105 protein-coding genes, 3 tRNA genes and 5 pseudogenes (1 of these 113 running past the window's edge) are annotated in these 113,354 nt (G+C 68.4%); 63 read left to right on the top strand and 50 right to left on the bottom strand.

The features are described 5' to 3' along the window. A protein-coding gene (locus tag ABZ845_RS07240) for an exodeoxyribonuclease III (RefSeq protein ID WP_360974016.1) crosses the window boundary here: on the bottom strand, positions 1-633 show its 5' portion. 171 nt of this gene lie to the left of the window's left edge; only the first 633 of its 804 coding nucleotides appear in the window; the start codon lies at positions 631-633; its stop codon lies beyond the left edge, outside the window. A gap of 67 nt (positions 634-700) precedes the next feature. Between ABZ845_RS07240 and ABZ845_RS07235 the strand changes: the two genes are divergently transcribed. Then, positions 701-1,177 carry a GNAT family N-acetyltransferase gene (locus ABZ845_RS07235; RefSeq protein ID WP_360974012.1) on the top strand — a complete coding sequence of 159 codons (477 nt, stop codon included), beginning with the start codon at positions 701-703 and terminating at the stop codon, positions 1,175-1,177. A gap of 132 nt (positions 1,178-1,309) precedes the next feature. On the opposite strand, the gene ABZ845_RS07230 is transcribed toward ABZ845_RS07235, so the two are convergent. Continuing rightward, positions 1,310-1,843 (bottom strand): DUF4188 domain-containing protein, encoded by a 534-nt coding sequence (locus ABZ845_RS07230; protein WP_360974009.1) that lies wholly within the window; start codon positions 1,841-1,843, stop codon positions 1,310-1,312. A 313-nt stretch (positions 1,844-2,156) separates the two neighbouring features. Between ABZ845_RS07230 and ABZ845_RS07225 the strand changes: the two genes are divergently transcribed. Then, entirely contained in the window at positions 2,157-2,846 is a 690-nt protein-coding gene (locus ABZ845_RS07225) for a DUF4232 domain-containing protein (RefSeq protein WP_360974006.1), read from the top strand. A 361-nt stretch (positions 2,847-3,207) separates the two neighbouring features. Beyond that, the gene (locus tag ABZ845_RS07220; RefSeq protein ID WP_360974003.1) at positions 3,208-4,050 is read left to right on the top strand and encodes a right-handed parallel beta-helix repeat-containing protein; all 843 of its coding nucleotides are present in this window, start codon (positions 3,208-3,210) and stop codon (positions 4,048-4,050) included. Here the strand turns inward: ABZ845_RS07220 and ABZ845_RS07215 are convergent. The 7 genes from ABZ845_RS07215 to galU form a co-directional block, all read right to left on the bottom strand. Further along, positions 4,032-4,105, bottom strand: a tRNA-Ala gene (locus ABZ845_RS07215). The two genes, ABZ845_RS07220 and ABZ845_RS07215, sit on opposite strands and share 19 nt — an antisense overlap. Before the next feature lie 100 nt (positions 4,106-4,205). Beyond that, the gene (gene glpR, locus ABZ845_RS07210) at positions 4,206-5,375 is read right to left on the bottom strand and encodes a gephyrin-like molybdotransferase receptor GlpR (RefSeq protein WP_360974000.1); all 1,170 of its coding nucleotides are present in this window, start codon (positions 5,373-5,375) and stop codon (positions 4,206-4,208) included. A gap of 173 nt (positions 5,376-5,548) precedes the next feature. Continuing rightward, the gene (locus ABZ845_RS07205; RefSeq protein ID WP_360973997.1) at positions 5,549-6,199 is read right to left on the bottom strand and encodes a GNAT family protein; all 651 of its coding nucleotides are present in this window, start codon (positions 6,197-6,199) and stop codon (positions 5,549-5,551) included. A 17-nt stretch (positions 6,200-6,216) separates the two neighbouring features. Further along, on the bottom strand, positions 6,217-6,801 hold the full coding sequence (locus tag ABZ845_RS07200; RefSeq protein ID WP_360973994.1) for a MogA/MoaB family molybdenum cofactor biosynthesis protein: 585 nt from the start codon (positions 6,799-6,801) through the stop codon (positions 6,217-6,219). Next, positions 6,798-7,277, bottom strand: coding sequence for a cyclic pyranopterin monophosphate synthase MoaC (gene moaC / locus ABZ845_RS07195; protein WP_360973991.1), 480 nt, complete (start codon positions 7,275-7,277; stop codon positions 6,798-6,800). The genes ABZ845_RS07200 and moaC overlap by 4 nt, the downstream gene beginning before the upstream one ends. Positions 7,278-7,487: 210 nt before the next feature. Continuing rightward, the gene (gene glp / locus ABZ845_RS07190) at positions 7,488-8,813 is read right to left on the bottom strand and encodes a gephyrin-like molybdotransferase Glp (RefSeq protein WP_360973988.1); all 1,326 of its coding nucleotides are present in this window, start codon (positions 8,811-8,813) and stop codon (positions 7,488-7,490) included. A 5-nt stretch (positions 8,814-8,818) separates the two neighbouring features. After that, the gene (gene galU, locus ABZ845_RS07185; protein WP_360973985.1) at positions 8,819-9,721 is read right to left on the bottom strand and encodes a UTP--glucose-1-phosphate uridylyltransferase GalU; all 903 of its coding nucleotides are present in this window, start codon (positions 9,719-9,721) and stop codon (positions 8,819-8,821) included. Between the two features lie 95 nt (positions 9,722-9,816). Here galU and ABZ845_RS07180 point away from each other — a divergent pair, with 95 nt between their 5' ends. Beyond that, the gene (locus ABZ845_RS07180; RefSeq protein ID WP_360973982.1) at positions 9,817-10,440 is read left to right on the top strand and encodes a 5-formyltetrahydrofolate cyclo-ligase; all 624 of its coding nucleotides are present in this window, start codon (positions 9,817-9,819) and stop codon (positions 10,438-10,440) included. Positions 10,441-10,511: 71 nt separating this feature from the next. Here ABZ845_RS07180 and ABZ845_RS07175 read toward each other — a convergent pair whose 3' ends face one another. Further along, positions 10,512-13,295 carry a penicillin acylase family protein gene (locus tag ABZ845_RS07175; RefSeq protein ID WP_360973979.1) on the bottom strand — a complete coding sequence of 928 codons (2,784 nt, stop codon included), beginning with the start codon at positions 13,293-13,295 and terminating at the stop codon, positions 10,512-10,514. Positions 13,296-13,578: 283 nt separating this feature from the next. Between ABZ845_RS07175 and ABZ845_RS07170 the strand changes: the two genes are divergently transcribed. The 6 genes from ABZ845_RS07170 (at position 13,579) to mscL (ending at position 19,569) form a co-directional block, all read left to right on the top strand. Next, positions 13,579-15,156, top strand: coding sequence for a potassium/proton antiporter (locus ABZ845_RS07170; protein ID WP_360974445.1), 1,578 nt, complete (start codon positions 13,579-13,581; stop codon positions 15,154-15,156). A gap of 300 nt (positions 15,157-15,456) precedes the next feature. Continuing rightward, positions 15,457-16,728: an MFS transporter gene (locus ABZ845_RS07165; protein WP_360973976.1), complete on the top strand. Its 1,272-nt coding sequence runs from the start codon at positions 15,457-15,459 to the stop codon at positions 16,726-16,728. A gap of 68 nt (positions 16,729-16,796) precedes the next feature. Next, positions 16,797-17,102 (top strand): FmdB family zinc ribbon protein, encoded by a 306-nt coding sequence (locus tag ABZ845_RS07160; protein WP_360973973.1) that lies wholly within the window; start codon positions 16,797-16,799, stop codon positions 17,100-17,102. Positions 17,103-17,236: 134 nt separating this feature from the next. Continuing rightward, complete coding sequence (locus ABZ845_RS07155; protein WP_360973970.1) at positions 17,237-18,070, top strand: S-methyl-5'-thioadenosine phosphorylase; 834 nt, start codon at positions 17,237-17,239, stop codon at positions 18,068-18,070. A gap of 299 nt (positions 18,071-18,369) precedes the next feature. Continuing rightward, positions 18,370-18,924, top strand: coding sequence for a hypothetical protein (locus ABZ845_RS07150; RefSeq protein ID WP_360974442.1), 555 nt, complete (start codon positions 18,370-18,372; stop codon positions 18,922-18,924). Positions 18,925-19,074: 150 nt separating this feature from the next. Continuing rightward, the gene (gene mscL / locus ABZ845_RS07145; RefSeq protein ID WP_360973967.1) at positions 19,075-19,569 is read left to right on the top strand and encodes a large conductance mechanosensitive channel protein MscL; all 495 of its coding nucleotides are present in this window, start codon (positions 19,075-19,077) and stop codon (positions 19,567-19,569) included. A gap of 1 nt (position 19,570) precedes the next feature. Here the strand turns inward: mscL and ABZ845_RS07140 are convergent, their stop codons facing one another. Further along, a complete protein-coding gene (locus ABZ845_RS07140) occupies positions 19,571-19,765 on the bottom strand; it encodes a hypothetical protein (RefSeq protein ID WP_360973964.1) in 195 nt (64 codons plus the stop codon). A 96-nt stretch (positions 19,766-19,861) separates the two neighbouring features. Between ABZ845_RS07140 and ABZ845_RS07135 the strand changes: the two genes are divergently transcribed. The 3 genes from ABZ845_RS07135 to ABZ845_RS07125 all read left to right on the top strand — a co-directional run bounded on the left by ABZ845_RS07135 (position 19,862) and on the right by ABZ845_RS07125 (position 23,251). Next, entirely contained in the window at positions 19,862-20,902 is a 1,041-nt protein-coding gene (locus tag ABZ845_RS07135; protein ID WP_360973961.1) for a P1 family peptidase, read from the top strand. Positions 20,903-21,117: 215 nt separating this feature from the next. Beyond that, complete coding sequence (locus ABZ845_RS07130) at positions 21,118-22,338, top strand: Ig-like domain-containing protein (protein WP_360974439.1); 1,221 nt, start codon at positions 21,118-21,120, stop codon at positions 22,336-22,338. 157 nt (positions 22,339-22,495) lie between these two features. Next, the gene (locus ABZ845_RS07125; protein WP_360973958.1) at positions 22,496-23,251 is read left to right on the top strand and encodes a DUF6227 family protein; all 756 of its coding nucleotides are present in this window, start codon (positions 22,496-22,498) and stop codon (positions 23,249-23,251) included. Between the two features lie 318 nt (positions 23,252-23,569). Here the strand turns inward: ABZ845_RS07125 and ABZ845_RS07120 are convergent, their stop codons facing one another. The 3 genes from ABZ845_RS07120 to ABZ845_RS07110 form a co-directional block, all read right to left on the bottom strand. Continuing rightward, positions 23,570-24,127 (bottom strand): GNAT family N-acetyltransferase, encoded by a 558-nt coding sequence (locus ABZ845_RS07120; protein WP_360973955.1) that lies wholly within the window; start codon positions 24,125-24,127, stop codon positions 23,570-23,572. A gap of 216 nt (positions 24,128-24,343) precedes the next feature. Next, positions 24,344-24,604: a hypothetical protein gene (locus ABZ845_RS07115; protein WP_360973952.1), complete on the bottom strand. Its 261-nt coding sequence runs from the start codon at positions 24,602-24,604 to the stop codon at positions 24,344-24,346. Positions 24,605-24,747: 143 nt separating this feature from the next. Continuing rightward, entirely contained in the window at positions 24,748-26,322 is a 1,575-nt protein-coding gene (locus tag ABZ845_RS07110; RefSeq protein ID WP_360973949.1) for an MFS transporter, read from the bottom strand. A 63-nt stretch (positions 26,323-26,385) separates the two neighbouring features. On the opposite strand from ABZ845_RS07110, the gene ABZ845_RS07105 reads away from it, so the two are divergent. Further along, the gene (locus tag ABZ845_RS07105; protein WP_360973946.1) at positions 26,386-27,360 is read left to right on the top strand and encodes a YafY family protein; all 975 of its coding nucleotides are present in this window, start codon (positions 26,386-26,388) and stop codon (positions 27,358-27,360) included. A gap of 14 nt (positions 27,361-27,374) precedes the next feature. On the opposite strand, the gene ABZ845_RS07100 is transcribed toward ABZ845_RS07105, so the two are convergent. Together ABZ845_RS07100 and ABZ845_RS07095 are read right to left on the bottom strand one after the other, a co-directional pair. Beyond that, positions 27,375-28,088 (bottom strand): TetR family transcriptional regulator, encoded by a 714-nt coding sequence (locus tag ABZ845_RS07100; RefSeq protein WP_360973943.1) that lies wholly within the window; start codon positions 28,086-28,088, stop codon positions 27,375-27,377. Positions 28,089-28,724: 636 nt separating this feature from the next. Continuing rightward, entirely contained in the window at positions 28,725-29,723 is a 999-nt protein-coding gene (locus tag ABZ845_RS07095) for a sigma-70 family RNA polymerase sigma factor (protein WP_360973940.1), read from the bottom strand. A gap of 170 nt (positions 29,724-29,893) precedes the next feature. Here ABZ845_RS07095 and ABZ845_RS07090 point away from each other — a divergent pair, with 170 nt between their 5' ends. Then, positions 29,894-30,412, top strand: coding sequence for an N-acetyltransferase family protein (locus ABZ845_RS07090; RefSeq protein ID WP_360973937.1), 519 nt, complete (start codon positions 29,894-29,896; stop codon positions 30,410-30,412). A 25-nt stretch (positions 30,413-30,437) separates the two neighbouring features. Here ABZ845_RS07090 and ABZ845_RS07085 read toward each other — a convergent pair whose 3' ends face one another. Next, on the bottom strand, positions 30,438-31,244 hold the full coding sequence (locus tag ABZ845_RS07085) for a class III extradiol ring-cleavage dioxygenase (RefSeq protein ID WP_360973934.1): 807 nt from the start codon (positions 31,242-31,244) through the stop codon (positions 30,438-30,440). Between the two features lie 119 nt (positions 31,245-31,363). On the opposite strand from ABZ845_RS07085, the gene ABZ845_RS07080 reads away from it, so the two are divergent. Beyond that, the gene (locus ABZ845_RS07080) at positions 31,364-31,867 is read left to right on the top strand and encodes a MarR family transcriptional regulator (RefSeq protein ID WP_360973931.1); all 504 of its coding nucleotides are present in this window, start codon (positions 31,364-31,366) and stop codon (positions 31,865-31,867) included. Positions 31,868-32,062: 195 nt separating this feature from the next. Here the strand turns inward: ABZ845_RS07080 and ABZ845_RS07075 are convergent, their stop codons facing one another. Together ABZ845_RS07075 and ABZ845_RS07070 are read right to left on the bottom strand one after the other, a co-directional pair. After that, positions 32,063-33,598, bottom strand: coding sequence for an MFS transporter (locus ABZ845_RS07075; RefSeq protein ID WP_360973928.1), 1,536 nt, complete (start codon positions 33,596-33,598; stop codon positions 32,063-32,065). Between the two features lie 319 nt (positions 33,599-33,917). Beyond that, on the bottom strand, positions 33,918-34,562 hold the full coding sequence (locus ABZ845_RS07070) for a helix-turn-helix domain-containing protein (protein ID WP_360973925.1): 645 nt from the start codon (positions 34,560-34,562) through the stop codon (positions 33,918-33,920). A 278-nt stretch (positions 34,563-34,840) separates the two neighbouring features. Here ABZ845_RS07070 and ABZ845_RS07065 point away from each other — a divergent pair, with 278 nt between their 5' ends. Further along, the gene (locus ABZ845_RS07065) at positions 34,841-36,115 is read left to right on the top strand and encodes a M6 family metalloprotease domain-containing protein (protein ID WP_360973922.1); all 1,275 of its coding nucleotides are present in this window, start codon (positions 34,841-34,843) and stop codon (positions 36,113-36,115) included. A 105-nt stretch (positions 36,116-36,220) separates the two neighbouring features. Here the strand turns inward: ABZ845_RS07065 and ABZ845_RS07060 are convergent, their stop codons facing one another. The 5 genes from ABZ845_RS07060 to ABZ845_RS07040 all read right to left on the bottom strand — a co-directional run bounded on the left by ABZ845_RS07060 (position 36,221) and on the right by ABZ845_RS07040 (position 39,826). Next, complete coding sequence (locus ABZ845_RS07060; RefSeq protein WP_360973919.1) at positions 36,221-36,853, bottom strand: ScbR family autoregulator-binding transcription factor; 633 nt, start codon at positions 36,851-36,853, stop codon at positions 36,221-36,223. A gap of 381 nt (positions 36,854-37,234) precedes the next feature. Beyond that, positions 37,235-37,897, bottom strand: coding sequence for a LysR substrate-binding domain-containing protein (locus ABZ845_RS07055; protein WP_360973916.1), 663 nt, complete (start codon positions 37,895-37,897; stop codon positions 37,235-37,237). An 82-nt stretch (positions 37,898-37,979) separates the two neighbouring features. Beyond that, positions 37,980-38,456: a hypothetical protein gene (locus tag ABZ845_RS07050; RefSeq protein WP_360973913.1), complete on the bottom strand. Its 477-nt coding sequence runs from the start codon at positions 38,454-38,456 to the stop codon at positions 37,980-37,982. Between the two features lie 14 nt (positions 38,457-38,470). Continuing rightward, positions 38,471-39,406, bottom strand: coding sequence for an alpha/beta hydrolase (locus ABZ845_RS07045; RefSeq protein WP_360973910.1), 936 nt, complete (start codon positions 39,404-39,406; stop codon positions 38,471-38,473). Beyond that, complete coding sequence (locus ABZ845_RS07040; protein WP_360973907.1) at positions 39,407-39,826, bottom strand: S8 family serine peptidase; 420 nt, start codon at positions 39,824-39,826, stop codon at positions 39,407-39,409. Positions 39,827-40,912: 1,086 nt separating this feature from the next. Between ABZ845_RS07040 and ABZ845_RS07035 the strand changes: the two genes are divergently transcribed. The 4 genes and pseudogenes from ABZ845_RS07035 to ABZ845_RS07020 all read left to right on the top strand — a co-directional run bounded on the left by ABZ845_RS07035 (position 40,913) and on the right by ABZ845_RS07020 (position 44,522). Beyond that, positions 40,913-40,985, top strand: a tRNA-Arg gene (locus ABZ845_RS07035). 87 nt (positions 40,986-41,072) lie between these two features. Beyond that, positions 41,073-42,725, top strand: coding sequence for a tyrosine-type recombinase/integrase (locus ABZ845_RS07030; RefSeq protein WP_360973904.1), 1,653 nt, complete (start codon positions 41,073-41,075; stop codon positions 42,723-42,725). A 461-nt stretch (positions 42,726-43,186) separates the two neighbouring features. Further along, positions 43,187-43,708 (top strand): annotated as a pseudogene (locus tag ABZ845_RS07025) (S1 RNA-binding domain-containing protein); the annotation flags it as partial. After that, entirely contained in the window at positions 43,701-44,522 is an 822-nt protein-coding gene (locus tag ABZ845_RS07020) for a leucine-rich repeat domain-containing protein (protein WP_360973901.1), read from the top strand. The pseudogene ABZ845_RS07025 and the gene ABZ845_RS07020, both read left to right, overlap by 8 nt. Before the next feature lie 540 nt (positions 44,523-45,062). Here the strand turns inward: ABZ845_RS07020 and ABZ845_RS07015 are convergent. Continuing rightward, positions 45,063-45,977 (bottom strand): LysR family transcriptional regulator, encoded by a 915-nt coding sequence (locus ABZ845_RS07015; protein WP_360973898.1) that lies wholly within the window; start codon positions 45,975-45,977, stop codon positions 45,063-45,065. Positions 45,978-46,049: 72 nt separating this feature from the next. Here ABZ845_RS07015 and ABZ845_RS07010 point away from each other — a divergent pair, with 72 nt between their 5' ends. The 6 genes from ABZ845_RS07010 (at position 46,050) to ABZ845_RS06985 (ending at position 51,090) form a co-directional block, all read left to right on the top strand. Next, on the top strand, positions 46,050-46,676 hold the full coding sequence (locus ABZ845_RS07010) for a short chain dehydrogenase (RefSeq protein WP_360973895.1): 627 nt from the start codon (positions 46,050-46,052) through the stop codon (positions 46,674-46,676). 153 nt (positions 46,677-46,829) lie between these two features. Further along, positions 46,830-47,555 (top strand): amino acid racemase, encoded by a 726-nt coding sequence (locus ABZ845_RS07005; protein WP_360973892.1) that lies wholly within the window; start codon positions 46,830-46,832, stop codon positions 47,553-47,555. Further along, positions 47,555-48,550 carry a DMT family transporter gene (locus ABZ845_RS07000; protein WP_360973889.1) on the top strand — a complete coding sequence of 332 codons (996 nt, stop codon included), beginning with the start codon at positions 47,555-47,557 and terminating at the stop codon, positions 48,548-48,550. Before ABZ845_RS07005 ends, ABZ845_RS07000 begins: the two co-directional genes overlap by 1 nt. A 120-nt stretch (positions 48,551-48,670) precedes the next feature. Beyond that, positions 48,671-49,627, top strand: coding sequence for an iron-containing redox enzyme family protein (locus tag ABZ845_RS06995; RefSeq protein WP_360973886.1), 957 nt, complete (start codon positions 48,671-48,673; stop codon positions 49,625-49,627). Positions 49,628-49,660: 33 nt separating this feature from the next. Beyond that, the gene (locus ABZ845_RS06990; RefSeq protein WP_360973883.1) at positions 49,661-50,710 is read left to right on the top strand and encodes a fatty acid desaturase; all 1,050 of its coding nucleotides are present in this window, start codon (positions 49,661-49,663) and stop codon (positions 50,708-50,710) included. Continuing rightward, positions 50,707-51,090: a hypothetical protein gene (locus ABZ845_RS06985; protein WP_360973880.1), complete on the top strand. Its 384-nt coding sequence runs from the start codon at positions 50,707-50,709 to the stop codon at positions 51,088-51,090. Before ABZ845_RS06990 ends, ABZ845_RS06985 begins: the two co-directional genes overlap by 4 nt. Positions 51,091-51,158: 68 nt before the next feature. Here ABZ845_RS06985 and ABZ845_RS06980 read toward each other — a convergent pair whose 3' ends face one another. Continuing rightward, the gene (locus ABZ845_RS06980) at positions 51,159-51,950 is read right to left on the bottom strand and encodes a LuxR C-terminal-related transcriptional regulator (protein WP_360973877.1); all 792 of its coding nucleotides are present in this window, start codon (positions 51,948-51,950) and stop codon (positions 51,159-51,161) included. Between the two features lie 943 nt (positions 51,951-52,893). Between ABZ845_RS06980 and ABZ845_RS06975 the strand changes: the two are divergent. Next, positions 52,894-53,058: pseudogene (locus tag ABZ845_RS06975) on the top strand (ISL3 family transposase); the annotation flags it as partial. A 62-nt stretch (positions 53,059-53,120) separates the two neighbouring features. Here the strand turns inward: ABZ845_RS06975 and ABZ845_RS06970 are convergent. The 3 genes and pseudogenes from ABZ845_RS06970 to mobF form a co-directional block, all read right to left on the bottom strand. Then, complete coding sequence (locus ABZ845_RS06970) at positions 53,121-53,723, bottom strand: DUF6000 family protein (protein WP_360973874.1); 603 nt, start codon at positions 53,721-53,723, stop codon at positions 53,121-53,123. Between the two features lie 165 nt (positions 53,724-53,888). Continuing rightward, positions 53,889-54,089 (bottom strand): annotated as a pseudogene (locus tag ABZ845_RS06965) (transposase); the annotation flags it as partial. A 436-nt stretch (positions 54,090-54,525) separates the two neighbouring features. After that, the gene (mobF, locus tag ABZ845_RS06960; protein WP_360973871.1) at positions 54,526-58,662 is read right to left on the bottom strand and encodes a MobF family relaxase; all 4,137 of its coding nucleotides are present in this window, start codon (positions 58,660-58,662) and stop codon (positions 54,526-54,528) included. A gap of 925 nt (positions 58,663-59,587) precedes the next feature. Between mobF and ABZ845_RS06955 the strand changes: the two genes are divergently transcribed. Both ABZ845_RS06955 and ABZ845_RS06950 read left to right on the top strand, forming a co-directional pair. Beyond that, positions 59,588-60,820 (top strand): helix-turn-helix transcriptional regulator, encoded by a 1,233-nt coding sequence (locus ABZ845_RS06955; protein ID WP_360973868.1) that lies wholly within the window; start codon positions 59,588-59,590, stop codon positions 60,818-60,820. Positions 60,821-60,825: 5 nt separating this feature from the next. Then, the gene (locus tag ABZ845_RS06950; protein WP_360973865.1) at positions 60,826-61,380 is read left to right on the top strand and encodes a flavoprotein; all 555 of its coding nucleotides are present in this window, start codon (positions 60,826-60,828) and stop codon (positions 61,378-61,380) included. A gap of 451 nt (positions 61,381-61,831) precedes the next feature. On the opposite strand, the gene ABZ845_RS06945 is transcribed toward ABZ845_RS06950, so the two are convergent. Further along, positions 61,832-62,212, bottom strand: coding sequence for a GntR family transcriptional regulator (locus ABZ845_RS06945; RefSeq protein ID WP_360973861.1), 381 nt, complete (start codon positions 62,210-62,212; stop codon positions 61,832-61,834). A gap of 273 nt (positions 62,213-62,485) precedes the next feature. Here ABZ845_RS06945 and ABZ845_RS06940 point away from each other — a divergent pair, with 273 nt between their 5' ends. The 21 genes from ABZ845_RS06940 (at position 62,486) to ABZ845_RS06840 (ending at position 76,011) form a co-directional block, all read left to right on the top strand. Beyond that, a complete protein-coding gene (locus ABZ845_RS06940; RefSeq protein WP_360973858.1) occupies positions 62,486-62,806 on the top strand; it encodes a helix-turn-helix domain-containing protein in 321 nt (106 codons plus the stop codon). Position 62,807: 1 nt separating this feature from the next. Beyond that, on the top strand, positions 62,808-63,161 hold the full coding sequence (locus ABZ845_RS06935; protein ID WP_360973856.1) for a WhiB family transcriptional regulator: 354 nt from the start codon (positions 62,808-62,810) through the stop codon (positions 63,159-63,161). Continuing rightward, entirely contained in the window at positions 63,158-63,322 is a 165-nt protein-coding gene (locus tag ABZ845_RS06930) for a hypothetical protein (protein WP_360973853.1), read from the top strand. Before ABZ845_RS06935 ends, ABZ845_RS06930 begins: the two co-directional genes overlap by 4 nt. After that, on the top strand, positions 63,319-64,446 hold the full coding sequence (locus ABZ845_RS06925) for a hypothetical protein (protein WP_360973850.1): 1,128 nt from the start codon (positions 63,319-63,321) through the stop codon (positions 64,444-64,446). The genes ABZ845_RS06930 and ABZ845_RS06925 overlap by 4 nt, the downstream gene beginning before the upstream one ends. Next, positions 64,443-64,715: a hypothetical protein gene (locus ABZ845_RS06920; protein ID WP_360973847.1), complete on the top strand. Its 273-nt coding sequence runs from the start codon at positions 64,443-64,445 to the stop codon at positions 64,713-64,715. The genes ABZ845_RS06925 and ABZ845_RS06920 overlap by 4 nt, the downstream gene beginning before the upstream one ends. A 118-nt stretch (positions 64,716-64,833) precedes the next feature. Continuing rightward, a complete protein-coding gene (locus ABZ845_RS06915; protein ID WP_360973844.1) occupies positions 64,834-65,307 on the top strand; it encodes a hypothetical protein in 474 nt (157 codons plus the stop codon). Positions 65,308-65,323: 16 nt separating this feature from the next. Continuing rightward, positions 65,324-66,265, top strand: a complete 942-nt coding sequence (locus tag ABZ845_RS06910; protein ID WP_360973841.1) for a hypothetical protein — start codon at positions 65,324-65,326, stop codon at positions 66,263-66,265. Between the two features lie 112 nt (positions 66,266-66,377). Then, the gene (locus ABZ845_RS06905; protein ID WP_360973838.1) at positions 66,378-68,423 is read left to right on the top strand and encodes a hypothetical protein; all 2,046 of its coding nucleotides are present in this window, start codon (positions 66,378-66,380) and stop codon (positions 68,421-68,423) included. A gap of 90 nt (positions 68,424-68,513) precedes the next feature. Further along, on the top strand, positions 68,514-68,819 hold the full coding sequence (locus ABZ845_RS06900) for a hypothetical protein (protein WP_360973835.1): 306 nt from the start codon (positions 68,514-68,516) through the stop codon (positions 68,817-68,819). A gap of 44 nt (positions 68,820-68,863) precedes the next feature. Further along, positions 68,864-69,103, top strand: a complete 240-nt coding sequence (locus ABZ845_RS06895) for a hypothetical protein (protein WP_360973832.1) — start codon at positions 68,864-68,866, stop codon at positions 69,101-69,103. Between the two features lie 175 nt (positions 69,104-69,278). Beyond that, the gene (locus tag ABZ845_RS06890; protein WP_360973829.1) at positions 69,279-69,887 is read left to right on the top strand and encodes a hypothetical protein; all 609 of its coding nucleotides are present in this window, start codon (positions 69,279-69,281) and stop codon (positions 69,885-69,887) included. Further along, positions 69,887-70,720, top strand: a complete 834-nt coding sequence (locus ABZ845_RS06885; RefSeq protein WP_360973826.1) for a hypothetical protein — start codon at positions 69,887-69,889, stop codon at positions 70,718-70,720. The genes ABZ845_RS06890 and ABZ845_RS06885 overlap by 1 nt, the downstream gene beginning before the upstream one ends. Next, positions 70,720-71,052, top strand: a complete 333-nt coding sequence (locus ABZ845_RS06880; protein ID WP_360973823.1) for an RRQRL motif-containing zinc-binding protein — start codon at positions 70,720-70,722, stop codon at positions 71,050-71,052. Before ABZ845_RS06885 ends, ABZ845_RS06880 begins: the two co-directional genes overlap by 1 nt. A 5-nt stretch (positions 71,053-71,057) precedes the next feature. Then, positions 71,058-71,255: a hypothetical protein gene (locus tag ABZ845_RS06875; protein WP_360973820.1), complete on the top strand. Its 198-nt coding sequence runs from the start codon at positions 71,058-71,060 to the stop codon at positions 71,253-71,255. 78 nt (positions 71,256-71,333) lie between these two features. After that, a complete protein-coding gene (locus ABZ845_RS06870; protein ID WP_360973817.1) occupies positions 71,334-71,552 on the top strand; it encodes a hypothetical protein in 219 nt (72 codons plus the stop codon). Continuing rightward, entirely contained in the window at positions 71,552-72,265 is a 714-nt protein-coding gene (locus tag ABZ845_RS06865) for a 3'-5' exonuclease (protein ID WP_360973814.1), read from the top strand. The genes ABZ845_RS06870 and ABZ845_RS06865 overlap by 1 nt, the downstream gene beginning before the upstream one ends. Then, positions 72,265-72,636, top strand: coding sequence for a hypothetical protein (locus tag ABZ845_RS06860; RefSeq protein ID WP_360973811.1), 372 nt, complete (start codon positions 72,265-72,267; stop codon positions 72,634-72,636). Before ABZ845_RS06865 ends, ABZ845_RS06860 begins: the two co-directional genes overlap by 1 nt. Beyond that, positions 72,633-72,785, top strand: coding sequence for a hypothetical protein (locus tag ABZ845_RS06855; protein WP_360973809.1), 153 nt, complete (start codon positions 72,633-72,635; stop codon positions 72,783-72,785). Before ABZ845_RS06860 ends, ABZ845_RS06855 begins: the two co-directional genes overlap by 4 nt. Further along, the gene (locus tag ABZ845_RS06850; RefSeq protein WP_360973806.1) at positions 72,782-73,399 is read left to right on the top strand and encodes a bifunctional DNA primase/polymerase; all 618 of its coding nucleotides are present in this window, start codon (positions 72,782-72,784) and stop codon (positions 73,397-73,399) included. The genes ABZ845_RS06855 and ABZ845_RS06850 overlap by 4 nt, the downstream gene beginning before the upstream one ends. 38 nt (positions 73,400-73,437) lie before the next feature. Then, the gene (locus ABZ845_RS06845) at positions 73,438-75,396 is read left to right on the top strand and encodes a DUF3987 domain-containing protein (protein ID WP_360973803.1); all 1,959 of its coding nucleotides are present in this window, start codon (positions 73,438-73,440) and stop codon (positions 75,394-75,396) included. Positions 75,397-75,423: 27 nt separating this feature from the next. Continuing rightward, positions 75,424-76,011: a hypothetical protein gene (locus ABZ845_RS06840; RefSeq protein WP_360973800.1), complete on the top strand. Its 588-nt coding sequence runs from the start codon at positions 75,424-75,426 to the stop codon at positions 76,009-76,011. Here ABZ845_RS06840 and ABZ845_RS06835 read toward each other — a convergent pair. Further along, positions 75,961-76,296 carry an ankyrin repeat domain-containing protein gene (locus tag ABZ845_RS06835; RefSeq protein WP_360973797.1) on the bottom strand — a complete coding sequence of 112 codons (336 nt, stop codon included), beginning with the start codon at positions 76,294-76,296 and terminating at the stop codon, positions 75,961-75,963. The genes ABZ845_RS06840 and ABZ845_RS06835 overlap by 51 nt on opposite strands. Positions 76,297-76,315: 19 nt before the next feature. Continuing rightward, positions 76,316-83,329 (bottom strand): polymorphic toxin-type HINT domain-containing protein, encoded by a 7,014-nt coding sequence (locus tag ABZ845_RS06830; protein ID WP_360973794.1) that lies wholly within the window; start codon positions 83,327-83,329, stop codon positions 76,316-76,318. 336 nt (positions 83,330-83,665) lie between these two features. Between ABZ845_RS06830 and ABZ845_RS06825 the strand changes: the two genes are divergently transcribed. Both ABZ845_RS06825 and ABZ845_RS06820 read left to right on the top strand, forming a co-directional pair. Beyond that, on the top strand, positions 83,666-88,621 hold the full coding sequence (locus ABZ845_RS06825) for a LamG-like jellyroll fold domain-containing protein (RefSeq protein ID WP_360973791.1): 4,956 nt from the start codon (positions 83,666-83,668) through the stop codon (positions 88,619-88,621). A 74-nt stretch (positions 88,622-88,695) separates the two neighbouring features. Beyond that, positions 88,696-89,616, top strand: a complete 921-nt coding sequence (locus ABZ845_RS06820; protein ID WP_360973788.1) for a LysM peptidoglycan-binding domain-containing protein — start codon at positions 88,696-88,698, stop codon at positions 89,614-89,616. Between the two features lie 128 nt (positions 89,617-89,744). Here ABZ845_RS06820 and ABZ845_RS06815 read toward each other — a convergent pair. Beyond that, positions 89,745-89,852: pseudogene (locus tag ABZ845_RS06815) on the bottom strand (cold shock domain-containing protein); the annotation flags it as partial. Between the two features lie 301 nt (positions 89,853-90,153). Here ABZ845_RS06815 and ABZ845_RS06810 point away from each other — a divergent pair. Beyond that, a tRNA-Arg gene (locus ABZ845_RS06810) sits at positions 90,154-90,229 on the top strand. Positions 90,230-90,296: 67 nt separating this feature from the next. On the opposite strand, the gene ABZ845_RS06805 is transcribed toward ABZ845_RS06810, so the two are convergent. The 5 genes and pseudogenes from ABZ845_RS06805 to ABZ845_RS06785 form a co-directional block, all read right to left on the bottom strand. Continuing rightward, positions 90,297-91,445 (bottom strand): tyrosine-type recombinase/integrase, encoded by a 1,149-nt coding sequence (locus tag ABZ845_RS06805; RefSeq protein ID WP_360973785.1) that lies wholly within the window; start codon positions 91,443-91,445, stop codon positions 90,297-90,299. Next, on the bottom strand, positions 91,445-91,645 hold the full coding sequence (locus ABZ845_RS06800) for a helix-turn-helix domain-containing protein (RefSeq protein WP_360973782.1): 201 nt from the start codon (positions 91,643-91,645) through the stop codon (positions 91,445-91,447). Before ABZ845_RS06800 ends, ABZ845_RS06805 begins: the two co-directional genes overlap by 1 nt. Positions 91,646-92,132: 487 nt before the next feature. Further along, the gene (locus ABZ845_RS06795; RefSeq protein WP_360973779.1) at positions 92,133-93,608 is read right to left on the bottom strand and encodes an ATP-binding protein; all 1,476 of its coding nucleotides are present in this window, start codon (positions 93,606-93,608) and stop codon (positions 92,133-92,135) included. A 3-nt stretch (positions 93,609-93,611) separates the two neighbouring features. After that, positions 93,612-94,451, bottom strand: a complete 840-nt coding sequence (locus ABZ845_RS06790; RefSeq protein ID WP_360973776.1) for a bifunctional DNA primase/polymerase — start codon at positions 94,449-94,451, stop codon at positions 93,612-93,614. Then, positions 94,448-94,603: pseudogene (locus ABZ845_RS06785) on the bottom strand (DNA methylase); the annotation flags it as partial. The pseudogene ABZ845_RS06785 and the gene ABZ845_RS06790, both read right to left, overlap by 4 nt. Positions 94,604-94,858: 255 nt before the next feature. Here ABZ845_RS06785 and ABZ845_RS06780 point away from each other — a divergent pair. Then, positions 94,859-95,425 (top strand): hypothetical protein, encoded by a 567-nt coding sequence (locus ABZ845_RS06780; protein WP_360973773.1) that lies wholly within the window; start codon positions 94,859-94,861, stop codon positions 95,423-95,425. On the opposite strand, the gene ABZ845_RS06775 is transcribed toward ABZ845_RS06780, so the two are convergent. From ABZ845_RS06775 to ABZ845_RS06745, 7 genes are all read right to left on the bottom strand, one after another. Then, on the bottom strand, positions 95,416-95,880 hold the full coding sequence (locus ABZ845_RS06775) for a hypothetical protein (protein ID WP_360973770.1): 465 nt from the start codon (positions 95,878-95,880) through the stop codon (positions 95,416-95,418). The genes ABZ845_RS06780 and ABZ845_RS06775 overlap by 10 nt on opposite strands. A 203-nt stretch (positions 95,881-96,083) precedes the next feature. After that, a complete protein-coding gene (locus ABZ845_RS06770; protein ID WP_360973767.1) occupies positions 96,084-98,204 on the bottom strand; it encodes an ATP-binding protein in 2,121 nt (706 codons plus the stop codon). A 107-nt stretch (positions 98,205-98,311) separates the two neighbouring features. Next, on the bottom strand, positions 98,312-98,611 hold the full coding sequence (locus ABZ845_RS06765) for a hypothetical protein (protein ID WP_360973765.1): 300 nt from the start codon (positions 98,609-98,611) through the stop codon (positions 98,312-98,314). A gap of 2 nt (positions 98,612-98,613) precedes the next feature. After that, positions 98,614-98,931, bottom strand: coding sequence for a hypothetical protein (locus ABZ845_RS06760; protein WP_360973762.1), 318 nt, complete (start codon positions 98,929-98,931; stop codon positions 98,614-98,616). Beyond that, positions 98,931-99,272: an RRQRL motif-containing zinc-binding protein gene (locus ABZ845_RS06755; RefSeq protein WP_360973759.1), complete on the bottom strand. Its 342-nt coding sequence runs from the start codon at positions 99,270-99,272 to the stop codon at positions 98,931-98,933. Before ABZ845_RS06755 ends, ABZ845_RS06760 begins: the two co-directional genes overlap by 1 nt. Continuing rightward, positions 99,272-100,135: a protein spdB gene (locus tag ABZ845_RS06750; protein ID WP_360973756.1), complete on the bottom strand. Its 864-nt coding sequence runs from the start codon at positions 100,133-100,135 to the stop codon at positions 99,272-99,274. Before ABZ845_RS06750 ends, ABZ845_RS06755 begins: the two co-directional genes overlap by 1 nt. Beyond that, positions 100,132-100,401, bottom strand: coding sequence for a DUF6284 family protein (locus ABZ845_RS06745; RefSeq protein ID WP_360973753.1), 270 nt, complete (start codon positions 100,399-100,401; stop codon positions 100,132-100,134). Before ABZ845_RS06745 ends, ABZ845_RS06750 begins: the two co-directional genes overlap by 4 nt. A 454-nt stretch (positions 100,402-100,855) precedes the next feature. On the opposite strand from ABZ845_RS06745, the gene ABZ845_RS06740 reads away from it, so the two are divergent. From ABZ845_RS06740 to ABZ845_RS06730, 3 genes are all read left to right on the top strand, one after another. Then, a complete protein-coding gene (locus tag ABZ845_RS06740; protein WP_360973750.1) occupies positions 100,856-101,722 on the top strand; it encodes a winged helix-turn-helix domain-containing protein in 867 nt (288 codons plus the stop codon). Next, positions 101,712-102,395 carry an HAD family hydrolase gene (locus ABZ845_RS06735; RefSeq protein ID WP_360973746.1) on the top strand — a complete coding sequence of 228 codons (684 nt, stop codon included), beginning with the start codon at positions 101,712-101,714 and terminating at the stop codon, positions 102,393-102,395. Before ABZ845_RS06740 ends, ABZ845_RS06735 begins: the two co-directional genes overlap by 11 nt. A gap of 214 nt (positions 102,396-102,609) precedes the next feature. Further along, on the top strand, positions 102,610-102,981 hold the full coding sequence (locus ABZ845_RS06730) for a DUF6233 domain-containing protein (protein ID WP_360973743.1): 372 nt from the start codon (positions 102,610-102,612) through the stop codon (positions 102,979-102,981). Positions 102,982-103,044: 63 nt separating this feature from the next. Here the strand turns inward: ABZ845_RS06730 and ABZ845_RS06725 are convergent, their stop codons facing one another. Further along, positions 103,045-104,502: a beta-propeller fold lactonase family protein gene (locus tag ABZ845_RS06725; RefSeq protein ID WP_360973740.1), complete on the bottom strand. Its 1,458-nt coding sequence runs from the start codon at positions 104,500-104,502 to the stop codon at positions 103,045-103,047. A 512-nt stretch (positions 104,503-105,014) separates the two neighbouring features. On the opposite strand from ABZ845_RS06725, the gene ABZ845_RS06720 reads away from it, so the two are divergent. Next, positions 105,015-106,148 (top strand): beta-propeller fold lactonase family protein, encoded by a 1,134-nt coding sequence (locus ABZ845_RS06720; protein WP_360973737.1) that lies wholly within the window; start codon positions 105,015-105,017, stop codon positions 106,146-106,148. Positions 106,149-106,522: 374 nt separating this feature from the next. On the opposite strand, the gene ABZ845_RS06715 is transcribed toward ABZ845_RS06720, so the two are convergent. From ABZ845_RS06715 to ABZ845_RS06705, 3 genes are read right to left on the bottom strand one after another with little or no spacing between them, the layout of a single operon-like run. Further along, a complete protein-coding gene (locus tag ABZ845_RS06715; protein WP_360973734.1) occupies positions 106,523-107,683 on the bottom strand; it encodes a tyrosine-type recombinase/integrase in 1,161 nt (386 codons plus the stop codon). After that, positions 107,683-107,895 (bottom strand): excisionase family DNA-binding protein, encoded by a 213-nt coding sequence (locus ABZ845_RS06710; RefSeq protein ID WP_360973731.1) that lies wholly within the window; start codon positions 107,893-107,895, stop codon positions 107,683-107,685. The genes ABZ845_RS06715 and ABZ845_RS06710 overlap by 1 nt, the downstream gene beginning before the upstream one ends. Further along, on the bottom strand, positions 107,888-109,171 hold the full coding sequence (locus ABZ845_RS06705) for a replication initiator (RefSeq protein WP_360973728.1): 1,284 nt from the start codon (positions 109,169-109,171) through the stop codon (positions 107,888-107,890). Before ABZ845_RS06705 ends, ABZ845_RS06710 begins: the two co-directional genes overlap by 8 nt. Before the next feature lie 230 nt (positions 109,172-109,401). Here ABZ845_RS06705 and ABZ845_RS06700 point away from each other — a divergent pair, with 230 nt between their 5' ends. From ABZ845_RS06700 to ABZ845_RS06690, 3 genes are all read left to right on the top strand, one after another. Then, on the top strand, positions 109,402-109,770 hold the full coding sequence (locus tag ABZ845_RS06700) for an HAD hydrolase-like protein (protein ID WP_360973725.1): 369 nt from the start codon (positions 109,402-109,404) through the stop codon (positions 109,768-109,770). A 359-nt stretch (positions 109,771-110,129) separates the two neighbouring features. Next, positions 110,130-111,485, top strand: coding sequence for a right-handed parallel beta-helix repeat-containing protein (locus tag ABZ845_RS06695; RefSeq protein ID WP_360973723.1), 1,356 nt, complete (start codon positions 110,130-110,132; stop codon positions 111,483-111,485). Positions 111,486-111,492: 7 nt separating this feature from the next. Further along, positions 111,493-111,792: a beta-propeller fold lactonase family protein gene (locus ABZ845_RS06690; RefSeq protein WP_360973721.1), complete on the top strand. Its 300-nt coding sequence runs from the start codon at positions 111,493-111,495 to the stop codon at positions 111,790-111,792. Positions 111,793-112,560: 768 nt separating this feature from the next. Here the strand turns inward: ABZ845_RS06690 and ABZ845_RS06685 are convergent. Beyond that, positions 112,561-112,692 (bottom strand): hypothetical protein, encoded by a 132-nt coding sequence (locus tag ABZ845_RS06685; RefSeq protein WP_360973719.1) that lies wholly within the window; start codon positions 112,690-112,692, stop codon positions 112,561-112,563. Between the two features lie 72 nt (positions 112,693-112,764). Between ABZ845_RS06685 and ABZ845_RS06680 the strand changes: the two genes are divergently transcribed. Continuing rightward, positions 112,765-113,130, top strand: a complete 366-nt coding sequence (locus ABZ845_RS06680) for a DUF6233 domain-containing protein (RefSeq protein ID WP_360973717.1) — start codon at positions 112,765-112,767, stop codon at positions 113,128-113,130. The last annotated feature ends 224 nt before the right edge of the window (positions 113,131-113,354 follow it).

Below are 113,354 nucleotides of genomic sequence, written 5' to 3'. Positions count from 1 at the left end.
CCACGAGTACGGCCCCTCCGCATCGGGATGCAGGGCGCGGACGACATCGACATATCCGCCGTCGTCCGCGTCGAGGACGCTGCCGAGCCACTCCCGCTCCTCGGGCAGGAAGCCCGAGTTCTTCTGGTTGCCGCGCCAGTTCTTGAGGTCGGCCTCCCGGTGCGCGATGTTCCAGTCGCCGCACACGACCACCTCCCGCCCATCGGCGGCGGCCCGCTCCCTCAGACCCTTGAGACAGGCGAGGAACTCGCCCATGAACCGGGTCTTCTCGTCCTGTCGCGGGGTGCCGACCTCTCCGGAGGGCAGGTACAGGCTGGCGACGGTGACGCCGGGCAGATCGGCCTCGACATACCGCCCGCCGCCGTCGAACTCGGCCGAGCCGAAGCCCACGCGCACCCGGTCGGGCTCGCGCCGGGTGTAGAGCGACACCCCGGCGCGCCCCTTCGCCGCGGCGGGCGCGTGCACGACGTGCCAGCCCTCGGGCGCCCCCGCGCTCGCCGGAAGCTGCCCGGGCTCGGCCCGCACCTCCTGAAGGCACAGCACATCGGCCGAGGTGCCGGCGAGCCACTCCACGAAGCCCTTCTTCGCGGCGGCGCGCAGCCCGTTCACATTCACGGAGGTCACGGTGAGCATCCTGGAACCCTACCGGCACACTAGGAGTGCCCCTCTCCCGCATTCGCACAGAATTACGATTTCCATCATGGATATTCGCCACGTCCCGTTCGACCACCCCGACGCCGTTCTGCTGAACGACCAGGTCCAGGCCGAATACGCCCTGCGCTACGGCGGCGGGGGCGACGCCACGCACATGAACGCCACGGGGTTCGTGCCGCCCTCCGGGCTCTATCTGATCGCGTACGACACCCAGGGCAGACCCGTCGCCACCGGCGGCTGGCGCAGCCAGGACAAGAACGACGAGGGCTTCCAGGACGGTGACGCCGAGATCAAGCGCATGTACGTCGTCCAGGAGCTGCGCGGCCACGGGCTCGCGCGGCGCATCCTGGCCGTGCTGGAGGGGGACGCCCGCACGGCCGGACGCACCCGCATGGTCCTGGAGACCGGTACCGAGCAGCCGGAGGCCGTCTCCCTCTACGCCTCCAGCGGCTACGAGCCCTGCGCCAAGTTCGGCTACTACCGCTTCAGCGAACTCAGCCTCTGCTTCGCCAAGCAGCTGTGAGAACACCTGGGCCGGGGCCGGGCATTGCCCGGCCCCGCACCGGCAGGCGGACGAACGGGCCGCAGCCGTAGAGCGGTTCTCCCCGCGGGGCGGCCGTCCTGACACAGGCGGTGGGCGGCGTCGGGTGCGGCGTCACGGACGTTGTCCGGGCCGGGTCCGCTCCTGCTGCGCCGACCGGTACGCGAACCGGTCCCGCGCCCGCCGCCCCCGCCTCTCCACCGGCGCCTGCCCGTGCGCGGCGGCCAGGCCGAACGCGGGCATGTCCGCGTAGATCGACTCGTACGAGCCCTCGGGCACCACGTACGTCTCGTGCCAAAGTCCCACGTGCTGGCGCACCTTGCCCGCCTTCTCCTTGCGGTTGATGATCGCCCACGCCCGGTGGTGGAACATGTCGGGGGACGTCGCGTACGCGTAGAGCTTGTCCTTGGACTCCCAGTACTGGACGACGTAGTAGGTCCGCGGGGAGGCTGTCAGCAGGACGTGCCCGAGCAGACCGCGCCCTGGGTCCCTCTTGAGCTCGCGCAGCATGCGCGGCATCGCCAGGAGCACGGGCAGCCAGTGGTGCACGGCCCAGAAGCGGTTGATCCGCATGCCGATCAGCAGCACGACCACCTCCCCTTCGGCTGCCGCGGTGGTACGGCCTGCTGCAACGGGCTTCCCGAGCATGGCGATCCCTTCGTCCCCAGCATTGATCAGCGGCAATGTTCGACAGACTTACTTGGATAGTGGCGCCATCCAAGAGAAGACGCAAGACATGCGGCCGCCGGACTCGGGGCGGAGGATGAGGCGCCGCCGCAGCACTCAAGTAATGCCTGCGTGCGGGCCTGTTGACGCCGGGGCGCCACGTTTACACGATCTGGACTGTCCCTCTGTCGTCACCTCCGTGTCACAGCACCGTATCGCCGCAACCCCACGGCACAGGACCGTCGTCATCGTGGACACCGGCACGTCGGATGCCGCTTGACCAGGAGCTCTCCCAATGACTACCCGCACGCGCAGCACAGCCGTGACCCTGACGTCCCTTCTTGCCTCTTGCCTGCTGCTCACGGCGTGCCAGTCGGGCGGCGGCTCGACGGGCGCGGCTCCGGCCTCCGCCTCGGCGGCGTCCTCCGACGGCGCCTCCGCGGCCTCCTCCGGCGGTGCCTCCGCGTCGGCCGTTCCCGCAGGTGTCGCGTCCAAGCCGGCCTCGTCCGCCCCGTTGGCCACATCGCGCGCCACCGCGGCGGGCACGCCCTCCTGCGCCGCCGGGGCCCTGACCCCGTCCGTGGCGCACCGCCTCGAGCCGAAGCCGGACAACACCTACGGCGTCCTGCTCAACTTCGCCAACAGCGGCGGCAAGACCTGCGTGATCGAGGGTTTCCCCACCGTCGCGATCGCCGGCCAGGGCGACCCCACCCGCAACCGGCCGCTGAAGGTCACCCCCGAGGGCACCGCGCGCTCCGTGCGCCTGGCGCCGGGTGCACGGGCCTATCTGATGCTCACCTTCCACCAGGTGCTGGGTGAAGCCGACGGGTACTGCCCCTCGGGCGCCACACCCTCGGCCCCGCCGTCCCTGGTGGTCGGAGCCGCAGGCGGCCACTTCCAGGTCGAAATGGGTGACGGCGGCGGCAACTTCGCGGAATGCGACGACGTCGTCCGCACCACGGCCTTCCTGCCCACCCAGCCCTGACCGCCGCCGGACGGCCGGGCAAGGGGGGCCCGGCCCGAAGGTGAGGACGGCAGACCGTCGAACAGCGCGCGGAGGAGGATTCAGCCGCGGCTCACTGGCAAAGGTGCGGAGGGCGGCTTTGCCCGCCACTGCACCTACCACCTGACCACCGCCTACAGCGGCAACGACGGACTGCCCCCCCATCGACAGGCAACTCACCATCGAGGGCCGGGACTCCACCATCGTCCGCGACGGGCTGACGGCAGGCGGCTTCCGCATCTTCCACGTCACCTCCACCGGTGACCTCCACCTCGACGACATCACGATCCGCGGCGGCAACGCACCCACCGACGGGGGAGGCACCCTCGTCGACGCCTCCGGCATGCTCAAGCTCGACAAGGCCACCCTCGACAACAACACCGCCGGCACCGAGGGAGGCGGCGTCGCTGTCAAGCAAGGAGCCACCGCGTACATCACCCGCAGCGAGTTCACCTTCAACAACGCGCCCGTCGGTGGTGGCCTGCAGTCGGACGGTACCGTCACCACCGACGGCGTCGTGTTCTCCCGCAACTTCGCCGCCAATCACGGCGGTGCCATCGACCACGACCTCGGTGACGCGGTCTACCGCAACACCACGCTGAAGGACAACGCCATCGGCAAGGACGGCGGCGGCATCGACATCGACGACGGCACCGTCCAATTCATCAACAGCAAGATCCTCGACAACACCACCACGGGTGCGGAGGGCGGCGGGATCTGGAACGCAGCCTCACTGACGCTCATCAAGACCGAGGTCTCCGGCAACGTCGCCGGAGGCTCCGGCGGCAAGGGCGGCGGCATTCACAACGAGGGCACCATGGTGCTGCGGGACAGCTCGGTCGACCGCAACAGTGCGAACGGTTCCGGCAATTCACGGGGCGGCGGCATTCTTCGATGCGGGCGGTGCGGTGACGCTCGACCACAGCCAGGTGAACAACAACGCCTCCACCGTCGCACCGGGCGACGTGGACACCGACACCCAGTTCACCGTGAACCGGTCAGAGATCCGGAACAACATCCCCACCAACTGCGACGGCAGCCCGGTCATCGTCACAGGCTGCGTCGGCTGACCCCTCACGAACCAAACCCGGCGGGCATCTGTACTTCGCTGCCGTACGACACGTCAAAGCCCCGGTCGGGAGATCCCTACCGGGGCTTTGAGCTGCGTGGACCTGAGGGGATTTGAACCCCTGGCCCCCTCGATGCGAACGAGGTGCGCTACCGGACTGCGCCACAGGCCCTTGCAACGAGTGAAACTCTAGCACCCCCATCGGCCTGCCCGGAAATCCGTTCCGCCCTGGTCAGCAACCGGGAGACGGCAGCCGCTGTACGGCCGGAGGCTTACTCATTGGCGGCCCGGGGCCGTTCGCCGTCCTCGTACTGGTCGAACAGCGGGGTGCGCCCCCGCTCCCGGGACCTGCGTGCGGACGCCGCCCGCCGGGCGTCGCTGCGGACGCTGTCCGCGGACTCCGTGGCCGTCTCCGCGGCGGGCGCGGATTCCCCGGAGTCCGGTTCGGCGGCGGAGGCGGGCACCGACGGCACGGGTGCCGCGGCGTCCGCGGCGCTCGACCGGGCGGAGCTCCATGTGTCCGGCGCGCCGAGGTCCACGCTCGGCGTCGCCCGGGGAGCGACGGGCGCGGTCACATACGTGGGCAGCGGCACCGGGACGGGGTCCCAGCTGTCCCCCTGTGCGGGCCGTCGCTGCCGCTCGCGCTGCTGGTCCACCCACTCCGCGTGGTCGGTCTGCTCCACGAGGGCGCGGCGGTCGGCCGCGAGCGCGGACAGTCCGGGGTCGCTCCCGGGCTCGGGGCCGTCCTCCGGGTCGTCCGCCGCTTCCGGGGTGGCCGGCGGGCGCCGCCTCGGCTGGCGCTCGCGCAGCCGCTGGGCGGCCACCTCGGCCCTGCGGCGGTCCATGGTGTACGTGAACCGCTTGCGCTCCTGGGAGCGCAGATAGGCGATGTACGCGCTCAGCAGCACGGCGGGCGCCGCGGGCGCCCACAGGAACGCGAGCCCCCCGACGGCGGCGACGATCGCGCCGACCGTGAACGCCAGGAAGAGGAGCACGGTCGTGCGGCGTCTGCGCGCGAGCACCTTCGTGCGCCGCGCCCTCGCCGCGGCCTCCGCGGAGGTCGCCCTCCGTGCCCGGGGGACACCCCCGCCCACCGCGGGACGGGAGCCGTCGGGCTCGCGCCGGGGTGTCGCCTCGGGGTCCACCCGCTCCACCCGTTCCTGCTGCGCGGTCGGAGGCATGGCGAAGGCACGGACGTCCACCGAATCGGTGACATCGCCCGGCCGGGCGCCCCGCTCCCCCTCCTCGGTCGAGCGCGCGCGCAGGTCCTTGGCGTATCGGCGCTCCATGCCCGCCCGTCCGGACAGCAACCGGATGGCTGTGCTGAAGCGTTCCGTCGGACGAGACTCGTTCAACTCGTCCTGCCTACGGAGCCACATCGGCACCAAGTAGGCGGCCCAGGCCCCGACAATGACTGCGTAGATGAGGCCGCTGCTGCTCACGTCTCACACGGTAGAGGGGTTTGCGTGAGGCCATCCGCCAATTGGGCCGGTGTGTCGCACGATCTGGCTGATATTTCGAACTTTTTTTGGGACCGATGCGATCAGCAGGCAGGCGGGACCGCTAATTCATGAGGCCGAGGCGATCGTCACCCGATCAATTTCGAACACATTTTTTATTTTCCGGGGTGCGCCGACTTGCCCGGATCCGTGCGTTCCTGCTGCGCACGCGCCCGCTCCGCGTGCGTCCGCCGCCAGCGCGCGAGCAGCCCCTCGGGCACCTCTTCGGCGGTGAGCGCGAAGACCATGTGGTCGCGCCAGGCCCCGTCGATGTGCAGATAACGCGGCCGGAGCCCCTCCTCGCGGAATCCGAGTTTCTCCACGACCCGGCGGCTCGGCCCGTTCTCGGGGCGAATGCAGACTTCGATGCGGTGCAGCCCGACGGTCCGGAAGCAGTGGTCGACCACCAGCGCCACGGCCGTCGGCATCACTCCGCGGCCCGCGACGGCCTCGTCCACCCAGTAGCCGACATGCCCCGAGCACATCGAGCCCCAGGTGATGCCGGCCACCGTCAACTGCCCTACGAGGCGCCCCTGGTACTCGATGACGAAGGGCAGCATCCGCCCCGCGCTCGCCTCGCTGCGCAGATGCCGGACCATCTGGCGGTAGGTGGGCCGGTGGGTGACCGGGCCGCTGGGCGTGGGCGGCGGAATGGTCGCCTCCCACGGGCGCAGCCAGTCCCGGTTGCGCCGGTTCACCTCGCGCCAGGCCCGCTGGTCGCGCATCTTTATCGGCCGGAGGACGACATCGCCGTCCGCCAGCTCCACGGGCCAGGATGGGCTGTTCAGCTCGCACCCCCACTCGGTCTGGAGGGGGCCTCGCCGGACGCGGACCCCCCTGTGTCGGCCCTGGGGTGGTCACCGCCGCGGATCTGGTCGACGGCGTGCACCAACAGGGTTTCCAGGACGGCCAGTCCGTCCTTCACCCCGCCGGTGGATCCCGGCAGGTTGACGATCAGTGTGCCCTCCGCGACCCCGGCGACTCCCCGGGAGAGCGCCGCCGTGGGCACCTTCTTCCATCCGAACGCCCTGATGGCCTCGGGAATGCCCGGCACCTCGCGGTCGATCACCGCCCGGGTGGCCTCGGGGGTGCGGTCGGTGGGCGAGACACCGGTGCCTCCCGTGGTGACGATCACGTCGTAGCCCGCGCGGACACCCGTGCGCAGGGCGGCCTCCACCGGGTCCCCGTCCGGGACCACCCAGGGTCCGTCGACCGCGAAGCCGAACCGGACGAGCGCCTCCGAGATGAGAGGTCCGCCCTTGTCCTCGTACACGCCCGCGGCGGCGCGGTTGGACGCGGTCACCACCAGCGCCGCGTACGGCGCCAGGAGGGCGTCGCCTCCCGGGGGCCCGGCCGACGCCGCCGTCATGACCGGCTCCAGTCGCCCGACTTCCCGCCCGTCTTCTCCTCCACGCGCACGTCCGTGATCACCGCGCCCTTGTCGACCGCCTTGACCATGTCGATCACGGTCAGCGCCGCGACACTGACCGCGGTGAGCGCCTCCATCTCGACGCCCGTGCGGTCGGTGGTCTTCACCGTGGCGGTGATCTCCACGGCGTCGTCCGCGACCCGCAGATCCAGTTTCACACCGGACACCGACAAGGGGTGGCACAGGGGGATCAGGTCCGGGGTGCGCTTCGCGCCCATGATGCCCGCGATACGCGCGGTGGCGAGCGCGTCACCCTTGGGAACGCCCTCCCCGCGCAGCAGCTCGATCACACGCGGCGAGACCAGGACGCGCCCGCTGGCGCGGGCGGTGCGCGCGGTCACGTCCTTCCCGGAGACGTCGACCATACGGGCCGCCCCCGCGTCGTCGATGTGGGTCAGTCGGTCCTGCGTACTCATGTGCTGCGGCGCTCCCGGTCCGGGCCCGGCCCGGTGCGGTGCGCGGGCCTGTTGTGCGCGACACGGTATCGCGGGCTCGGCGCGGTCGGCGGGGCAAGGTCCCTGACGCCGGGCGGTACGGCCGGGAGGACGACCGGGCGCTCACCCACCCGGCCGCCGGAGCGCCCCCGAACGGGACCCGGCTCCGAGGCGGGGCCCGGGTGGCCCGGGTCAGGCGAGGAGGACCACCTCGACCTCGGAGCCGGGCTCCACGGACGTGTCACCCTCGGGGACGACGATCAGAGCGTTCGCGTGCGCGAGAGCCGCGACCAGGTGGGACCCGGCGCCGCCGACGGGAGTCACCGTGCCGTCGGCGTACTGCCCGCGCAGGAACTGTGTGCGGCCCGGCGGCGAGGTCAGCGCCTTTCCCGCCTCCAGGACCGCGCGGGTCCGGGGGCGGTGCACTTCCGTGAGCCCCATGAGGGTGCGGATCGCGGGGCGCACGAACAGTTCGAAGGAGACGTACGACGACACCGGGTTGCCCGGCAGGGCGAGCAGCGGTGTGTGGTCGGGGCCGATGGAACCGAACCCCTGCGGCTTTCCGGGCTGCATGGCGAGCGTGCGGAATTCGACGCCGCCGCCGCCCGCCTCGTCCTCGTCCCCGGCCAGGGAGAGCGCCTCCTTGACCACGTCGTAGGCGCCGACGCTCACACCGCCGGTGGTGACCATGAGGTCCGCGCGTACGAGCTGGTCGTCGATGGTGGAGCGCAGCGTGTCGGCGTCGTCGGCGACCGCGCCCACCCGGTAGGCGATCGCCCCGGCGTCCCGGGCCGCCGCGGTGAGCGCGAAGCTGTTGGAGTCGTAGATCTGGCCGCGCGCCAGCTGCTCGTCGGGCTGGACGAGTTCGCTGCCGGTGGACATGACGACCACACGCGGGCGCGGGCGCACTCGTACCGTGCCGCGGCCGATCGCGGCGAGCAGCGCGAGCTGCGGCGGCCCGAGCACCGTGCCCGCGGCGAGGGCGAGATCGCCCGCCTTCACGTCGCTGCCCGCCGTGCGCACATGCGCGCCCGCTTCGGCCGGACGGTGGACCCGCACCTGCCCCGAGGCGCCCTCGGGGGACAGGCTGCGGGCCCGCATCCCTGAGACGGGGCCGCCGCCGAGTCCGCCGTCGGTCCACTCCACGGGGACGACGGTCTCGGCGCCGGGCGGCATCGGGGCGCCGGTCATGATGCGCGCGGCCTGACCGGGACCCACCCTCAGCGGGTCGGCCGCGCCCGCCGCGACGTCCCCCACCACGGTCAGGGCGGCCGGAAACTCCTCGCTCGCGCCCGCGACATCCGCGACCCGTACCGCGTACCCGTCCATCGAGCTGTTGTCGAACGGCGGCAGGGAGACCGGCACCGTGACATCGTCGACCAGGACGCAGCCCTGGGCGTCGAGCAGTTGCAGCTCGATGGGTTCCAGGGGGCGCACGGTGGTGAGGATGTCCTCCAGGTGCTCGTCCACCGACCAGACGTGGTCCTCGCCGACGGGGCGGGTCGCGGCATTGTTCAAGATCGCTACATCTCCTCGGCTACGAAACTGCGAAGCCAGGCCCTGAAGTCCGGGCCCAGGTCTTCACGTTCGCATGCGAGTCTGACAATGGCACGCAGATAGTCGCCGCGGTCGCCGGTGTCATAGCGGCGGCCCTTGAAGACGACGCCGTGCACGGGGCCGCCGATCTTCTCGTCTTCGGCGAGCTGCTGGAGCGCGTCGGTGAGCTGGATCTCGCCGCCGCGGCCCGGCTCGGTCTTGCGCAGTACGTCGAAGATGTGCGGGTCGAGGACGTAGCGGCCGATGACGGCGTAGTTCGACGGGGCGTCGTCGGGGTCCGGCTTCTCGATCAGGCCGGTCACGTTCACGACGTCGCCGTCCTCGGTGGGCGCGACGGCCGCGCACCCGTAGAGATGGATCTGCTCGGGGGCGACCTCCATGAGCGCGATGACGCTGCCGCCGCGCTGCTCCTGGACCTCGACCATGCGGGCAAGCAGGGGGTCGCGGGGGTCGATCAGGTCGTCGCCGAGGAGGACGGCGAAGGGCTCCTGGCCCACGTGCGGGGCGGCGCACAGCACGGCGTGCCCGAGGCCCCTCGGGTCGCCCTGGCGGACGTAGTGCATGGTGGCGAGGTCGCTGGACTCCTGGACCTTCGCCAGACGCTTGGCGTCGCCCTTCTTCTCAAGGGCCGACTCGAGCTCGTAGTTGCGGTCGAAGTGGTCCTCGAGGGGACGCTTGTTGCGGCCGGTGACCATCAGGACGTCGTCGAGCCCGGCGGACACGGCCTCCTCGACCACGTACTGAATCGCGGGCTTGTCGACTACCGGCAGCATCTCCTTGGGAGTGGCTTTGGTGGCCGGCAGGAACCGGGTGCCGAGGCCGGCCGCGGGAATGACAGCCTTGGTGATCCTGGGGTGCGACTCAGTCATGCTCGCCACCATATCCGGTGGCTTATGAGCAGAAACTGTCCCTCCGGTTAAATCACCCTCATATGAGCGTCTTTGGGAAGGTAGGTCCCTGAGCTGTGGCCCCCACGGAACACGGAGCCGAGCGTCGCAAGCAAACGTTGCGCCGAGGGCTCCTCCAGGTGAGACGCGGGTTGACGCCGCATGACGTGCGTGAGGCGGCGACCGCGCTGGCCGACCGGGCGCTGGAGCTGCCCGAACTGGCCGGCGCGCGCACGGTGGCCGCGTACGTCTCGGTGGGGAGCGAGCCCGGCACCGCGGCGCTCCTGGACGTGCTGCGCGCACGGGGCGTCCATGTACTGCTCCCGGTGCTCCTGCCGGACAACGACCTCGACTGGGGCACGTACACCGGACCCGGCTGCCTCGTGAGCGTCCGGCACGCCGGAAAGATGGCCCTGCTGGAGCCCGCGGGAGAGCGCCTGGGGCCGGAGGCCGTCGCGGAGGCCGACGCCGTGCTGCTGCCCGGGCTGGCGGTCGACGGGCGCGGCATGCGCCTGGGGCGCGGCGGGGGATCGTACGACCGCGTGCTGGCCCGTCTGGAGCGCGCGGGGGCCGACCCGGCGCTGGTGGTGCTCCTGTACGACGCGGAGGTCGTCGAGGAGGTCCCCGGGGAGCCGCACGACCGTCCGGTGCACGCGGTGGTGACACCGTCGGCCGTGCATCGCTTCGGCGGGGGCGTCTAGGGTCTTTCGTCACGCAACGGAACAGGCCCTCCACGCGCGCGTGGAGGGCCTGTTCCGCGAGCTCGCGTCCGTCAGGGCTTGAGCTCCAGGGTGTCGGTCGTGCTCTTGTCGACCTCGTCCTTGGAGAAGTGCCACGACAGCAGGTCGCCCTTGGCCCACAGATCCGTCTGGTCGGTGTAGTGGGCGTCGTAGGCGTGCCCGGAGGCACCGGAGAGGTTGATCCACTTGGACTTGTCGAGGTCGGCCAGGTTGACCACCATCCGCATCGAGGGCACCCACACGGCGCCGTAGCCGCCCGCCGCGTTCCACCCGGTGGCGTTCACGGTCGCCTCGCCGCCGTCGAGCTGCCACGGGCCGCGGTTGAGCATGTACTGCAGGAGGCCGGGGCCCTCGGTGCCCAGGGTCTGGTTCTTCAGGAACAGGCGGTGCAGCCGGCCCCAGCTCCAGGTGTCGACGTCCTTGCCGAGCTTGGCGGTCAGCTCCCAGCGCGCGTCCTGCATGGCCCGGGCGAACAGCTGGTCGCGCGTCGTCGTGGCCGGCTCGGTGCGCGTGGCCGGGGTGTGCCACCAGTCGTTGTTCTGGTCGTCGAGGATGTTGCGCACGACCTCGAACCAGCGGTCGCCGCCGTCCGGCTGCGCCTGGTCCGGCTCGCGCTCACCGCACTCGCGGACCTTCTGGTTCTCGTCCGCGGGCCCGGTGCTGTCGGCGGGCTCCACCCACAGGCACTGCCCCTTGACCCGCAGCTCCTTGGGCAGCTTGTTGCCGAAGGCGAGCTTGAGGACGTTGCGCCAGACGGCGTTGAAGTACGCCGCCGCCGCCGAATCGGCGTCCTGGGTGTAGTCCCAGCCCTCCAGCAGCTTCTGCGTCTGGCGCACGTTCTTGTCGGAGATGTCGATCTTGAGCAGCTTGGGCACCAGCAGCTTGGCGATCTCGCTGCTGTCGTCGAGCTGCATCTGCCGCATGTCGTCCGTCGAGATCTTGCCGCCGGTCTTGATCTTCGACTCGATCAGGTCGGTGATGCGCTGGCTGCGTGCGCCGTAGCCCCAGTCCGTGGTGAGCGTGTAGGGGTACTTGCTCTTGTCGATCACGGCCTGGTTGGCGGTGACGATGTAGCCGCGGTCCGGGTCGAACTCGTACGGCAGCGCGGTCTGCGGAATGTAGCGGCCCGTCCAGCTGTACTTGGGGTCCCAGCCCGGCGCCGGGAGCGAGCCGTCGTCGCCCTTGGCCCGTACCGGGATCCTGCCGGGCAGCTGGTAGCCGATGTTGCCCTGGGTGTCGGCGTAGACCAGGTTCTGCGAGGGCACGTCGAAGGAGCGCGCCGCAGCCCGGAACTCGTTCCAGTTCGACGCCTTGTCGATCGCGAAGACGGCGTCCATGCTGTTGCCGGGGTCCAGGGCGGTCCAGCGCAGCGAGATGCCGTAGCCGTCGCCGCGGTCGGGAGCCCCGGTGTCGACGGTGGCCTTCTTGCCGACGGTGACGAGCTCGTCGTCCCGGTCGGACAGCAGCGGGCCGTTGTCCGTGGCACGCACGACGATCTGCTTGGAGTCACCCCCGGCGACCTTGACCGTCTCCGTACGGGTCGTGAACGGCCGCACCTTGCCGTCGTAGAGGTAGCCGTTGCCGGACATCTTCTCCAGGTAGAGGTCCGTGACGTCGACGCCCGAGTTCGTCATGCCCCAGGCGATGTTCCGGTTGTGGCCGATGACCACACCGGGCATGCCCGCGAACGTGTACCCGGTGACGTCGTACTGGCACTTGCTGGACACCGTGGTGCAGTGCAGGCCCATCTGGTACCAGACCGACGGCAGCGAGGCCGACAGATGCGGGTCGTTGGCCAGCAGCGGCTTACCGGTGATCGTGTACTTGCCGGAGACGACCCAGGAGTTCGATCCGATGCCGTTGCCGTTCACGCCGACGGCCGTCGGAACGTTGTCGAGGACCTTGTAGAGACCCGACAGCTGGCTCTGCAGAGCGGACGACGCCGAGGAGGACGAGGAGGAAGCCGAGGAGGACGAGGCCGACGTCGACGCGCCTGTCCCCGACTGCGTGCCCGACGCCGTGGGCCCTTCGAATGCCTGGGTGACGGCGTTGTACCGGCCGTCGCCCTTCTGGACGATCGGCTTGTTGCGGCCGTACGGGTACTCCGGGTAAAGGTCTGCGATCTGCTTCGGGCCGAGCCGGCTGGTCATCAGGGAGCGGTCGATCTCGTCCTGCATGTTGCCGCGCAGATCCCAGGCCATCGCCTTGAGCCAGGAGACCGAGTCGACGGGCGTCCACGACTGCGGCTTGTAGTCGTTGGTCAGCCCCAGGGCCGCGTACTCCAGGGAGATGTCCCCGCCGTCCTTGCCCTTCAGATAGGCGTTGACTCCCTTGGCGTACGCCTGGAGGTGCCTCTTGGTCGAGGCCGACAGCTTGGTGTCGTACTCCTGCTGCGCCACCCGGTCCCAGCCGAGCGTCCGCAGGAACTCGTCGTTCTTGACCTGCCCTTTACCGAACATCTCGGACAGGCGTCCGGCCGTCATATGGCGGCGCACGTCCATCTCGTAGAACCGGTCCTGCGCCTGGACGAAGCCCTGCGCCATGAAGAGGTCCTCGTCCGAGGAGGCGTAGATCTGGGGGATCCCATTGCCGTCGCGCTTGACCTCCACGGGGCCCGAGAGGCCTTCGAGGGTGAGCGTCCCCTTGGTCTGCGGGAAGGAGGCGCGGACGGTGCTGACGGACCAGTAACCGCCGTAACCGAAACCCCCCACGAGGGCCAGAACCAGGACGATCAGAAGCAGACGGGCTCTGCGCCCCTTCTTCCTGCCGGACTTGCCGGGCTTCTGGCCGGAAGAGGCGGTGGTGTTCGGGGGCATCGCTGTCCTTGCTGTCCTAACACGAGCGGCAGGGCGGGCTGTGCTTTCTACTGAGCGCTGGAGCAACCATAGGCGCAGGGCCCGGTACGCCCTACCGCGGAGTCGGGAACGAGGCCGGACGAGAGTTCGATCATGCGCCTCCGAGCGTCAAGAAAGCGTCAAGAGTTAGGTAAGCTAATGAAGTACCCTCGCTGAAGTCCGCGTTCCGAGCCGGGCTTCGTATGCCCGGATCGAGGCGTGCGCGCCAGGCGGCGCCCGGCCCGGGTGTGGAGAGGCCGGAGACATCCGGAGAGCCGGAGACATCCGGAGAGAAAGTGACCGGAGAGAAAGGGATCAGCCGCTGACCGTCCACCACCTCAACCAGCTCCTGCTCGCTTGTTCGCTCGTCTTGCTCGTCGCGGTGGCGGCGGTACGGATCTCTTCGCGCAGCGGGCTCCCAAGCCTGCTCGTCTACCTGGGCATCGGCATCGCCATGGGCCAGGACGGGTTCGCCCACATCCACTTCGGCAACGCCGAACTCACCCAGGTCATGGGATACGCGGCGCTGGTCGTGATCCTGGCCGAGGGCGGACTCGGCACGAAGTGGAAGGACATCCGGCCCACCCTGCCCGCGGCCACCTCCCTGGCCCTGGTCGGCGTCGCGGTGAGCGTCGGCGTCACGGCGGCCGGCGCCCACTACCTGTGCGGTCTGAGCTGGCGGCATGCGCTGATCATCGGAGCGGTGGTGTCGTCGACCGACGCGGCGGCGGTCTTCTCCGTACTGCGCAGAATCCCCCTCCCCGCGCGCGTGACGGGCATCCTGGAGGCCGAGTCCGGCTTCAACGACGCCCCGGTGGTCATCCTCGTCGTCGCCTTCTCCACGGCCGGCCCCGTGGAGCACTGGTACACGCTGGTGCTCGAGATCTTCGCGGAACTGGCCGTCGGCGCCGCCATCGGCCTCGCGGTGGGCTGGCTGGGGGCCTGGGGCCTGCGGCACGTGGCGCTGCCCGCGTCCGGCCTCTATCCGATCGCCGTCATGGCCATCGCGGTCTCGGCGTACGCGGCGGGCGCGCTGGCCCACGGCAGCGGATTCCTCGCCGTGTATCTCGCGTCGATGATCCTCGGCAACGCGAAGCTGCCGCACTGGCCCGCTACACGCGGCTTCGCCGAGGGACTCGGCTGGATCGCCCAGATCGGCATGTTCGTCCTCCTCGGTCTGCTGGTGACCCCGCACGAACTGGGCGACGACGTCCTGCCCGCCCTGCTGATCGGGCTGGTCCTGACCATGGTCGCCCGGCCGCTGAGCGTCGTCGTGAGCCTGACGCCGTTCCGGATGCCGTGGCGGGAGCAGACGCTGCTGTCCTGGGCCGGACTGCGGGGCGCGGTGCCCATCATCCTGGCGACCATCCCCATGGTGAACGGGGTGGACGCCACCCACCGCATCTTCAACATCGTCTTCGTCCTCGTCGTGGTCTACACCCTGGTCCAGGGCCCCACGCTGCCCTCGCTGGCCCGCACGCTGCGCCTGGGCGAGGGCACGGAGGCCTCCGACCTCGGCATCGAGTCGGCACCCCTGGAGCGGCTGCGCGGACATCTGCTGTCCGTCGCGATCCCCGAGGGCTCGCGGATGCACGGCGTCGAGGTGGGCGAGCTGCGGCTGCCGGCCGGCTCCGCGGTCACCCTGGTCGTGCGCGAGGGCCGGTCGTTCGTGCCGCTTCCGGCGACCGTGCTGCGACGCGGGGACGAACTCCTCGTGGTCGCCACCGACCAGGTCCGCGACGCCGCGGAGCGGCGGCTGCGCGCCGTCGGCCAGGGCGGAAAGCTCGCCGGATGGCTGGGCATGACCGGCAACGGACACGGGCACGGAACGCCGCGGCGGTGACCGGGGGGCGGGCGGACCGGCTGGGCGTTACGCCCGTGTTCCGCCCGCCTCACACCACCGGCAATGCCAGGTGAACGTCGCCGTGAGTGCCACCTTTCACAGGCCCCCGCCCCTCCACCTCTGTACAATCAAGGAGCACCCTGATCGAACCAACTCTGCCTGACGCAGAGCTGGCGCGACCGTATGGCGGCCGGGACGCACCCGTAGCGGGCGAGACGGCATCTACCGCAGTCCGCGCAAGAGGACAGCTCTCGGCGCCCCCGCACGGGCGCGCTACCAGGCGGCAGAAAGGCACGGGCCGTGGCATCCACGGTCACCTCGAAGTCGTCCCGTCCGGGCTATGGACAGCTGCTGCGCACCCGCGGCGCCTGGACGTTCCTGCTCCCCGGTTTCGCGGCGCGTCAGCCCTTCGCGATGCTCACCCTCTCGCTCGTGCTGCTCGTGCAGCACACGACCGGCTCGTACGGCGCCGCAGGGGCCGTCGCCGCGGCCACCGGCGTCTCCATGGCGCTGTTCGCCCCCTACAGCGGCCGGCTCGCCGACCGTCACGGCCAGCGGGCGGTGCTGCTGCCGGGCGTCCTGGTGCACGCCCTCGCGGTCTCGGCCCTGACGGCGCTCGCGCTCGCCCACGCGCCCCTGTGGGTCCTGTTCGCGGCATCCGTGCCGACCGGCGCCTCGGTGCCGCAGGTCGGCCCCATGGTGCGCGCCCGCTGGGGCGTGAAGCTCCAGGACTCGCCCCTGATGGCGACGGCGGCGGCCTTCGAGTCCGTCACCGACGAGCTGACCTTCGTTCTCGGCCCGCTGCTGGCGACGGCCCTGTGCACCGCCGTGGACCCGTCCGCGGGCCTGCTGACCGAGGCGGGTCTGACGCTGGTCGGCGGTGTGCTGTTCGCGGCGCAGAAGAGCACGCAGCCGCCCGTCGCCGCCGTGTCGCACGCGCGCGTGCGGCACGATTCCGCCCTGCGCATCCCTGGTGTGCGGGTATTGGTCGTGACCTTCCTGGGCATCGGCACCGTCTTCGGAGGCATGCAGGTCGGTCTCGCCGCCTTCACCCAGTCGATCGGCGAGCCGGGGCTCAATGGCGTCCTGTACGGAGTGTTCGCCGCCGGCAACATGCTCTCCGGCATCGTCTGCGGCGCGATCGTCTGGAAGGCCGCCCCGCAGCGCCGTCTCGTCGTCGGCTACGCGGCCCTCGCGCTGGCCGCCTCCGGTCTGTGGACGGCGCACTCCGTGCTCCTCCTGGCCGGCCTCGGCCTCCTGGTGGGCATGTGCATCGCGCCGTCCCTGATCACGGGCTACACGCTGGTCGAGGCCCTGGTCCCGGCCGCCGCCCGCACCGAGGCGTTCACCTGGATGACCGGCGCGGTCGCCCTCGGCCAGGCGGCGGCGGTGACGGTGGCCGGACAGCTGGAGGACCGCCTGTGGGACGGCGCCGGATTCCTGGTGCCGATGGCCGGAACGGTCCTGGCTCTGGCGACCCTCGTGTCCCTGCGTTCACGGCTGGTGCAGCAGTCCGGCGGCCGTACGGTCGCGCGTGGCGTCGGTCACCGCGTGCCGGTGGCAGTGGACTGATCCTCGGGAATACGTCACTATGGATCGTCGTTAGCACTCATTGAGTGAGAGTGCCAGGAGGAAGACAAGTGCCGACCTACCAGTACCAGTGCACCGAGTGCGGCGAGGGCCTCGAGGCGGTGCAGAAGTTCAGCGACGACGCCCTGACCGAGTGCCCCAACTGCAAGGGACGCCTGAAGAAGGTGTTCTCCGCGGTCGGCATCGTCTTCAAGGGTTCCGGCTTCTACCGCAACGACAGCCGCGGCTCCTCCTCGAGCAGCAGCCCGGCTTCGTCGAAGTCGTCGAGCTCCTCGTCCGGCACGTCGTCGTCCTCGTCGTCGGACTCCGGTTCGTCTTCGTCGTCGACGAGCACGAGCACCAGCTCCGCCGCCTGAGCCTGGCTCCGGGCTCCACGGCCTGAGCCCGGGCTCACTCTCCGGCCCCCGAGCACTCCGCCGAACCCGGCCCGGCCCCGCTGTCGTACGACAGCGGGGCCTTTGGGGTCCTCGAGACCGCTAGTGTGCTGGCCATGGAGAACGCAGAGATAGGTGTCATCGGCGGCTCAGGGTTCTACTCCTTCCTTGACGACGTCACCGAAGTCCAGATCGACACCCCGTACGGAGCACCGAGCGACTCCCTGTTCCTCGGCGAGATCGCCGGCCGGCGGGTGGCCTTCCTCCCCCGCCATGGCCGCGGTCACCATCTGCCGCCGCACCGCATCAACTACCGCGCCAACCTGTGGGCGCTGCGAGCCGTCGGCGTCCGCCAGGTCCTCGGGCCGTGCGCGGTGGGCGGGCTGCGCCCCGAGTACGGCCCCGGGACGCTGCTGGTCCCCGACCAGATGGTGGACCGCACGAAGGCCCGGGCGCAGACGTACTTCGACGGGCTGCCGGGGCCCGGCGGCGCGGTGCCGAACGTCGTCCACGTGTCACTCGCCGACCCGTACTGCCCCGCCGGGCGTCAGGCCGCGCTCCGGGCGGCGCGCGGGCGGGAGTGGGAGCCGGTGGACGGCGGCACGCTGGTCGTCGTCGAGGGCCCGCGGTTCTCCACCCGCGCCGAGTCCTTGTGGCACCAGGCGCAGGGCTGGTCCGTGGTGGGGATGACAGGACATCCCGAGGCCGCGCTCGCCCGTGAACTGGAGCTCTGCTACACCTCGTTGACGCTGGTCACGGATCTGGACGCGGGGGCGGAGACCGGCGAGGGCGTCTCGCACGACGAGGTGCTGAAGGTGTTCGCGGCGAATGTGGACCGGCTGCGGGGCGTGCTGTTCGACGCGGTGGCGCAGCTGCCGGAGACCGGCGCACGGGACTGCCTGTGCAGCACTGCTCTGGGCGGGATGGATCCGGGGTTCAAGCTGCCGTGACCCTGGCGGCAGGCGCAGGGGAGAGCCGGAAGGTCTCGTTCGGGTGAGAAGGTTCTCCACAACCGACCGGTAGTCCACGGGCGTCAGCGGGCTTTGCGGCGAAGCCTCATCGTGGATCGCGTCCCGATCTCGCGACGCAGGTGGTGGTCAGCATGGCCCGGTTCTCCCCTTCCCCCAGCCCGGCGTACCCGTCCCACGGGAGCGCGGGGGCACACCCGACCTACGGGGACCTTCTCGCGCACTCGCCCCACGGCGAAGCGCTCCCCCTCTCCCCGGACGCGGCCTACGTCGCACGCCCGCTGGAGTCACCAGAGTCCGTACCGTGGCCGGAGTCGAGCGTTCCGGCCCGTGCGGACACGCCCCCGACCTGCACGGTGCCACACTTCGCTCCGGTACGGGTGCGCGGTGGAGGCGGCGAGAACTGTCTGCGGCGTCTGGTGCGGCACCGGCGGCGGGCCGTGGCCGCGGGCCTGGCGGTCACGTCCGCCGCGCTCGTGGCGGCGGGCCCGGACAGATCCGAGGGGCCACGGGGGCATCCCGACACGAGCGCGCGGCCGGCGGCGACGGCCGGTCCGGGGCGGGTGCGGCGGGCGGTGGAGATGGTCACGGCTCCGGTGCGGATCGCCGACGGGGCCACGGTCCGGCTGCTGCGGCCCGGCGCCCGGGTCGACGTGATCGCCGCCGACGCGGGCGGCGGGGCGAAGGTCGTGGCGGCCGGAGCCGTGGTGCGTCGCGTGCCGGACGTCGCCCCCACGGAGAACGGCGCGCTGGTGGTGCTCTCGGTGCCGCGCGCCACGGCCACGCGCCTGGCCGGTGCGGGCGCTACCTCACGCCTGGCGGTGACCCTGTGCTGAACGACCGGGGGCGTTGCGTAGCGCCACCAGGAACTTCTCCCCTCCGGGGCACTGCTCTCCATGGCATGGGCTGGACAATCCCGGGCACCTCTGACGTAGGTTGCGGAGCTGTTCGTTCCGCACCGTGTGCAGTCGAGGAAGGGCCCACTGGTGAGCAACAAGAAGGTGCCCGGCGTCTGGGATGGCTTCAAAGCCTTCCTGATGCGGGGAAACGTCGTCGATCTGGCGGTCGCGGTGGTCATCGGTGCCGCCTTCACCGGCATCGTCAACTCGGTGGTGAAGGGGATCATCAACCCCGTGGTGGGTGCGCTCGGCACCAAGAGCCTGGACGGCTACAGCTCCTGCCTCAAAGGACGGTGCACGGGCACCGGTGACAGTGCGACGGGTGTGCGCATCATGTGGGGCACGGTTCTCGGCGCCACGCTCAACTTCGTCATCACCGCGGCCGTCGTCTACTTCCTCATGGTCCTGCCCATGGCCAAGTACCTGGCCCGTGTGGAGGCCCGGCGCAAGGCCAAGGAGGGCACGCAGGAAGTGCTCGAGGTGACCGAGCTGGAGGTGCTCAAGGAGATCCGCGACGCCCTGCTCGCGCAACAGGGTCCGGGCGGAGGCGACTCACGTCCGCCGCAGCGGTACGCGCCATAGCTCACAGATGGTGGGGCGGCTTCTCATCGAGGAAGCGCGCCAGATCGGCGGCGCTGCCACCGCTCGGCGTGGGCCGCTCGCCCCATCCGCGGTCCGTGTCGTCCGAGGACTGCCGGTCCAGCGGGTCGTCGAACACAAGGGCGTCCTTGGGGTCCGGCTTCGGGTCTCGCGGTTCACCGGCGGAGGTGGTGCTCATACCCACCAGCGTACGTCCCGGCGCCCGGCGGTGCGGTCACTCACACGAGAGGCGATGACCGGCGAACAGCGGGGCAAAGCGGCGGATCATGAACCCATGACAGTTGACGCGCTGACAGATGTCATGGGCCTGCGAGTGGGGCACGCCACACGGATCGGGGACGGCCGGCTCACAGGCACCACGGTCGTCCTCGCCCCGGAGGGCGGGGCGGTCGCGGCGGTGGACGTACGCGGCGGCGGCCCCGGCACGAAAGAGACCGACGCACTCGATCCGCGCAATCTGGTGCAGCGGGTCGAGGCGGTCGTCCTGACCGGGGGCAGCGCCTACGGGCTCGACTCGGCGTCGGGTGTGATGGCCTGGATGGAGGAGCGCGGGCGCGGAGTGCGTGTCGGGCCCGAACCTACGCATGTGGTGCCGGTCGTGCCCGCCGCCTGCATCTTCGACCTCGGCCGCGGCGGCGACTTCTCGGCCCGGCCGGATGCCGCCCTCGGCCGGGAAGCGGTGGAGGCAGCCGCCGCGAGCGCGCCCGGCGCGCCCGTGCCCGAAGGCTGCGTGGGCGCGGGCACGGGTGCGGTGGCCGGGCCGCTCAAAGGTGGCGTGGGCACCGCGAGCACCGTGCTCGACTCGGGGATCACGGTGGGCGCGCTGGTGGTGTGCAACGCGGCGGGTTCGGCGGTCGACCCCGAAACGGGCGCTCTGTACGGTGAGTTGCTGACCGGACGGGTCGACCTCCCGGCGCGGGAGGTGCACAAGGCCGCACAGCGCCGGCTCGCCGACCTCGCCGCGAGCGCGCAGCGCCCGCCGCTGAACACCACGCTCGCGGTCGTGGCGACCGACGCCGACCTCAGCAAGGCGCAGGCGCAGAAGGTCGCGGGAGTGTCGCACGACGGACTGGCGCGCGCCCTGCGTCCGGCGCATCTGCTCCACGACGGCGACACGGTCTTCGCACTGTCAGCGGGCGACCGTCCGCTCCCCCAGACCAACCCCCTGGCCCTCAACGACATCCTCACGGCAGCCGCGGACCTCGTGACCCGCGCGATCGTACGGGCCCTGCGCACCGCCACACCGGCAACGACCCCGGCCGGAACGTGGCCGTCATACGAGCAGCTGTACGACACCCACGGAGCGCCCCGGTAGCGGCGCGGGGCCGAGTCCCGCCCGCCGGCAACGCATCGCACGCCATGGGGGCGCGGCACCCCCAGCCCATCTCACATGACAACGCGCCGGTCCTGAATGGCCGATTGTCCCGGTTCTGTCACGCGTCGGAGTTCATCCCATCCCAGGGGGAACCCTTCGCCGTGCCGCAGGCTCTTTTCCCGCGTACCGCACAGCACAACGCCCTGGAGAAGCCCGTGAAGACGCCGAACACCCAAGCGCGGCGCGCGCTGGGAGCCTGTGCCGCCCTGATGGTCGGCGCCCTCACCCTCACCGCCTGCGGTGGCAGCGCCAACGCCGACAACAAGGGCACGAAGAGCGGGACGGACTCCGCCAAGACCTCGGGCGCCCAGATCACCATCTCCGCGAAGGACGCTTCCACGGGAGCCTCCATCAACGCGACCGGGGTGAAGGTCAGCGGCGGAAAGCTGACCGAGGTGAAGATGACGCAAGCGGGATCGGGCACGGCCGTTCCCGGCGAGCTGTCCTCGGACGGGACGTCCTGGAAGCCGAAGCAGCAGCTGGACCGCGGGACCAAGTACGAGATCTCGGCGACCGCGAAGGACGCGGACAACCGTGTCGCGGCGGCCAACTCCATCTTCACCACGGTGTCGCGGGCCAACAGTTTCATCGGGACGTACACACCCGACAACGGCTCGACGGTCGGCGTCGGAATGCCCGTGTCGTTCAAGTTCGACAAGGCCATCACCGACAAGAAGGCCGTGCAGTCCCACATCACGGTGACCTCGAGCAGCGGCCAGCAGGTCGTCGGGCACTGGTTCGATTCCCAGCGGCTGGACTTCCGGCCCCAGGACTACTGGCAGGCCGGCTCCAAGGTCACGATGAAGATCGACCTGGACGGGGTCAAGGGCGCCCCCGGTGTGCTGGGCACGCAGAAGAAGACCGTCACCTTCACCATCGGCCGCTCCCAGGTCTCGACGGTCGACGTCAACACCCAGACCATGACGGTCGTACGGGACGGCAGGACACTCAAGTCGATCCCGATCTCGTCGGGCAGCCCGCAGCACACCACGTACAACGGGCAGATGGTGATCTCCGAGAAGTTCGTCCAGACGCGCATGGACAGCCAGACGGTCGGGCTGGGCGGCGAGTACGACATCCCCGACGTGCCGCACGCGATGCGGCTGACCGAGTCCGGAACGTTCATCCACGGCAACTACTGGTACGACAAGGGCAACCCGCCCTTCGGCCACGAGGGCACCAGCCATGGCTGCGTCGGGCTCGCGGACGTGCGCGGCGCGGGGGGCGCAACGAACGCCGCGTGGTTCTACGACAACTCGCTCATCGGGGACGTCGTGATCGTCAAGAACTCCCCCGACAAGACGGTCGGGCCGGAGAACGGACTCAACGGCTGGAACGTGCAGTGGAGCGAGTGGACCGCGGGAAGCGCCGTCTGACCACGGGCATATGACAGGCAATCGGGCCGCGCGGGAACACCCCGCGCGGCCCGTCCGTTTTCCCACCGTACGTTTTCTCGGTTCCCGGACACGATGTCCGATCGAGGAGCTACGGTATGCACCCACAAGGTGACATGCAGCAACGCCGGGAGAAGCCTTGAGCGTTCCCTACGAGACGGCAGCAGCGTACGAGCAGGCCGAGTCGCCCGAGCCTCCACAGGAGCACCTCGCGCGGCTCCTCGGTCGCGCGCTGAACTCCTTCGAGCTGCCCGACGAGACGATAGAGCGGCTCGATTACGCGCTGGCGCAGGACAGTTCGCTGCATTCCGCGCACTACAGCGCCGGGCTGCACCGGGAGACGTACCGGCACACATGGCTGCTCGCGGACGGCTCGGCGGTGACCCTGTGGGAGCTGGTCCACAACACGGGCCTGCGCGGTCACCTGGAGCACGAGCTGTACGAGGACGAGGAAGAGCTGCGCACCGCCACGAGCCGGCTCGCCCTGCCGCAGGACGCGCCGGACTTCGACCTGTCGCTGCCGGCGGAGTTGTCGCCCGTGCCCGAGCCCCGACACGTGTATGTGCCCGACGATTCGGCGGACCACGCGCGCCGCCTGCTGCGCCGTGCGGAGAACCCGGACCGGCCGGACGCGAGCCTTGCGACGTTACTGCTCGGCTCGGCGTTCGCGCATGAGATCACCCAGGCCTTCGGGCGTCCGCGCCGTACCGGCCAGGCGGGACGACGCTGCTTCTCGCTCTACGAGCATGCCTTCCTGCTCCGCGACGGCCGGGAGCTGTCCCTGTGGGAGGTCGAGCACACGGCGACACCGGACGGCCGCCACATGTGCGAGGTGTATGTGTCCGAGGACGCCGCACTGGAAGCGATGGAGCGGCGCGCGGCAAGGCTCGCCTGACACCCGCTCAGCCACGGTCACCTGGCGGCCGTTCGGTCGTCCGCGGCCTGCACATGGTCCAGTTCCCGTCGCGCGCCCCGCTCATCACGGCCGAGCAGCGCCCTTTCGAGGCTGTGGCCCCCTACCCGACGAGTTCCTGGGCCGTGGCGAGGACGGGGAGCAGCGTCCTCGGCGACGAGCCGGGACGACGACCGTACCCCCGTTACCGGTCGTCGTCCCTCTCCCGCGGTCTGTCGGCCGAGGACGTGCGATGGCAAGCCAAGCACCGGGGACGGGGGCGGCTCAATGTCTTTTCGGCTCGCGCTCGCACGTACGGCGTCAGCGCTTGAGGTCGGCGGCGAGCGCCGCGTAGATGTACTCGCTGCCCCAGCGCCCCCCGTCCAGGTCGTTCTCCACCAGATGGGCCTCGCGCCTCATGCCCAGGCGCTCGCACACCCGTACAGACGCGGTGTTCTCCACATCGAGTCGTGCGTACACACGGTGTACGGCCAGCGTGTCGAAGGCGAGCGCCGCCAGGGCCTGTGCGGCTTCGCTCGCGTAACCCCGGCCGTGGAAACGGGGGTTGAATATCCAGCCGATCTCGGCCTGGCGCGCATGCGCGTCCATGAGCGTGAGGCGCACCTCTCCGACGACACCCGGTTCCCCCTGCCTGCACACGGCCAGGGTCAGCGTGTCCCCGTCCTTCGCCCATGCCGTCGCCGTCGCGATCCGGGCGATGACCTCCTCGCACCGCTCACGGGTACGGGGCGGACGGTAGAGGTAGCGGGCCACCTCCTCCAGCCCTTGGTACGCGTAGGCGTCATCGGTATCGCCCGGAGTGAAGAGCCGCAGTCGAAGGCGGTCGGTGGCCAAGGGCAGCACGGCGGCGAGGTCCATATGGGTTCTCCGGTCTCCGGTCTCCGGTTTCCGATCTCCGGCTGTGTGTGGTGGACGCCGGTGACGTGATGTGAACGGCAGCCGCAGCGTAGGCCGTGAAGACTCGAGAGGGCTTCGCAATTACCCGCCCAGTGGTTCCGCCGGTGGGTCCGCTGGACACCGCGCGACCGGCCACGACGGACCCGCGGGCAAGGGACCGGAATTCCCGCGGAGCGCTCAGTAAGTCCGCCCCTCGTCGAACTGCCGCATAAGGCCCGCGAAGGCATCGCGTTCGGCCGGGGTGAGTTCGACGGACTCCAGTGCCGGGCCTGTGCGCGGCTGTCGGGGAAAGGTCCTGAGCACGGCGTGCCGGCGCCTGGCCGCCAGCTCGATGCGGCGACGCCCCACGATGCGGCCCACGCAGATGATCCAGATGGCCGTCGCCAAGGCGAGGACGGGCACACCCAGCAGTTGGAAGGTCGACATATGCGCAGGCATGCGTCAAGTAGACACCACGATCCGGGCTTATGGCCCCGGACCGTGACGCATATCGCAGATGCGACGAGCCACGCCAAGAGGGCCTGGCGAGGACCCGTCGGATCCTCTCCAGGCCCTCTCGCGGACCGCCACCCGGTGGGTCGTCAGGGAACGAGCGCGGGCTCGCTCTCGTCGGCCCGCTCCCCTTCGTCCTGCGGTTCCGAGCCCTCCACGTGCTGCGCCGGGCGTGCCGGCAGGGCGAACATCAGCAGGAAGATCACGGCCATGACCGCCGCAACCCAGCCCAGCGCGTGCTGGAAGGCGTGGACGAAGGCCGGTCCCACCTGCGCCCGGGTCAGCCGGTCGCCGATCTCGCCGAAGAAGACCACCGACACCAGCCCGAGGCCCAGCGCGTTGCCCATCTGCTGCACGGTGTTGATCAGCCCGGAGGCGGATCCGGCGTGCTCCCGCGGCACCTCGGACAGGACCGCGTCCGTCAGCGGGGCGACGATCAGGCCCATGCCCACGCCCATCACCACCAGCGGCAGCGCCATCTGCCAGGACGCGATGGACAGGCCGTAGCGGTGGGCCTCCCACATGTAGAGGAGGACGCCCGCCACCATCACCAGCGCGCCGGTCTGCAGCACCTTGCGGCCGAAGCGCGGGACCAGCTTCTGCACGGACATCCCGGCCGCCGTCGACACCGCGATCGAGAACGGCACGCCCGTCAGCCCCGCCCGCAGCGCGCTCCAGCCCAGCCCGATCTGCATGTAGAGCGTCCACACCAGGAAGAAGACACCGAGAGCGATCCCGAAGACCGTCTGCACCGCGATGCCCGCGGCGAAGCTCTTTACCCGGAACAGGGACAGCTCGACGAGCGGGGAACCGTCACGCAGGGCCTTCCGCTTCTCGTACGCCACCAGCGCCGCGAAGACGACGACCGCACCGGCCATCGACGCGTAGCCCCACAGCGGCCAGCCCAGCTCCCGGCCACGGGTGAGCGGGTAGAGAAGCATGAGCAGACCGAGGGTGACCAGGGCCACACCGACGAGGTCGAGGCGCAGGGCACGCGGAGCCTTGGATTCCGTGATGAAACGGCGTCCCAGCACGAACGCGACGACCCCGACGGGCAGGTTGATCAGGAAGATGGGCCGCCACTGGAGACCGAACAGGTTCCACTGAGTGAGCAGTGCGCCGAGCAGCGGTCCGGAGACGGCGCCGAGCCCGATGATCGCGCCGAAGAGCCCGAAGACCTTGCCCCGCTCGTGCGCCGGGAAAGTGGCGTGCACGATCGACAGCACCTGCGGCACCATCATCGCGGCCATGGAACCCTGCAGGATCCGGGAGGCCACGAGCATCTCCGGGTTCGCCGCGAAGCCGCACAGCGCCGAGGCCAGCGTGAAGCCGCCTATGCCGATCAGGAAGAGGCGCCTGCGGCCGTGGATGTCGCCGAGGCGTCCGCCGGTGATCAGCCCGGCGGCGAACGCGAGCGCGTAGCCCGCGGTGATCCACTGGATCTGGCTGAAGGACGCGCCCGCGTCCCGCTGGATCGACGGGATCGCGATGTTGACGATCGTCACGTCGACGAGGTCCATGAAGGCCGCGGTCATGATGATGGCGAGGGCGAACCAGCGACGCCGGTCGCCAGCCTCGGTGCGGGCCCCGGTCCCGCTTTCGGGCCGGGCCCCGTCCGGGCCGCTGCGTGCCGGGCTGCTGAGTGTGGTCTCGGTGGAGGTCATGTTCCGAACGTTAGGTCGCCATTAGGACAGATAGCGTCCTAGTTCTGCGGCATTCTCGGTTGCATGACGACGGACACACCGGCACGGCTCCTCCAGTTGCTCTCTCTTCTGCAGACCCCGCGCGAGTGGCCCGGCGGCGAACTGGCCGAACGGCTCGGAGTCTCCCGGCGCACGATCAGGCGCGACGTCGACCGGCTGCGCGAGCTCGGATATCCGGTCCAGGCGAGCAAGGGCGCCGACGGCGGGTACCGGCTGGTCGCCGGGAAGGCCATGCCGCCGCTCGTGCTCGACGACGAGGAGGCCGTGGCGATGGCGGTCGGGCTGCGCGCCGGCGCCGGTCACGCGGTCGAGGGCGTGGACGAGGCGTCCGTACGGGCCCTGGCCAAGCTGGAACAGGTGCTCCCGAGCCGGCTGCGTCACCGCGTCGCCACACTTCAGGCCGCCACCACCCATCTGACCAGCGGTGACGGGGCGAGCATCGCTCCCGAGACGCTGACCGTCATGGCCTCCACCATCGCGGGCCATGAGCGGCTGCGCTTCGCGTACCGCTCCGGCGACGGTACGCCCTCCCGGCGCCTGACCGAGCCGTACCGCCTGGTGTCGACGGGGCGCCGCTGGTACCTCGTCGCCTACGACCTGGAGCGCGACGACTGGCGCACGTTCCGGGTCGACCGGGTCGCCGAACCGTTCGCCACGGGGGCGCGGTTCGCGCCGCGCGAGCTGCCGGCGGGGAACGCGGCGGAGTATCTGCGGCAGTCGATGTACCGGCGACAGGAGACGTACGAGTTCGAGGCGACGTTCGCCGCGCCCGCGGACTTCGTCGCGGCTCGCCTCCCCCAGTGGTTCGGCGTGCCCGAAGCACTGGACGACGGCACCTGCCGGCTGCGCGGCACGGCGGGCGACTCCGTGGAGTGGCTCGCGGTGCGGTTCGCGCTGGTCGACTGCGAGTTCACGGTGCACCGTCCGGCCGAACTGGTCACGTGCGTACGGGATCTGGGCGCGCGGCTGAGCCGGGCGGCGTCGGCTCCGGGGGCCTGACGGCACAACCCGGTTCAGCCGATCTCCCACACGAAGTCCTTCAGTGCCTCCAGGTTGCGTACGGCGAGTTCGGCGGGCCCTTCCGGACCGGCGACCGGGGCGTCCCCCACCGCCCAGCTCTCCACCGCCACGCGCACAGCGGCCCCGGCGACGGCGGCGGCGAAGCGAAGGGCGGGGGTGACGGCGGCCGACTCCTCGTCACCCCCCTGTATGCGGACGGCCAGCGCCACCGCCAGCTCGCGCTCGGCGACCTGGCAGATCTCCGCCCACACCTTGGCGAGCCCGGGGTCGCTTTCGATCAGGCGCAGCACCGCGCGGGCCCACTCCAGGGACCGCGCGGTCACACCGGCGCCCGGGGTCAGGGTGCGTACCGCCGCATAGTGCAGGGCCTCGGCCACGGAGAGGCCGGCCGGGGCGTCGCGGACGGCCCCCGACCATCTGCGGGCGCCCTCGGAGAACAGCGGGGCGAGCGCCTCCTCCTTCGTCGCGAAGTAGCGGTAGAAGGTGCGCGGGGCGACCCCGGCGGCCCGCGCGATGTCCTCTGCCCGGGTCGCGCGCAGGCCGTCCGCCATGAAGAGTGTGGCGGCGGCCTGGGCGATCTCCATACGGGTCGCCGCCTTGCGCCGCTCGGTGAGAGACGTGCTCTCGGGGTCTCCAGCCGTACGGCCGGACGGTGTCCTGCTCGGCGTTTCGCCCGGTGTCCCGCTCACACGTTTGGTACCGGCCACTACGGCAGGTTATGTCGCTGTGGCACAATCTGCCATTCCGGGTCGCCCCGGGGTTCAGGTCCGGGGCGACCCGACTGCGCATCCCCGGACCGCGCTGCTGCCCCCAGCGGTCCAATTCGCAACGCTCCCCGACACGGGGCGATCCACGGCACCGGGCGGTCCACAGCACGGGTGATCCGCACCACGGGGCGATCCACAGCACGGGGCCGTCCACAGCACACGGCGGTTGGACGCCTACGCACGCGGCGGTCGAACCCAGTGGCGGTCGATGGCCGGCAGTGGGCTCAAGAAGGGCCGGGCCCCGGCGCCAAGGGGGGGAATGGCGCCGGAACCCGGCTGGAAGAGTCCCGGCGCCGGGGGGAGTGCGTCGGGACTCGGCTCTGAGGGCCGGGGCGCGGACCGCGAACCGTGCGGTCCGCGCCGCGCCGTCACGGGACTTGGAGTTCTTGTGCCCCGGACCCGGAGGGTTGAAGCGACGCAACAGAGCCAAACTCTCGCGCCGGACGGGCCCTGGATGGCCGAAGTCCTACGCCTGCGGCACGACAGGCGTCGCGACGGGCGGGCGTCGCCTCGGGCGGGCGTCGCCTCGGGCAGCCGCCGCCGTCACCGTGCGGCGGCCGTCGTCGGGGGCGGCCGTCAGGCCGCCGCGTCGAAGCCCGTCTGCCGCGCCAGCTTCTTCAGCTCCAGCAGCGCGTGCTTCTCGATCTGCCGGATGCGCTCACGGGTCAGTCCGTGTTCCTTTCCGACCTCCGTCAGCGTGCGCTCTCGGCCGTCCTCGATGCCGTACCGCATCTTGATGATCGAGGCCGTGCGCTGGTCGAGGCGGCCGATGAGGTCGTCCAGTTCCTCGCTGCGCAGCAGCGTGAGCACCGACTGCTCGGGAGACACCGCCGAGGTGTCCTCCAGCAGGTCGCCGAACTGAGTCTCGCCCTCGTCGTCCACCGACATGTTCAGCGAGACCGGGTCGCGGGCCCAGTCCAGGACGTCGGCGATGCGCTCCGGCGTGGTGTCCAACTCGGCCGCGATCTCAGCCGGTTCGGGATCCCGCCCGTGCTCGCGGTTGAACTCCCGCTGGACTCGGCGGATTCGGCCCAGCTCCTCCACCAGGTGCACGGGCAGCCGGATGGTCCGGGACTGGTCCGCTATCGACCGGGTGATCGCCTGACGGATCCACCAGGTCGCGTACGTCGAGAACTTGAAGCCCTTGCGGTAGTCGAACTTCTCGACCGCGCGCACCAGACCCGCGTTGCCCTCCTGGATCAGGTCGAGCAGCGGAAGGCCGCTGCGCGGATAACGGCGCGCCACGGCGACGACGAGCCGGAGGTTGGAGCGGATGAAGATGTCCTTCGCCCGCTCGCCTTCGGCCACCAGTGACTCCAGTTCCTGGCGGGTGGCGTCGGCCTTGGCCTCCTCCTCCCCGTCGAGGATCTGCTGCGCGAACACACCCGCTTCGATGACCTGGGACAGCTCTACCTCTTTGGCGGCGTCGAGCAGCGGTGTACGCGCGATCTCGTCGAGATACATGCCGACCAGGTCGCGATCGGCGATCTCGCCGCCATGGGCGCGAACACTGTTTGCCGCGTCCTTGGTCTCGCCTTCGGCGGCCTTGCGACGGGCGACGGCACGGGTTGCCATGCGTGCTCCCTTGCGATGGTGGGCTGGCGGATGGTCCGGGGACACTGCGGACACCCTGTCCGGGTGCCCGGCATTCGAAGGAAACAACGACTGGAATCCGGACAGAATTCCCAACCTGTCCCCCGATTTTTCTGATCATGCAGTACCCTGTGCCGCCACAGGGAGGTCGGATGCCGTCGGAACTCGCAGAGGTGCAGGTCAGGCCAGGGGTCGAGAACGACCTCAAAGCCCTCACGGACATCTACAACCACTACATTCGCGAGACGCCGATCACCTTCGATACCGCGGTCTTCACTCCGGAAGAGCGACGTCCTTGGCTGCTCTCCCACCCTGAAGACGGCCCGCACAGGCTGAAGGTTGCCGAGGCGCGGGACTCACAGGAGATTCTTGGATACGCCACGTCCAGCCCCTTCCGCGCGAAGCCGGCGTACACGACCTCGGTCGAGGTAACCGTCTACCTCGCCCCGGACGTGACGGGCCGAGGGATCGGCACCCTGCTCTACGAGTCCCTGTTCGCGTCCCTGGCCACCGAAGACCTCCACCGCGCCTACGCGGGCATCGCCCAGCCGAACGAAGCGTCCGCTCGGCTGCACGAACGCTTCGGCTTCCGGCATGTCGGCACCTACCGCGAGGTGGGGCGGAAGTTCGGCCGGTACTGGGACGTGGCCTGGTACGAGAAGGATCTGTAGCCCGGGGAGCGGACGGGACGGGAGGTCAGCCGAACTGCACCGACCGCTTCGCCAGCCCCATCCAGAACCCGTCGATCACCGACCGCTGCGAGTCCAGCTGCCCCGTCGCGTCCGCCGCGCCCATCGCGACGAACAGCGGGGCGAAGTGCTCCGTGCGGGGGTGGGCGAGGCGGCCCGCCGGTGACTTGTGGACGAAGTCCACCAGGGCGTCGACGTCGCCCGACTCCAGTGCGTGCAGCCCCCAGTCGTCGAACTCCGCCGACCAGCCCGGCACCGATCCGTCCGGGTGCCGCAGCGCGGCCAGGTTGTGGGTGAAGAAGCCCGAGCCGACGATCAGGACACCCTCGTCGCGCAGCGGGGCCAGCTTGCGGCCGATCTCCATGAGCGCGGCCGGGTCGAGCGTCGGCAGGGAGATCTGCAGGACGGGGATATCGGCCTCGGGGAACATCTCGACGAGCGGTACGTAAGCGCCGTGGTCCAGGCCGCGGTCCGGGATGTCCTGCACGGGGACGCCGGGTGCGCGCAGCAGCCCGCGCACCGCCGCGGCGAGGCGGGGTGCACCCGGGGCCGCGTACGTCACCCGGTAGTAGTGCTCGGGGAAGCCCCAGAAGTCGTAGACGAGCGGCACCGTCTCCACCGCGCCGATGGCGAGCGGGGCCTCCTCCCAGTGGGCGGAGACCATGAGGATCGCCCTGGGGCGCGGCAGGGAGGCGGACCAGGCGGCGAGCTGTCCTGGCCAGACCGGGTCGTCGGCCAGCGGGGGCGCCCCATGGCTCAGATAGAGGGCGGGCATACGCCGGGGCGCGGTGCGCTCCTCGGTGGCGGCGGTCATGGCTGCTGCTCCCTCCGTCGGACCCTCGGGGAGCTTGCTTGAACTCTCAAGCTCCCTCACACGGAACCGTACCCCTCACTTGTTTAAGTTTCAAGGAGGAGCCTCGTACAGTGGGGTGCATGAAGAGGGCACCCGCCGATGGCACCCGCTGGCTCACCGACGAGGAGCAGCGCACCTGGCGCGCGTACATGCACGCCGTCACCCTGCTCGACGACCACCTCGACCGCCAGTTGCAGCGCGACGCGGGCATGCCGCACATCTACTACGGGCTGCTCGTCCAGCTGGCCGAGGCGCCGCACCGGCGGCTGCGGATGACCGAGTTGGCGATGCAGGTGAAGATCACGCGCTCCCGTCTCTCGCACGCCGTCGCCCGCCTGGAGAAGAACGGCTGGGTCCGCCGCGAGGACTGCGCCTCGGACAAGCGCGGGCAACTGGCCGTCCTCACGGACGAGGGCTACGAGGTCCTGTCGCACGCCGCGCCCGGACATGTCGCGGCCGTGCGCCAGGCCCTCTTCGACCGCCTCAGTCCGCAGCAGAGGGACACCCTCGGCGAGATCATGGAGATCATCGCCGAGGGGCTGCAGCCCAAGGAGGCGGGGGCGGACCTGCCCTGGATGCGCTGAGCGACCGGGCGCGGTGCCCGCGGACACGGGTCCGCCCCGGCCCCGGCCGGCGCCGAAGCGCGGACGGAACCGGGGCGGCCCCCCGGAGGCGTACGGGCGGGGCGTCCCGACCCCTCGCCCGTACGTGAAGTCCCGGCCGGTGTCCCGTGGGCGGGGCCCATGGGACATGGCGTGGTGTGGCGTGGCGTGGTGTGGTCAGTGGGCGATCACCGGAACCGGCACCTCGTCCTCGACGCCCTCGCCGCTCGCCGCCACCTGCGCGGCGGCCGGACGGCCCGCGTTGATCAGGGTCAGGGCGGCGGCCGAGGCGGCCACGAGGATGCCGACGGCGAACCAGATCGCACTCACGTAACCGTGCACCATGCCCTGCGCCTGCACGAGTTCACCTTGACGCTTGGTGGCGGCGGTGGCGATGTGGTCCTTGATGTAGGACGTGGTCGCCGAGGCCGCGATGGTGCTCAGCAGGGCCGTACCGATCGCGCCGCCCACCTGCTGCGACGTGTTGACCATCGCGGAGGCCACACCTGCGTCCCGCGGCTGCACGCCGTGCGTGGCGAGGGACATGGCCGGCATGAACGCCGAACCCATACCGAGGCCGAGCAGCAGCATGGCCGGCAGCACCAGGGAGGCGTACGACGAACCGATCTCCAGCTGGGCCAGCAGGAACATGCCGATGGCGGCGACGAAGAAACCGGGGCCCATCAGCAGCCGCGCCGGGACGCGGTTCATGAGCCGGGCGCCGATCTGGGTGGAGCCGGTGATCATGCCCGCGATCATGGGCAGGAAGGCGAATCCGGTCTTGACCGGGGAGTAGCCCTTGATGGTCTGGAGGTAGTAGGTCATGAAGAGGAACGTGCCGAACATCGCGATGATCGCGAGGCCGAGCGAGAGGTAGACGCCACCGCGATTACGGTCGGTGATCACGCGCAGGGGCAGCAGCGGGGCCTTGACCCGGGACTCGGTGATCACGAAGGCCAGGAGCAGGAGGGCGGACGCGACGAACAGGCCGACCGTCAGGGCGTCGCTCCACCCGTCGGACGCGGCACGGGTGAAGCCGTAGACGAGCGAGACCAGGCCGAGGGTGGAAAGGACGACGCCGGGGATGTCGAGCGGCGAGCGGTTGCGGCCGCCCTCGGGCTCACGGATGACCAGGTACGCGCCGGCCGCGGCGACGACGGCGAACGGGATGTTGACGTAGAACGTCCAGCGCCAGTTCAGGTACTCGGTGAGGAAGCCGCCGAGGATCAGTCCGACGGCACCGCCGCCACCGGCGATCGCACCGTAGATGCCGAACGCCTTGGCGCGCTCCTTGGCGTCCGTGAACATCACGGCGAGCAGCGAGAGCGCTGCCGGGGCGAGCAGGGCGCCGAAGACACCCTGGAGGGCGCGGGCGCCGAACATCATCGCCTGGCTCTGCGCCGCGCCACCGATGGCGGACGCGGCGGCGAAGCCGGTCAGGCCTATGACGAAGGCGCGCTTGCGGCCCCAGAGGTCGGCGATCCGTCCGCCGAAGAGCAGGAGACCACCGAACGCGAGGGCGTAGGCCGTCACCACCCACTGGCTGTTGGCGACCGTGATGTCGAGGTCCTGCTTCACGTGCGGAAGCGCGATGTTCACGATGGTGGCGTCGAGGACGACCATCAGCTGGGCGAGCGCGATGAAGATCAGCGCACGCCAGCGATTGGCGTCCGGCGCGGCGGCGCCGGGGACGTTACGGGCTGTTTCAGACATGGGGGTACTCACTTCGGGACTTCGGGACTCCGGCACGGAAGTACCGGAGCTGAGGACTTGCGGACTTGAGGGACGGACTTGGGAGGGAAGGGACCGGGTGGTGGCAGGCCCCGGCCGGAAGGACCAAGACCGGGAAGAGAAGCCGAAAGGCGGTCGTGGGGTGTTCGGAAGGTCGGTCGACAGGTGGTCGAAATGGGCGTCGAAAGGCGCGGCTCGTCGGTGGTGACGGCGACGGGCCTGTCGTCAGGAGGTCGGTCGTCCGGTGTGTCGTCTGGTGTAGGGACGGGCTGGGCCCGCGGAACTAATCGGTGCTCATCGCTCAGGCCTTGCGGAGGTCCTCCACAATCGCGGGAGTGCCGGGCAACTCGGAGCGGGCCGGGGCCCGCAGACCGTCCAGGAACAGCTGCAGATGGCGGTGGACAAAGCGGTCCAGGCTCAGACAGTCGGTACCGGCCGGCGGTCTGCTGAGCTGGGCGACCGCGATCATCAGGTCCCCGACGCCGACATCCGGACGGAGCTGCCCGGCTGCCCGCGCGCGCCCCATGAGGGCCTCGACCAGCCGAATGACCCGCTCACTCGCCGCTTCCAGGTCGGGGTGGTTCTGGTCGAACGCCGTCGAGACCATCGGGCACAGCGCACTGATCCGCTCGTCGGCGGAGGCGTGCACGAAGTGCGACAAGGCGTCGAAGGCGTCGCCGGTCTCGGCCAGGGCGCGTTCGGCACCCTCGGACAAGCGGTCCATGACCGAGCAGACGACCTCACGGGCCAGGGAGTCACGGTCGGGGAAGTTGCGGTACACCGTGGCATTGCCGACGCCCGCCCGGCGGGCGATCTCGTCGAACGGCACATCGGGGCCGAACTCGACGAACATCTCCCGGGCGGCGGTGACGATCCGCTCCCTGTTGCGCAGGGCGTCGGCTCGCGGCCGGGACACTCGGCGCTGCACGGGGGTTGCGGTCTGCACGGCGTACTCCTCGACAAGGTGATGCGTTCCGGTGCGATCCGGGGATTCAGTCCCCGTTTCACTGTGACACAGGGCTAAACGGGGAATCGGTCCCCGGTTATTTCCGGGCGAGACCCAAGTTTTGTGTGTCCTGAGTCACACCTCCCGGCCCTTCATCCGGACGGTCCGAGAACCCCTCTTTCGGTCCGCTCCAGCGCGCGCACCCAAGGTCCGCGACACAGGGTGAGCTCAAGGGTGCAGTCGGTGACCGGCGGCTGCCGTGGAGCGAAGGGCTACGCATGCTGCCGTCCCGCCGCCGGATACGCTCGCGCCGCGCCATGTCGCTCGCCTCGGTCGCCGTCCTGACGCTGGCGATCGCCACCTCCGCCGGTGCCGGTCATCTGCTGACGGACCCCGTGACGGCGGGCCCCATCGCGCCGGGCCGCTCCGCGGCGCTCAGCCCCTGCATGATCCACGGCCGGGCCGGCGTCCAGATGCCCGAGGGCATTCCGACCCCCACCGGTTACGCCCGGTCCACCGGCACCATCCACGCGCTGACCCTGATGGTCGACTTCCCGGATGTGCCCGGCCGGGGCAGCGCGCTCGGCCGGCTCGCCGAGTTCTTCCCGCGGACCCAGCAGTGGTTCGCCACCAGTTCCTACGGCCACCTCGACTACCGCGTCGTCGCCCCGATACGCCACTGGCTGCGGATGCCCCGGCCGTTCACCGCGTACGGGATGGAGCGCGGAGCCCCCTTCGATCCCGGCTACCGCCGGCTCATCCAGGACATCGTGGCCGCCGCTGATTCCCGGGTGGACTTTCGCCGCTACGACCTGCTGAACGTGCTGGTCACCCCGAACGCGGGCCCCTCCGCCCTGGACACCGTCCTGTCGGTGACCTTCGCCGGCAACCGCGCCGCTCCCGCCGCCGACGGTGTACCGATCGCCAACGCGTCCTTCATCTACAGCCGCCAGGACGACGGCTCCGGCTCCTACTCCCGGACCGGCTACCGGGTCCTGCCCCATGAGAACAGCCACACCTTCGGTCTGCCCGACCTCTACACCCAGGACGGAGGGACCGCGGTCGGGCACTGGGACATCATGAGCGAGGACTGGGGCGCCGACAACGACCTGCTGGCCTGGCACAAGTGGAAACTGGGCTGGCTCGAGGACTCCCAGGTCAGCTGTGTCACCGGCCGCGGCACTCGCGAGTACACCGTGACCCCGCTGGAGCGCCCCGGCGGCCGCAAACTGGTCTTCATACCGCTCAGCACCAAGGCCGGGTACGCCCTCGAACTGCGCACCCACGGCGGCAACGATGACGCGGTGTGCCGGCCCGGCATCCTCATCTACCGGGTCGACTCGAACGTCGACACCGGCAATGGCCCCATCACCGTCTACGACTCCGAGCCCGACAGCGGCGGCTGCACCCGCAGCCCCAACGTCCAGGCCGAGTTGTCCGACGCCACGTACCGGGCCGGGCAGGCCTTCACGGACACGAAGGCGGGAATCTCCATCGGCGTCCTGGGCAAGGACCTGTCCGGGAACTACCACGTGCGGGTGACGCGCCGGTGACAGAACCCGGCGGAGACAGAAACCGGGTATGCGGTTCTTACTGGTTCTCCATCGGCGGTATTTCCCCACGCGTCCTCGCCGCATGAAGCCCCGGACTGACACCCGTCAGACCGCCTCCGCCTGCCTCCCCGAGGCCGACGTCACCCGAAGCGCCTGCTCCGAGGCGACGCGCGGCAGAAGCAGTGCCCAGAAGCGGGTCAGCGTGATGCGGGACAGCCAGCGCACATCGTGTCCGCCCATCGCGGCGAAGCCGACCGTGGCACCGACCACCGTGGCCGCCAGGTCCCTGGGCGCCACGTCGGACAGCAGCCCTTCCCGAGCGGACCGCACGACGGCCTCCTCCACCCATGTATGCCAGCACTCGTAGAGGTCCTCGCCCCGGCCGGCCGCCTCCAGGCTTTCACCCAGGTCGAATCCGGCCCGCAGGATGACATCGCCGCTCAGTCCCTGGAGCAGGGCATGGCTCGTGTCGACGAGCGACTGGAGCGAACCGCCGAGCTGCGGCGGAGGGCACTCCGCGGAGACGATCCGGCGAAAACGCCGCGCCGCCTCGTCCCGCACGCCCGTGGCGAGCGCCGCCTTGCTGGGGAAGTGAAAGTGCAGGGCGCCATTGCTCACCCCGGCCCTGTTGCTGATCGCCGACAGCGGGACCACCTCGTAGCCCTCCCGACCGAAGAGCACGGCAGCGGACTCTATGAGGGCGTTGCGCGTACGCACCGCACGTTCCTGCTTGGCCATCAATCACTCCATCACAGTGGGGAGATGAGGATTTTAACAAACCGTACATGCGGTTTTCCAGAGCCGGGAGAAAGCATCTCATCGGCGCAACGGCTGCCACGGCCCCCGCACGCGCCCAGAACACGCCATATCCGAGAGCCAGTTACAGCGGCGGCGCGGGAGCCCGCCCCGGCCCTCCGGCCTCCTATGCCGGAATAACCTCACCGCTGCTCATCCGCACCCCTACTACGACGGCGCACATGGCGGGTCCCGCAAAGCCGGATGCGGCTCCGTGGCGCCCTGAAGGGGGCGGCGGGGCCTTGCCGATGTGCGGCTCCGCCGCGCGGGCTCGATCAGCGCCGACGGACCCGCGGATGATGAACCGCGATTCCCGCGGGGCGCTCAGGTCGTGGGTCCGCCACGGACCGACCCGCGCGTGGTCTCGTTCAGTGTGGTGATGATCGCGTCGCGGAGCCGGCGTTGCGCGCCGTCGTCGTCCAGGCGGGGGTGCCAGGACATCGCGTAGCTCATCGGGCCGATTTCGCTCGGAGCCGGGACGACGGTGGTCCCCGGCGCCACGTGCTGAAGTGCGAAGCCGGCCGGCAGAGTTGCCACCAGTGAGGTTCCCGGCACGGCGGCGGCCGCCGCGGCGTGGTAGGGCACGGTCACGCTTGCCCGCCTCGGGCTGCCCAGCAGTTCCAGACACCGGTCGACGTGCCCCTGCCGTCCATCGGTGACGTCCACCACGATGTGCGCGCACTCCAGATATTCCTGCAGTGACACGGCAGGGTTCCCGGCGAGCGGGTGGTGGCTGGAGGCGAGGCAGGCGTAGTCCTCCTCGAACAGCACACGAGAGCGCAGCGGCGGCGGAGCCGAACCGCCATGGACGAGGAGGTCCACCATGCCGTGCTCGGCGTCGCTGAAGACGGCACGGTGCCAGCGCGAGAAGAGCACGGTCGCGCCTGGCGATTGCTCGAACACGCGGGCGAGCAGCGTCCCACTGAGCGCGGAGACGGTGCGATGCCGGTCCAGCTCGCACCGCTGGTGGCGAGTCTGGACGAACAAGAACCCGCCCGCCGAGCTCCATGCCCTGATCGGCGCGGTCACCGCCGGCCACGGCATTGATATCTGCTACCGGTAGCTACCGCTACCGCGTCGGTGAAGCTGAAGTGATCGGGGTTGGCGCCGACCAGAAGTCGGAGTGGACATTCGGGTCCGGAATCGACTTTCCTGCATAGTTCGGCCCAACCGTCTTCGAGGTGGGTGGTGACACCGATGACTTTTCCACACATGGCGTCGCCACTTCGAAGAATGCCTGCCCATTGTCGCCGATCAAGAGGCGTACGTTAAATTCATCCGGCGTCTGAAAATACATGGCCGGACTTTTCACGTTCCGGTTCGCACCGATCTGGTTGTATCCTTGCGATTTCCAGTAGCGCTCCACCACACCCAGGAAGCTTCCCCTCCGCGCCTCCGAAATTACAGTCATTACCGCCCGCCGCCTCGATACGTCACAACTACCCTGAGTTGACTCGCCATGGGTCCAATGAACTGTCGGATTGATCGCGGCGAACGTGCCGTCAAGGATCTTGTCGGCATGCTCTGCAGCCTCTTGCATGTTCATTTTTTTCGAGTCACCTACAGACGTTCCGCCCGAAGAGCTGCATCCAGTCCGACGACAATCCTTGCAATATTGTCCGCCGACATCTGATCTTTTGCAGGGTTGAAGTAGTTGGAGTGGGCTTTCATCTTCCCGTGATCCTCGAAAATCGTAGGCCCGTCACTCACCGCGAACCGCGTAGCACCGAAAGCCTTGCTGGCAGGATCCTTGCCGAACCAGAGATCGTCGCCGTTCGGATCACTCGCGCTCGCACCAGCTGCAGCACCGACTTCCGGCACGCCCGCGAAAGCCCCCAGAACACCCCCGACGACCCCGCCAGCGACCTGCCCCTTGGAAGGAGCTCCAGTGACGATGTCGTGTTCGGCCGCGCCCACGAACACGTGTGCCTTACCTACATTCAACTGGTCCGCAGAATTTGCCCCTGTTCCCGGACTTCCCACGAGAATGATGTCATCGGCTCCTGGGATTCCACCCTTCTCCTGGGCCGCAAGGCCGACGGCTAGCGATCCGTACGAATGGCCGATGGCCGTGATGTGCGGATCGCCATTTTCGTGTGTCGCCGAAATCCCAGCCATGAATTGGTTATAAGCGGGTGCTCCCGCCTCAGCATCGTCTGCGAACATGACGCTCCTGCTGCTCAGGAAGTCACCCGCACTGAGCTGGGGTGCGTCATAACCAAGCCAGACGATTGACGAAGTAGAGCTGTGCGGGGAAATCTCCCTGACTGTCAGGGCCGTATCCTGGGCGCGCTTCATTGTCCCGCCGGCGAAATCTTCGTCAAGCCTCGTGGTCAGCCCTGGAACATAGGAAGACACATTCTTCACCGTGTCCGGATTCCCGTAGGCAACGATTGCCCTGCCATTACCTTCATCGCCGATGCCAAGGAGATACATGGGTGGATCGCTGCCCGCGAGAAGCTTCGCCTGGATGGCTTTCAGGCCGCGCGGCCACATCTACGACACCAGGCGTCGCTGCGGGGTACTCGACCGGATTTCCCTTGTCTCCGCTGTTACCGACGCCGGCAAAGAAACGCTCCCTTCCCCCAAGGCGTACTTGACTGCAGCGGTCATATCGGGCGAACCCTCCTCCGCCGCCATCGAGATGTTGATGACCTGTGCACCCGCGTCCGCCGCGTATCGAATCGCCTTTGGGAGCACCTGGTTGAACTGCTGGATGGACGCAGCCTCGTTGGCCGCGGTCGTGGACTTCGGCATGCGTACTGGGAGGATCTTGACTGCCGGAGCGAGCCCGAAGGTGCCGTTTCCGCCGTCAGCGGCTTCTACGGCACCATCTAGCAGGTGGTTGAGCTGCATCCGTGCCTCGTGACGCTCGGCCGTTGTGGCCTTGAGCTGCTCCCACTCCTCCCACGCCATGCGTGGTCCCCTCCCCCAGGTCTCGCTCTGACAGATCAGACGTTGTGAACGTGCGACCCCAACACTTCGACAATCGAGAAGAACGCTAATGCCTGTCGGTCACGCACCCATCCGTATCGGTCACCAAGGCGTCTGAGTATCCGTACTCAGACAGAGCCTGGACCTCGATCCTGTGAAGGCATGCTGCCCGGTCCGCCGGCAACAAGCTCGTCTCCTTCTCAGTCCGCGACGAATGCTCGCCGCACAGCCGAATCATTCTCAACATGGACACCGCTCGGCACCAATCCAAGGAATTGGATCCAGACCGCCAGGAAGAAGCCAGAGTGGCCGTCCGTCTTGCCGTGGAGATCCGCACGTGCGCCCCGGTAACCACACATTGGTCTACGACAAAGCCTGGCGCGGCATGCACCGATCTCGGCTGATCAGAGCGGGATTTCTGGTGTTCACGTGCCAATACGACGGGCTTAGACCCCAGCCCCTGAACAAGTATCGCTATGAAGCCACGGGATGCACCCATGACGCCTACGCGGCCGAAGGACGCGCTTGCGAGCGCTTGATCACCGTGGAAGGGAAAACTTTATACACGCCGATCCCCGTTCGGGAGATCGAATACAGAAATGGTTCAACAGGAATGAGCACCTCCGAATCATTCCGCCAGGCACCGAAGCCGGAGAACGCCTCATCGGGTTCCGCCAGGACAGCGAATCCGGATTCTCCACCCTGGACGAGACACACCGCCTCCGACGGATCCCCGCGTACGGAGCCGACGGCGCCCTGCTCATCTACATCAGGTACGCCTGGGCCAAGAACTCCGTGGCCCTCGGCATCACCCGCCGGACACGGTAGCCACGAGGCCGGCCGGGGCACATCACCGCACGACACACTCCGCCGGCCGATACAGGGGGCTCAGCGCACAGGGGCGCGGCCACACAACAGCAGGGCATGACGCCTCAGTGCGCTGCCGCAACCGCTAGACTGTGCGCGGTGCACCACTCTGGTGGGGCGCCCTGTGGGTGTCTGGGGCCCTGAGGGGTCGGGATTCGTCCGCTGTGGGCGGATTTCCAACACCTTTGCCCACACATCCCTGCCTTCGTAGCTCAGGGGATAGAGCACCGCTCTCCTAAAGCGGGTGTCGCAGGTTCGAATCCTGCCGGGGGCACAAGGTCTGACCAGCGCGTTTACCTCTCTGAGGTAAACGCGCTGGTCGTCGTAGCCATGGCATTAACCATGAATAGGTTCCAGAACCATGGCGAACACCAAGAGCAAGCGACGTCAGCGCGGCAGCATCCGCCCCAACGGAGCCGGCTTCCAGGTCCGGGTCTACGCGGGGCGTGACCCGCTCACGAAGAAGGACCTCTACCTCCACGAGCAGGCCGAGACAGAGCCCGAGGCGGAGAAGGTCCGCACCAGGCTCCTCCACCAGGTCGACGAGAAGCGCCACCCCAAGACTCAGGTGACCATGTCGTTTCTGCTCGACCGGTGGCTGGGCGTCGCCGAACTCGACGAGACGTCGTACGAACGGGCCGAAGGCATCATCCGCAACTACCTCAAGCCCACGTTCGGCGACCTCAAGGCAGGCAGGCTGACCGCCGAGATGTTGGAGCTCTTCTACGCCCGCCTCCGCCTCTGCCAGGAGCAGTGCGAAGGCCGACGCAACGGCAAGACCGACCCCAAGACGAAGCAGAAGCACGTCTGCGAGCCACTCGCCGCGAACTCGGTCCGCAAGATTCACTTCATCCTGCGCCCGGCGCTCAACCGCGGGCTGCGCTGGGGTTACGTAACGACGAACGTGGCGGCCCTCGCCGAGCCGCCATCCCAACCCAAGCCGAACCCCGACCCGCCCACTCCGGAAGAGGCAGCCCTTGTTCTGAACACTGCCTGGCAGCGGGACCTGGACTGGGGAACGTTTCTGTTCATGACGATGGTCACCGGCTCACGCCGTGGCGAGATGTGCGCTCTGCGCTGGTCGGACATCAACCTCGACCGCCTCGAACTCTTCGTGAAGCACTCCAACAACGGTCGCAGAATCAAGGACACCAAGACCCACCAGCGCCGTAAGCAGGCCATCGACGTGATCACGCGTTCCGTCCTGGCCGCCCACCGAGCCCGCGCCGAAGAACGTTGCAAGGCGCTCGGCGGTGAACTCGCCCGTGACGCCTTCGTGTTCTCCGGCGAAGCCGACAGCTCCGCGCCACTCGTGCCCTCAAGCGTCAGCCAGCGATACCACCGCCTCGCAGAGAAGCTGAAGATCCACACCCGCCGACTGAAGGACCTGCGCGCGTACAACGTGACCGAGCTCCTGGGCGCCGGTGCCGATGTACGAACGGTCGCCGGCCGCGTTGGGCACGGCGGCGGAGGAGCGACCACGCTCAAGTACTACGCGGCCTTCCTGGCCACGTCCGACCGCCAGGCCGTCACCGCCTTCGCCAAGCAGTTGCCGGTGCCGGAGGGGCTACTCACCGAGCAGCCGGTAACGACCGTCATCAACGGGCTCCGCCTGCTCTGCGAGTGCGGCAACGAATCGCTGTGGGCGATGCTCGTGGTCACCGTGGAAGGCGCCGAGGCTCTGTGCGGCCAGTGCGAGGCAGCCGTCCGAGCCCGCCCGGACGCGGCCGTGGGTCCCATCGGCAAGACCATCAAGGCCGAAGCCGCCCCGCCACGCGAGCTCGCTCCCTGGGAAGTGATCGCAAAGGAACTCGCGGACGCCATCAAGGACGGCACGATGCTCCCCGGCGAGGACGTTCCCACGATCGGTGACATCGCGCAGGCCCACGGTGTCTCGGTCGGTACCGCACACCGGGCCTTCACCCAGCTGAAGAAGGACGGCCTGATCGAGGTCAGCCGGGGCCGCCGAGCCATCGTCCGCCAACTCCAGGAGGAGACCGCCGAAGCCGCATAGGACCCGCGCTCTCCAAGCTCCCTCTCCTGTGCGCGTCGAGACCCGTACTGTAGGGCACGGGAGTTGGCCGGGCCGCAAATCCATGCTGCCGGGGCTGGGCGACGACCCGACATGGTCTGACCAGAAAGACCTCTATTCCACCGGACCACCGCTGCAGGCGAGAGTGGCGTCGGCCCGCGCCATGCTTGTTCAAGGTCGGTCAGAGCGAGTACGCCGTGTTGCAACCGCTCCTCCCTGAGCAGGTCGAACGCTCCGTCGGAGCTGCGACGACCCCGGCGGCGCGGCTCGTTCTCGCCCTCGAGGCAGTGGCCTCCCAGCTCGCCGGCGCGCGTACTGCCGGCGTCGTATCCCTGGCTGCCGATGAGCGGCACCCGCTGTTCACCGCTGTGCTGCCGGACAGCGACGGTGTTCTCCATGCACGGTGGAAGACCGAGCCGACGCCCAGCGACCGGGACTGGGCGTTCCTGAAGACCCTGCGGCGCGGCCAGGTCGTCACCGGCACGGTGACATCCATCGCCAGCTTCGGTGTCACCTTCGTGGACATCGGCGGCTTCACCGCGGTGATCAACATTCCGGAGCTGTCCTGGCGTCCGATCAATCACCCGTCCGACGTCGTCAGCGTCGGCCAGGAGATCACCGCCGAGGTCCTCCACGTCGACATGGTCCGGGAACGGGTACCGCTGTCGCTCCGAGCGGTGCAGGAAGACCCGTGGCCGCAGGTAGCGCAGCGGATCGGACACGTGGTCACCGGACCAGTCACCAAGATCGTCCCCTTCGGCGTCTTCGTCCGCATCGAAGACCGCGAGGACGGCTTTCAGGGGCTGGTGCACACCAGCGAGCTGGACGAATCACCCGAGAACGACATCGAGGTCGGTGACGCCCTCACCGTGAAGATCATCGATGTCGATCTCGTGCGCCGTCGCATTGCCCTGTCGCGTGTCCCGACCTTTGCCGCCAACACAGAGGGCCAGCCGCATGCCTGACGATGAGACGAATCCGATGCACACCGAGTTGGACGGGGCGCTCGCGCAGCGCGACGCGATTGGGCGCAAGACTGGCAACCGCGACCGGTGCCGATGCCTTGGGCAGCGCTTGGACCGGCCACCGAGAAGCGTCAAGTTCCACAAAGACTGCCAAGACACCGAGGCGGCCGGATGGCGGCATCTGCTCGAACTGATCGAGGAGGCAGCTGATGACCAGCGGGAGGAGTTCAAACCGCTGGTCGAGCTCAGCGCCGAGGAACGCCCACAGGTGGTCACGCTTCCCCCGACGATCGCCAAGTTGACCGCCGTACGGCACTTTGTGCTGTACGGCAGCAACGTCGTGCGCATCCCGCCGGAGATCGGGGCTATGCGGAGCCTGGAGGAGTTCACCCCTTACACCTCCTATCGGCTCCACTGGCTCCCCTACGAGGTAACCCGCTGCCCGAACCCTCGGCGAAGCACTGTCAGCACCCGAGCCCTCTACGGCAATTACAAGTACCGCCCACCGTTCCCCGTCCTGCCTTCGTCGACAGCAGATGGAATCGGTGAGCTCGACCTTGCCAGCCTCGATTGTGGAAAGTGGGGCGCGACGACGATCCGAAGCTGCAGCGTATGCAGCCAGCCGATCCACCGGGCTGACTTCCAACAGGTCTGGATCTCGCTACGCGTCGCCACAGACGTGCTTCCGCTGCTGGTCAACGCCTGTTCCAGCGCGTGTATCCAAGCGCTGGCACAACCGCCGGAGGACTACGTCCAGGCACCCCATCGCGGCGGGTCCACAGTCGTCCAACCCGCTGCCGACTACTTGCTCTGAACCGCAATCCGCAGTGACTCGGTAGGCGAACCTCCACACACTCCCCCTGCTACTCAGAGTTACTTGTCACTTGGCGGCAGCTTCGGGAGTACAGGGCCGAACCGTACGGCAGAACGGCGTCGGCGTCGTCGTCGAGCCAAGACCGACATCGAGGATGCCGAAGCGATCGCCCGTGAGACGCTTGCTGATCCTCACCTGCCGCCGGCTGGCAAGCACGCAGCCCCCGAGGAGGCCTGGGAGGAACTCACCGCGGTTCACGACTGGCGGGACTCCTCTTCATCGCCACCCCCTTGATCGGCCGGGCCACCGCCGTAGACGGCACCAACTCACCAGATCCCAGCGACTCCGACGATGTCGTGTACGGCTACTACCCCATGATGTGAGCAGCCGGATTCCCGGACTCTGCCGGTTGGAGCGGGTGTTCCGTCGGTTGCCCAGTTACGGCAAAGGGAGCGCCTGACATTCAACAGTCACCGGCCCAGGCTGAAGGACGGTTGCTGAGCGGTAGGGGACGTCCAGACGGGGGAGGCTCCGACGGAGTCACGTGGTTACCCGGCTTGTCGCAAGCGGGACTGTTACGGACTTCAGCGTCGCCAGTGTCCCCGCGATCGTCGGCTGGTGTTCCGAGCCAGCGCGGACCAGGGCCTCGATCGTGCGGCCGCGACCGGGGAGGGGCAGGAGGGTGACGGCCGGGGGTGGGGCGTCGCACATGAGTTGGGGGAGGATCGTCACAGCGAGGCCCGTGGCGACGAGCGTGAGTGCGGCGCGCAGATCCTCGTAGGTGTGGGCGATGCGCGGGGTGAATCCGGCGTCGCGACAGGCGTGAAGCAGGATCTCGTGGCAACTGCCTGGTGCTGGTGCAGAGATCCATGCCATCTCGCGCAGAGCGCCGATACCGTCATGCCGTACCGCGTCGGCGAGGGCGTCCGGGACGGCAAGTACTAGCGGGTCGTCGAAGAGGGCGACCGCGGTGGTGCCGCTCGGCTGCGGTGCGCCGAGTTGGTGGTAGCGGTATGAGACGACCAGGTCGAGGTCGTGGCACCGCAGCCGAGGCAACGATTCCTCCGGGTCCGTCTGCGTGATCCGCAGTGTCAGGTGGGGGTGGCGTTCGGCGAGGGCGGCAGCCAACGGTGAGGCCACGGCTGTCAGAGCGCTCGGGGCGCAGCCCAAGGCCAGATCGCCGCTCAGGTCGTCGTCCAAGGCGCGCACCGCGCCCTCGGCTCGTTCCAGGGCGGCCAGGACCTGTTCGCAGGAGGCGGCGAGTGCCGAGCCCGCCGCCGTGAGCCGAAGCCCGCGGCCCTCGCGATGCATCAGTGTTGCCCTGGCCTCTACTTCCAGGGCGCGCAGTTGCTGTGAGACCGCAGACGGCGTGACCCCGTGCAGATCGGCGACGGTGCTGACCTTCCCGTGTTCGGCCAGGTCACGCAGCATGATCATGCGCTTGACATCAATCATGAGTTCAGCTTAACGAATACAGTAGAAAAGGTAGCTGGACTGCACAGTACTAGTGGGGCCATTCTCAAGGGCATGAGCGAAGAAGCCCCCGCACGTAAGAAGATCGTTCTCGTCGGAGCGAGCGGCACCCTCGGCCGCGCAGTGCTTGAAACGCTGCGCGAGCGGGGCCATGAGGTAATCACCGCCTCCCGTAAGGACGCGGACATCCCGCTGGATCTCACCGACCCGGCATCCGTCACTGAACTGTACCGGCGGGTGGGCCGCGTGGACGCGGTGGCGTCCGCCGCGGGCACCGTGCCCTGGCGGCGCATGGGCGATCTCACGGCCGATGATGTGCGCAACGGGTTCGAGGGCAAAGTTCTCAGCCAGGTCGAATTGGTGCGCCAAGGGCTGCGGTCGGTGGCGGACAACGGCTCCTACACCGTGATCACTGGCATCCTCGCCCGCGAGCCCATCCTGACCGGCGTGGTCGCCTCGCTCGCCAACGGTGCCGTGGAGGCATTCGTACGAGCCGCCGCGATCGAGATGCCGCGTGGCCAACGCATCAACGCAGTCAGCCCCACCGTCTTCGAGGAGTCCCTGGACGCCTACGGCGACTTCTTCCCGGGCTTCACCCCGGTGCCGGTACGCCGTGCAGCAGTTGCGTACGTCCGATCCATCGAGGGGCACCAGACCGGCCAGATTTACCGAGTGGAATAAGTCAAACCAGGACTCTGCACAAATCCGAACCATGGCGGGCCTTTCCCCGCGCTGTCCCGAATTGGACAGTTGGCATAGCTACCGAAAGGATTTCATGAACAGGGACATCGGCTGGGACTTCCTGCCCGGATTCTCATCCGAGCGGGGCCACATATGACCGATAGTGGAGAGGTCTTGAAGATCGGCTTGGTGGGGGGGTTGAGTTTCCCTTCAACCATCACCTACTACGACCGAATCAACCGTCTGGTCAACCGGCGACTCGGGAAATCGCATTCACCGCGGATCGTCCTGGAGAGCCTCGATTTCCAGCCCATGATGGAGTGGATCGCGAGGCGCGACGGTGTCGCGGTAGCAAGGGAGATCGCCGCCGCAGCTTCTCGCCTGGAGACTTCAGGCGCGGACTTCTTCGCGATCTGCTGCAACACCGTGCACGAGTACGCGGGGCTGATCGAGGAGCGCACCGCGTTGCCGCTGGTGAACATCTGCCGCGCCACCGCGCAGGAGGCGGCCCGCCGAGAGGTCTCCACCGTAGGGTTGCTCGGCTCCGCGTTCTCCATGGAGGAAGCCTTCTACCGGGACGAGTTCACGGCCGAGGGCATCAAGGTCGTGGTGCCCGAGCCGCCGGACCGCGCGTTCATGCAGGACGCCATCGAGCGTGAGTTATGCACGGGCGACGTCTCGCGGACCACCTGCGAGCGGTTCACCCGCATCGCCCGTGACCTCCTGAAGGCAGGTACCGAGGCGCTGGTCCTCGCCTGCACGGAGGTGCCGCTGGTGATCCGCGCCGAGGAGTTCGACGTCCCCGTCATCGACACCGTGGACGTGCACACCGCGGCCATCGTCGAGAGGGCCCTCACACCGTTCATGGAGCACACGTGATGCGCGCCGTCTACGTGAAGATGACAGTGGCGACCGTGCTGCTCGGTTCCTACCTCGTGGCGGGCAAGCTGATCCTGAAGGAGGTCCCGGTCTTCACGGCGACATTCTTCCGCCTCGTCAGCGCCGTTGCCGTGCTTGCCGTGTATGTGGCGGTGAAGTCTCCGGGCCTGGTACGACCGGGCCGCCGGGACAGGGCCGTCATCTTTACACAAGCGCTGTTCGGCGTCTTTCTGTTCAGCGTCCTTGCGATGTACGGGGTGAAATTTACTGGCGCCATAGAGGCCGGTGTCATCCTCGGCATGGTCCCGATCTCCATCTGCCTGGTCGCGGTACTGTTCCTGCGTGAGCGCCTGTCGGCGCGCCGCAGCATCGGCATCGGGGTCGCAGTACTGGGCGCGGCTGGCATCAACGCGCTCAGCGCGGGCAGTTCGGGCGGTGGCTCCAACGAGGCTCTCGGAGCGCTGCTCCTGGTCGGCGCGGTGCTATGCGAGGCGGTCTTCGTCACCTTCGGAAAGCTGCTGTCGCGACCGATCCCGCCAGCGACGCTCTCGCTGATCCTGTCGGTGGTCGGCGCGCTGATGTTCCTCGGGCCCGCGGCGGCCGAGACGAGCCTGGCCGGGCTTTCCCAGATCTCCTGGCAGACCTGGGCGTTGATGGCCTACACGGGCGTCGCTATCAACGGCGTCGCTGTGGTCCTCATGTACGACAGCCTGGCCAGCGCCGACACCGCGGTAGTGGCCGCGTTCACAGCTCTTACGCCGGTCAGCGGGGCGGTGCTCTCCGTCCTCCTGCTCGGAGAGCACCTCCACACCTATCACGTGGCCGGAATGGTACTTGTGATAACTGGCGTCTATTTGGTCGCCAAGGAAAAGGGCGAAAAGCCTGCAATCGGCGCTGCGGTTCAAGAAAAATCCGGAGCACCTGATTCCGGATCGATGCGCGGTGTGGAGGAAACAGCGGCGAACCGGAAAGGGTCGGTAGTCGACCACGCTTGAGCATCCCGAGACTTCCTGCAGTGCGGTGACCCGAACCATCAGAATCCTTCCTCGACCATCCCCGCTTACGGCAGGGTGATGGAGAAGCGGAAAACCGCAAAGCGAGAAAGGACCCTGATCATGGTCACTGCAGTCGACATTGTGCAGGACACTGGATCTGATTCCCTCGAACACAATCTGGCTCTCGCCTTCCCGAACTCCGGGCCCCACGACCGCCGAATCCGTCTGCAACTTCTCCGGCAGTTGCACGCCCACTACGTCGCCTACATGGCCGGCCCCGAGGAGTTCTCCTCCATCCCGCGCCTCAACCACGACTGGTCTATCACGGCCATCGAGGACGCGTGGCTTACCTGGGAGGACCGCCAGGTCGACCGCGCGGACCTGCCCGCCACGGGCAAGGAGTTCCGCGATTGGTTCCTCACGACGGCCGAGCGGCACACACAGCCAGAGTTCTGCACCTACCTGGCCGACGAAGCCACCCTGAACGAGATCGCTCTGTTCTTCATGGGCGAAGAGCTGGTGGACAGCAAGTTCGACGACCTGATGGCCATGGTGCAGATCGGCACCCAGGGCCACACCAAGCTCACCATCGCCGAGAACTACTGGGACGAGATGGGCGAGGGCAACATCGAGCAAGTGCACACGCGCATGTTCGACCACTCCGCCCAGTACATGCGCGCCCACCTCGGCAAGTCCGGCGTCGACTACACCAACTTGCACTTCGCCGAAGCGTACGAGAACGCGGCACTGCTCCTCCAGTACGGCATCCACCGACACCTCAATCCGCGCGCGCTTGGCGCTATGGGAGTCCTGGAGCAAAGTGCGTCGCCCCGCTTCCAGGCGATGGTCGACGGCTGCCTCCGACTCGGCGTGCCCGAGGACGTCATCGACTACCAGCGCATTCACGTCCACGTGGACGCTGACCACGGCGCCGAGTGGTTCGAGGGCGTCTTCGTCCCCCTCGTGGACCGCTCCCCGGAACTGCTGCGGGAGATCTCTCTGGGCGTCCTGACCCGCGTACGAGTGGCCAACGGCTACTACGCCCGTATCTGGGACGCCATGAAGGAACTGCGCTAGCTGGCCGCCACACCGGATACCAATGGGGGAACGATGACCACCGCAGAGATACCGCACAATGTGGCCACCACCGACCCGGTCCAGGCGCTCCCCGTAAGAGTGCCCAGCCCCGCCGCGGAAGCCGCGCTACCGCAGGACGCCGCCGAACCGGTCCTGCTCTTCGCCCGGGCCCGGGTGACCCGCCGTGACCAGACCGTCTTCATCGGCAAACTCCTGGTTGCCGCCGCACTGATAGCCGCTGGCGTCTACCTCACCCTGAGCGACGGGCTTCTGCTCCAGGCGGCCGGAATCGTCCTGCTCGCCGCCATCTACACGCACATGGTGGAGCTCCAGCACCAGTGCCTGCACCACAGCGCCTTCACCTCGGCCAAGCCACACCGCCTGGTCGGAGTGCCGCTCGGCCTGCCTCTGATGGTGTCGTACACCCACTACCGCGTACGCCACCTCCAGCACCACAAATTCCTAGGCACCCCCCAGGACTCGGAGTTCTTCGGGTTCGACACTCGGGCTCCGCTCACGTGGGGCATGCTCCTGCGCGGAGCATTTGACTACGGACGGCTCCTTCAGATTGCCCGCCAGATCGGGCGTAGCTGGCTGGGGACCTGGGAGTACGACGCCGGAGAAATATCCGAGCGGCGGCGCCGCGAAGCCGTCGCGGAGTACCGGTGGATGGCGGTACCCGTCCTGGCCGCCGCCGTGCTCGCGGCCGCCGGATATGGCGACCCGGTCCTAAAGCTGTGGCTACTGCCAGTGCTTGTGGCGGCCCCCATGCACTTCTTCCTGGAGCTGCCCGAGCACATTCTGTGTGACACCGAGACCACCGACGTCCTGCGTAACACACGCTCGATCAAGGGGAGCTGGTTTAGCACCTGGTACACCAACGGCAACAACCTGCACGTCGAGCACCATGCGGTTATGACGGTGGCGATCAACCGGCTGCGCGCGCGACACGAAGAGGTCAGCCGCCTCGCGCAGCACGTCGAGCGCAGCTACCCAAGGTTCTACCTCGCCGTGCTGCGCGAGGCGGCCCGAAACTCGCCGTGGCGCGGGAGCAGCGCCAGTTCCACGGAGGGTGTGGCATGAGGCCTGCCACATTCCGAGTGGAGGGGCTCGCCGCCCGGCTCGCCCCGGTGGTGTGGGACGGGCGGATCCCCGATCTGATCGGCGCCTCCTTCGTCCGCAACAGCATCCAACTGCGCGTGCCCGAGGCTGACATCAACGTTCGCGTCCACGCGGCTGGTCCCACCACCCTCCACCTCACCTTCGAGGCGGTCTTCCGAGAGTGCGGCCTGGACTCCGCGGCCGGCGGCACTTGGTGGGATAGCTGGCAGGTGACCGTGGAGCCGCGTGCCCCCGGGGACACAGACGGCACCGCCGAGGCGATGCGCGTCCTGGCCGACCAGGTCCTGGCCGCACGCCGCAGGTTCGCCGTTCTCCTCGCGGACGCCAGCCAGGCAGCGTAGGCCCTAATGAACCGGCTCGACCAGTCACGTCACGATGCACACGGATCCCGGTGCGCGGTGTCTCAAAGTCAGAACGCCGCGCGCTGGGAGGCCCGACCGAGTAGATAGCCGAGCTGGAGCCGGTTCTGCGCCCCGTACTGCGCCTTGATCCTGCCCACATGGGTCTGCAGCGAGCGTTCGCTGATTCCGAGACGGCGAGCGATGGCGCGGTCGGAATAGCCCGCGATGAGGAGCTTCTTGATGGACTCGTGCAGGGAAGGGATGACCTCGGGAGCGGCCTCCACCGATCGCGCGGGCACGAAGGGGCACGCCTCGGCACGATCCCAGGACCGCCCGAAAACATCCGCCAGAAAGCGCACCATGGAGGGCTCGGTGATCTTCAGGGCCCTAGTCCGGTCATCGCGGCCGGGAATGAAGGCGACCTCGCCATCCACGATGATCAGCCGCTCGAAGAACTCGGGCAGCGTGCGCACCTCAGCACCATACTCTGTGACCTGGCGCACGTATTCCTTCGTGGCCTCGTCGAAGCGCGCGCTGTGCTGGTACAACGTGCGATTGGCCACGCCCGCGTCGAGCTGGGCTCGAACCGTCTCTAGGGCCGCGGTGAGCACCGACTTGGTGCGCGGGCCATCGGGCTGAGCAGTCAGTATCTCCTCGCGGGCGCTGTCGACAGCGCCGCGGATGGCTCTGTTGATCTCCGGCAGACCCTCCAGGTAGACGACGGCACCGGAATGTTCCGGGCGGGGTGGCGGCGCCGTGGCCACTTCGGCGACCTGGGCATGCAGTTGCCGGGAGATCTCGACCAGCGTGGTGGTCAGCCCTGGTAAGTCGATCACGGCGGTGGAGGTACGGTCGTGCATCTGACTTCGCTCCTGGAGGTGTCGTCAGGTCAAGTGAAGCGCTTCGGCACTGTCAACCTGGGCGAATGAGTAATTGAGTTGATAGCCCGTCAGGGCATACCGTGCCGATGACGGAGCTTGGCTCAGGACGTGGTGGGCATGTCGGCGGTGCCGGTAATGGAGTCTCACATCGAAAGCAGATGATCAACCCAGCTCGATAGTCATCGGCCGCCACAGATCCTGCCGCACATCAAGCACACATCATTAAGTTGCCACCTATTACCCGTCTGCAGCCCGCCAGGAGCGCAACTAATAGCTTCGCCGACGGCAGGGCCGGAAACGGAACCCTTTGTGCAACACATCCGCCCAACCTCCACGCGACGCCCTCCCCGACCCCGAACCAACTAAGCGATAGACAAGCAACCGTAATTAAATTGAGAGCGCCTTCACGCCGAACCCAAGCGGTCAACAGCAGGCACTTTGGGCAGCGAACTACCCCTTAGAAACAATGCGACGCATGGCATAACTACTGAACGGTAATATGTCATGCACGAATCAAGTTACACAGGAATGATCATGCAGGATCGATTTCCGGACCAGATCACACTCGAGTCCGCACTAGAGGTCGACGCCTGCGAGACTCCGGAACCGGAATGCATCACCCGTCGACTATCGCCCTGAAGCATCGGTCGTTCATCGCTCTACCGGAACCGGGCTCCTGCACCCGTCACTCTCAGGGCGTCCGCGCTGATCACGCAGAGATTGGCTTGATCACGCGCAACGGCAGTGACCGATGTCGGCGGTTCCATGGACTCCCTGTGGATCTTCTGTGGAATGCAGGAGCTGTCCCGGCGCATCGCCGGGCATCCGTACTGGCAGACGTCAGCCGGAACACCCGCAGCCCGAATTAAGTTCAAGGAACTCGCGCGAGCGAAGGCGCGCTCATGACGGGCGGCTCTGGCTGGCGGCCAGCATCGACCGCGACATCGAGGCCGTCACCGCCGGATTGACCCGGCCCTGGAGCTCGGGCGCGGTCGAAGGCCATGTCAACAGAATCAAGATGCTCAAGCTCCAGATGTTCGGGCGGGCAGGCTTCCGACTTCTCCGCAAGCGCGTCCTACTGGCGTGACGGAGGGTGGCCGCGTCACGGGCGTTAAGCCAGAGTCTTCGCAGTGAACAAAGCCAATGGGGTCAGGTGTCGGCGCATTCGTCTATGACGGTGCAGGCGAGGCGAATGCCGCCCAGGTAGGTGGAGATGCCGTCATCGCCGTGCATGTGGGGTGCGTCCTGGAACCACTGCCGCCACAGGCCGCCCTCTTGAAGGAAGTGGCTGGCCCGGTCGCCGTGCAGGACGGAGTCGGTGTACGCCAGGGCACCCATGGCCGTCGGCTGGTCGTAGGCCAGGTCGGGCCGACGCAGGTAGCGATCCAGGTAAGCGGCAAGCAAGTCGGCGTCCCGTGCGGTGCCGAAACTCGCCAGTGCCACACAGTAGGCCCCACCCGCGCAGCAGACCTCACTCTCCAGCAGCAGCGCTCCCAGACGCTCACGGAAGTGGTCACGGCGCGAGACTGCGGCGAGCCATGCCGCGGTCCGCCGCTCGCGCCAGCTGCCTTCGAAGAGGGTGGTGAGCTCGGCGTCGGTAATAGCCCTCGCATCAGCGGCCAGGTGCTGAACGAACGGCTCGTACTCCTCGCGCGACATGCGAAGTACCGCTCCGCCGAGCTTTAGGTAGCGGCGCGCGGGGAGGCAATAGCGGCGGTACAGGGCCTGTATCTCGGTGTCGTAGCGGATCACCACCCCATGCTCTCGCGACGAGCACGCAGCTGAGGGCGTGAGGCGGAATACGCCTGCAGTGGCCCCGAGACGGGGTGGGACGCCACCTGGGACCCGGGGCGGGTGAGCAGGGTTTCGACAGCACGCAGCGTTACTGCTCCACAGAAGTGATGCTGTTGGTGATCTTCAGCTTGCGAGCCGTTTGCAGAGCCGGTGGAACGGTGTGCCGGGTCGGTGCTGTCGGTCGGGTCGTTGATTGAGGCGGGTGGTGTTGGTGCCAGCCGCGGTCAGCACGTGTTGGACATGGGTTTTCGCGGTGCCGCGGTAGCGGCAGTTGCGCAGCCCGTGGGCATGGACGGTTTCCGAGACGGTGGCTTCGCAGCCGGCCCATAACACATCGAGCTCGTCGACGAGAGCCTGAAGGTGCACGTGCCGGAGTTGAAGGCCCGCCCAGCCCGCGACGTTCGTCACCTACGGCGAGAACCCCGGTGCGCTGCTGGCAGCCGCCTTGCCGCGCCCCCGGGCCTGCCGCTCCCTGTCCTTCTTCAGCGACGGGGGCCGGGGGCATGGGGTCGATGCTGCCGACTGCGATGGCGGGGCATTGCCAGGCGCTCAATGAACACACAGGATAATTACGGTTATTCGGTTGGTGCTCTGAGTAGCAGTCAAAATGTGGATGACATAGGGGTATTGGACCGAGATGCGGCGCATGTGCTTGTGCCAGCGGGCCAGCCCGCCACGAAGGAGGACCGCCGGCGGTGGCTGATCGCCGGGGTCCTCTGCGTCGTGCCGATCAGGCGTCGATCGTGCTTTCTAGGGTTGCCTACCCCAGGCCGAGGCCCCGGGACTGGTTCGGCCGCGGGCGGGTGGCGACCATCTGATGCTGTGCCGCCTGCTTCGCCTGCTGTTCCTGATGGTGGGCACGGCGGGCGGTGACTTCCCGGTCGTACAGCGCCGGGTACTTCGCGGCGATCGTGGCGCGCAGCTCCTTTTCCAAGCGGGCGTCGGCGGCCTGGGTGCGGTGGCCGTCGGCGCTCGCTCGGAACTCGCCCGCCTTCTGCACGGCGCGGCTGATGTCGTCGCGGTCGCGCTTGTCCATGCTGTGGCCGCGTCGTTCGGCGAGGGAGCGCATCTCCAAGAGCTGCTGCGTGGCCTTCTCCGGACTGTCGGGTACGGGGGTTGTCATCGTCATGCCGAGGGCCTCGGCGATGCGGCTCTTCTGCACGACGGTCCAGGCGTCCCGCAGAGCCTGACGGCCGTCCCGCTTCGCCTCGGCCTCCACGTTGTAGTAGACGGCGCGCTCCGCGGTAAGACCCTGGGTCAGCTTGCGGTGCTCCTTGAGCGACGTCCCCGCCAGGCGCAGCGCGATACGGCTCTTGCCCTCGCTCTCGGCGAGCTTGGCCAGGTGTTTGGTGCGATCCTCGGCTTGGCCGGCCGCGGCGAACGCGGTTGCCAGATACTCCTGGGCGGTGACCAGATGCGCCTGCGCCTGGTCGAGAACGCCAGCGGCCTCGGTGGCGAACTGCTGTCCCCGGGTGGGCTGGCCGGTGGCCCTCTCGTGGTCGAGGCGCGCGGCGAGTTCCCGGGCCTTGCTGTCCGTCTCGGCGGCCATAGACTCGGCGTCGGCGGCGAGCCGGTCGCCCTCGACGATCAGCCAGTTCAGCCTCTGCGGGGAGACGCGGCCGTAGACACGCTTGGTCAGGGACGGGACCGCGCGTACCTCCGCCCCGGACTGGAGGAGGGCACGTAGCTGCTTGGCCTTCTCCTCCTCGTGCCGGGCCCGTTCCTCGAGCTGGGCCTGGTCCTGCGCCCGGCGGGGTGAGAGGAACGCGGATTTGGCTCGCGCGGCCTGTGCCATGTGGGCGTGGCGGAGCCTGCGTTCGGACTCGGCGCGGGCCTCCTCGGCGGACAGGTCGCGCTGCCGGGGGAGCTGCGCAGGGGCCGGTGGCTCGTGCAGGAGGTCGGAGACCATGCCGTCCGGCCGGGACTGTCCGAGGAAGCGTGCGAAGGCGTCGATGGCGCGCTCCAGTTGTTCCTTCTCTGTGCGGGACGTCCCGAGCCGGGCACGGGTCTTCTCGTCCTCGATGACAGCCAGCGGCAGCCACAGGTGGTTCTGGCGCCGGGCCCGGGTGATGCCGGGATACGTGGCGAAGGCGTTCGCGCCGTGCCCGTACATCAGCGACGTGTTGCACGTCAGGCCCTGGCTCGCGGCGATCGTCATGGCGTAGCCGAGGGAGAGCGCACCGCCGGTGACCTTCTGCGGTGTCACCCAGCCGGATTCCTCGCGGTAGCCGCCGGGCGCCTTGGTGTCCTTGACTCGCCAGGTGATCTCGACCCGGTGGCGTTCGTCCGTCGCCGTGATGACGGCCCGGTAGCCGTTGAGTACGTCCGGGCCCTCGCCGCGGCGCGAGCGGTAGTCGTTCTCGCGCACGCGGACGATGTCGCCCACGGCGAGGGTGAGGGTGTCGCCGCCGGGCAGGGCGTAGGTGTGTTCGTCTCCGAGTTCGCGGGCCTCGCGGCGGATTGCCTGCGCGCCGAGGTTGAATGCGTCGACGTCGCTGTTGCGGGCGGCGAGCACCACCATGTTGGCGATGAGGTCGTGGGGGTCGGCCCACTGCTGCATCCGGAGTTCGTCCCAGGCCATGAGGATCTGGGATCGCGCTTCGTCGGCGGTCTCGGCGGGGTGCACGCGCCCGCCGTCGGCGAGCATCCGCAGAGCCAGTTCGTGGTCGCCGGTGCGCCAGACGTCCAGCGCGGCCCGTTCGGCGGCGTCCTCCTGGCGGCGGTTCTCGGTGAGGGTGAGCCCGTGGACCAGGCGGTGGACCTCGCGGAACCAGCCGCCGGGGCCGATTGCCTGCAGCTGCAGGTGGTCGCCGATGCCGACGACCTTCGTGCCGGTGCGCGCAGCCTCGGTCATCAGCACGGCCGCCGCACGGTCGTCCACCATCGTTGCTTCGTCCACGACCAGGACGTCGACGCCGCGCAGCCCGTTGCCGTTCTCGATCTCGCCGAGCCAGGCGGCCACGGTCCGGGCGGGGATGCCGGAGGCGTCGGTCAGGTTCTTCGCGGCGACCGCGGCAAGGGTCGCGCCGGCGTACGTGGTGCCGGTGGCGTCCCAGCCGATCCGGCACGCCTCCATCAGCGTCGACTTGCCCGCGTCCGCGACGCCGACGATGGTGTCGATGCCGTGCCCGGCGGTCAGAACCCGGGTCACCGCGGCGCGCTGTTCCTCGGACAGCTCGAACCCGGCGGCGACCTGGAAGACGTCGATGACAGCCGCGGCCCGGTCGCCGGTGAGCTGTACGGCGCCGCTGTCGAACCTCTCCAGCGCATGCCGGCGGACGCTCTCCTCGGCGTCGAGGATGTCCTGGGTGGTGTAGCGGTCGACGGACGAGATGACGGTGGACCCGATAGTGGGCACACGCACCGCATAGCCCTCGACCGCCAGAACGTCGTCGCACAGCCTCTCCAGGCCGTCCGGGTCGGCGTCGATTCCGAACTTCAGCGCGTTCGCCACGGCGGCCAGGAGCTGCGCGCGGCTGAACGTCTTGTCGTTCGCGGTCAGCCCCTCCTTGGGGTCGAACACGACAGCCGCGATGTCGCCGGGCGGCGGGATGCGTGGGCGGGTGCCGGAGCCGTCGACGCCGGCGCCGCCGTCCGGACCGGGCGGACCGGGGGCAGCCGCAGCCAGCATCGCGTCGACGTCGTCGACGACCTGTTCGGCGCGTTGCCTCCAGCTCTCGCGCATCGTGGTCGCGTCGACGTCGAGCTTGTCGCGCTTGGTCGCCATGGAGACGGCCTGCTTCTCCTGGCGGCTGGCGTCGGCACCGGCCTTCTCGTCCACGAGTGCGGCACGGCGGGAGAACGCGTCGCTCAGCTCGGCAGGGATGCTCTGGATCTCCCAGGCACCGGTGGGTGCGTTCCGTTCACGCCGGACACCGAACCGCTCGTGAGTCAGAGCCCGGAACCGCGCCTTGAAGTAGGCGTCGGCGGCAGAGGCGTGCCGGTGAAGGTCATTGCCCGAGTTGGCTATCGAGCGCCACTTGCCGTCCTCGCACAGCGCGAGATTGGCAATCACCAGGTGGAGATGAAGATGGGGATCTCCGGGCTCCCCGGCCTGAACGGGCCGCGCGCTCTCGTGCACAACGACCCACGCCATCAGCCCGCCGGTCGCGATCCGAACCAGCTCGCCGTCCTCGCTGCCGACCGCATACGCGCACCACCGCTCCAGCTGTACAACCGTGTCGCGCATGGCCTGGATCGCCAAAGAGCGAAGCTCTTCCGCGTCCAGCAGGCCGATGAGACCGTGCAACAGGCTGTCAGATTTCGGCAGATCGAGGACCAGGTCCCATCCGCGGACCCGTGCGTCGACACGGCTGTCCTTGTGCGCCCAGGCTTCGGCGAGTTCCTCCGCACCGTAGATATCGGCGAGGGAGAGGCCAGCCGCCCGGACCAGCTTGTGCAGCGTCCCAACCTGCATGCGGTGCCCCTCTCCCCGGCGGTGCACCATGCGCTGCATCCGCTCAAGGACTCGCTGCTGGTTGGGCTTGCCCTCCAGGAGGGCGGTGGGTTCCACCCCCTTCCTCTCAGCCGCCTCAACCAGCGCCACGACGGCACGGGCGGTGGTCAACTGAGCCTTCGGATGGGCCCGAGCGGAATTGCGCGAGCTCAGCATCCGGGCTCCGGTCGTCGGGTGGCACCCGTTCAGCAGCCGTCGCGCCGCGTTCTTGCCCTCCTCGTCCAAGACCTCGCCGTCGGCCAGGCCGACCAGGCGGAGTCCGGCCCCCACCCATACCAAGGAGCTGCCGCCCTCGAGGCGCAGGCGATAGTCGACTGCCTCGTCCGCGCCGTCGACGACGACCGTCTTCTCGGCCGATGACCCGACCACGGAGCAGCCCGCCTGCTGCCGCAGCCGGTACTCGACCTGCTCGACCGCGACGATCCTCGTCAGCCAGGCCACGGAGAACCCCCTTCGGCAAGGGCTACCGCTGCGCCGGTCCCCCGGGTTGCCAAGGCCCTGTGGAGCGCGGATCGCTCGTGATCGAAGAGAGGGAGAGGACGAAGGGGATTACCCTCCCGGGTAATCCCGACCAGCCGAGGCAACGAAATGGTGGTCGGATCATGCGGAGAGTTGGAGAAATCTGGCATCAGGGCTCCTCCGGGGGAGTTCCGGCAGCGGCTGTTTCCGCAGCTCTACGCCTTCGTACGGCCCCTGCGACCGCCATAGCCGGAACTACTTCCCCTACTCCCGCCGGGCGGGCATAGATCTTGAAATCGGTCCGTCTGGCGGGACAGACACTCACGACCGAGTCGAATCACCGACCGGCAGCGCTTGACGTAGGGAGCCCTCCGTCAGAGTGCGAGCGGTCGTTGCTCACCGCGCAGTCCTCAGCCCCAAGGGCGAGCACGCTCCGTGACCTCGGAGGTGACATGCGCGTCGCCGACGCCCCAACCTGACAGGGTTTACAGGAGAAATCACTGACGTGCGAAAACACCGACAAGGGAAAGCGCAGGGCTGTTACAGGGATAACAGGGATAACAGGGATAACGAGCTTCATCCCTGAAATCCCTGCATTTGTCCTGAGCCCCCGGACAGGCGCAAAGCTCCTGGTCAACGATTTGCCCCGTAATCCCTGTCGCTTGGCGGGAGTCAGCGCCGGTCCCTGCTCCCGACCGGCAGACTTCGTCACTCTCCGCTACGAAGAAGGTGAGCATCAGCGTCCTCGTGCTCCCGGGCCCAGGGAGCCAGACAAAGTGTCCGGCCCGGCCTCCCCCTCGCCACAGATCCTGAGCCCTGGCGGCACGGATCCAGGCTGGTCCCTCACCTCGGCATTCGACTCGACGCTACCGTTGAACACGGACCTACCGTTGGGGAGGCACCGCACATGCGTGGTCTTGGGGATCACCTCAGTATCGGCGAGCGAATCGCGTTCTACCGTGAGCGCCGGGGGTACACACAGCCCGTGCTCGCCGGCCTCGTGGGGCACAGCACCGACTGGCTGTCGAAGATCGAGCGCGGCGTGCGGAAGCCACCGAGGATCGACAAGCTCGCCGAGCTCGCCCGTGTACTGCGCGTCCCGTTGGGCGACTTGATGGAGCAGCCCGTCCTCATGGAGGACGACGACCAGCACATGGACGACGTGCCGGCCGTACGCGACGCTCTGATGAGCCCTCGCCGACTGTCCAAGCTGCTGTTCGGGCCCACGGCAGAACGTCAGTTGCCGCGTCCGGAGCAAGCCGAGGCCTTCGTCGAGCGCAGCTGGGACGACTACCAGACCGGCGTCCTGGGCAACGTCATTGCCGCTCTTCCCGGGCTGCTTCGTACCGCCCAAGAGCTCGAAGACCTCCCGCACGGTGATCTCCGACGCCGCGGTCTCGCCGTCTCGGCTCGTACTCATCACTTGGCAGCGACGACGCTGGCCAAGGTCGGCGAGTCCGACCTGTCTTGGCTCGCTGCCGAACGCGCCATGCACGCCGCCGACGAGTCCGAGGATCCGTTGTCGCTCGTCTCTGCCGCTCGGTCTGGTACGCACGCATTGCTGGCCAACGGCCGCTACGAAGACGCTCTCGAGCTGGGCGACACCGCCGCGGCCTGGCTCGCCCGGCAGGTCAGCGACGACGACCCTTCCGCCCTGAGCCTGCTCGGCATGATTCACCTGCGCGCCGCGGTGGCTGCCGCCCGCCACCAGGACCGGAACACCGCCAATTCCCTACTGCAGAAGGCGAAGACGCTGGCTGACCGCCTCGGCTCGGACGAGAACTACTGGCAGACGTGCTTCGGCCCCACGAACGTCGAGCTGCATCGCCTCTCGATCGAACTCGACCTGGAGAACATCCCCTACGTCGTCGAGAACGGAGACATCGACGTCGACCACATGCCGGCCGAGCGCGCTGTCTCCCACCGCATCGACTACGCCCGCGCCCTCTGCCTGAGTGGTCGCGTCGATGACTCCTTCAGCGAACTACGCGAGGCCGAGCAGACGTCACCTCAGCTCGTACGGAACAATCCCCGCGTACGCGAGACCCTTCGCGACCTGAGGAAACAGTCCCCGGTCACGGGCGGCAGCCACTCGTCCGAGCTGCTCGCCATGGCCCAGCGATGCAGGGCGGTGCAGTGAGTTCGGTGCAGGGCAAGGTGCTGGGCGTCGTCGGTTCGAGCGCCGGCGGGGTAGAGGAGCTGCGTACGGGGCTCGTGATTCCCGCGCTCGAGGGCGGCTGGACCGTCGCGGTCACGCTCACGCCGACTGCGGGTGAGTGGCTCCGCGCGAGTGGTGAGGCTGAGAGGCTCGAGGAGTTGACGGGCTTGCCCGTTCGCTCCGAACCACGACTGCCGGGCGACTCCCGTCCACATCCGCCCGTTGACTGCTACGTCGTCGCGCCCGCGAGCGCCAACACAGTCGCGAAGCTCGCCTTGGGGATCTCGGACAACCAGGCACTGACTCAGCTCAACGAGGCGATCGGAACGCTCGATCTCCCTGTTGTCGTCTGGCCCCGCGTGAATGCCGCACACTCTCGGCACCCTGCGTGGGAGGGGCACATCAAGGCCCTGCACGACGCCGGGGTGCGGTTGGTCTACGGTCCGGAGGTGTGGCCGCTCGCTGAGCCACGCGCCGGGATGCCGGGGCGGCGGTACCCGTGGGATGCAGTATTGACCGAGGCTGAGCGAGCCGTCTCCTGACACTCAGTCAACGAGATTTCAGCAGCCTGAAGTTGGACCCGGACAGAGTGTCCGGGTCCTTCGTCTTGACTGGGGCCAACCTGAGGACATCACCGGGAACCGGAGGCAACGAGATGTCCGATCAGGGAACGAACTCGGCGCTCGCCCGGCCCGAAGGCCGTGGGCGAAGCAGCAGGGTGTCGGCTGGCCTCGTCCCGCTCTGCGGGCCGGCGAGCGAGGTAGTAGCCCGCCCTGCGGGCAGTTGGGAGGTCCCGAGCGTTCCGGCCTTGCACCTGTGCCCAAGATCAGGGGATCAAGGACTGACACACCAGATCACCAGGGGTAAGCGCGATGTCTGAACAGGAGTGGATGGCGGTGCTCGCTCGCCTCGACGACCTCGAGAAAAGGGTCGCGAAGTTGGACGTACGTATGACTGCCCTTGAGCAAGCAGAGGCGCCGGGGCCGGTACGAGTCACGGCTCTTGAGAGGGCTGCTGCGCCGAAGTCGGGCGGGTCTGCTCCAAAGCCGCAATGCGATCAACGAGTTGCTCGACCCTCGCGCCGAGTTCATCGAGGCGCCGCATGACGGCCGCGACGTCCGCAGCGGACGGTTCAGGAGCCGCCGGCAGTTCGCGCACGAAGACGCCCTTGCCCTGCTGGCCGATAAGGAGCCCCTCGGCCTTCAGAAGGTCGAGGGCCCGTTTGACCACCGTGTTGGACACCTCGTACTTGCTCATCAACTGACTCGTCGACGGGATCTCGGATCCGACAGCGAGTGAACCGTCTCGCATCTGAGCCCGCAGATCCTCCGCCAGCTGCGCGTATGCCGGTTGGCCCGACCTCTTGACCGCCATACCCACCTCTCGTGCGTGCCCTATGTGCTCCTAGTGCACCACACCCTCACCCGGAAAATCAGACGCGAAACCTTGCGCTCTTAGAGCTCAAAGAGCACTATGTGAGAGCCAGGGAGAGATCTGGGCGACCTCCGCTCATCGGAGGCGGCACCGGCATTGGTCCCTGACAGAGCAGAGGGCCCCAGCGAGAACTGGGACCACGAGGTGGTGCAACACCCCGCAAGCCCCCTCACCGGGGCCCGACATCAACCCCCTGATCACGCAGGAGGATCGATGCACAACCAGGTTAGTGACCCCACCCCGGCGCCCGTCGTGAAGCTGCAGCGGACCAGCCGCGACCGCCGCCCGGGCACCAGGCTCGCCGTCACCATCGCCGAGGCCGCCGACCAGCTCGGCGTCAGCTACCAGACCCTGTGGCGCGCCATCCGCGACGGCGAGTTCCCCGGCATCAAGATCCGTGGACGCATCCTCGTCCCGATCAAGGCGATCGAGCGGCTGATGGACGCCGTCTCCGACACGGGCCAGCTCGTGGACGCCGCCGACTGGACCGCCGCCTGGCGAGCGGAGACGCCGGCCGCTGCGGAGGTGGGCTGAGATGGCCACACCGCGACGCACCACGGGCACGATCCCCGGAACCAAGCATCTGACGCCCGTCACCTACGACTGGCGTGCCCGCCAGGCCGAGCGTGGGCGGCTCATGCGGCTCAGTCAGGTCATCGAGGCGAACGCCGCGTGTGCTGACGAGGACCCCGATCTCTTCCACCCCAAGAACGCCGAGGAAGCCGAGGCTGCCAAGCGGGTCTGCCGCGGTTGCCCGGTCGTAGGCAAGTGCCTCATGCAGGCCCTGCGGATCGGCGACGAGTACGCCGTGCTCGGCGCGACCACCCCGCGTGAGCGGGCCGCGCTCCGGCGGCACCTCGCCCAGAAGCGACTGGAGGCGGCGGCATGAAGACACATGCACACGACGAGGCGACCCCCACCGCCTTCCGCCGCAGCCACGGGCCGATCGAGACCTGGTCCGCCCTGGATTGGGAGATCTACGAGCACCTCCTGGAAGCGGCTCACGGCCGCAACGTCGAGGTGTGTGACCGTGAGGAGTCGAGCACGTGACGTCAGGCATTGATCTGTCGACGCTCCGGCCCGCACCACGGCCGCGGTCCTTGAACGGTCACGTGCTCTTCGGGACTCAGGTGGAGGCCGACCAGGCTCTCGCCGACGCGAAGCGCCAGGCCGCAGGGGTGCTGCAGGCGGCGACCGAGCGAGTCGAGCAGCGGCAGGCCGAGGCCGACCGGATCCACTCGAATGCCGAGGCCGCCGCGGCCCGGTTGATCGAGCATGCACGTAAGACCGCGACCGCAGAAGCCGAGAACATCCTCGGTCCCGCTCGGGCCGAGGCCGGCCGACGGCAGGAGGAGCGGAAGCGGGCCAAGGCGAAGGAGTCCCGCCAGCGGTGGTCGCGAGGGCTGACCTGGGTTGCCCTCGTGGCGGCGGTCGTGCTGACCGCCTCCGGCGAGTACAACCTCGCGCGGCTGGTGGGCTTCGGCCCCGTGGTCGCCGCGATGCTGCCCGCCGCCATCGACATCTACGCCGTCGCCGCTGTGCGGCAGGAGAAAGACCAGGCTCCGGCGATCGGCCTGATGTTCCTGGCGAACGCCGTCTACCACCTCGCCGAGCGGAAGATCATCGGTCTCGATGGCGGAGTGCCCGCCTGGTGGCTGGTCATCATCGTCTCCGGCATCGGCCCGTACGTGGTGTGGCGAGTGCACGCACTCATGCACCACGACGAGAACGGCGAGGGCCAGGGCAGCGACGAGGCCGCTCCGTCGCCGTTCGCTTCCACCGAGGCGAACACCTCCGTCACCCCGTTCGCGAACGGGGTCACCGAGGCGTTCTCGAACACCGCCCCCCGGCCAACCGCGAACAGCTCGGCGAACACCTCTCGGCCTTCGGACGCGAACACCGAGAAGTTCCCCGCCCCGAACACCGCACGCCGCGCCAAGGCATCAGCCGCCAAGCAGACGAGGGCGAACACCAAGCAGCGCGAGAAGGACCGGCAGGACCGGGACGCGGCTCGCGTCGACATCAGGAACGCGCTCGCCGCAGAGCAGCCGCTCGGCGCCCGCGCGGTGGCCCGCAAATACGACCGCTCGCCTTCGTGGGGTCTCGATCAGATCCGAGCCGTCACCGCTGACCACCAGGACCACACGCCCGACACCGACGGAGGTGCCAAGTGACCACCGCGCCCTGGTCCAAGCCGTCCACGCGGAAGAAGCCGCTCGTCGAGCGGCGAGCCGAGCGCCAGGCCCGCCGAGCCGAGCACTGGGGCGACCGGATCGCCGAGGCCCGCAAGCAGGGACCGCGCACCCAGGCAGCGACCGCATGGGACCGGCTCCGGGCCACAGTCAACCGACTCCCCGAGGGACTGCAGCGTGAGGCCTGGGAGAAGGCCACCGCCCACCTGGATCGGATCCGGCGGGAGTTCGCCGGAAGTGACAGCGAGTGACGTGTCGCATGTCGCGTGTCGCGGCCGCTGCGACATCGACAGGGACCACGTACCAGCACGCACGAACGCGCGCGCGAGGAAACCACCAACAGTTCGTAATCGCAAGGGGGTTCAAAGAGTGTCCGTCATCGACGCCGGGATCTCGACCGCAACCGGTGGGGCCTGCGTAGGAACGGCCGGCGTGCTGTACCTCGCCGACCGGCTCCCAGGACTCAGCCATATCGCCACGAAGGTCCAAGGGCCGCGTGCCCAGGTCCTCCTGGTCCTCACGGCCGCCATCGGCCTCGTCGCCACTCCGGCTGGCGCCTGGTGGAACGAGCGGGTCACCGCCGCCAATACCTGGGCCGCGTCCTGGGTGGGCGAGTGGACCGGCATCGCACTCACCTTCATCCCTGCCCTGTTCCTGCTCCTGCTGCTCATCAGCGACTTCCGGCAGGACCACATCAGGGGCCGAACACTCCTGCTCGCAGCAACTGTGCCGCCGCTGACCATCACCATCCCCGGCAACGCGGGCGCCTTCATCGCCGACGCCCTTGGCTTCATCGCCTCGCTCATCGGCGGACTCATCGCCTGGCTCTTCAACATCGGCTGACGAGAGGAGGAAGACCATGCTCGGGCTCGTCATCATCGTCGCGCTCGCCTGGGGTATCGGCAGTGCCGTGCACAACGCTATCGAGGGCGTACGGAAGGACTACCGGAAGCGGGTCAAGAAGGCGAAGAAGGCAAAGCACCGCAAGGCCGAGGTCAGGAAGCGGGCTGGGAAGAAGGCCAAGCCCACCGGCAAGTCCCCGGACTGGGGCGTCAAGGCCGGCTCCTTCGCCGGGACCACGCTCGTCGGCGGCTGGATCCTGACCCGCGACTTCGGCCGCGGCTTCGCGAAGGGCTGGCCGAAGGGCAAGGCCCGCGCGGAGGAGTGGAACGAGGGTCGCAAGGTGAAGAAGTCGGGCTCGACTCCCCTCAAGCCCGCACCAACCACAGCGCCGCCGTCAGCCCCGCCGCCTGCGCCCGGCAAAGAGCCGCCCACCGCCCCGGCCGCCCCTTCGACGGCGGCCTCGGAGCCGAACACCCCGCATCTCAGGGTCGTCCCCGCCCCCAAGCCCGACTCGACCCCCGCCGAAACGACCACCGACACCCTGACCACCACAGCAGGAGGAACCCCCATGGCCATCACCAAGATTGGCGAAGTTCTCAACGTCAGCTCCCTCAAGCGGGCCCTCGCGCAGGTCGCCGCCGAGTCCACCACCAACGAGGAGGAGGCCACCGAGATCGAGAGCCGGGCCGCTCAGATGCTCGGCGCCATCGAGACGATCCTCGAGCAGGCCACCGTGCTCGAATTCGACAAGGAGACGCTCGCCGAGATCGCCGCTCTCCGCGACGCCATCACGGCCCAGCTCACCGGGGCCCGCAACTACCTCGCGTCGGCCGCCGATGGCGCATCCGTCGCCCTCGACGCGGCGAACAACGTGCACAAGCGCCACGGCGGCATCGCCGAGGCCGTCGCCGCCGCACCCGCCGCGATGGCCAAGCGCGAGGCGTACACCCCCGAGTAACCACGCTGCCCACGGATCGGCGGGCACGAGGGCCTCTATCCCCGTGCCCGCCAGCGCCACCCACAACTCCCCCTGAATCACCTGCTCGTGAACTTGAGGAGAGACGACGCGCATGGCTCACACCACTGTGCCGGTCACCCCCGACGTCGAGAAGACCGACGCATCCGCCGCCGGCACCACCAAGGAGAACCGCCGGAAGCAGGAGTGGCCCGAGCGTGCCGTCCGCAAGACGGCCCGGTTCCTCTACGACAAGCGCCGCCCGCTCGCCCCGCTGTACGCGGTCTCCGCCATGGCGGCTTCCGGCGGTCTCCTCTCCGTACCGGCCGACGGCTGGAAGACTGCGGCGGCCATGGGCGTCGGGATGGCCACGACCACCGGTATCTGGGCGAAGTGGGACGGCCGCCCGCTGCCGAAGTACAAGCGCAAGCTCCCCTCCCGTAAGGACATGGTGTGGGCCGCGGCCGCCACCACGACCGGTTCGGGGCTGGTGACCGCCATGGCCTCGACCGGAGGCCCGCAGTTCGGCGACTCCTCGTACCCAGGGCTTCTCACCACATGGGCTGTGGTCTTCGGCCGCTACTGGTGGAAGCGCAACCGCACCGCCCCCGCCGCCGAGGCGCCCGCGCTGACGGACCAGATGCTGCTGTGGAACCAGTACGTCTCCGCCAAGGGCCCGGACAGCATCCTGCCCGGGGCCGAGCTGGTCGACGTCGTCACCACCGACTACGGCTGGACCGGCACGATCGTGCTGCCCCGCGGCAAGGGCAACACCTGGCAGAAGGCCGCTTCGGCGGCCGGCGACATCGCGGGCGTCTACGACCTCGGCGTCCAAGACGTCATGGTCGAGCCGGTCATTGGCGGCTCGGCGCGCAGGGCGACCATCGCCGTGTTCACCAAGCACCCGCTCCGTGACACCGTGCCGTTCCCCGGCCCGCAGGTCCTCGACGACAAGACGGGCTGGGCCGCCGTCGGCACCTTCTACGACGGCGCCCCAACCCACTACGCCTTCTGGGGACCGGACAGCGGCCCGAAGCACTCGGTCGTCTACGGCACCACCGACGGCGGCAAGTCCCGCTTCGTCGACATGCTGCTGTCCATCGAGCGGCACCACCCCGACATCGTCTCTTGGGTGTGCGACCCGCAGAGCGGGCAGTCCCTGCCGCGCTGGCAGCACAACGCCGTTGACTGGTTCGCGCACAGCGCCCAGGAGGGCCTGGAAATGCTCTACGCCGCCCGCGGCGTGATGTACGAGCGCTCCGCCCGCTACTCCCGCATGAAGTGGACCGACGACAAGGGCCGCGAGCTCATCGGCCGCGACAACTTCATCGTCGGCGACCCCGACCCCCTGCTGTCCATCACCATCGAGGAAGCCCACCGCGTCCTGGCCCTGCCCGGCGCCGTTCCGCTCGTCCTCGAACTCGTTGCCATGGCCCGGAAGTGCGGCATCAAGTTCAGGTTCGTCTTCCAGGGCCCGAAGGCCAGCTACTACGGCAGCGAGGACAAGTCCACCGATATCCGCGAGCTGCTGCACTCCGGCAACGTCGTCATCTTTCGTACGGCGTCGACCACTTCGGACACCATCGCGCTGAACGGCTGGGACGTGCGCCCCTCCCAGCTCCCCAAATACTGGCCCGACGGCTCGAAGACCGCCGGCCTCGGCTACCTCAACGGTCCGGACGACCGCCAGGCCCAGTTCCGCGGCTACTTCGTCGAGGACGTCGTGCACTGGGCCACCGCAGGCGAGACCACCGTCATCGAGACCGCTTCGGTAAAGGCCGCCGGCAAGGTCTACGCCACCCGCGCCGAGCGGGCCGAGGCCCGGTTGCACGGCGAGGAGCTCCCGCTCCCCGAGACCGAGAACACCACCGCCGGCGGCGAGGCCCGGCCCAAGGCGGTGGAGGCCGTCGAGAAAGTCATGGCCGAGTCCATGACCGCCACAGCGCAGACCGGCGAGGACATCCTCACCTACCTCGAAGAGCGCGGAGAGCCCGCGCCCCGGGCCCTCATCAGCCGGGACCTCAACGTCCCGGTCGGCGTCATCGGCAACGCGCTGACCCGGCTGAAGAAGAAGGGCCTGGTCGTCAGCCTCGGCAGCGGCGTATGGGCCCACCCGGATCACACCGAGTACGACACCAGCTCCATCGGCGAAGCCGCGTAACAGCCATCGCGAAGGCGCGGGTCCCGGCCACTCATCCCTGGCAGGACAAGCCGGGACCCGCAACTTCCCTTCACAGGAAGCGAGTCAAGGATGCTGCGTCCCACCTACCCGACACAACAGGCCGACGCCGGGCACATCCCGGCGAGCCACTACCTCACCTCGACCACCGCGGGCCCCGCCCAGGCTTCGCTCACGTCCTGCACCTGCGCTGGCCACCGCCGCCCGCAGAGCGACCCCTGGCGCTGGCTCGGACCCTCCGTGGTCATCGCCGCCAGTGGCGCGGGCTTCTACGGCCTCGCCGCCCTCCTGGACGCCGCCACGCACACCGCCGTCGCACTCTCAAGCCTGGGCGTGGGCGGAGTCGGCGGCATCACCATCGCTCTGGGTCGCAAGTGATCGCCATGTTCCTCACCCACACGAACCCGTTGGGAGACCCCCGAATGTCCAAGACGCCACGCGTGATCGGCGTACTCAGCGAGCCTGCCGAGCCCAGCTGGTGGAAGCAGCACCGCCACGTGGCCCTGCTCATCGCCGGCCTCTTCGTCGGCTACCAGCTGAGCGGCCCCGCCAGCGATGCCCACGAGGCACCCCAGCCGAAGCCGTCGCACTCCGCACCGAGCACGCCCGGTGCGGAGTCGGACAAGCCGATACATACGTCCGACCGGTCGGCCAAGGACTGACGGTCCGCTGTGCCGTCCGAGGTGTTCGTCGAGACGCCGGGGCGGTACGGCGGACCGGACAGATCGGCCCGGCACCACAACAGAAGCGCGGGACAAAGCCGCCAGCCTCCTACAGCAACGGCCTCGCCCCGCGGAACCCCTCAACCACCAAGCAGTGCAAAGGAGTACGTCCATCATGCACGCGACCACCGAAACCTGGAGCCCGACGACGCTCGCCCTCGTCGACGACGAACACGACCGGCGCAACGCGTCCGACGGCCACTCCCGTTACGGGGCCTACCTCAAGCAGCGCCTCACGCGATTCCACGAGTACAACCAGTCCGAAAGCCCGCTGCCGACGCAGGAGTTCGCCGCAGCTGCTTGGCAGGTGGCGACGTCCCCGATCATGTCTCCCGGCTACGTCGGGATCCGCCCGGATCTTCGAGCAATCACGCCCACCTTCGCCGACGACGAGGGCGGCTTGGTCATCGACGTGCAGGTGCCCCTCCACCACTACGACCTGCGAGCAGCCCGGGACATTCCTCTCGGTTGGCAGGACTGGGAGACGGATCGCCATTACCTCTCGGCCTACGCCAGCTACTTTGAGCCGGGCTCCAAGCGTCCGGCGCTACTCACCACCACCATCGTGCGCCTGGTCGTGGACGGGGCCTGGGGACTGCCTCCCCAGGAGCACACCAGGGGTCACGGCCTGGTCGACGACGCCAAGCGCACCGTGGCTGCGCTGGCCGCCGGCATCAACGGCCACGCCGGACCGATCGTGGCCGCCCTGCGAGGTGAACAGTGATGCCCGCCCAGCAGCTGCCCGCCCACGGCACACGAGCGCGCTACAGCGTTCACGCCTGCCGCTGCGACGCCTGCAGGACCGCACACCGCGAGTACGAGCAGAAGCGTTCCCGGCAGAAGGCATACGGGACTTGGCAGCCGTACGTCGACGCCACCCCCGCTCGTCAGCACGTACGCGCCCTCATGTCCCGCGGCCTCGGCTGGCGCCGCATCGCCGACCTCTCCGGGGTCGCCCGCGGCACCGTCAACAAGCTGCTCTACGGCAGCCCGAAGCCCAGCATACGAATCCGCGACGAAGTCGCCGACCGCCTCCTCGCCGTCGACTACTCGACCGAGCTGGTCGCCGACGGCGCGCTCGTGGACGCCACCGGCACTTGGCGCCGCATCCGCGCTCTGGTCGCCGTCGGCTGGCCCAAGGTGCACATCGCGCGGGCCCTCGGGAGCCACGGGCAGGGCCTGCAGCTCCACGAGCGCCTGGTACTCGCCTCCACGGCCCGCCGCGTCGCCGAGCTGTACGACGCCTGGTGGGACGCCGACCCGACGGGGCACGGGGTGCAGGCGGCGCAGGTGGGCCGCGCCTGCCGGTACGCATCCTCCCGTGGCTGGGCCGGTCCTATGGCCTGGGACGACGATGCCCTCGACGACCCCGAGGCCCAGCCGCACACAGAATCCCGTCAGGCGATCTCCGCCGCCGAACGACGCGAGGAGGTCGAGCACTTGGCCTCCTTTGGCACCTCGACAACAGAAATCGCCATGCGCGTCGGCTTAAGCGCGGACTACGTACGCGGCCTGCTCGGCGGCCGAGCCAAGCCCGCACGCCAGAAGGCCGCGTAATGACGGGCGGCCTCCCGGTTTTCGCCTGGAACCAGGCCGACCGACGCATCTACGCAACCCGCCGCCAGCTCGCCGCCGAGCGGCTAAGCCCGGGCGGGCCCGTGGCGGCCCGGTTGGTCTGGCGCAAGGGCAAGCGCGAGGCCCACCTCTACCTGCGCCGCCAGGCCAAGCCGAAGCGCCTCATGACCTGGCCCCAGATCGAGGCCCTCGCCAAAGCCCTGGCCGCCCGCCGCTTCTGCCCCGACTGCCGCCGCGACGTCGGCTACTGCTTACCACGCCGCTACGGCCACTGCTTCGACTGCCACACATCTTCCGCCTCCGAAAGGAGCTGAACACCGTGAAGAAGACCCTCGGACAGCCGGTCGAAACCGGCGAGTTGAACGGCTACACCGTCGCCCTCACCGCCGAGGACTACCGCCGGACCACTTCGTTCTGGTGGCACGCCTGGTCCCCCTCCGGCTCGTACGTCGGCCAGACCAACGACGAGGACCTCCTAGCGCTCCTCATCGCACGCCACCGCCTCGACAACGCCTGACTCCCCGCACGCCCCTCCCGGCGCGTAAGCGGACTCCGCGCCGGGAGGCCGGCCACCCCATGAAGGAGAAGCCCCACCATGACCGGACCCGACCACTACCACGAGGCCGAGAAGCTCCTCGACCACGCCTTCGGCATCGAGGACCGCGGCAGCCCTGAGGACCTGTCGCTGCTCGCCGAGGCCCAGGTGCACGCCACGCTCGCGCTCGCGGCGGCCACCGCCATGCACGGTCACCCCGAAGGCCACATACACAGCTACGACTACACGGCCTGGGACGACGCGGCGGGGGTGAAGTGATGACCACCTGGCACACCGGCCGACTCGCGGCCGTCCACCTCCACACCACCGGCCTGGACCCCGAGACAGTCCGCGTCGTCATCCCCGACCTCATCCACCTCGGCGGCAGCGAGCCGACAAAGACGACGACTTGGCTGATCAATCCCGGCATCCCGATCCCCGAGCAGGCCTCCGCCATCCACGGCGTCACCACTGAGCAGGCCCACGCCAGCGGCGAGGACTCGCTCCAGACACTCGGCGCGATCACCGGCGCGCTCGCGGCGAGCCTGCGGCAGCAGATCCCGCTCGTCGTCTTCCGGGCCCCGCACGCGCTGACGGTCCTCGATCGGGACTGCCGTCGCCACGACCTGCCGACGCTCGCCGAGCAGTGCCCCAACGGCCTCTGGCCTGTGGTCGACCCGCTCTTCCTGGACAAGCGCCTCGACCGGTTCCGCCGGGGCAGCCGAACCTTGCGGGGACTGTGCGAGCACCACCGCGTCCGTCACGACGGGGACCTCAACGCGGCTTCCGACGCCCTCGCCGCAGCCCGTCTGGCCTGGTGGCTCGGCCACCTCAATCCCAGGCTCGCCGGTCTCGACGTCCACGCCCTGCACGTGCACCAGAGGGCGTGGGCTGCCGAGCAGGCGGCCTCCCTACAGGAGTACAAGCGCCGCAACGACCCCACCGTGGTCATCGACGGGTCCTGGCCCGTCGTCCCGTGGGGGAGGCACTGATGCCCATCCGCCCCGAGATGCGGACCCGCTACCCGCGTGACTGGCCGCAGATCAGCCACCGCATCCGCTTCGAACGCGCCGGAGGCCGCTGTGAATGCGACGGCCGGTGCGGGCGTCGGCACGGGAGCCGGTGCACCGCCGTGAACGGCGAACCCCATCCCGCCACCGGCACGCGCGTCGTCCTCAGCGTCGCCCACCTCGACGACATCCCCGAGCACTGCGACGACGACAACCTCGCCGCGATGTGCGCGCCCTGCCACCTCGCCTACGACGCGGGTCTGCACGCGGTGACCGCCGCTCGCACTCGAGCGGCCCGCCTCATCGCACCTGGACAGACCGAGCTCTTTCCCACGCCAGGAGGACCCCAGTGAAGATCCGCCTCATCGCCACCGAGGAGGATGCCTCCGAACTCGTTGAGCGCCTCCGTCAGGTCGTCACCGTCGTCGAGGCCTCCGAACCGTACCCGAACCGTCACGGCGACAGCGTTCTTGTCCGCGTCTATGTCGAGGTGCGGCTGTGAGTGCTCACCGCACGCAGGGATGGGCGGCGTTGGAGGCCACCGCTCTGGCGGCGGCATCCCGCGGCTGGCGCATCTTCCCGCTGCAGGTCGTCGGCCTCACTCCAGCCGTACGTGACTGGCACGATCGCGCCACCACCGACCCCGAGCGCATACGCCGCTGCTGGAGCGCCGGCGCCTTCGGGGTGGGCATCGTGCCGTGCCCGTCCGGTCTGGTCGTCCTCAACCTCGTCCCGGCGACACGAGGACTCCAGGCTCCACCCGAGTGGCAGCTTCCCGGGGTCGTCGACGGCGCGGACGTCCTGTCCGTCCTCGCCGAACGGCACGGAGCCACGTACCCGACCGAGACGTACACCGTGCGCACGCCCTTCGGCGGCACTCACCTGTACTTCCAACACCCCCGCGGCCAGTGCCCGCCCGCCTCACGCGGCCCGAGCAGCCCACTCGGCTGGCACATCTCTCTGCACACGGCCGACTCGTACGTCCCAGCTGCGGGCAGCCCCACCCGCTGGGGCCCCTTCACGGTCGTCCACGACACCGAGCCCGCCGAACTGCCGGCGTGGGTCGCCGATCTGTGGTCCACCGACAGCACCACCGTACTGAGAGGAGCGGCGTGAGCACGCCCCAGCACGCCCCCGGCGCCAACGTCATCCCAATGTCCGAAGCGCCGAACAGCACCGAGGCCGAGCAGATCGTCATCGGCGCCGTCATGGCCGACCCCGCGGTCCTGGACGAGGTCGAGAAGGAGCTCGGCCAGGACCCCGCGGTTTTCTACCGTCCGGCCCACGAGACCATCTGGCGCGCGATCCTGATCCTCGTAGAGGCAGGCACTCCGCCAGACCCGGTCTTCCTCAGCGACCACTTGGACAAGGCCGGCGACCTGCAGCGCGTCGGCGGACGGTCCTACCTGCACACCCTCTACGGGGCTGCCCCAACGGCCCGCTCCGGGCAGTACTACGCGACCATCGTGCGCGAACACGCCAAGCGGCGGCAGATCGCCGAGCTCGGCACCCGCCTCATCCAGGCGGCGCGCGAGTCCGGCGAGGACCACGACGAGCTGCTCGCCACAGCACGGCAAGCACTCGACCTCACCACCGTCGAGGAACGCTGGCCCGCTGCGACCCCGCTCGGCCAGCAAGGCCCGCTACCCACCTTCCCGGTCAACGCTCTCCCGACCTGGGTAGCCGAACAGGTCAGTGCTGTCGCCGAGTTCACGCAGACCCCCGCCGACATGGCTGCCGCCATGGCACTCGCCTCGCTCTCCACGGCAGCCGGCGGGCGCGTCCACGTCCAGATCCGGGACGGATGGGTCGAGCAGACAAACCTCTACCTGGTCGTCGCGATGCCGCCAGCCTCACGCAAGTCGGACGTCTTCGCTGCCATGACCCGCCCGATCTACGACATCGAAGCAGCCCTGCAGGAAAATGCTCGCTCTTCCATCATCGAGGCCACTGTCGAGAAGGAAGCAGCGGAGGCTCGAGCCGAGGCCGTCATGACCAAGGCCCGCAAGGCCGACGACTCAGTCTCCGCTGCCTCCCTGGTCGCTGAGGCTTCCGGGCTACGCATGGACGCAGACGCGATCACCGTTCCGCCCGTGCCGCGCCTGACCGCGGACGACGACCTCACCACCGAGACCCTGACCAAGCTGTTGGCGATCCATGGCCGCCTGGGTGTCCTGTCACCGGAAGGCGACCTCTTCGACGTCATCGCCGGCCGCTACAGCTCCCGCCCCAACCTCGGCGTCTTCCTCAAGGGCCACAAGGGAGAGCGCCTGCGGGCCGAACGAATCACCCGCGACACTGACTTCGCTGAGAAGCCTGCCCTCACCATCGGCATCACGCTCCAGCCCACAGTCCTGACAGACCTTGCCCAAACCCCAGGAGCCCGCGGCCGAGGGCTCATGGCCCGCTTCCTCTTCTCGCTCCCGGCCTCAACGGTCGGCTACCGCAAAGTAGTGGTACCTCCGGTCCCGGAGCAGACGTCCAGGTCTTACGAATCCCGCCTCACAACCCTGATCCACACGCTCAGAAACCTCCCCGAGGCGACGACCATCAAGTGCTCCGGCCCCGCCGACCAGGCCGTCATCAAGCTCCAACAGGACGTCGAGCCCAAGCTCCGTCCGGAGGGCACTCTGGGCCACATCGACGACTGGGCAGGCAAGTACGTCGGTGCCGTGACCCGCATCGCCGCCCTCCTCCATCTCGCAGACCGCGTCACCGGTCACTGGGGCGAGCCCATCGAGGCCTCCACGATCGAGCGCGCCATCTCGATCGGCGAGTACTACACCGCGCACGCGCTCGCGGCCTTCGACCGCATGGAAGCCGACGAGAACACCGAGAAGGCCGAGCTGGTACTCGACTGGATCCGCCGGACGAAGGTGACCAGCTTCAAAGCCCACGAACTCGTCACGGCCCGCCGCCGCGCCTTCCCCACCGTGAGCTCTACGGGCCCTGCCCTGAGGCTCCTCGAGGAGCACGGCTTCGTGCGGGCGCTCCTGTCAGAGCGCAGCGGCACCCGCGGGCGCCAGCCGGCAACCACCTACCGTGCACATCCCGCGGTCACAGCGGAAGAGGAATCAGAGATGGCGCGCACGCCCCCGAAGTCGCCCCGTTGATCTGGGGGGCTTGAGTGACATCCAGGCATGCATAAAGCAATTCCGCGTCAAAATAGGGGGCTCGACACCGGGAACCGCACCCTGAGCATCCGCCGTACCCTCCAGAACGCCCCCAACGGCGGAACCGCCCTCTACCCCACCAAAACCCACGCCGCCGAACGCCGCATTGCCATCCGAGCAGCCTGCCTCACCGCCCTCGCCCAGCACTGCCAGGCCCAGGACACCGAACGCCAAGCCGCCGGAGAAGCCTGGGAGGAACGGAACCTGGTCTTCGCCACACGTGCGCCACCCTGCTACTGGAAGCAAGGCGTCGAGCTGGTCACAATCAAGGAACTCCTCGGCCACGCCCACATCGCCGTCACCGCCGAGGTCTACGCCCACGTCCGGCTCCGCCTCCAGCATCAGGCCATCGAAGCCCGAGGCCGGGCACTCGCCGACGCCGACGACCGACCCCTCGCCGCCACCCACCTTCGCTGGCCCAACAAGCCAGAGTGCCAAGGAGCCCGCACCGTCACCACCGTGCGGGGCTCCTTCCGTCCACCGCCGTTGCCGTCAGCGCTGCCGTCAAACGCGCGAAGCTCCATTGGGATGCGTACGGATCCACTCCTCGATTAGGCAGGACGCCAGCCAATGACCACGCGTAAGCGCCATATGCTCGGCCGTAATTCCGCTCCCCCCGCCAGAGCGGCGCTGCGGGTCAGCACCTCGGGCGAGGAGATAGGCAGTTACATCTACATGGAGAGGGTCACCGGTCTGAGTGTGACCGTCGATCTCGATATCGATGGCGTGGTGCAGGAGAGTTAGACCTTGATGCTCCTCATTGATATCAGTCCCTCGATCGAGAAGACTACGGATAGCTTCAAGGTCTTCCATCTCAACAGCTTGGTGGGCTGGCGTCATGTCCGTCACTGTGCGCTACCTATCCGGTCGTCACGTTCAAGTCGATGCCCGGGAACATGTCTCTGAACTGCGAGACTACCGAGCTGCAGGAATCACACATGGGTAGCTCTGAGTGAAGGTTGATGGTCCCAGCGATCGAGTCCGAGGAGGGTCCCAGTCGGTTCGCAATACTGTTCAACAGCTTGAATTCAGTATCAGAGAACCGCGTATTACTTCCCGTCGCTTGGGGAATGAAGCGCTGCGGATTCCCTTCAGAGCCAACGGTAGGAACGGTCCCGGCACGCTCGGCATCACCGCTCACCGAGCTGAGCACATAAGAATCCTGACCATCTATCGCAACCTCCGCTGCAGCAATGTTCCGCTTGGCGCCAACCTGGCCCGAAGCGCGCAGGTCCGAGACTGCAGTCTGGGCACCATTGCAATTGTGGACCAAGATCGGCGTGGTCCCTGCCACAACATAGTACGTGTGGAGTTGCTGGACGGTGAGGTTCCAGCGGTTTGCGGTGCCGGGTGTGGTGTGGGTGGAGACGACGTAGGCGTGGGTGTTGTTGGCGGTGTTGAGGGCGTCGCCGTGGTGGAGTTTGCCGGCGGCGGTCCAGGTGTGGGTGGTGTCGTTCCAGAAGGGGTGGTTGGCGGTGGTGTGGAGGGTGGCGGTGTGTCCGTCGTTGGTGCGGATGGTGAGGTCGAGGAGATCGTGGTCGTGGTTGATCCACACGTGTTGGACGGTGCGTGCGCCCTTGTGTTTGCCCGTCTTGGGGTCGGCTGCCTGGACCTTGTCGCCGGTCTTGATCTTGCCTATGGGTTTGGTTTTGCCGTCTTCCAGGAGGACCGGTGTCTCGGGGGCGAAACTGCAAGGGGGGCTTGTGCCGGGCTCTTCCGGCCCGCCTTCGTCCGCCCCGCTGAACGCTGAGTTCACGGCGCTGAAGAGTTTGCCTCCGGCGGAGACGCATCCTGGGGCGATGACGGGTACATCGATGCACGCGCTCGCGACAGGGATGGCGAAAAAGAAGCCTCCCCCGATCATGGCGACGTTCTCGTAGTCTGAGATCTTCTGCTTGGTTGATTCGGCGTTCGCTGCGGCGTCGAGGTTCGCCCATTGCTGGGGGTTGTCGTTGCAACTGCGGTTGGCGCCGCATCCGCCCGTCGTGGCGCTGCTCAGGTGTTTCCTGGGCGTGTAGGTATAGCCGCCGCCGTAGTTGTGGCTGCCGTTGTAACTGTCGCCGTCGCAGCCGTTGCAACCCCAGGAGGGGTCGTTGAGCGGCTTGCCGTGGCTGTGCCGGGTCGGGGTGTTGTTGCCGTACTGGGCTCCGCCGCCGCATTCGTCGGGGCTTTCGCAGGCCATCGCACCCGTGGGGTCACTGCTGGTGATGGGGTCGTTGCCTGCGTAGTCGTAGCCGCCGATCTGGGTGGGGTCGGTGGTTTCGAGGAGTGGGTCGGCTGAGAGGAAGCGGCCGGACTGGGTGTCGTATTCGCGGGCGCCGAGGTTTTCGAGCTGGGTGGTGGTGTCGGGGGTGCCGCCGACGTAGCCCTTGTCGCCGGGCCAGGTGGTGGGGGCTGTGCCGCGGGTGGTGCCGAAGGGGGTGTACTGGCGGCGGGTGGCGGCCTGGGTCTTGTAGTCGACGGTCAGCAGGTCGGTGCCCTGCCGGTCGGGTATCAGGTACTGGATGTCGCCGGTGCTGGACCGCTCGGCGACCGTGGCGCCGCCGACGCTGTAGTAGCGGGTGCCGGTCAGGGCGCTGGTGCTGAGGTTCTCGGTGATCTGTGCGTCGCCGATGAAGAGGGTCGCGGTGCTGGGGTCGGTGCGCAGGACGAGGTTGCCGTCGCTGTCGTACAGGTAGCTGGTGCCGCCGGCGGTGGTGGTGTCGGTGGAGAGTTTGCCCTGGTCGTTCCACTTGAGGGTCTGGTTGCCGAGGGCTCCGCCGGTGATGGCGGTGGTGTTGCCGGAGGCGTCGTAGACGTAGTTGGCGGTGTTGGCGGTGGCGCCCGGTCCGCTCGCGGTGGTGCTGGTGAGGGTGTGGGGCTGGTCGGAGGACGAACCGGCGGTGGGGTAGTGGTACGTGGTGGTGGTGTCTTTGCTGGTGGTGCCGCCGGTGTCGTGGTCGGTCTCGGTCAGGCGGTCACCGGCGGTGTCGAAGGTCCAGCTCTGCCAGTACGGGTTGGTGCCGCCCACGGAGCTGCTGCTGCCGGTGCTCGGGGTGGCGGCGCAGGCGTCGGTGGCGGTCCAGGCGGCGTTCAGACGGGTGGCGTAGTCGTAGGTGAAGCACTGGGTGTCGGAGGTGGCGCCGCCGTTTTGCTTGTCGGCGGTGGCCACGACCAGTCCGGCACCCTTGGACACGCCGGTGTTCTGGTAGCTGTAGGCGGTGTCGTCGACGACCTTGCTGCTGGTGGAGTCGGTGGTCTTGGCGTCGGTGACGGCGTTGGTCTGCGCGTCGTAGCTGAGGGTGAGGTCGACCCAGCTGGTCGACGGGCCCATCGTGTACTGCACCGGCTTGCCGTACTCGTCGTAGCCGATGGCGGTGGCGTAGCTCCAGGCAGTGGTTCCGCCGCTGGCGAGGCTGGTGGGCTGGCCGTAGGTGTCGTAGCCGATGCCGATGTTCTCGGAGGGCAGACCGCCCTCAGCAGGGTCGCCGAGCGTGGTCAGTGCGCCGACGGTGTTGTAGCTGTAGGAGGTGATGTAGCCGCTGGAGGGTGCCAGGGCCGACTCGTTGGACGGCAGGTTGGCCAGCGTGATCTTGCTGGCGGCGGCCTGCGCGAAGCTGTTGTAGGCCAGGGTGGTGCTGGTGACCGCGGCGCTCGTGGTGCCCTTCTGGTAGGACGTGCTGGCGGTCGGGTAGCCCTTCTTGAGGGTGTCGTAGGTCCAGGCGCCGATCTCGTTGCTGCTGGAGGCCGTGGCACCGCCGGTCGTGTCGTAGGCGAAGCTCTTGCGGCCGTCCAAGTCGTAGCTGTAGGTGGCCTGGTCGTTGTCGCCGTTGGTGACGGTCAGGAGCTGGCCGGCGTTGTCGTAGGTGCTGCTGGTGGTGCCGGTGTCGGGGTCGACGGCCTTGGTCTGCCTGCCGAGCAGGTCGTACGTCCACGACCAGGAATTGCCCGCCGCGTCCTGCTCCGAGGCCTGTTTCCCGTCGGGCGTGTAGGTGTACTTGGTGTCGGAGTAGTCCGACGACGAGTCCTTGACCGGGTCCGCCGACACACCGGAGTGGTACTGGTACAGGTCGGTGGTCCGGCCGCGGGCATCAGTGATCACCGACTGCGCGGTTGCGCCGGCGGGCGGCACGGCGGTCGTGAAGTTGCCGCCGTAGGTGTAGGTGGTCTGCCAGGTCTGGCTACCGAGCGCGTAGGCGGTCTGCGCGGTCTTGCGGCCGGCGCCGTCGTAGGTGAAGCCCGTCTCCGAGGGGATGTCACCGTCCTGGGCCTGCACCAGCGTCGAGGACAGCGTGCCCTTGTTGTAGTACGGGGCGGCCGTCTTGGCCACCTGGCCGTCGGTGTTGTAGACGGTGTCGGTGACGTCCCGCCCGCCGTCCTCGGTCGCCGTCTGCGTCTCGCGGGTGCGCAGCAGTGCGTCGTAGAGGGTTTCGCTGGTGCGGTAGGTGGAGCCGTCGTTGTTCAGTGTCTGCGTGGTCACCACCGTGGGGGCAGTGTTGGAGACGGAGTAGCTGTACTTGGCGGTGGCGGCGGTGACGCCTGGCTTGAACACGGCCGTGGTCCGGCCCAGGGCGTCGATCTGCGCGGAGGAGACGTATCCGGCCGCGTCGGTGACCTTCGTCGGCAGTTCGCGCAGCGGGTCGTAGACCGTGGTGGTGGTGTGGCTGAGCGGGTCGGTGACCGTGGCACCGGTGGGTTCGGCTCCGGTGGTCGGGGTGTAGGCGGTGGTGGTCTTGCGGCTGTCCGCGTCGGTCGCGGTCAGAGTCCTGCCGTACTCGTCGACCGTGGTGGTGGACAGGGTGGTGTAGGTGGGGGTGGAGCCGCTGTAGCTGCTGGCCTGCTGGGTCGTCGTTGCGTCGCCGGTGGTGGGGGCGGTGCCGAAGGTGGTGGCGTTGTCGTAGTAGGTGCGGGTGTCGGAGACGGCGTTGCCCGGCAGGGTGGGGGTGGTGGCGCACTTGACGGAGACGGTCTGTGTCTCGTCCGGGGTGTCCAGGATCCAGGCGGAGGTGCTGTCGTCGTAGGTGACGGTGGTGCACAGGTCGTCGCTGGAGGTGGAGACGTCGGCGAGGTCGTCGGTCTTGGTGACGCGGCCGTAGGAGTCGTGGGTGTAGTCCGTCTCGGTCTCGCGGGTGCTTCCGGAGGCGAGCGGGGTGTAGACGCGGGTCTTGGCGGTGCCGGTGTGGAAGGACTGCTGGGAGGGCAGGCCGCCGGACAGGGCGTGGGTGGCGGTCGCCGAACTGGTCCAGGGGTCGGTGACGGTGTCGGTGACGACGCTGCTGCTGCCCTTGCCGTTGTAGACGATCGCCTCGTAGGTCAGACCTGCGTACTGGTCCGCGTCGGTGATGGCCGTGTCGCTGCGGGAGTCGGTGACCGTGGCCGTCCGGGTCTTCCCGCCGGACAGGGTGTCGCCGTCCATGCCCCGGAAGTAGGTGTAGTCGGTCTCCGTCTGCGGGTCGGGCGAGGTGCCGACCGTCACCTTCATTCCCTGGTAGCCACGCCACTGGCTCCAGGTCCGCTCAGCGGAGGGGGTCAGCGGGTTGTCGTTGTAGTGCCAGGCGGGCGAGCCCACGGGGGTGTAGGTGGTGGCGATGGTGTCGCTGACACCGCCGCCGGTCGGGTCCTGCTCGGTCACCCCGGTGACGATGTACTTGTTGAACCAGTCCTCGACCGGGCTGGTCTGCCCGCTCGGTGTCCAGTACTCCGGGTAGCACAGGGAGGTGTTCTGGCTCGGGTCCGACGGTGTGGACGAGCCGCACGCGGGCGCCGAGTAGCCGACGCTGATGATCTCGCCGGTCTCGGTGGTGATGGTGTTGAGCCGGTAGCGGGTGATCGGTGGGTAGCCGTCGGTGAGGTTCACCCGGTTCGACAGCGGTGTGCCGGAGAACGTCACCGGCTTCGCCGCGATGGAGGAGCTGGAGCCGCCGCCGCTGGTGTCCTGCCCAGTGAGGGTGATCGACGACAGCCACAGTGACGCGGTCGTCGCATCCCCCGTCGCGGGGAAGGCGTAGGCCAGGGCCCAGGAGTCCACGTTCGTCTCGGTCGAGCCGACCAGTGCCTGCGTCTGGATACCGGTCAGTTCCTCCTCCGACCAGAACGTCGGGGCGTTGTTGGAGCAGGAGGCGTTCTGGGCGCAGTACTGGTCGTAGGGCACATCCGGCCAGGACGACGACGTCGAGGAACTCAGCGTCGAGGTGGCACAGCCGGTGGAGGAGGTGTTGCAGCGGCCGTTGTAGGTGAACAGGACCTGCCCGGCGGGGCTGGTGCTGTAGACGGAGCCGTCACGCTGCCCGTACTGGATCTTCGACAGGTAGGCGTCGCGGATGTACGGGGTGTTCGCCGTGGTACCGAGGTCGCGTGCGTAGTAGGCGGTGTCGGCGGTGTAGAAGTAAGACACCGTGTCGCTGTGGGTGTCCTTGACGTAGTCCAGCATCCACCGGTACGCCTGCTGGCAGTAGGAGCTGGCGAAGGTGGAGTTGTAACAGGGCTGACCGGAACTGGTCGCGTACACCGGCTCGGTGAGGACCGAGTTCGTCGTCGCCTTCCCGGACGAGTAGCCCGGAAGTTCGTTCAGACCGAACGTGTACTGCGTTCCGTCGTCGGTGGTGACACGCCAGTACTCGCCGCTCTGGGCGCCGTTCGTGGCGCCGGTCAGGTACTCGACCTTCTCATTGGTGTCATCCTGCGCGTGGTATACTCCGCTGCTGTCGTCCTTGATCAGCGTCGTGGTCTGCCCGTTCAGCGACATGGTCAGCTGATTGTCGGAGGACCAGCAGTTGTCCCAGGTCTTCGTCGTCCCCGACGCGTTCTGGTGACACGACTGGTAGGACCGCTCGATGAAGTTGTCGCTGAGGGAGAACCCGTCGCCCACGACGGAGGCCTGGTTGTTCGTCGAGGACGTCAGCCCGTCCACGGACTGCGAGTCGTAGCCCAGGGAGAGGTTCGGGGAAAGGTCGCCGGGAACAGCCGGGACGTTGATCGGGTAGGACCAGGTGAACGCGTCGGCACTTCCGCCCGCCTGCCAGGACCCCGATGCCTTGAGATCGGTGGCGGTGAAGTCCCCGCCTCCGCCGCCCGAGGACGTGGACGACGCGGCGAGGACCATGGGCTGCGCCAACGCCGAAGCGGTCGCGGTGCGAGCAGTGCCGCCGGTCCGCTCGGAGGGCGACGCGTTCTTGGCCGGCACCGAGGACACGCGGGGCGTGGGCAGGTCCGCGCCGAGTCGCCGGGCATGCGTGTCGTTGCTCGTCGCGAGAGGGGTGCCGACCCGGCAGGACGCCTTCTGAGGTGTGGTCAGGGCACAGCCGGGCAGCATCTGGAACCGAAGCCGGGAGGACCAGTCACCGCCGAAGGCGCCGGCGAAGGAACTGTAGTCCAGAGAGAGATGCAGCCGGGAGGCCGTGCTCGGGGAGACTTCCAGCAGAACACCGCCGATCCCGGCCGCGCTGGCAGCGCTCTGCGGCAGCACCCGCACCTGCGCGCTCGCCGCGGAGGAGGAAGCTGAGGCGGAGGCCACGTCGGCCGAGGTGCTCTGACGGCTGGGTCTTTTTCTGCCTGGCTTGTCCGGCTTGCCTGGTCTGTTCGTGAGCGGTCCGAGCCAGACGGGCAGCGTGCCCGCACGCACCGGCGGCGCGGCGGAAGCGGAGCCCTTCGTCTTTCCTGTCCTGCCGGTGCCCGTATCCGGGGCGGCCGGAACGGTGACGGTGGCTGTCCCGGAGGGCCAGACGACCTTGGCCGACGGCTTGGTCAGTAGCTTCTTCGGGGCCCGGTAGTGGGAGGTGACGGGATGCACCGGTACCGGTTTGGTGTGCGCCGCCGTCGGTGGCTTGCGGTCCGCGGACTGTACGGGGGCCGCGGCGAGCGTGCCCGCGGCGAGAGCCGTGGTGACCACGCTCACGCCCAGGCCGCGCAACAGCCGTGCGGCGGCACGTGACCGCCTTATGGCCGTAACGCGTCGAGTCCCGGATTTCACAGTGAACCGCCCCCAGACAAACAACAACCGATCATGAAAACCAGTGAGGGAACTTAGTTAGGCAGTGCTTCAGTAACCAGACCCTCTGATCAAATCTTTACTTCCTTGATCAAGTGATTGACATGGACATAGCGGGACAAATGGTGACCTGATGTCAGTTGCGCCGACTCACAGAAAAATTGTCCCGTGTGTCAGCCAACTACTGTGCCTCGTATGTTCGCTGAGGCCGTTTTCCGGCTGATGTCGAGAGACAGGAATCCGATGCACATATTCCGCGCGAGAACGCGCCGCAGAAGACAGCGCGCGGCGCTGGCCGGGCTGGTGGTGCTGGGGGTAAGCGCGGTTGGTGTGGCGCCCGTCCACGCCGCCGTGGCTGCCGCACCCACCGGTCACGGGCTGCAGGTGTCCGGCACGAGTGCCCCACCCGTGAAGCACGTCGCTGCCCCGAAGGGCCTGACGCCGCTGCCCAGCGGGTACGGCCCCACCCCGGCCGACCAGGCCGCGATGCAGGCCGCGGGAGTCCGGGCGCGAGCCACGGGCAAACCGGTCGTGGTGTCCTCGCTGACCAGCCCCACCGCGCAGGTCGAGGCGTTGCCGGACGGCCGCTTCGGCATGGCCGCCAATCCGCTGCCGGTACGCACCGAACAGTCCGGCCGCTGGGTCCCGGTCGATCTGACGCTGGCACGCCGGGCGGACGGCGCCTGGGCGCCGAAGGCCACCGCGTACGGCAGCGTGTCCTTCTCCGGCGGCGGCACCAGTCCGCTGGCCGTCACGCGCTCCGGCCAGGTCTCACTGTCCCTGTCCTGGCCCACCATGCTGCCCGCACCACACGTGACCGGCGCGACGGCCACCTACGCGTCCGTGCTTCCCGGCGTCGACCTGCGCGTCAGTGCCACCCCCGCCGGTGGGCTCAGCGACACCCTCGTCGTCCATTCCGCCGCCGCCGCGAAGAACCCCAAGCTCGCCACGCTGCGCCTGGCCACCACCGTCCATGGCGGCCACCTGGCAGCGGCTTTTGACGGCGGCCTGAAGATCACCGACGCGCACGGCAACGCCGTCGCCGACGCGCCGACCGCCCTGCAGTGGGACTCCAACCGCACCCTGCGCGCAGACCGTCACCAGCCCCTTGGCGCGAAGGTCGCCGCGGACGCCTCCGACGCCGCGCACCCGGGCCTGGCCGCGCGCATCGCGCCCGTCACCACGAAGGTTGCCACCGGCGCGCTGGCCCTGATCCCTGACCATGCCATGCTCACGGCGAAGAACACCGTGTGGCCGGTGTACATCGACCCGTCCGTGAACTGGCACCCCACGGACTATCAGAAGCCCGCCTTCGATGAGGTCAAGCAGGGCTGCCCCGGCACCTCGTTCTACAACAAGACCTCCTCCCTCGCCGACGACGGCTATCTCGGGGTCGGCTACAACGGCTGGGTCGAGGGCGACTGCAATACCGGCGACGAGCACGCGATCTACCAGTGGAGCCTGTCGAAGACCATCTGGGGCGCGGACATCGACAGCGCCGAGGTGGATGCCACCGACATCTACTCCGCGTCCTGCTCGACGACCGCGACGGTGAATCTGCACTGGTCCAATGGCCTTGGTTCCGGCACCGACTGGAGCAACCGTCCCGGCTACGACAGCTACTCCACCTCGCAGAGTTACGGGCCGGCCTACAACCCGACCTACTGTTCCGGCAACGGGAGCGTCACGCACGGGTTCAACGTGCTCACCCCGATCAAGAGCGCGGCCAGCGGGCATTGGAGCAGCTTCACCGCGACCCTGAGCGAGGACTCCATGGAGTCCTCGCACAACGATCTCGGGTTCAAGCGGTTCGACCACAACCCGACGCTGCAGATCTTCTACAACAACGCGCCGAACAACCCGTCCGCGAACACCATGTCCGCCGTGTCCGGCGCGGACGACGCGGCCTGCGACACCTCCTCTCCGTATCCGTACATGGGCAAGACCATCGCCTCCACGCCTCCGGTGCTGAAGGCCAAGGTGTCCGACCCCAACGGCGACAAGCTCCAGGCCACCTTCCAGTACTGGGTCGACGGCTCGTCCAGCAAGTCCACTCTCACCAGCGGCGACAACCTGGCCTCCGGCAGCTACGCCACCGCCTCCCTGCCCTCCAGCTTCATCTCCTCGCTGACCAACGGCAAGATCGTCGACTGGGACGTGAAGGTCACCGACGGCATGGACACCACGTCCTACACCAGCTCGCCGACCTGCCACTTCACCGCCGAGCCCACCGCCCCGGACACCCCGGCGGTGACCTCGGAGAACAACCTCTACCCGAACACGCACGTCACCGACTCCTCGGTCGGCGCGGCGGCAGGCACTACGGGCTCGTTCGACATCGACGGCTCCGGCACCACGGCCGCCAAGTTCGTCTACAACCTCGACGTCGCGCCGCCCACCAGCAACCCCCCGGCCTCCGAGACCATCACCGCCAACGGCAACAAGGCCACCATCAAGGTCACCCCGCCGTCGCCTGGCCCGCACACCCTGTACGTGCACGCGGTCGACGGCGCCGGAGACGTCTCCGGCGACGCCACCTACACCTTCATCGCCGCAGGCCACGCGGCTAGCACCTGCACCAGCCTGTCCGCCTGCTACAACAACGTGGGCATCAGCTCCGACAGCAACAAGAGCCAGGCCGACCTGGACGGCACCGGCCACAGCTTCTCCGCCACCGACATGGCGAACGCCGGCTGGAACAGCGGCGGCAAGGTCACCGTCGACGGCGCCACCCTGGCCCTGCCGAGTTTCGGTTCCGGTCAGAAGGACAACGTGCTGGCCGCGAACCAGACCGTCACCTACTCGGGTTCGGGCAACGCCCTGGTGTTCCTGGCCACCTCGGCCGCGGCCGCGATGAGCAACCCCGGGGCGATCGCCGGTGACGAGACCGCGCCGTACGTGCCCAGCGGGACAGCGGTGAGCGGATCGTACTGCTTCAACGGAACCGATACGACCTACGCCTGCGCGGCGAGCGGAACCATCCACTACACGGACGGCACCAGCACCAACTACGACCTGACCGTCCCGGACTGGACTGTCGCAAGTCCGATCTCCGCCGTCGAACTCCCGCACTTCAACAGCAGCAGCTCCCAGACCGCCACCACACGGAGCCTGTTCGCGTTCTCGGTACCGATCGACGCGTCGAAGACGATCGCCTCGGTCACTCTCCCGGATGTCACCACCGCCGTGGCGTCCCACCAGCAGGGCCTGCACATCTTCTCCATGGGCACCCGCAACACCACCGCGGGCACCGCCGAGGTGAACGGCAGCTACGCCGCCGCGTCGTCCGGGCAGTCCTGGACCGGCGCCTGGGCCAATGCCACCGAGGGCAACTACAACCTGCTGGGCAGCAACTTCTCCAACCAGACCTTCCGTATCGCGCTCAAGCCGTCGGTGTCCGGCAGCACCGTCCGCGTCAAGCTGGACAACGCGCTCGGCACCAGCCCGTTGTCCATCGGCCACGCCACCATCGCGCTGAGCTCGACCCCGACCGCGATCGGGGCCATACCGTCCACGACACCGACCACGCTGAAATTCGGCGGCAGCCAGGCGGTCACGATTCCCGAGGGCGGCATGGCCTACAGCGACCCGCTGTCCTTCACCGTGAGTGCGAACCAGTACCTGCTGGTCTCCTACCAGCTCAGCAACTCCGTGCCCTACCTGGTGCAGCACTCCTACGCCAACGGCTCCTACGAATACATCACCTCCACCGGCTCCGGAGACCTCACGACCAGCACCAGCACCACCGCGTTCACCACGAGCGCCGCCAAATACGGCAACTTCACGGACCTCGTGACCGGCCTGGACGTCCAGTCCGCGAACGTGCCGACCGAAGCGGTACTCGGCGACAACCTCGTCGACCCCTTCCAGCCGAACACGACCCCGCCCAACTCAAACGGCTACCGCGTCTCCGACACGCTGACCGCCGCCGAACCCTCCACCCCCAGCCCGTACGGGGTCCTGGCCGAGGGCATCGAGTCCAACCAGCTCATGAAGGACAACCCCGAGACCTACAACAGCACCACCATCGGCGGCCCCGCGGCCCTGTCCCGGCTGGACCGCGACATCCTGGACCAGCCGGGCGTCACCACCGTGATCGTCGACGAAGGCCTGGAGGATGTGCTCGCCGGCGCCGGCAGCGACGATCTGGACGGCAACGGCTACACCGCGCTGGTCCAGCAGCTCCAGGGCTGGGGCATCAATGTCGTCCTGACGTCACTCACCCCGTGCGAGGGCTTCACCGGTGACGGTGCCAGCGCCAACGATGCGTGCAGCAGCACCGTCGACGCGGCACGCACCACCGTGAACGCCTTCCTCGGCGGTATGAACCTGGGCAACCCCTGGGCCACACCCGCCGTCTACTTCGCCGACTTCAACGCCGCCGTGGCCGTCACCGACAGCACCACCGGCGAGGACAAACTGGCCACCGCCGCCGACAGCAGCGACCACGCGAACCTCTCAGTGGCCGCCTTCGGCGCCCTGAGCACCGCTCTCCTGTCACCCGAGGACAGCTGGAACTTCGACGACGGCAACGGCATGCCCATCGCGACGGACACCGCAGCCACCGACACCCTCAACACCCTCAACGCCGTGGGAACCGACCCCAACCTCGGCAACAACCCGCTCACCCTCAACGGCTCGGCCACCTGGGCAACCGACACCACCCGCAACACCGTGCTCTCCTTGAACGGGAGCACCGACTCCGCGGCCAGCGCCAACACCGATGTCCTCGACACCTCGGCCAGCTTCTCCATCTCCACCTGGGTCAAGCTCTCCAGCACACCGACCAGGAACGCCACCGCGTTCTCCGCGAACGGCACAACCGACAGCGCGTTCTACCTGAAGTACGACTACAGCAGCGGGTCACCGAAGTGGTCGTTCGACTTCCCCACCACGGACACCACCAGCCCCTCCTTCAAGGGCGCCCTCGGCGGAACAGCCGTCTCCGGAAGCTGGACCCACCTCGTCGGCGTCTACAACGCCGCCACCCAGACAGCACAGCTCTACGCCAACGGCAGCCTCGTCAGCACCGCGACCGGCATCACGCCGTGGAAGGCCACCGGAACCCTCAACGCCGGGGCCGCCCAGTACAACGGTGCGACGACGGACTACTTCCCGGGCGAGATCAGCGGCGCCCAGATGTACAACTACGCGCTCACCGCCAACCAGGTGACCGCACTCTACGACCAGATCCCGTAACCAGCCCACCAGACGGGGTGCGGAGGCAGCCTGCGCCCGCACCCCGCATTCCACACACAAGGAGCTCACCCGACATGTCCGCCAGCCCGCGTGGCCGCCACGCCAAGCCCCGCACCCCCGTGATGCGCCGAACAGCGACGGGCGGTGCCATCGGCACCGCAGCCGCCGCGGCCAGCCTGTTCAGCGCCGCCGGCGCGCACGCCGCGACCCAGACCCCGCAAAGCAGCTACACCGTCAAGAGCGGCGACACCCTCTCCGGCATCGCTTCCTACGAGCACGTGCCCGGAGGCTGGGAAGCACTGGCGAAGGCCAACCACATCGCCTCGCCCTACATCATCCACCCGGGCGAGAGACTCACCCTCCCGGCAGGCTCCTATACCGTCAGCAGCAGTAACCCCTTCCCGGTAAGCGTCACCGTCGGCCAGGCCACCCAGGTCATCACCGTCAAGGCGAGCGGCACCTACGCCACCGTCACGCTCTGGCAGAAGTCCGGGACCAGCTGGAAGCAGGTGATCAGCACCACAGGCGCCCGCGTCGGCGCCCACGGCATCACCAACGGCGCCACCCGCACCCAGGGCACCAGCACCACCCCCACCGGCACCTACACCATCACCCAGGGCTTCGGAGTCGGGTCCAACCCGGGCACGAAGATGCCCTACCACCAGGTCACCAGCCACGACTGGTGGGTCGAGGACCCCACCTCCGCCTACTACAACCAGATGCGCACCGACACCCAGGGCGGCTTCCACCTCACCGAATCCGGCGACGACGGCAGCGAACACCTCATCAACTACCCCACCCAGTACAACAACGCACTCGTCATCAACTTCAACACCAACCCCGCCGTGAAAGGCCGCGGCGCCGGAATCTTCCTCCACGACCTCGGCCCCCAAGCCGGACCCACCGCCGGCTGCGTCGCCGTACCCGCCACCTTCATGACCAGCATCATGAAATGGATCAACCCCGCCGACCACCCCATCATTGCCATCGGCTGACATCCCTCCCCTTCACTGGCCGCACGCCTGCGCGCGGCCAGTGAAGAAGACCGCACCCGGTCCGCAGGCCGCCGAGCGCGGCGGCCTGCGGGTAGCAACCCGGGTCAGAGGCGGACGATGTTCTCCGCCTAGGGGCCCCTCTGCCCCTGCGCGATCTCGAACGAGACCTTCTCGCCCTCGTTCAGCTCGCGAAATCCATTGCCCTTGACCGCGGAGTAGTGTGCGAAGACGCGCGAGATCGAAGCCTCCAGCTTCCGCGCGATCTGGCGGGTCCTCGGGTGTGATAGTTGAGGTACAGGAAATGGCAGTGCCACCCTGTCCCTGGCGCTGCTGACCTTTGTTCTCACGGCGCTGTGAACCGACGGATGAGTTGCCGATGACCACGGCTTCCCTCCCGTCCGGTGATCGGCAAGGTACTGAAGGCCCCCTCCAGGAGGAGATCGAACCGCTGAGGTAGCCGTGCTTCTAGCCGTGAACTGCAGGTGAAACCTGCACTCACAGACACTCCAGGTGCCATCATGAAGACGAAAGATGCAGGTAGGAGCCACTGGCTACAGGCACTGTTGCTCTCCTAAAGCGGGTGTCGCAGGTTCGAATCCTGCCGGGGGCACCAGGCAAAACGGCCCGGACCGATCATGGTCCGGGCCTTTTTGACGGCAGCATTTGACGGCAGTCGCCTCTCACGCGGCGGGCAGACGGCGCTTGAGTAGCCGGTCCATGTGGCTGATCGCCTCCCGTTGGGTGTCGTGCACGACGTGCGTATACACATCCATCGTGATGCTGATCTGGCTGTGTCCGAGGATCTCCATGATGACGCGTGGCGCGACGCCGGCCGCCGTGAGAAGAGTCGCGGTGCCGTGGCGCGCATCGTGCAGCCGGACCACTCGCAGCCCCGCATCAGCGGCGACCCGCGTGAACGACCGGTAGACGTTACGTGGCTCGACCGGCCGGCCGTTCCGTGTGGCGAAGACGTAGCCGCTCTCCGACCATGCGACGCCCGTGCGCGCGAACACGTCCCGCTGCCGCAGTCGGTGCCAGCGCAGCGGCGCGATGCACAGCGCGGGCATCGGAACCACACGGCTGCGGCGGCTCTTGGGGTCGTCGTCGTACAGCGTCCCCCGGCGACGCTGCGTCTGCTGGCGGACGTGCAGCACACGGTTATCCAGGTCCACATCGGACCAGCGCACGCCCACCAGTTCCCCGCGTCGCAGGCCCATGGCAATGGCCAGCACGAACGCGGCGTACAGCGGATCACGGCGTGCGGCCTCCAGGAAGGTCAACGTCTCCTCCAGGGACCATGGCCGGATCTCCCGCTGTTTCACGCGCGGCGATTCCACCAAGGACGCGACGTTCCGCGTGATCAGTTCCTCGCGCACAGCCGCAGTGAGCGCCGTGCGCAGCACTCGGTGTGCTTCCTTGGCGGTCGCGGCTGTGTGGGTGTTCTGCATGCGGGTGATAAAGCGGCGCACGTCGGCGACGCTCAAGGTCTCCAGCCGTTTCGTGCCCAGCAGCGGAACCAGGTAGAGGCGCAGATGAGTTTCGTACTTGTCGTAGGTGCTGAGCTTGCGGCGCGGCTCGATGTAGTGCTCCAGCCAGTACGGCAGCCACTCGGAGAGTTTGGCGGACCGTGTCGGCGTCGGGATTCCCTGGCGGCCACGGCGCACCAACTCCTGGCGTTTGGTGTCGCACTCTTCCCACGTGTTCCCGTACACGGTCTTGCGCTTGCGGGTGCCGTCGGGCTGGGGGACGTAGACGCGCGCCTCAAAGCGCCCGTCCTTGCGCTGCCAGATGCTGCCAGCGCCGTTCGGGTTCCTCTTTCGCTGAGGCATCAGGCTGCATTCTCCTCAAGTCGGTCTTGCATGTAGTGGCGTACGGAGTCGACCGGGATGCGGCGTGCACGGCCGGACGTGTAGCTCGGGAGTTGCTTGGAGCGGATCAGGTCGTAGACCTTGCTGCGGCTCAGCCTCAGCGCGGTCATGACCTCCGGGACGGTGAGGGCTTGGGGGTCGCTCGCGACGACGGTCAGCACGTTGAGACCTCCGAGAGAGGGCGGGGCCTACGAATGGGGTTGGTTCAGGGGCTCGTCAGGAGAGCCCGCGCCTGTCCGAGGCGGGGATTTCTGCGTCATCGCGTCACGCACGTCATTTGCGGCTCTGACCTGCGGTTATGCGGTGACGCGGGCAGCTCGGGGCGTGTCACAGGGCGGGGCGGGGTTCTGTCACCCGTGACGCGTGTGACGCGGGATGACGCAGGTTTGGCCGTCTGCGTCACAGCTGTCACCGCTGGTCAGGGCCCGGTTTCGGGTGGCTGGTGACGTGGGTGACGCAGGCTCTCCTCTCTTAGGAAAAGAGAGGGGGTGTCTGTGGTGGTGCGGTGCTGCTCAGGACGTGAAGAAGGAGCCGCTTCGCGGCGCGTCTTGTGCAGCGGCGGCAAGCCGCCGGAACAGCAAGAGGAGCACCGGCCCGGGTGCGGGGTGCTCCTCTTGCTTGTCCAGTGCGGCACCGTGGTGGCGCGGGTCAGAACGCTGCCCTCTGCTGGTTCGGGGGCGGTGTCGCGGGGCGGGTCATCTCGATGTAGCGGGCGGCGCTGGTGCGGCCCCAGTCGATGAAGACGCCGCGTGCGGCGAGGGTCGGCTGTAGCCGCTTGAGCCGGTCGGAGAGGACCTTGCCCGTGGTGGGCCAGCCCTTGGGCAGAGGACGGCACTCCTCGCCGCTGTAGAGGCTGGTGAGGCAGTGCAGCCACTCCGATGACGTCATACGGACTTCCGCGCGCGCGTCGAGCCCGGCCGCGTGCTTGAGAACGGTCTGTGCGAGGAGGTCCCCTTCGATGACGTCGTCGTTGAGGTCATCGAGGCTGGCCCGGTACGCGGCCAGCGAGCCGAACCCGGTAGCCGCATCGAGCTGCGCGCACAGGTGGGCGAAGTCGGCCATCCGCAGGTCGGTGGGAGTGTCCGCCTGCGCGGACCGCACCTTCACCGTCAGGTCCAGCAGGGAGCCGAGAACGACGGGAAGGATCTCCGCGTACTCGGTCCACAGCTCTGCCTCGGTCCGCCGTACCCGGGGTCGCACGAGACGGAGCGGGAGGAGGCGTTCGGCGAGGTCGGGGCGGATGACGCCGACGTCGATACCGGTCAGGAGCATGGGGCGCCGGTAGCGGGAGCGCACGACGTCGCCGTCGGTGAACAGCGCGCGCTTGATGCTCTCGGCGCCGGTCACGATGCAGCACATGAGGTCGGACAGGTCCGGGGGCAGGTGGGAGAGGTTGTCCAGGGCGGTGACCCACCCGGCGGCGACGGCCGTGATCATGTTCTCCTCATCCTTCGGCGCCCGCCGCAGGTCCCCGCTCATCCCCTCGATGATCCGCACCAGCATCCGGCCGCCGGTGGACTTGCCCGCCCCTTGGGGGCCGGTGAGGAACGGCGCGGGCACGGGCACGGAGGGCTCCAGGCAGCCGATGAGCCAGGCGATGGCCAGGCATTCGGTCTCTGCGCTGGCGAAGTTGCACAGGCGGAGCAGGAGGTCGATGCCTTTGCCGTTGGTGTCCTTGTCGGGCAGGGGGAGTTCGCCGGTGAGCTGGGTGCGCCGCCAGCACACTTCCCGCGGGTCGGGGGTGCGGATGTCCCAGCCGGTGGGGTGGATGCGGATGGACTTGCCGTCGTCGCGGCCCAGGTCGAGCCAGGTCGCACCGTCGAACCCGGGGGCGACGCGGATGTGGGTGGGCTGTACTTCCTCGGTCAGCGCGAGTGCTTCGATCAAGTCCAACGCCTCCTTGAGTGCCGTGCCGTTGAACACGCCGACCCCGTCCTTGAAGAGGCCGACCATGAGTTCTTGCCGGTGGCTGCCCGTCGTGCCCTGGGAGCGGATCGGGCGGGCGACGGGGTGGCCGTTGCGCTGCGCGTACACGGTTCCGTCGATGGTGCGGAAGTACCGGAAGTGCGCCTGCGCGTAGTCGGTGATGATCTGCCGGGCGGGAGTCTTCTCGTCCTCGGACATGACTCACATCCCCAGTGCGGTGCGGGCGTTGGCCCACGCGTCCACGCAGTGTCGGGCGGATTCGCCCTTGGTCTGCGCGGCGGTGAACAGCCGCGCGACGTGAGCGTCGGTGAGACAGCCGCACCGACCGTGCGCGGACAGCACCGCCAGGAACGTGCGGTAGACGGTCGTGTGCACCGCCTCCCGGGCCCCGGTGATGCGCTGCTCCGCCATCGCGATCCCCCGCTCCAGAAAGACGGGCGTGCGATGACGGCATTCCCCACGCCCGACCAGGGCGGGCCCGGTGATGACCTGTGCTGCGGGTCGAGTCGTGGCGGGCTTGCTTGCGGCCAGCGCGCGCACGGCATCGGGCAGGTAGGCCATGGTGCCGGTGCCGAATCCAAGCCACCGGGCGTAGGCCATGGTCGACTTGATGTCCACACCGGGCCGGACCGCGTTCGCGGACTGCATCCGACCGAGGTACAGCCAGTGCTCGCCCCGGGTGGTGGGCACGGTCTGCGTGGTCGGCAGGTTCTCGCGGGCCCACGTGATCGCGTCGGCGTTGTCGAGATCCACGACCGTCAGCCCCGCCCCGCCCGGGTGGTAGGCGACCGCGCTCGCGGCCAGCCACGCGCGACGCCAGGGGCCGGAGGAGATGACGGTCGGGTCGGTGGTCGCGGCGGCCCAGGCGTGGCACGGGTCGGGGCAGGTGCAGAGCCCGGGGGTTTTCATGCTGGGCCTGCCGCCGCATGCGTTGTCGGCGCACCTGCGGCAGTTGCCGAACGGCACCTTGCCCGCCCGCAGCGGCAGGACCGGGATCCGGGAGGCGGCCAGGGCGAGGGCGGTGTTCTCGTGCTCGATCACGCCGCCACCCCCAGCCCCGCGCGAGAGACACGGAAGGCGCAGCCGATGTACTCGGTGTAGGCGGGCGGGATGGCCTCGGTCAGTTCCTCGCGCACGTTCGTCCGCGAGATGCCCATCGCCACTTGCAGCTCCGGGACGGTCGGCTTGCAGCCGTGGACACGGAAACCCGCGCGGGCGTAGCCCATCGCGGCGGCACCGGCGCACGAGAACAGGTCCAGCAGCCGCAGGCGTTCGCGGTCTCGTCCGAAGTCGGTCGCATGAGTCATGCTGGTTTCTCCACCTCTGCAAAAGGGAGTTGGGCGAGGGCAGCCGCGGACATTGGCGAGACAGCGGCTTCCCCGTTCTGCGGTTACCGAGGGGGCGTTGTGGGGAATGCGGCGATTGCATTAGTCGCGGCGATAGTTGGTGTGACGGGAACGCTTCTGGCGCCGGTCCTGTCCCAGCGATCGCAGGCGAAGGCGCTGAGGGAGGATTTCGAACGCCAACAGCGAGCAACCCAGAAACAGTGGGAGCGGGAAGAGGCGCGGTTGGAGTTCGTTCAGCGTCGGACCTGCTACGTTGCCGCGAATGCGACATACCATCGCTATCGCGTTGCGCTGGTTCACTACCTGTGGCACGTACGTGGAGGGGACGTCACCGAGGCCACGAAAGAGGAACTCGCAGCGGCTCGACATGAGCACCAAAAGGCGTTCGCTGAGGCTCAAATGATCGCGTCGGCCGCGGTACTTGAACAGCTCGATGACCTAGCCGTCAAGCTCGGCGTGGGATATCGCAAGATCATGGCCTTGGAGTCGGGGACGCCTGAGCCAGAGATCGGATCCTTCGAGGAGATTCGCGAGTACCTTCGGCGGATCTGGAGTCGGTGGGAGGACATGCGCTCGCTCATGAGGGTTGACCTTGAGGCGTCCAATGCCCGACCGAATGGAACGGGCATGGCCACACGGACGATGCCTCATCCCGCCGATCAGCTGTAGAAGCGGTTCCGCTTGATCACGGCCTGTCGGATGTTGACCGTGGTCCCGCCTTTCGGGCCGGATGCGCTGAAGATCTGTATGGCGATCCATCCGCCGAAGATGACAGCGGCGAGGGTAATGAGCTGTGCGATGAACGCGGTCAGTGCGGCGACGAACGATGTCAGCAACAACAGGCCGCCGCACACAGCAAGAAACCCGATGCCGCCGAGTGCGATGTTCACCGCCGTGCGGGAGACGGCCGGCTTCGCCGCGACCGGTTCGGGCTGCATGGAGCTGATGGCGTAGCCGGTGACGACCCGCCCGTCCGGCAGGATCACGCTCGCCACTGCCGGGACATTGCCCGGCTGGACGGGAGCGAGCGGCGCCGGGACGGCGACGGCGGGCTGTATCGGGGTGGGCTGGTGGACTTCCACGGCCCGGATGGCGGGCGCGTGGCCGGTGCTGTCGGGATACATGCGGAATCCCTTCCGGTGGCGGTTCAGGGAGGCGGAGGCACCCCTTTCGGGGGGCCGTGTGGAGGGGGTTCGGGGTGCTGGCCTGGGGTGCCTCCCTGACTCCCTGCGTGATCATTTATGCAGGTCAGAGTCAGGGAGGCGGGCCAGGGAGGCTTACAGGGAGTTCTCCCTGCCTCCCTGGCCCGTCGGGGTGCGGCTCCCTGTCATTCGTCGGCGGAAGCGGAACCGTCGGCGTCGCGGTTGGCGAGGGCGCGGGCGATGCGGTCACGGCCGACGACCATCACGCCGTCGGACTTGTACGGCTCCGCGCCAGCGTGGTCCAGGACGCGCTTGAGGTCGATGAACGACCACTTGCCGTAAGCGTCCTCGCTGAGCATCGCGAGCCGCTGGAGAACATCCTTCGTGCGCACCCTCGCCGTGGTGCCGACCACGCTCGCGATGTCGGCCAGCAGGTCGCGTTCCTCACCCCGCTCGATCACGTGCAGGGTGGTGACACCGTCCCGCAGCGCCTTCGCCCGGGCGGCGATCTCCTTCGCGTCGTCGGTGCTGATGAAGTGCGTCCGCACCGTGATGGACGACTGTCCCTTGGGGATCTCGATCCCGTCGGACGCGACCACGAGGGTTCCCTTGTCCAGGCCCGGGCGCAGCAGGTTCGGCGCCGCCCCGCCGTCCACGGCCTTGTCCCCCAACGCCATCCGGGCCTGGGAGTCGGTGCCCAGGGCGAGGGAAGCACGTGTGTGGGCGCCCTCGCGGACGAGCTTGGGGAGGTTCTGGTCGGTGGGGTCCTGGGTGCCCTGCCACAGCAGCACGTTCACGGCCCGCCCCTGGTTGTGGATCTTCCGGGCGGCCATGAAGTACCGGGAGTTGGAGGAGGAACCGCCGTAGGGGCGCTTCTCCTCGTCCTTGACCGGGCACATGAACGCCACCTGCGCCTCATCCACGATCACGACGAGTGCCGGGAACTCGGTGCCGGGCGGGGCCTGGAGGCGGCGGTTCATCTCCTCCACGGCGTCCTCAAGCATCTCGGTTACCTGGATGACGTGGTTGTCGGTCGGGCCCTGGATGAGCCGGGAGGCGAGACCCTCGAACATGGCCCAGTCGCCCACGCCCTTGAGGTCGCCGAGCCAGAACTCCACCGTCCGGTCCAGGGCCAGCCACAGGGCGGGGGCCCGCATCGCGGCCGTCTTGCCCTGGTTGGACAGACCGGTGATGAGCAGGTGGCGCTGATACACGCTTAGCGCCGCCGCGTCCCCGCGCAGGTCCTGGCCCCATGGAGCCTTGCCCTTGGCGTAGTCGGCGGTCAGCGACTCGTCCGTGACCAGCGGAGACGGCCCGATCGGCTCATCCAGCGCGCCCGAGTCAGCGACCCACAGCCGCACAGTGCGGGCCGCCTGGGGGATCGTGATGAACACCTCGTGCTCGTGGCGGGTGAGGTTCTCGGCGAGCTTGCGCCGCTTGTTCTGGACCTCGTTCGTGGACACGCCGGAGGGCAGGGTGACGTCGACTTCCACGCCGCATCCGGCGATGCGGATCGGCCCGAGCATGGCGGCGCCGGCGTCGCCCATCTCCGTGATCGCCTTCCGCAGTGCGGGAACCCCGAGATCCCGCAGGGCCTTGACCACGATGGACGGGGTGATGGGCTCGCCCTCGCCGGAGCGGACGTTGGCCGGGAGAGCCCAGGCGGGTGCGGCCTGCTGCTTACTGCCGACGGCCCACAGGGCGAGCAGAGCCAGGAACGGGCCGATCGTGAGCGCGGGGCCCCACACCACCTGCACGATCCGGATCATCAGGGCGATGAACTCGATGACCGCTTTGAGGGGGGTGATGACCTGGGTGACGTCCTTGTTCGCGATGGCCATGACGACGCCGAGGGCGACCAGTCCGCCTATGCCCATCCCGGTGCCAACCAGCACGCCTTTGGCGGCGTCCACGGGTGAGTGGAGCAGGTCCATGCGACGGCGGTGGCGGGCGTCGCGGAACCGCTGCAACCGCTCCTCCCACTCTTCGGCCACCTCGTAGTTCCCTGCGGCTTCGGCAGCGCGCAGCATGCGTTCGTAGCGGGCCCCGGTGCGGCCGTCCCAGGTACGGCGGGCCACGATCCGGGCCCCGTTGACGGTGTAGAGGCTGTGCCGGGCCACCGTCCGGGCGGAGGTCTTGGTCCGCTCGTGGGTGACGACGTGCCTCACGGCGCGGCCGGAGCGCACCCACAACGGCACCAGCGGGGCCGGTGCGGGGTCGGGGACCACGGTCAACGTGGTCCCCGGAGCCGGTTCGGTGGACGGTTCGGTGGGTTGCTTGTGCAGGTGAACGACGGTGTCGCCCATGGCAGGGAACTCCTGACTGCCCCGAGAAGGCACGAGGCGGGAAGGCTGGAGCGCACGGCCGTCCCGCCCGCTCCTGGTCGGGCGCGAGCGGGACGGCTGTGCAGGGGTTAGCGGCTGATGCGGGCGCGGTTCTCCGCGTGGCTGAGCTGGGACGGGTCGATGCGCGGGCCGTCGAACCAGCAGAACGGGCGGATGCTGTCGGCGGCTGTGAACACGCGGATCGCCGCGCCCGCCGGGGCGTCAGGCAGGGCGCAAACGCGTCCGCCGTCGAGAGAGGCGAGGATGCGCGCGCCGTGGTGCTCGCAAGCCTTAGCACCGTCGTTGAAGGCGTCCAGCACCATCACGACCACCGGACCATCACAGGGCGTCGGGTCGTCGGGGTGAGCGGCAGGGCACCGGCTGTCCATGCTCACCACCACCCCGAGGACTTCTTGGCTGCCTTCGCCTGCGCGGCCTCGGTCACGATCCTCTGCCGCTCCGCCTGCAACGCGGTCAGTTCCGCGATCAGCCGGGTCTCGACGCTGCTGGAGAGCGCCTCCAGCCGGTTCTCCGCGCGGCTGGTGCTCTTGCCGCGCAGGCTGCGGTACGAGCCTCCGGCGAGCGCGCCCACGGCGGCGCGGCGTTCGGAGCTGGTCAGGGGCCACATCTCGCCCCGGCGGACCGCTTCGAGCTTGCGAGTCGTCAGCCGGATCTCACGGTCCAGACGACGGGTGTCGGGCTTGCCCATCACGCACTCCTGGAACAGGTAGAAGGGAACGCGCACGGCACACAGGTGCCGAGCGAAGTGGGGATGACGTAGCCCGCGTCCTGCCGACACTGCGGGCAGATGCGGCGGGCAGTGTTGGCCTTGTCCAGAGCAGCCCACCGGGCGGGCGTCATGGGCCGGACCGGCAGGGCCAGATCGACGCGGTAGAGGTAGGCGACCAGTGGCGGGCGCCTGCGGCGGGGCCGTTCGAGCTGCGCGGCCACGTCCTGACCACCCGGGCGCAGACCGCGCGCCCTGAGTTGGCGGCGGGTGGCGTAGCCGTCCGGAGCCAGGCGCCACCGGTACACCGGCAGCGTGGCCATCACACGACGCGCTTCCACGCGGCCCTAAGCCGGACCTCGGAAGCGGAGTGGCCGGCCGCGCGGAAGCGGGTGGCCATCTCCCGGTACGACAACGCCGGATCCTCGCTGGTGCGGATCCCGTCCACCAGCACATCGAGCGCGTCATCAGTGAGCGCGGACGCCGCTTCCAGTACGGGAACGGGCTCGGTCGGGCCCCACACGGGGAGTTCCCAACGGGCTGTGACGCTGGGCGTGACGGGGCTCGTCACGCAGGTCAGTGCCCTCCCGGTGCCCTCGCCCTTGCGTGCCGTCTCCAGTGTGGACCACGCCTTCGATAGCCTTTGGGCGGTCTGGGCTTGGACGCGTGCGACGCGGGCACCAGCCGCCGTAACAGCCGTCAGCCGCGTCTCCTCCGTGGCGGCTTCCGCCCGCAACCGGGCACGTGCCACGGCCGCTTCGTCGCGCGCCTCCTGCTGGATGTCGCGGATCGCGCCCAGCGCCACCGGGGTCAGCGCGGTGCGCTCCCACAGCCCGTGCACCAGCCACAGCGCCTTCGCTGCCACCGGCAGCCACGCCACGGCCAGCCAAGCCCCGGCAGACTCCGTACCGGTGAGCGCGTGCGTGACCAGGACACCGGCCGCGACCAGCCCGAACAGCCAGCCGACGGCGGTCACCACGTGGTTGTGGTCGCCCTGGACGGCGAGGCGACGTTCGTAGGCAAGGGTTGCCAGCCATCCTCCGTCGATGCCGAGACCGACGACCAGGGCAACGGGCCACGGCACGGCCCGGCCGAGCCACATCATCACCACGGCCAGGGTGAGGACCATGGATACCGCCGTCATCACGACGGCGGGCAGCACGGTCCTGGCGGTCTTGCTCCTCATGCCGCACCCCCGGGCAGGATCGCGGCGGGCGTGTGGTTGATGAGCGCGACCCGGGCAGCGAGGGCCCGGCGGCGGGCGCGGCGGATGCGGCGGGCGTCCAGTTCGGTCGGGACACGGACCAGGGTGACGATCTGCGCGTCGAGCAGCTCGACGTCCGCCAGGATCAGCGGCATCTCCCACTCGATCGCGTCCAGCTCCGCATCCGTCGGCTCCATGAAGTCGGCGAACGCGGTAACAGCGTCCTGAACAGTGACGATGTGCTCCATTGGGTCGTGTTCCTCTCGCATAGGAACGGCCCGAACAGCACCCCCGGTGTTCCAGCACCGGGGGTGCGCGCCGTTGAAGTCCGAACATCCGGCTCCCCTCAACCCCGCCCGTACGAGACGGGCGGGGGAGGCAACCGGCCGTAGCGCCGAAGCGCTGCGGAGGGGTTGAAGACGCGCAGTTGCGCGGTCTTGCAGCCGCGCGGCCGTCACTTCGGGGGAGACGGCTCAGAAACCCACGTATTCGCGATGTCAAAGAACACCCAGCGTGGGGCTCGCGGCGTGCGGCCGAAGCCGCCTTCCTGCCGAGCTATCCCAAGCCAGCACAACCCCACCAACCTGACCAACCTGGCTAGCCCGGTTTGGATGAGAACAACGTAGCCAGCCTGGCTAGCCACGTCAACACCTGACTAGCTTGGCTGTCCCGATTGATGGAAGAGGCCGTAGCATCGACGGCATGACGTTCACGCCTGAACCCCTGGACCCGGACGACGACCGGCCGCCGTACGAGCAGGTGGCGAGCAGTCTCAGCGCCGCCATTCGGACCCGAAAGCTGGGGCCTGGCGACAAGATCCCGTCGCAGAAAGAACTGACTGAGACGTACGGATTCGCCCGTGCCACGATCCAGCGCGCGCTCCGTGAGCTGGAAGACGAGGGGTTGATCGTCTCCCGCAAGGGCAGCGGCGTATACGTACGAAACCGCACCGAACGGCCGGCGGGCCTCCGCCCGTACGTGGAGCAAGCCTTCGCCAGTCAGAACGTGTCGATCGACTTCGCCGGGTTCTCCAGCGAGACGCTGCATGGGGCGCTTCAGGAACCGATCGACAAGATCCGTATTGGGCGCCTGACCCCGTCGAGCATCAACATCCGCATCCTGGTGCCGGACATGTCAGTCCCCCAGGCCGCACCCGTCAGGCGCGAGGATGGCGCCGACGATCCGCGCCTACGGGCTCGCATGCACGGCATGATGGTCAGCTTCACCCGAAGCATCTCCAACACCATGCACGAACTCAGCGTGCTCGGGCTGGTCAGTGAGGCAAAGGTGAGCGTGCGTGTCCACAGCGGAACGCAGTTCTTCAAGCTCTACGTGATCAATCAGGAGGACGCCTTCTTCGGCTACTACCCGATCCGGCCGAACAAGGTCGTCACCCAGGGCGAAGCCATAGAGATCTACGACCTCGTGGGAGCCGACGCCACCCTGTTCCACTACTCGGTGAACGAGGGCGAGTCGTCCAGTGGTGCCCAGCAGGTGAGCCAGGCACGCATGTGGTTCGACAGCGTGTGGGAGACCATCGGAAGGGACTTTGACCCCGATGGGAAGTAGCACCCTCCCGGAAGTTCTCGAAGCCACCAGAGCAGTCCTGTTCGACTTCGACGGGCCTATCTGCGACGTGTTCGCGGGGCACCCCGCCCCCGAAGTCGCGCGCCATCTTGCGGAGACCCTGGCGGAGTACGACGCGGCTCTCGGAAGCAAGGCTCATGGCACCGACGACCCGATGGAAATCCTCCGTCTCGCCCCGCAGGCTGGAGAGCCTGCCCTACGGGCGATCGAGGAGGAACTGACCAAAGCCGAGGTGACGGCCGTCAAGCTGGCGGGCCCACCCGTCCCGGGTGCCGTGGCCGCTCTCGAAGCGGCCCGCTCCCCGGGCCGGAAGGTCGCCATCGTCAGCAACAACTCGACGGCATGTGTGCGTGCCTTCCTGATGCTGCACGGGCTCCGTCACCTCGTGGACACGGTCGTGGGGCGCGCCCCGTACTGGCCGGACTTGATGAAGCCCGACCCTCACTCGCTACTGATGGCCGCCGGTCAACTGGACACGCACCCCTACGACTGCACCCTCATCGGCGACTCGGTGACGGACGTGGAGGCAGCGAGAGCCGCCGGCGGGCGCTCCATCGGTTTCGCCAACAAGCCCGGCAAGGAACGTGCCTTGGGCGATGCGGGCGCCGATGTGGTCGTCACCAGCATGGTCACCGTGGCCGAAGCTCTGGGCTAACCCCTCCCCCTCCAGGGACTCCTCCAACTGCTCTGTCAGCTCGTCCATGAGGCGCTTCCTCATCCGCGCGGTGATGTGCGAGTAGCGCGCCTGCACCGAACCGTCCTCATGCCCCAGGCGCTCATCCATGAGTTCTTGTGTTCTTGGTTGAGCTGTCAGTCGGCCAGGTGTGCCGCCGCCCCTCGTGCGGGTCCGCGACCCTAGAATCGAATACATGTCCGAATCTAGCTTGCCGGAGCGCATCGAGAAGCACCGTGCCGTTGCGGCCTGGCTGGAGTTCCAGCTCGGGCAGGAACGGGCCACGATCCGGCGACTGGAGAAGGAAGCTGTCGAGTGGGATCGGCGCAAGGCAGTTGCTTGGCGCGAGCGTCGCTTCACCGTCCAAGAACCCCGCCACGATGAGGAGCAATACGTGATCCACCGCGGCGGCTGCATGAACAACCCCGGCGCGCGGGACTACGTCCAGGCGCCCGAGGTGGTGATCATGATGCAGGGGAAGAACGTGGAGGGCTGCCGAACGTGTAATCCGATGCCGGGGCTGCGCGGCACGTGGACCCCGCGCCTCGCCCCCGACGAGGGCGCCTGATCTCGGCGGCTACGGCGGCGGCTTCCTCGGTCAACCTGGAGAACAACTGTTCGTGGTGGGTCGTCAGTCGTGGTGTCGCTGCTGGGTCCTGGGCGCGTCGTGGTCGGCGTCGTGTCTGCCGGGCTGGTCCTTCTTGTCGTGTCTGCTGTTGTGGTGGTGCTGCTTTTCGCAGTGTTCGCCGCGTTTGATGGTGGTGGGGTCGGTGGCGGTGTCGGGGGTGCTGCCGCCTCCGGTGACCGTGACGGTGTTGGTGACCTGCTTCGGCGCCCGGCAGGACGCTTTGACCGTGAGCTTGATGGGCGGGTAGCTGCTGCCGGGGGCGAGGGTGTCGTTGCGGGTGCAGGTCAGTGTGGCCAGGGTGCAGGCCCATCCGGTGCCTCTGAGGGAGGTAGCGGTCAGCCCTGTGGGCAGGGTGTCGGTCACGGTGACGGTGGTGCCGTCGGTCGGGCCGGTGCCGTGGTTGGTGACCGTAATGCGGTAGGTGTTCTTCTTGCCCTGGCCGAACGTGCCGTGGTGGGTCTTGGTGATGGTCAGGGAGGGGAATGGCGGCGTGCCGATGGCCACACCGAACGGGCGGCTGCCGACGGGGACGGTGGTTGTGACCGTGTTGGTGGTCGTGTCGATGACCGACACCGTGTTCGAGCTGGTGTTGGCAACGTAGGCGTGGGCGCCGTCGGGGGTGATGGCCACACCGTTCGGGCGGCTGCCGACGGGGATGGTGGCGGTGACTGTGTTGGTGGACGTGTCGATCACCGCCACCGCGCCCGAAAGAAAGCTCTGGGTGACGTAGGCGTGGGCGCCGTCGGGAGTGATGGCCACACCGAACAGGTTGGCGCCGGCGGGGATGGTGGTGGTGACTGTGTTGGTGGCTGTGTCGATCACCGACACCGTGCCCAAGCCGTCGTTGGTGACGTAGGCGTGGGTGCCGTCGGGAGTGATGGCTACAGCGAACGGGGCGGGGACGCCGGGGACGGTGGCGGTGACCGTGTTTGTGGTGGTGTCGATCACCGCCACCGCGCCCGAGCCGAAAACGGCGACGTAGGCGTGGGCGCCGTCGGGGGTGATGGCCACACCGTCCAGGATGCCCCCGAACGGGGGGATGGTGGTGGTGACTGTGTTGGAGGCTGTGTCGATCACCGACACCGTGGCCGAAAACAAATTGGTGACGTAGGCGTGGGCGCCGTCGGGGGTGATGGCCACAGCGAACGGTTGGATGTCGACGGGGATGGTGGCGGTGACTGTGTTGGTGGTCGTGTCGATCACCGACACCGTATTCGAATTCTGGTTGGTGACGTAGGCGTGGGCGCCGTCGGGAGTGATGGCCACACCGGTCGGGAAGCTGCCGACGGGGATGGTGGCGGTGACCGTGTTCGTGGCTGTGTCGATCACCGACACAGTGTCCGAAGTCTCGTTGGTGACGTAGGCCTTCGGCGGGGGAGCGGCCGCCCATGCCGGGGCCGCAGCCAGCACCGGCAGGGACACTCCCGCCAGCACGGCCAGGACCGCCATGACCAACCGCATCCAGATCCCCGGTCGCGGCCCGGGCCTGCCCCTGTCCGCTACCGGACCGCCCCGGGGAAGCCCGGACCGTCTGCCCGCATGTGGGATCACGAACGCCTCGCTTTGTCAGGAAGGGCGGCCGCGACCGGACATACCGTGGGCGCCGGCGGTGCACCGCAGCCACACACCACATGTGACTATGTGTCACTTTATGTAGCTGACGCGCGTCGAACTTGTTGCCGCACCGCATGCGAACAGCCGAGCAGGACACAGCACGGATTGAGCGACGTCGACAGTCCCCTGTGATCGACCTGGCGGCGATCGATGTGGGCGAAGGCGACTCCCGACCCCCAGCGCGCTGCACCCGGAACTCATATGGCCGCAGCCGGGCGCGCCTGACTGACTGGCCGTCAGGACGCGCACTATATGTCATTTGTTTCGATTTCCCCAGTTCACGGTTCTTCTGATCCCCAGAGCACCCCCGTTCGCTGTCGGGGCCGCTGGGCCGTGGCGCCGGCTGCAAGGAGAAAGCGATGCATCTGACCGACCCGGCAGGTGAACCTGCACGTCGCGGTCCGGGGCCGAAGAGGAGCGGGCTCTGGGCGTGGCTGCGGGCATGCGTGGCGGGGCTGGCCGTGCTGGCGGGACTGGCCCTTCCGATCGTCTCCTCATCCCCTGCCTGGGCCGACACATCCTCTGACGCGTACGTCGCCAACTTCGGCTCGAACGATGTGTCGGTGATCGACACCAGAACCAACACCGTCGTAGACACCGTCCCCGTCGGCAACAACCCGCAGGAGGTGGCGAGCACCCCGAACGGTCGGCGTGTCTACGTCGTCAACCGCCTCTCGAACACTGTGTCGGTGATCGACACCGCCACCAACACCGTCGTATCCACCGTCCCCGTCGGCATCATGCCGATCGCCGTCGCGATCACCCCGGACGGCCTCCACGCCTACGTCACCAATTTGATTTCGGACACGGTGTCGGTGGTCGACACCACGACCAACACCGTCGTCGCCACCATCCCCGTCGGGAACGGCCCGGGCGGTGTCGCGATCACCCCGAACGGCCTGCATGCCTACGTCACCAACTTCTTCTCGGGCACTGTGTCGGTGATCGACACCACCACCAACACCGTCGTCGCCACCATCCCCGTCGGCAACGACCCAATCGGCATCGCGATCACCCCGAACGGCCAGCGAGCCTACGTCGCCGACTCCGGCTCGAGCGATGTGTCGGTGATCGACACCACCACCAACACCGTCGTCGCCACCATCCCCGTCGGCAACGATCCGTTCGATGTCGCGATCACCCCGAACGGCCGGCGCGCCTACGTCACCAACAACTTCTCGAACGATGTGTCGGTGATCGACACCACCACCAACACCGTCGTCGCCACCATCCCCGTCGGCAACGGCCCGTTCGATGTCGCGATCACCCCGAACGGCCGACGCGCCTACGTCACCAACAACTTCTCGAACGATGTGTCGGTGATCGACACCAGAACCAACACCGTCGTAGACACCGTCCCTGTCGGCAGCGGCCCGGTCGGCATCGCGATTACCCCGGGGAAGGGCAAGCACCACAAGCCCGAGAAACCGAGGAAGCCCTGCCACTATGCGTCTCAGCCTGCGTCGCCCTGCCGAGCCAGTCCTGGGGAGTGAGCGGGGAGTGGATCAAGGAAGCCGTACGGATCGCCACCCACCGGAACCAACCCGCACCAACGCCCTGACCTGCACAGGAGCCAAGAGACCCTGGCCAGCGATCTAACCGCACATTATTCGGGACGAAGAAGTCGTGACGGCAGACTCTGACGGCAACGTCAGCACACCAGACCGGACATGGGCGACTCCCAAGACACTCGCCACGCCAGGCCATGGACTCGCCGCGCAGACCAGCCACTTGGTTGGATGAACTCCTAAAGCGGGTGTCGCAGGTTCGAATCCTGCCGGGGGCACAGAGAGAAGGGCCAGCTCAGGAGGGGTTTCCTCCCAGGCTGGCCCTTGGCAGTTTCAGGCGCCGTGCCACACGCGTGCCACTACGGGTCCGCCGGGTCCGTCTCAGAGGGGTCGGAGACCACTCCCCCACCACCGTTGCGGATCATGACGCTGAGCCGGTCGGCGATGTCACGGTCACGATCACTGGTCATGTGCTGATAGATCAGCGCGGCGCGCGAGCTGCTGTGGCCCATGCGAGTCATCAGCTCCCGCGTGCTGGCCCCGGCCGTGGAGGCGAGCGTATTGCCCGTGTGCCGGAGGTCGTGGAAGTGCAGCTCGGCGGTGACACCAGCAGCCTTGCGAGCTTTGACCCAGTCGTCCCGGAAGTTGCTCCGCCGGAGCTGCCCTCCTTGCGGCCCGACGAACACGTGACCTTCACGGCCGGGCGCGGCGAACTGCTCCAGGTGGCGCGCGACCTCATCGAGCAGCTCGGCGGGGAAGGAGACCGCCCGCACCCCGGCCGCAGACTTCGGCGCCTTGTCGAAGAGTCGGCCGGACTGCAATTCCGCCTGCGCGCGACGCACGCTGACAGTCAGCGCCTCCAGGTCGATGTCCCTGCGTCGCAGAGCTGCCAGCTCCCCGAAGCGAAGGGTGGTGAAGGCTGCCAGGAGCACGAGCAGCCGGTAGCGCTGGCCTATAGCACCAGCGATGGCGAAGACTTCCGGCACAGTGAGAACCGGTCGCTCGGGCACGTCGTAGCGATCTGCTCCCTTGATCCGGCAGGGGTTGCGTCGGATCAGTTCGTCGTCCACGGCAGTGTTCATCAAAGCCCGCAGAAGTTGGTACGCCTTGACCACCGTCGGCTCACCGAGGCCCGCCGCCAGGAGCTTGCCGCGCCAGCTCCGAACCCGTGCCGACGTCACGTCTGCCACAGTCCCAGCGCCGAAGGTGGGCAGGATGTGCAGCCGGATCACGGACTCGTTGCGCTCGCGCGTGCGATCAGCGAGCTTGCGGTCTCGCAGCCAAGCAGTTGCGTACTCCCGGAAGTTCACCGCCCCGGCGTCTGGGTCCGACCAGCGCCCACGCGCAATGTCGGACTCGATGTGAGTCAGGGCCGCCTGGGCGTCGGTCTTGGTCGGGTAGGTCTTCTCGGCCGGGCGCAACTGGCCCGTCTCGGGATCGCGGTACCGCACCTGCCAGCGACCAGACGGGAGCTGCCTGACCGACCCGAAGCTTCGACGCCTTCCGTGCTTGTTGGCCATCAGGCAACCCTCCGCAGCGAGCTATGCCGGTGACCGATCGGCCGAACTGTATGGGCGTCGATGAACGCGCTCAGCGAGTTCTCGGGGATGCGAACGTGCCGACCGACCTTGACGAACGTGATGCGGCGCTCGGCGACCAGGCGGCGCGGAAAGCGTTCCGTAGTTCCGAGGAGTTCGGCCACCTGCGCCACGGTGAGGTAGCGGTCAGCCATGAGTGGGTTCTCCCTCCGTTCCGGGGGCGGGTTCGAGGGATGCGGCGAGCCAGGCTTCGGTGTCGGACAGGCCGGTTCCGGCGAAGACCCAGTGGGCGAGGACGTACGTCGTGTCGGGCTCGGGACCGTTGGCTGCTGCGATTTGGGCGCGGCGCCATGCGGCGCGGGCGTCGCGGAGGGTGCCGAGGGTGGTGGAGTAGCGGCGGGATTTGGTGGAGAAGTGGCCGCGGAAGCCGAGCATGTGAGCCCGGGCGCGGAGGCGAAGGTGTTCGAGGTCTTTCCGGGCGCCGAGAATCCAGGCGGTGCAGATGAGACGGCGGGCGTGGTCGCTGATGTCGAGCTGGGCAAGTTCGGCGGCGAACTTGAGGGGACGTTCGAGTGCGCCTGTGGCGGTCTCGGCGCCCTTGGTGGCGTACTTGGCGATGTAGGCAGCGACGGCTCGCTCGGTCAGCTCCTGGCCGTCGTTGAAGTCGGCCGATCGGATGGTCCGGACGTCGAGTTGGCGGCCGAAGGCGAAGGTGTGCGCGCGGCCGTCGATGACCGGGCCGTCCATGTGGGTCTTGTCGGTGGCGGCGCGGATGGCGTCGGTCAGCAGGTCGGCGGTCGCCCAGGCCGGGGGCGGGGTGTCGCCGCCGCTGGGGCCGTCGAGGCGGATGACGGCGTGGAAGTGGACGGCGCCGCGCTTCTGGTACTCGGCGACCTTGGCGAAGGAGACGCGGGCGTGTGCCCGGAACCGGCGCTGGGACAAGCCCGCACGCTTGGCGACCTCGCGGCGGAGGTGGATAGAGAAGCGCTGCCAGAGGGCGCCCGCGTGGGCGTTCCACAGGACGGCGGCCTCGTAATCGTAGGTGTCGGGGTGGAGTGGGGTGCCGAGGACGCTGTCGTCCTGGGGGTGGTGGATGCCGCAGCGGCAGGGACGGCCGTCGGTGCGGCGGTTGTGGACCGGGCCGAAGCCAGGGGCGGTGAAGGTGGCGAAGACGCGGGGATGAGTGGCGACGTGCTCTGGGGTGCCTTTGCCGCCGCGCAGTCCGGCGGTGATCAGCTGGAACGTGTCGCGTCGGTCGACCTCAGCGCACGCCGGGCAACGGGTGGTACGGCGGTTGTTGCAGCGGACCAGGAGTTGGCCGGCGGGGAGTGAGGTCGAGTCGAGGTGCTGGAGGACACGGCCAATCTCACCGGTCTTGGTGTCGACGTCGTACTCGGTGCGGTGGCCGTCGAGGCGGATCGGGCTGGTGCACCCGCCGAGCCCGGAAAGCTGCCGGAGGATACCCGGCAAGGTGCCCTGGGCGGCGAGGTTGCTGAGTTCGGGGAGCGGGGGCGGTGTGAAGTTTGCCCTTGATCTTGGACAGCGGGTTTCTACGCTGCGGGTGTGAAGTCCTGCTGCAGTCTCCACCCGAGAGTCTTGCGTGGGCGCGCGTTGGGAGCCGCCGCGACGGCGTCGAGGTCGCTGCCGGCACGGCGTGCCCGTCGCGTGCCCGATCGGGCGGGAACTTCCGGGGACTCACGGTGAATCACGGCCGGAGCTACGCGCTACCGCAGGTCAGCAGACTGCCAGCTCAGCAGAGTGCCACAACCGGACTCTTCCAAACTAGGCCTTCAGACACCAGCGCGCCGCCACTGCTTCCCGATGCCGGGCGCTACGGCTGCCAGCTGGACACGCACCCCTACGACTGCACCCTCATCGGCGACTCAGTGACGGACGTGGAGGCAGCGAAAGCCACCGGCGGGCGCTCCATCGGTTTCGCCAACAAGCCCGGCAAGGAACGCGCCTTGGGCGATGCGGGCGCCGATGCGGTCGTCACCAGCATGGCCACCGTGGCCGAAGCTCTGGGCTCTCCGGAGCCCCCTCTCTCGGCGCCTTCCGGCAGCACATAGAGGCCCCCGCCCTGGGCCCGGAGCGCGCGGGCGGCGAAGCCGGTCCCACAAGACGTGCGAAAGCCAGGCCCGCCGGGCTCGACTTTCATAAGCAGCAGCCTGGGGCGCTGACCGGTTCAGCGCCCCAGGTTCTCTTTCGTCTCTGCCGGCAGTGGCGACCGGGATCGAAGTTTCCCACGCCCCTGTTCGGCGTCTGCGGGTTTGCTGTGTATCAACGGCCTCGTACTGCTCCCGGAGGGACACGTAGAACGGCATCACTATGGCCGCCGAACAGGTGACTTCCCCTCGTATGCAGGCTCCCGGCTTGCGCAAGCGGTAGGGATACCCCCCGGAGATCCATACGCAGACGAACGAGGACGATGATGACCGGCCGAAAGAAGCAGATCACGTGGGGACGGCGACGCTGGGCGTCAGGCTGTACGGGACTGGCGGCGGCCATCGCGACGGTGGTGTTCCCCACCGCGACCGCCGCCCACGCCGCGAACGTCACATGTGACACCGTCGACCTGATCAACGCGATCAACACCGCCAACAGCGGCGGCGACAACGTCCTCAACCTCACCAGCTACTGCCTGTACAACCTCACGGCGCAGATCACCCCCGAGGACGGCCTGCCGATCATCACCGCCCCCAACCTCATCATCCACGGCAACAACGCCACCATCCGCCGAGACCCCGCCGCCAGCGACACCTTCCGCATCTTCGACATCGCCGCCGGAGGCGCGCTGCACCTGGACCACCTCACCACCATGGGCGGCAACGCCAGCTCCGCGGGCGGTATCTACGTCCAGGGGAACGGGGTACTGACCGCCGACACGGTCACCGTTCAGGGCAACTCCGGCGGAGGTCTCAAAGTCGACGACAGCGGTCAGGCCACGCTCACCGACAGCCGCATCAACGACAACACCTCCAACCTCGGCGGGGGAATCAACAACGACGGCGCCGTGTCCCTCACCCGGGTCACCGTGGACGGCAACCGGGCTTCCAACCAGGGCGGAGCCGTCAACGCCGACGGCACAAATGAGACGCTCGACATCACCGACAGCGTCATCAAGAACAACACCTCCGGAGAATTCGGCGGCGGCCTCGATCCCGACAACGGCATCGTGACCATCACGCGCACCCGCATCCTGGACAACCGGGCACGCCTCTACGGAGGGGCCATGTTCACCAACGCCCAGTCCACCACCATCACCGGTTCCACCATCTCCGGCAATTCCACCACAGCCACCCGCAACGACGGCGGTGGTGGCGGCGGCCTCTGGATCAGGGGCAACACCGCCATCTCCGACTCGTTCATCACCAATAACAGGGTCGTCGGCGAGACGGGGTTGGGTGGCGGTATCGAGCACAACTCCGACAATTTGGTCCTGAGCAACACCACCGTCACGGGCAACCTCCTGTCCGGCCGCTACTCCGCCGGCGGAGGCATCAACAACGAAGACGGCTCCTCTCTCAGCATTTTCGGCTCCACCATCGACAGCAACAAGGTCACCGGCACCGGCTCCTTCGCCGCCGGCATCCACAATGAAGACCTCAGCCCCGTGTCGATGACCAACAGCTTCGTCCGCAACAACATCGCCCCCAACGCCCCCGCCCCCGGCGGCATCTGGACCGACATCCAGTTCATCCCGGCCTTCGGCAACACCATCACCGGCAACACGCCCACCAACTGCCTCCTCAGCCCCGTCATCGTCACCGGCTGCGTCGGCTGAGGGCGGCGTGGCGATCACCCCGAACGGCAGGTTCGTCTACGTCACCATCGAGGGCACGAACGAGGTGCAGGTGATCGACACCAGGACCAACACGGTCGTGGGCAGCCCCATCCCCGTCGGCGCCCGGCCGCGCCGTTTGGCGATCACCCCGGATGGCAGGCGCGTCTACGTCACCAACACCGACGACGGCACCGTGTCGGTGATCGACACCAGGACCAACACGGTCGTGGACACCATCACCGTCGGCAGCGAGCCGGTGGGTGTGGCGATCACCCCGGGACGAGGGCGAGGGAAGGGCTCGCGATAGTGGTGAGTGCTCCGGTTGCGGCAGTGTTGCGCAGGCCGGAACGGAGCCCCCGCCAGCCCGTTCATCCGCTTGGAACGCTTCCGTTGAAGCCGGACATGGGCCCGTCGTCCAGAGCTCGTGGGCCATGTGTGGGCCAGAGAGCCCCTCGCGCCTGCCGAAACAGGATGTGACCAGGGCATCCGTGCTGCTTGCTTGACGCTCTTGAAAACCGTCGTGGCGCGAGTCGCCGTGGGTTCAAATCCCACACCCACCGCTTCGCAGGTCAGAAGCTTGCAGGTCAGAAGGGGTGCCACTCTCCAGAGCGGCGCCCCTTCCGCATGCAGCCTGTCTCACCCTGATTCGGCGCTATCCCCCCTCTGACCAGTGCGTGTTTGGCGCAGTACCCGGTGGGATTGGGTACCGGGCGCATCGTCCTGCGTGCCCGGTGTTTCAACTGCTTTTCCTCGTAGGGATTCCCGTCGTCCGTCCAAGCGGCTCCCACAACTCGTGTTCCACGGCCAGACGCAAGCAGTTGCTCAGCACCGCACGGCGCCGCCGGAAAGTGTTCGCGGCGGCCGGCTTGCCGTCCTGGCGCCGGGCCAGGTGTTCCAGGACCGTGCGCACGCGTTTGGCGTGGTTCCAGGTCGACCACGGACGGCGCGTTCCGCTCAACCCATGTCTGCGCCTTGGCGCGAGGCCATCGACGTACTCATGCCAGATATCGCCCGGGTCGTCGCTGAGACCGAGGGTCGCCCCCAAGCCCACGAAGTCCTCAGGGCGAGCCCGCTCTCAAAGCCAATCGCAGATGACAGCCCCCGCTTCCAGGGACAGAGAGCGCGAGTGCACGAAGCCACGAGCCCATTGCTCAAGGCCCGCGCTGCGGTCGATCAGGGTGTTGTCGAGGTCGAAGAGTGCGAGCACAAGACGACGTTACGCGGGCGTCGTAGGCACCTCACGCTCCTCGAGTGGGTCCACAACCTTAGAATCGAATACATGTCCGAATCTAGCTTGCCGGAGCGCATCGCGAAGCACCGCGCCGTCGCGGCCTGGCTGGAGTTCCAGCTCGGGCAGGAACGGGCCACGATCCGGCGACTGGAGAAGGAAGCGGTCGAGTTGGAGCGGGGCAAGACAGTCGCTTGGCGCGAGCGTCGCTTCACCGTCCAAGAACCCCGCCACGATGCGGAGCCATACGTGATCCACCGCGGCGGCTGCACCAAGAGCCCCGCCGCGCGGGACTACGTCCAAGCGCCCGAGGTGGTGATCATGATGCGCGGGAAGAGCGTGGAGGGCTGCCGAACGTGCAATCCGATGCCGGGGCTGCGCGGCACGTGGACCCCGCGCCTCGACCCCGACGAGTGACGGCAGGATCTCTCGGTTGAATTGCGATCACAGCTGGGCGTGTCACCTGCCCGCCGATTGATCCGACATGAATCATTTCTGCCGGTATCGCCGGTACCACTCACGGGAACGACACTCGCGATCCGCCCGAAGGAGTCTCAATGACGAAGTCAAGCCGTTTGCGTGACCGGCGGGGCGGAGGTGAACGTCCTTCCGTCACGCAGCAGCGCCCACAACACGTTCGC

The sequence above is a fragment of the Streptomyces sp. NPDC047022 genome (assembly GCF_040644155.1).
Lineage (GTDB): Bacteria > Actinomycetota > Actinomycetes > Streptomycetales > Streptomycetaceae > Streptomyces.
The sequence above is the reverse complement of the archived record's forward strand: the minus strand, read 5'-3'. Positions and strand labels throughout refer to the sequence as shown.

Excerpts from the sequence above, each read along its gene's own strand:
- ABZ845_RS07235 (WP_360974012.1), top strand. The coding sequence starts at position 701 with ATGGATATTCGCCACGTCCCGTTCGACCACCCCGACGCCGTTCTGCTG.
- ABZ845_RS07230 (WP_360974009.1), bottom strand. The coding sequence starts at position 1,843 with ATGCTCGGGAAGCCCGTTGCAGCAGGCCGTACCACCGCGGCAGCCGAA.
- ABZ845_RS07225 (WP_360974006.1), top strand. The coding sequence starts at position 2,157 with ATGACTACCCGCACGCGCAGCACAGCCGTGACCCTGACGTCCCTTCTT.
- ABZ845_RS07220 (WP_360974003.1), top strand. The coding sequence starts at position 3,208 with ATGCTCAAGCTCGACAAGGCCACCCTCGACAACAACACCGCCGGCACC.
- ABZ845_RS07200 (WP_360973994.1), bottom strand. The coding sequence starts at position 6,801 with ATGACGGCGGCGTCGGCCGGGCCCCCGGGAGGCGACGCCCTCCTGGCG.
- moaC (WP_360973991.1), bottom strand. The coding sequence starts at position 7,277 with ATGAGTACGCAGGACCGACTGACCCACATCGACGACGCGGGGGCGGCC.
- galU (WP_360973985.1), bottom strand. The coding sequence starts at position 9,721 with ATGACTGAGTCGCACCCCAGGATCACCAAGGCTGTCATTCCCGCGGCC.
- ABZ845_RS07175 (WP_360973979.1), bottom strand. The coding sequence starts at position 13,295 with ATGCCCCCGAACACCACCGCCTCTTCCGGCCAGAAGCCCGGCAAGTCC.
- ABZ845_RS07155 (WP_360973970.1), top strand. The coding sequence starts at position 17,237 with ATGGAGAACGCAGAGATAGGTGTCATCGGCGGCTCAGGGTTCTACTCC.
- ABZ845_RS07140 (WP_360973964.1), bottom strand. The coding sequence starts at position 19,765 with ATGAGCACCACCTCCGCCGGTGAACCGCGAGACCCGAAGCCGGACCCC.
- ABZ845_RS07135 (WP_360973961.1), top strand. The coding sequence starts at position 19,862 with ATGACAGTTGACGCGCTGACAGATGTCATGGGCCTGCGAGTGGGGCAC.
- ABZ845_RS07120 (WP_360973955.1), bottom strand. The coding sequence starts at position 24,127 with ATGGACCTCGCCGCCGTGCTGCCCTTGGCCACCGACCGCCTTCGACTG.
- ABZ845_RS07115 (WP_360973952.1), bottom strand. The coding sequence starts at position 24,604 with ATGCCTGCGCATATGTCGACCTTCCAACTGCTGGGTGTGCCCGTCCTC.
- ABZ845_RS07110 (WP_360973949.1), bottom strand. The coding sequence starts at position 26,322 with ATGACCTCCACCGAGACCACACTCAGCAGCCCGGCACGCAGCGGCCCG.
- ABZ845_RS07105 (WP_360973946.1), top strand. The coding sequence starts at position 26,386 with ATGACGACGGACACACCGGCACGGCTCCTCCAGTTGCTCTCTCTTCTG.
- ABZ845_RS07095 (WP_360973940.1), bottom strand. The coding sequence starts at position 29,723 with ATGGCAACCCGTGCCGTCGCCCGTCGCAAGGCCGCCGAAGGCGAGACC.
- ABZ845_RS07090 (WP_360973937.1), top strand. The coding sequence starts at position 29,894 with ATGCCGTCGGAACTCGCAGAGGTGCAGGTCAGGCCAGGGGTCGAGAAC.
- ABZ845_RS07085 (WP_360973934.1), bottom strand. The coding sequence starts at position 31,244 with ATGACCGCCGCCACCGAGGAGCGCACCGCGCCCCGGCGTATGCCCGCC.
- ABZ845_RS07080 (WP_360973931.1), top strand. The coding sequence starts at position 31,364 with ATGAAGAGGGCACCCGCCGATGGCACCCGCTGGCTCACCGACGAGGAG.
- ABZ845_RS07075 (WP_360973928.1), bottom strand. The coding sequence starts at position 33,598 with ATGTCTGAAACAGCCCGTAACGTCCCCGGCGCCGCCGCGCCGGACGCC.
- ABZ845_RS07065 (WP_360973922.1), top strand. The coding sequence starts at position 34,841 with ATGCTGCCGTCCCGCCGCCGGATACGCTCGCGCCGCGCCATGTCGCTC.
- ABZ845_RS07060 (WP_360973919.1), bottom strand. The coding sequence starts at position 36,853 with ATGGCCAAGCAGGAACGTGCGGTGCGTACGCGCAACGCCCTCATAGAG.
- ABZ845_RS07050 (WP_360973913.1), bottom strand. The coding sequence starts at position 38,456 with ATGAACATGCAAGAGGCTGCAGAGCATGCCGACAAGATCCTTGACGGC.
- ABZ845_RS07045 (WP_360973910.1), bottom strand. The coding sequence starts at position 39,406 with ATGTGGCCGCGCGGCCTGAAAGCCATCCAGGCGAAGCTTCTCGCGGGC.
- ABZ845_RS07040 (WP_360973907.1), bottom strand. The coding sequence starts at position 39,826 with ATGGCGTGGGAGGAGTGGGAGCAGCTCAAGGCCACAACGGCCGAGCGT.
- ABZ845_RS07030 (WP_360973904.1), top strand. The coding sequence starts at position 41,073 with ATGGCGAACACCAAGAGCAAGCGACGTCAGCGCGGCAGCATCCGCCCC.
- ABZ845_RS07020 (WP_360973901.1), top strand. The coding sequence starts at position 43,701 with ATGCCTGACGATGAGACGAATCCGATGCACACCGAGTTGGACGGGGCG.
- ABZ845_RS07015 (WP_360973898.1), bottom strand. The coding sequence starts at position 45,977 with ATGATTGATGTCAAGCGCATGATCATGCTGCGTGACCTGGCCGAACAC.
- ABZ845_RS07010 (WP_360973895.1), top strand. The coding sequence starts at position 46,050 with ATGAGCGAAGAAGCCCCCGCACGTAAGAAGATCGTTCTCGTCGGAGCG.
- ABZ845_RS07005 (WP_360973892.1), top strand. The coding sequence starts at position 46,830 with ATGACCGATAGTGGAGAGGTCTTGAAGATCGGCTTGGTGGGGGGGTTG.
- ABZ845_RS07000 (WP_360973889.1), top strand. The coding sequence starts at position 47,555 with ATGCGCGCCGTCTACGTGAAGATGACAGTGGCGACCGTGCTGCTCGGT.
- ABZ845_RS06995 (WP_360973886.1), top strand. The coding sequence starts at position 48,671 with ATGGTCACTGCAGTCGACATTGTGCAGGACACTGGATCTGATTCCCTC.
- ABZ845_RS06990 (WP_360973883.1), top strand. The coding sequence starts at position 49,661 with ATGACCACCGCAGAGATACCGCACAATGTGGCCACCACCGACCCGGTC.
- ABZ845_RS06985 (WP_360973880.1), top strand. The coding sequence starts at position 50,707 with ATGAGGCCTGCCACATTCCGAGTGGAGGGGCTCGCCGCCCGGCTCGCC.
- ABZ845_RS06980 (WP_360973877.1), bottom strand. The coding sequence starts at position 51,950 with ATGCACGACCGTACCTCCACCGCCGTGATCGACTTACCAGGGCTGACC.
- ABZ845_RS06955 (WP_360973868.1), top strand. The coding sequence starts at position 59,588 with ATGCGTGGTCTTGGGGATCACCTCAGTATCGGCGAGCGAATCGCGTTC.
- ABZ845_RS06945 (WP_360973861.1), bottom strand. The coding sequence starts at position 62,212 with ATGGCGGTCAAGAGGTCGGGCCAACCGGCATACGCGCAGCTGGCGGAG.
- ABZ845_RS06940 (WP_360973858.1), top strand. The coding sequence starts at position 62,486 with ATGCACAACCAGGTTAGTGACCCCACCCCGGCGCCCGTCGTGAAGCTG.
- ABZ845_RS06935 (WP_360973856.1), top strand. The coding sequence starts at position 62,808 with ATGGCCACACCGCGACGCACCACGGGCACGATCCCCGGAACCAAGCAT.
- ABZ845_RS06930 (WP_360973853.1), top strand. The coding sequence starts at position 63,158 with ATGAAGACACATGCACACGACGAGGCGACCCCCACCGCCTTCCGCCGC.
- ABZ845_RS06910 (WP_360973841.1), top strand. The coding sequence starts at position 65,324 with ATGCTCGGGCTCGTCATCATCGTCGCGCTCGCCTGGGGTATCGGCAGT.
- ABZ845_RS06905 (WP_360973838.1), top strand. The coding sequence starts at position 66,378 with ATGGCTCACACCACTGTGCCGGTCACCCCCGACGTCGAGAAGACCGAC.
- ABZ845_RS06900 (WP_360973835.1), top strand. The coding sequence starts at position 68,514 with ATGCTGCGTCCCACCTACCCGACACAACAGGCCGACGCCGGGCACATC.
- ABZ845_RS06895 (WP_360973832.1), top strand. The coding sequence starts at position 68,864 with ATGTCCAAGACGCCACGCGTGATCGGCGTACTCAGCGAGCCTGCCGAG.
- ABZ845_RS06890 (WP_360973829.1), top strand. The coding sequence starts at position 69,279 with ATGCACGCGACCACCGAAACCTGGAGCCCGACGACGCTCGCCCTCGTC.
- ABZ845_RS06885 (WP_360973826.1), top strand. The coding sequence starts at position 69,887 with ATGCCCGCCCAGCAGCTGCCCGCCCACGGCACACGAGCGCGCTACAGC.
- ABZ845_RS06880 (WP_360973823.1), top strand. The coding sequence starts at position 70,720 with ATGACGGGCGGCCTCCCGGTTTTCGCCTGGAACCAGGCCGACCGACGC.
- ABZ845_RS06870 (WP_360973817.1), top strand. The coding sequence starts at position 71,334 with ATGACCGGACCCGACCACTACCACGAGGCCGAGAAGCTCCTCGACCAC.
- ABZ845_RS06865 (WP_360973814.1), top strand. The coding sequence starts at position 71,552 with ATGACCACCTGGCACACCGGCCGACTCGCGGCCGTCCACCTCCACACC.
- ABZ845_RS06860 (WP_360973811.1), top strand. The coding sequence starts at position 72,265 with ATGCCCATCCGCCCCGAGATGCGGACCCGCTACCCGCGTGACTGGCCG.
- ABZ845_RS06845 (WP_360973803.1), top strand. The coding sequence starts at position 73,438 with ATGTCCGAAGCGCCGAACAGCACCGAGGCCGAGCAGATCGTCATCGGC.
- ABZ845_RS06840 (WP_360973800.1), top strand. The coding sequence starts at position 75,424 with ATGCATAAAGCAATTCCGCGTCAAAATAGGGGGCTCGACACCGGGAAC.
- ABZ845_RS06835 (WP_360973797.1), bottom strand. The coding sequence starts at position 76,296 with ATGACGCCAGCCCACCAAGCTGTTGAGATGGAAGACCTTGAAGCTATC.
- ABZ845_RS06825 (WP_360973791.1), top strand. The coding sequence starts at position 83,666 with ATGCACATATTCCGCGCGAGAACGCGCCGCAGAAGACAGCGCGCGGCG.
- ABZ845_RS06820 (WP_360973788.1), top strand. The coding sequence starts at position 88,696 with ATGTCCGCCAGCCCGCGTGGCCGCCACGCCAAGCCCCGCACCCCCGTG.
- ABZ845_RS06805 (WP_360973785.1), bottom strand. The coding sequence starts at position 91,445 with ATGCCTCAGCGAAAGAGGAACCCGAACGGCGCTGGCAGCATCTGGCAG.
- ABZ845_RS06795 (WP_360973779.1), bottom strand. The coding sequence starts at position 93,608 with ATGTCCGAGGACGAGAAGACTCCCGCCCGGCAGATCATCACCGACTAC.
- ABZ845_RS06775 (WP_360973770.1), bottom strand. The coding sequence starts at position 95,880 with ATGTATCCCGACAGCACCGGCCACGCGCCCGCCATCCGGGCCGTGGAA.
- ABZ845_RS06770 (WP_360973767.1), bottom strand. The coding sequence starts at position 98,204 with ATGGGCGACACCGTCGTTCACCTGCACAAGCAACCCACCGAACCGTCC.
- ABZ845_RS06765 (WP_360973765.1), bottom strand. The coding sequence starts at position 98,611 with ATGGACAGCCGGTGCCCTGCCGCTCACCCCGACGACCCGACGCCCTGT.
- ABZ845_RS06760 (WP_360973762.1), bottom strand. The coding sequence starts at position 98,931 with ATGGGCAAGCCCGACACCCGTCGTCTGGACCGTGAGATCCGGCTGACG.
- ABZ845_RS06755 (WP_360973759.1), bottom strand. The coding sequence starts at position 99,272 with ATGGCCACGCTGCCGGTGTACCGGTGGCGCCTGGCTCCGGACGGCTAC.
- ABZ845_RS06750 (WP_360973756.1), bottom strand. The coding sequence starts at position 100,135 with ATGAGGAGCAAGACCGCCAGGACCGTGCTGCCCGCCGTCGTGATGACG.
- ABZ845_RS06745 (WP_360973753.1), bottom strand. The coding sequence starts at position 100,401 with ATGGAGCACATCGTCACTGTTCAGGACGCTGTTACCGCGTTCGCCGAC.
- ABZ845_RS06740 (WP_360973750.1), top strand. The coding sequence starts at position 100,856 with ATGACGTTCACGCCTGAACCCCTGGACCCGGACGACGACCGGCCGCCG.
- ABZ845_RS06735 (WP_360973746.1), top strand. The coding sequence starts at position 101,712 with ATGGGAAGTAGCACCCTCCCGGAAGTTCTCGAAGCCACCAGAGCAGTC.
- ABZ845_RS06730 (WP_360973743.1), top strand. The coding sequence starts at position 102,610 with ATGTCCGAATCTAGCTTGCCGGAGCGCATCGAGAAGCACCGTGCCGTT.
- ABZ845_RS06725 (WP_360973740.1), bottom strand. The coding sequence starts at position 104,502 with ATGCGGTTGGTCATGGCGGTCCTGGCCGTGCTGGCGGGAGTGTCCCTG.
- ABZ845_RS06720 (WP_360973737.1), top strand. The coding sequence starts at position 105,015 with ATGCATCTGACCGACCCGGCAGGTGAACCTGCACGTCGCGGTCCGGGG.
- ABZ845_RS06715 (WP_360973734.1), bottom strand. The coding sequence starts at position 107,683 with ATGGCCAACAAGCACGGAAGGCGTCGAAGCTTCGGGTCGGTCAGGCAG.
- ABZ845_RS06710 (WP_360973731.1), bottom strand. The coding sequence starts at position 107,895 with ATGGCTGACCGCTACCTCACCGTGGCGCAGGTGGCCGAACTCCTCGGA.
- ABZ845_RS06695 (WP_360973723.1), top strand. The coding sequence starts at position 110,130 with ATGATGACCGGCCGAAAGAAGCAGATCACGTGGGGACGGCGACGCTGG.
- ABZ845_RS06680 (WP_360973717.1), top strand. The coding sequence starts at position 112,765 with ATGTCCGAATCTAGCTTGCCGGAGCGCATCGCGAAGCACCGCGCCGTC.